Raw genomic sequence first — 110,392 nt, forward strand, 5'->3', positions numbered from 1 at the left:
CGCAGTATGAGGCTTGCCTTCATCATTAAAAAGCGAAGATAATCGAACAATTACTTCGCAAAAACAGAAGCGATGAACCATACGCCCCCGAATTTCCGCCACCTCTACTACTTTTGGGTAGTCGCCAAGGAGGGCAGCATCACGCGCGCGGCCGAGCGGCTGGGTCTTGCCATCCAGACCGTCAGCACCCAGCTGTCCCAGCTGGAGATGTCTCTTGGCAAATCCCTGTTCACCCAGCAGGGCCGGCGCCTGAACCTGACCGAGGCCGGGCGCCTGGCGCTCTCGTATGCCGACCAGATCTTCCTGCTGGGCGAGCAGATGCAGGAAGCCTTGAGCGAGTCCGACAGCGGCCGCACCCGGCTCACGGTCGGGATTTCCGATTCGCTGCCCAAGCTGACCGCCTACCGCCTGCTCGAGATCGCGACCCAGCTGCCGCGTCCGGTACGCATGGTGTGCTATGAGGGGGAATTCGACGAACTGCTGGCCGACCTGGCCCTGCACAAGCTGGACGTGGTGCTGACCGACCGCGCGGTGCGCTCGGGCACCACTCTGCGCGTGTTCAGCCACCTGCTGAGCGACAGCGAGACCATCGTGGCCGGCGCGCCCGGCCTGGCCGGGGCCTGGGGCGCGGATTTCCCGCGTTCGCTGAACGGCGCGCCCTTCCTGCTGCCGACCCGGAATAATGCCTTGCGCGGCAAGATCGACGAATGGTTCGAGCTCAGCGGCGTGCGGCCGGACGTGGTCGGCGAGTTCGAGGACAACGCCCTGCTCACCACCTTTGGCCGGCGCGGCCTCGGCCTGTTCTTCGCGCCCGCGGCGCTGGCCCAGGACATCGAGGAACAGTTCGGCGCCGTGCTGGTGGGCCGCGTGCCGCAAGTGCGCGAACACTTCTATGCCGTCTCGAACGAGCGCAAGATCAAGCACCCGGCGGTGGAAGCCATCCTCTCGGCCGTCCACAAAGGGGTTCTGGCTGGCACATGACGTTACAATGTTGGCGGCTATTGCCATTTTTTAATTTCACACTCTTCAATGCAAAACTTTCTTTTCGTCGTTCTTGCCCTGTTCCTGGTGGCGCTGAACGGCTTCTACGTGGCGGCGGAATTCAGCATCGTCACGCTGCGCAAGACCCGCGTGCGCGCCATCGCCAAGACCAGCGGCGTGCGCGGACGCATCCTCGGCAAGGTCCACGACAAGCTCGACGCCTACCTGTCCGCCTGCCAGCTCGGCATCACCCTAGCCTCGCTCGGCCTGGGCTGGGTCGGCGAGCCGGCCTTCGCCAGCCTGCTGGAACCGGTGTTCGCCATGCTGGGCGTGACTTCCCCCGAACTGATCCATGGCGTGTCCTTCGTGGTGGCCTTCTCGGTGATCTCCTTCCTCCACATCGTGGTGGGCGAACTGGCCCCGAAATCGCTGGCGATCCGGATTCCCGAAGTGGTGGCGCTGTGGTGCGCGATTCCCCTGTACGCATTCTATTGGGCCATGTACCCGGCGATCTGGCTGCTCAATGCCAGCGCCAACATGGTGCTGCGCATCGCCGGCCTGGCCGGCAGCGGCAGCCACGAGACCCATTATTCCACCGACGAGCTGAAGATGATCCTGCGCTCCAATACCAGCGCGCCGGGCGAGAAGTTCACGAATGACGAGCGCAACATCCTGGCCCAGTCGCTCGATTTCAGCCAGCTTGCGGTCTCCGACCTGATGCGCCCGATCAACGAGGTGAGCGCCCTGTACGCCAGCCGATCGCTCGAGGAAAACATGGAGACGGTGCGCCGTAATCGCTTCTCGCGCTACCCCTACTTCGACGAGGAGGGCGAGGAAGTGCTGGGCGTGATCCACCTGAAGGACCTGTTCTTCGCCCAGCAGGCCGGGCGCGTCATCACCGACCTGACCCAGCACCTGCGCCCGGTCGAGACGATCTCGGCGCGCACCCCGGCCCAGGACATCTTCCGCCGCTTCAGGAGCGGCGCCCCGCACTTCGCCCTGATCGGCGAGAAGGGCAAGCGCCCGGTCGGCTTCATCACGCTCGACAACCTGCTGGGCGCGATGGTGGGCGAGATCCGCGACGAGTTCCGGATGAACGAGAACGACTGGATGTCGCAGCCCGACGGCACGTTTATCGGCAAGGCCAGCCTGCCGATCTTCTCGCTCGAGCGCCTGCTCGGGATCGACATCGACAACGAGGAAATGGGCCTGGACGACGTCGAATCGGTGGGCGGCCTCCTGATGGCCAAGCTGGGCGACATCCCGAAACAGGGCCAGCGCATCGGCTTCCCGCACTTCGACGTGGTGGTCAAGAAGATGAACGGGCCACGCATCCTGCTGGTGAAGGTCTATCCGCACGTGCAGCGCGCCGACGTGGACGAGGAACACGACTGAGCAGTGCCGCGCTGCCGGCGGCGGCTCAGTCAGCGATCTCCACCTCGGCCTCGAGCCAGACGGTGGGCCTGGCGTTCAGCATCGACACGGCATTGGCGTTCAAGCTGAACGCCATCCGTTTCGGCGTGCCGCTGACCCGCACTTCCGCCATCGCGTCGGCCAGGGGCTGTGGGCCGCATATATCCGGACACAGCGGTTTGGCATCCGGTGGCACGACAGACACGCTGGCACGCGCATAGGTAGCGCGCCGCTTCGACACCGCTTTCGCTCCCCGGACGTCTACATCCAGTTTCCGTCCATTCCACGACATGCTGCAGCCCGGAATACGCCAGCCGTGCGCGTAGGCGCGCCTGCCATCGTCGGAATAGACGGGGATCCTGCCACTCACCTTGCATAGCTCGGTGATCCTGGCGACTATGCCATTCGTCGCTTCGATCAGCTGAACCGTTGCGGTCATCCTGGCGATGCGCAGCCTTGCAGGCTCGGGCGGCGGTGGCGGAATGGCGAGCGCTGGCGACGAGCCCAGCAGGAGCATGGTCGCCAGCAGCTGATTTCGTGAAATCCGTCGCTTCATCAGCATGCCGGTGCACCCCATACAGCGTAAAAGTCCGCGGAGCCATGCGCATCCTTCGCGTCCGTCGCTGGCCGCACCTGTCTCCATGGGCCCTGCGGACCATACCTTGCTACGATTGTCAAAGCGACGAACCTACCAAAACTCTGCCATCGACCCATTGCAGACCTTAGCGCAGGATTCGCCTGAACCGGCACGCGATTCAGTCCAATGATGCGCGAGGCTGATCATTCCGCAGGATAAAGTAGGCAATACTCAGAAATAGCACGCCAAACAAAAAGTGCAGACCGATGACGATCCAGAAAGCATTCGGCGAATCGATTCTGGAATACCAACTTTCCCCTATGCTGCCTTTTGTCGTGAACTCGATACGACCTGTCCAAAGACCTTCAAGCATGAACCACCACACAACAAATGCTGAGCCGATCGCAGAAAAACCCATGAATTTAATGAAAAACAAGCGTGTTACTCCTCTATTGCTTATGTCTTGGCAGGCCAGCTTCTGGCCGAATGCAGATATGCACTTATCGCCAATTTAACCTGTTATCAGCCGCTGTCGACGGATCATTTTGGGCCAACGCAAGCCGGCCATCCCAGTTGCGAGCCCTGTTCCTCATGCTCACCACGTGGTTGCCATGCTGCTTGCACAGGAAGTGAACCGCACGTTCTTCCTTCGTCTGCCTGTACGAAATCCCTGCTGTAATGGAGCGAATTCCGCTGCCACCACCACCCTGCAAGCTCTCGCCTCGTCACAAGCTCAACTTTCCTGGCAATCGAAACACATGGCCTGGCCCGCACAGGAAAGGATCGGGCTGCCGGCAGTTGGCCCAAGGGCAAGACTAGCGATACTGCGGCGGCTTCACGGTATCGATGTAGAGCACGCCATCATAATGGTGTGCCGGCACGAGCTGGACGGCCCTGACTCCCCATGACCTGGCCCCGAGGCTGGTGTTCAGCCAGGCGGCGTCCGGCTGCCCCTGCGGACGGGAGAAATCAATCAGGCTCATCTTGTAGCCGCCATTGGCGAGGAGCGCTTCGAACGAATCGGCCGCGGGAGGCAGGATCCCGTAGGTGCGGCGATTGTTGAAGGCGCCAGCGCCGCGTCCCATGTACAGGCCCAGCGTGTAAAGCTCGGAACGGCGCCGCTCCGCCAGCCAGGCGCCCATCGGTTTCCAGCTTTCGGCGTGCTCGGGGGCGTGGGCAATGTGCGCGTTGTGGGCCCACACGATCACTTTCTGCTTCGGATACAGTTTGTCGAGCACGAAGTCCAGGTTGTCGGCCATCGCGCGATCCCTCACCCCGTTGCCTTCCGCTGCCGGCACCATGCGCATGTGGACGAAGGCGATCCGCGAGCGCGCTTCCCGGATGGCGAGGTCGACCTGGTTGGGACGGTCCCCCAGGTGCGCCAGCAGGCGTGCGCGGTGCTGTTCCAGGGTGCGCAGCAAGCCTGTGTAGTAGGCAAGCAAGCCCTCCGCATTGTCCTTGTCGATCGTCTTCAGCTTGGCTTCATGCTGCAACAGGGCAGGCACGGCGGCCGGATCGACGATCTCGAGCATCGTGCGGAAGCGACCGCTGGTGGCGCCAGAGCCGCTGCTTGGCTGGTTATCGAAACCGGTAACACGCAGCGGACGCGAACTGGCCTGGGTCTTGCGTACATAATCGAACAGGGCCAGCACCTCGTCGGTGTGCCAGATAGCGAACAGGCAGGAGCGCATGGTCTTCTCCGGGCTTTCCGCCGCAGCCGCTGCGCCGGCAGCGTCGCAGTCCGTCATCGAACTTTCGAACGCAATCACGTCAAAGCCGAGCTTTTCGTGGAGGAATTTGATCAGCCGCACCTTCATCCAGTTGAACTCGGCGACGCCATGGCTGCTCTCGCCCAGCTGGACGATGCGTCGATCGCCGAGCAATGGTCCGAGGAAGGCAAGATCGGAGAAATCCTCGCTGAACAGGGAGCGGATCGGATGGCGATGTGCCAGCACGTCGCGACGCCAGTCGGGACGAACGCCCGGCACGGCCGCCGCCGGCAAGCGCAGCGCGTCGTCGTCCAGCAAGGCTTGCGGGAGCGCCGGCTGTGGCGGAACTTGCCCATCCCCGGGAACGGCAGGTGCCAGCTTGCCCTCTCCATTCGCCACCAGCTTCAGGTCGGAGAACCAGGCGCTGCCGCTTCCCGTCATCATGGCGCCAACCCGCACCGTTTCCGCGTTTGAAGCGACCGGCACGACGATCCTGAATGGGCGCCACTCGCTGTCCCCGCGCGCGCCCTCTTCCGCCGAATTCTTGTAGGCGACTACCTTGCCGTTCGCGCGCACGCTCGCGAACAAGCCGGCCCAGCCATCGTTGACCCCCTGGGACCGTATCCTTCCCGACAGCGTCAGCGTCCGGGCGCGCGCCGCGGCGACTGGCAGATCATGGTACATGGCCCCGAGCTGCCCGGCCGCCCGCCCCGCCGTTGCGCTCAGCTTCACGGCGCAGGGCGCCGGTGGCGCCGCATCGCACACCTGCTCAGCCAGATAGCCGTTCAGGCCCGTCTTCCACAACACCGGGCCGCCCTGCGCCTTGTCCCAGTCGCGCAGTTGCGGATTGGGGAGAGGAAGTTCCTGGGCGGCAGCCTGCAGCGTACCGGTCAGCAGGACTGCGGCGAGTGCATGGGTCAAGCGCGTGTTGGGCATGTGGTTCCTCGGAAGCCAAGCGTGAATGGCACGGTAGCTGACCTGTTAACGATGCTCAGCATAACAAGCGGCAACAGCCAAAAACATCGCAGATTGTCACGCAGGGTCGCAAGTGGACCGAGGTCACAAAGTTGTTGCGCTTGCAATATTCTTGACGCATACTCAGCGTTGAGGCATTCCCCACCGCAGCCCGACCGGGAGAGCGACGATGAGCATGCAAGTCCGCAACAGCAGCGCGATGGGCCGGGCCCGCCACGAGGGCCACGATCAGCACCATGGCCAGGCTGGCCGCAACGGCCACGACGGCCACGACGGCGACAAGTTGTATGAACATGCCCCTTGCGGCCTGCTGCTGGCCGATACCGATGGCCTGCTGCTGCGCGCCAACGGCACCGCCTGCGGCTGGCTCGGCTTCGCGCCATCCGAACTGGCCGGCATCGTGCGCATCCAGGACCTGATGACGGCTGGCGCGCGCCTGTTTCACTACACCCATTGCATGCCCGTGCTGGAGGGCCGCGGCTCGGTGGCGGAGCTGCAGATCGACCTGCGCCACCGCGACGGCACCCGCCTGCCGATGCTGGTGAACATCGTGCGCCGCCGCGAAGGCGGCCGGCTGCGCGACCAGTGGGCCCTGTTCATGGCCACCGAACGCCAGTCCTATGAACGCGAACTGCGCCATGCGCGCAAGCTGGCCGAGGAAGCGCTGGAAGCGCGGCGCGACGCCGAACGCCAGCTGCGGGACCTGAACGACGCCCTGTGCGCCGCCGACCGGCGCAAGGATGAATTCCTGGCCACCTTGTCGCACGAGCTGCGCAATCCGCTGGCGCCGCTGCGCAGCGCGCTCGAGGTGATGCGGCGCACGCCCGCGGCCGAGGGACCCAACGCACGCCTGCTGGGCGTGTTCGACCGCCAGCTGCACCACCTGACCCACCTGGTGGACGACCTGATGGAAGTCTCGCGCATCACCCAGGACAAGATGGAGCTGCGGCGCGAAGCCGTCGACCTGGCGGCCCTCGCGCGCGCCGCCGTGTGCGACACCGCGGGCCTGATGGAACAGGCGCAGCACAGCCTGGAACTGGCGCTGCCGGAACAGCCGGTCACGGTGGATGCCGACCCGACCCGCATCAACCAGGTACTGGTCAACCTGCTTACCAACGCCGCCAAGTACACGCCGCCGGGCGGGCGCATCGGGCTGTCGCTGATGGTCGAGGAAGATCGCGGCACCGGCGCGCACGCCGTCCTCGCGGTCAGCGACAACGGCATCGGCCTGCCGCCGCATGCGCTGGGCACGGTGTTCGACATGTTCTCGCAGCTGGAACCGGCGCTCAAGCGCGCGCGCGGCGGGCTCGGCATCGGGCTGTCGCTGGCGCGCGGCATCGTCGAGCTGCATGGCGGCAGCATCGCCGCCGACAGCGAAGGCGAAGGCCGGGGCAGCCGCTTCACGGTGCGCCTGCCGCTGGCGCAAGATGCAGCACGGGCGCGGGCACAGGCGGCGGCGCCAGCCTGGCCTGCGCCGGCGCGCATCCTGGTGGTGGACGACAATGCCGACGCCGCCGACATGCTCCTGATGGCGCTCGAGCAGTTCGGCTGCGAGGTACGCACCGCCAACAGCGCCGGCGCGGCGCTGGCGCTGGTGCAGGAGTTCGCTCCCGAGGTAGCCCTGCTCGATATCGGCCTGCCCGACCTGAACGGCTATGAACTGGCGCAGCGCCTGCGCGCGCTGGACGCCGGGCGCGGCATGCGCCTGATCGCGGCCACCGGCTGGGGCCAGGAAAAAGACCGCCAGCGCGCCTTCGATGCCGGCTTTGACCACCACCTCACCAAGCCGATCGACTTCGAACGCCTGCGCAGCGTGCTGGCGGCGCCACGGCCGTGACAATGCGTGAATCCTGGCGCCCTGCGCGCGTGCTATCGTCGGGTTTTATGTCGATATGGCCTCACCGATGCGTCCCTTCCCGCGCTTTATCCCTCCCTTGCCGGTCCAGCTGGCCTTCTTTGCCTTCGCCCTGACTTTCTCCACCGCGGCGCTCAAGACCTTCTCCTGGCTGGGCCAGGTCGCGCTGCCGATGTGGTTCTATGTGGCCGGCGGCTTCGCCAGCGTGCTAGTGTTCGGGCTGTTCTACAGCTTCATGTGGGGCATGATGAGCTGGCATGTGGAGGCGCAGGCACAGGACAACGGCGGCACACCCGTTTGATGGAGCGGACATGGATTACGACAACACCAACCCCTTTGCCAGGATCCTGGGCGGCGAACTGCCTTGCGTGAAGGTCTACGAAGACGCACTCACGCTCGCGATCATGGACATCATGCCGCAGGCGCCCGGTCACGTGCTGGTGTTGCCGAAGGAGCCGGCGGCCGAGCTGTTCGCGCTCTCCGACGAGGGCGCCGCGGCCTGCATCCGCACCACGAAGAAAGTCGCGGCGGCGGTCAAGGCCGCGCTGGGGGCGCCGGGCATCATGATTGCCCAGTTCAACGGCAGCGCGGCGGGACAGACCGTGCCGCATGTGCACTGCCACATTGTCCCGCGCGAGGCGGCGGCGGCGCTCAAGCCGCATGCGGCGGTGCACGCGGATGCCGCGGAGCTGCGCGCACTCGCCGCGCGCATCATCGCCGCCCTTCCCGCCTAGCCGCGCGGAGGCCGGCTCAGGGCCGCTCGCCAGGACGCAGGGTCAGCACCCGCACGCCATCCCGGGTGACCGCCACGGTGTGCTCGAACTGCGCCGACAGCTGGCCGTCGCAGGTCACCACCGTCCAGCCATCGGCTTCGGTGCGCACCGCGTGCCCGCCCTGGTTCAGCATCGGTTCGATCGTGAACGTCATCCCTTCGCGCAGCACGGGGCCGCTGCGCGCCTGGCCCCAGTGCAGCACCTGCGGCGGCTCGTGCATGGCGCGGCCGATGCCGTGTCCGCAGTAGTCCCTGACCACCGCATAGCCATGGCGGCGCGCGTGGCGCTCGATCGCGTGTCCGACTTCGCCCAGCCGGGCGCCGGGGCGCACGGCCCGGATGCCCTTCCACATGGCCTCGTAGCATACCTGCACCAGGCGCCTGGCCGCCGGCGCCACCGCGCCGACCAGGTAGGTCTTGCTGGAGTCGGCGATGTAGCCGTTCTTCTCCAGCGTGATGTCGAGGTTGATGATATCGCCGTCACGCACGGTCTCTCCCTCCGAGGGCACGCCGTGGCAGACGACCTGGTTGCGCGAACTGTTGAGGACATAGGCAAAGCCGTACTGGCCCTTGCTGGCCGGGCGGGCGCCGAGCGTGTCGACGATGAAGCGCTCGACCAGGTCGTTGATGGCCATGGTCGACATGCCGGCCAGGTCCAGGCCGTCCAGGTGGGTGAACACCGCCGCCAGCAGCCGGCCGGATTCGGCCATCAGCGCGATCTCCTCGGGCCGCTTGATCATGCCGCCGGCGCCTTGAGCGCCGCGGGCACGCCTCCCGCCATCCGGACCGCCTCGGGGACCACGCCCGCTTCCCGCAGTTCGCGCGTGACGATCTCGTTGAAACTGAGGGTCGGATTCATTTCGCACAGCATGCCGATCTTGATCCAGAACGCCGCCTGCCCGTTGATCGAGCGGCAGGATACCGAACTGGCCTTGCGGATGTGGTCGTGCACTTCTTCGTCGATATTAACGATGCCCATTCTATATACTCCATATATGATCCATATACAAAGTATATATCCACTGTCGTGCAGGACGCAAGCGGGCCATGCCGCCCCTGAAGCGGTAGCGCAAACGGCTCAGGGGTGCTTCAGGCGCCCGTGTCCTGGCGGATCACGCGGTCCGGCGTCCCGGTCCAGTCGGTCATCAGGGAGTAGCCCACGGCCAGCAGGGTCGGGCCGATGAACATGCCGACGAAGCCGAAGGCGATCACCCCGCCCAGCACGCCGAGCAAGGTGAGCAGGAAAGGCAGGCTGCTGCCGCGGCTGATCAGCATCGGACGCACGATGTTGTCGACGCCGCTGATCAATACCGCGCCCCAGATCACCATGAAGATCGCCCAGCCGGTTTCATGCTGCAGGAACAGCCAGAACGCCGCGCCGCCCCAGATGATGGGCGGGCCGACCGGGATCAGGGACGAGATGAACACCATCACCGACAGCAGCGGCACCGCCGGCACGCCGGCGATCGTGAAGCCGATCGCCGCCACCAGCGCCTGCGCCAGCGCGGTGCCGAGCAGGCCATACATCACGCCGCGCACGGTCTGGCCGACCGTGTTCGAGACCGATTCGGCATCCGCGCCCATCACCCGCTGCATCATCACCGTCACCACCTCGAGCAGGGCCTTGCCGTCGCGGTAGAAGAAGAAACTGACGAAGGCGGCCAGGCTGAGCTGGACCACGCCGGTGCCCAGCATCAGGCCGCCCGCCAGCAGGTAGCGGCGCGCCGGTTCCAGCATGCGCTGGGCCAGCGCGATCATCTCCTCGCGGCTGGCGACCAGCCGGCGCAGGTAGATATCGATGGAGTCGCCCACCAGCGGAATGTCGCGCACCCACGGCGGCGGCATCAGCGCGCGGTGTTCGATCGCCTGGCGCAGCTCGGTGAAGCCGCGCGCGACGTCATCGGCCAGGTTGTAGGCCACCATCGACAGCGGGATGATGATCAGCAGGGTGAGCGAGAGCGTCATGGTGAGCGCCGCCAGCGTGCGGTGGCCGCGCATGGCGTCCTGCAGGCGCAGGTACAGGGGCCAGGAAGAGATCACGACGCAGGCCGCGAACAGGATCGCGGCCAGGAAGGGCTTGAGGACGTAGAGGCAGCCCAGCGTCAGCAGGACGACGATGGCGATGCGGGTGTAGTTGCGGCCTGGGCGTGCTTCCATGCGGTCCCTGTCGAGTGGCGTTTTTGCCATCATAACAGCAGACCGGCCGGGCCGGGCCCGGCCTCAGAGCAGCTGGCGCAGGTCGGCGGCGATCGCCCCCGGTTCGGCTTCGTGGCGCACCAGCAGGCGCACCCTGCCCTCGCGGTCGAACACGTAGCTGCCCGTCATGTGGTCCACCGTGTAGTTCTTCGGGTCGTCGCCGGACGGACGCTTCTGGTAGAAGACCTTGAACTCCTTTGCCGTGCGGGCGGTGGCCTCCCCGTCGCCGTACAGGCCGATGAAGCCGGGGTCGAAAGCGGGCACGTAGGCGGCCAGCAGCTCCCGGGTGTCGCGTTCCGGGTCGAGGGTGACGAACAGCACCTGCACGTCCTTCGCCGCCGGGCCGAGATCCTTCATCACGGCCGCCATCTTGGCCATCGTGGTCGGACACACGTCCGGGCATTGGGTGTAGCCGAAGAACAGCACCACCAGCTTGCCGCGGAAGTCCTGCAGCGTGCGCGGCTTGCCCGTGTGGTCGGTCAGCGCAAAGCCCTTGGCGTACTCGAGGCCGGTGATGTCGGTGCTGTGGAAAGCGGGCGTCCTGGTGGTCAGTTTGTCGCAGCCGGCGGCAAGGACAGCCGCCGCCAGCATCAGCGCACTCAGCAGTTTTTTCATGGCTTAGAACTTGAAGTAATGGTCCACCAACAATGCGGCGAACAGCAGCGACAGGTAGACGATCGACCAGGCAAAAGCCTTGCGCGCGGCCAGGTCGCTGTAGTGCTTATGCACACGCCAGGAGTGGCGCAGGAAGACCGCGTTGAGCGCCACCGCCGCCGCCAGGTAGATCAGGCCGCTCATGCCGACGGCGAAGGGCAGCAGGGTGGTGGCCGCCAGCGCGATGGTATACAGCCAGACCTGCAGGCCCGTGTAGGCCATGCCGTGGGTGATCGGCAGCATCGGCAGGCCGGAACGGGCGTAATCCTCGCGCCGGTACATGGCCAGCACCCAGAAGTGCGGCGGGGTCCAGACGAAGATGATCAGGACCAGCAGCCAGGCCTGCATCGGCACCTCGCCCGCCACCGCGGCCCAGCCCAGGGCCGGCGGCATGGCGCCGGACAGGCCGCCGATCACGATGTTCTGCGGCGTGGCCGGCTTGAGCAGCATGGTGTAGATGAAGGCATAGCCGACGAAGGTGACGAAGGTCAGCCACATGGTGAGCGGATTGACGAAGGCATACAGTACATACATGCCGAGGCCGCCGATGACGGTCGAGAACACGATCGTCTGGGTGCTGGTGAGCTCGCCCCGCGCGGTGGCGCGGCGCGCGGTGCGCGCCATGCGCGCGTCGATCTGCGCCTCGACCAGGCAGTTCACGGCGAAGGCGGCGCCGGCCAGCAGCCAGATGCCGACCGTGCCAGCGACCAGCACCCGCCAGCCCGGGAAACCGTCGGTCGCCAGGAACATCCCGATGACCGCGCAGAACACGGCCAGCTGCGTGACCCGGGGCTTGGTCAGGCTCCAGTACTGGGCGGCGCGGCTCGGCGGTTTATGGAGGGCGGTCTGGGTCGTCATCGATGGGGGACTGGCTGGCTCGGAACGCGGCAGCGCCGCGGCGGGCGGAAACGCGGCGGGCCTCATGCTGCGGGCCGCGCTGCGCGGTTCACGTCAAGTTGCTGTTTCACCCGATAGTTTAACATGGTCACCAGCAGGACCAGCAGCGCCGCCCCGGCGTTATGCATTACAGCAATAGCGAGCGGGAAATCGAGATAGACGGTGGCGATCCCCGTCAGCAGCTGCACCCCCAGCACGATGGCGAGCCAGCGCGCATGTTTGGCCAGGTAGGCATGGCGCCCTGCACGCCACACCAGCAGCCCCACGACCGCCACCACGACCAGGGCGGCATTGCGGTGCACCCAGTGGATCGCGACCAGGGCCGAGAACGGCAGGTAATGCCCGGCCGCCGTCTTGCCCAGTTCGCGCCACAGGTGGAATCCGTGCTCGAAATCCATTTCCGGCACCACGCGGCCGTCGCACAAGGGGAACTCGTCACAAGCCAGGGTAGCGTAGTTAGTGCTCACCCATCCTCCCAGCGCGATCTGCAGCGTGATCACCGCCGCGGCCAGGATGGCCAGGCGGCGCACCGCGCGCAGGCGCGCGTCGCCGCCATCCGAGGCGGCCGAGGGCGGCGGCGGATGCATCAGGAAATCTTCGCGCCCGCCCAGCCAGGTCAAGAGGGCCAGCAGACCCATGCCCAGCAGCAGGTGGATGGTGACGATCACCGGCTGCAGCTTGAGGGTGACGGTCCAGGCGCCGAAGGCGCCCTGGATGCAGACGAACACGAACAGGGCCAGCGGGATGCCCGGCTTGAAGGCCTGCATCCTGGTCTTGCGCCACTGGACGATGGCGGTGACCAGCAGGGCCATGATGATCACGCCGATGCCCATCGCCAGGTAGCGGTGGATCATCTCGATCCAGGCTTTGGCGACGGTCACCGGGCCGGTCGGCATCGCCGCCTCGGCCGCGGCGATCTGCTCGTGCGCCAGGAAGGGATTGGCCATGCCGTAGCAGCCCGGCCAGTCCGGGCAGCCGAGGCCGGAATCGGTCAGGCGGGTGAAGCCGCCGAACACGATCAGGTCGAAGGTCAGGAACACGGCGACCCAGACCAGCTTGCGGAACTTGTTCGGATCCGAGGACATCCACACCATCGAGAGCGGCAGGATGGCCACCAGCAGGCCCATCAGGCCCAGTTGCAGCAGGGAAGACGCTTGCATTGTCCAGTCCGCCTTCAGCCGATCGCCGATGCCTTGAGCAGCTTGGCGATGTCCTTGTATACCTTGCGCACGTCCGGATCGGCCGGGAAGCGCATCATCAGGTTGCCCAGCGGGTCGATCAGGTAGATGTGCTGCTCGGGCGTGCCGCCCGCTTCCACCGGCAGCCAGGCCTTGACGCTGTCCTGCGGCGCGCGCAGCAGGCGCATGCCGTCGTAGTTGCGGATCGTCATCGTGTCGAGCGGACGCGCATCGGTCACCAGCCAGACCCGCTCGATGCGGTCCATGTTCTTGCCCTGCATCAGGCGCCACTGGCGCATCGCGAACAGCTGCTTCTGGCAGGCCTCCAGGCATTCGCCGCCGCCGACCTTCAGCATGATCCATTTGCCGGCGTACTGCTGCAGCGTCTCGGGACGGCCGTCGAGGGTGGTGCTGGCCATCGCCGGGATCGGCCGGGTGCGCGGGTCGATCAGGGTGCCGTAGTTGGTGCGCCCTTCCGGCTTGATGACGTAATAGGTCAGGTAGGACAGGATGATTGGCGCCGCGCACACCAGCAGCACGGCCAGCAGTTTCCAGCGGCCCGAGCGCCGCGCTTTCATCTGGTCGCTAGCCGGGGCGGCGGCCGGATCAGGGCCCGGCATCGCCTGTTGCATGGTGTGCTTCACGTTTTCCTGCTTTAGCTTGTTTTGATCCACGTCGGAATCCTGTGATTACAAAGAAGAGCACGGCCATGGCCGCCAGCGCATACCACTGGAAGGCGTAGCCGCGGTGCTTGTCGATGCCGCTCGCCGGCGAGGGCCAGGTGCGCAACAGGCGCACCTCGGGCCCGTCCGTCTGGTCCGGGCTGGTCTGCTGCACATAAAAGTTCTGCAGCAGCATGCCGGTGGCCGCGGCGGCGGCGGCGGTGTCGATGTTCTGGACGATGGCGCCCGGCGCCAGCGGCGCCGGCCGGCCCAGGTCCATCACCTGGCCGGCCGAGGCCACCACGGTCCCTTCGATCGTGATGTCGCCGGCGGGCGTGTCGAACGCCGGCAGCTTGCCGTATTCCGCGGCGCGTGGCAACCACCCGCGCAGCACCAGCACGGAAACGGCCGAGTCCGCGACCTTGAAAGGCATGACGAGATAATAGCCGGCGCGGCCGGCCATCGGACGGTTGGCCAGGAACAGGGGCCAGTCGGCGACGAAGCGTCCGGTGAGGCGCACGCGGCGGTAGGCGAGCGCGTCGGCCAGGGGCGCCGTGGCGCCGGCGATGGCGCTGTGCAGGCTCACCGGGGGCTGGCTGGCGCGCGCGGCCAGCCGTTCCTGGATGGCGAGCTTGGCGGCGGCCCTGCCCTGTTGCCAGTTACCCAGCGCAATGCCCAGCGTAGCGAGAAGGCATGCGGCGATGAAGGGAATCAGGCGAAAATGGAAACGGAACCGCATTACAATGCAACCTTCACCTTGACCGGGCCGACCATGAAACTGTTTGTTGCGATTGCCTTCATCCTGATCCTGGCCAGCCTGGCCTCGGCCCTGTTCTTCCTGATGCGCGACAAGGGCCAGAGCAACCGGACCGTGCATGCGCTGGCGATGCGGGTCGGCCTGTCGATCACCCTGTTCCTGTGCCTGCTGGCCGCCTACAAGATGGGGTGGATCGCCCCCACCGGTCTCCGCTGAGCGCTCCGCCCACCCTGCTTACAGCCAGTACACGACCACGTACAGCCCCAACCACACGACGTCGACGAAGTGCCAGTACCAGGCCGCGCCTTCGAAGCCGAAGTGGTTGTCCGCCGTGAAGTGGCCCTTGAGCACACGGTACAGTATCACCGACAGCATGATCGCGCCCATGGTCACGTGGAAGCCGTGGAAGCCGGTCAGCATGAAGAAGGTCGAGCCGTAGATGCCCGAGGTCAGCTTCAGGTTCAGTTCCTGGTAGGCGTGCATGTACTCGTACACCTGGAAGCCCATGAAGACCGCGCCCAGCAGGATGGTGGCGGCCAGCCAGAAGGCGGTCTTGCCACGCTGGCCGAGGCGCAGCGCGTGGTGCGAGATGGTGAGGGTCACGCCCGACATCAGCAGCAGCGCGGTGTTGATGGTCGGGATCGGGAACGGCCCCATGGTCTGGAAGCTGTCCACCACGCCGGCCGGGCCGGTGTTGCCCCAGGTCGGCGCGAAGTCCGGCCACAGGATCTTGTGGTCGAGGTCGGCCAGCCAGGGCATGCTCACCGCGCGGGCGTAGAACAGCGCGCCGAAGAAGGCGCCGAAGAACATCACTTCCGAGAAGATGAACCAGCTCATCGACCAGCGGTAGGAAACATCGATCCGCTTGCCGTACATGCCCGACTCGGATTCGCCGATGGCGTCGCCGAACCAGAAATACAGCACCAGCAGGGTGGCGGCGATGCCGGCCAGGCACACGGCCGGTCCCCAGGGGGCGCTGTTGACCCAGCCCGAGGCGCCGGCCATGGTCACGAGCAGCGAAAGGCCGGCGAACATCGGCCAGCGCGATGGGCCCGGCACGAAATAATAGGGCGCGGTATGTGGCGAACTCATTTTCATCTCCTCAATCTACTCTTTGAATTTTTGGGTGATTCGTGTGTCGCTGAAACTTGTTAAGGCCTTGCTCGCCTGCCGGCTTACTGCGCCACCGCGAAGCGCACGACCAGCAGCAGCAGGCCGATGAACAGGGCCGCCCCGAGCAGGCCGGCGATGATCACGTGCACCGGGTTCAGCCTGGCCGCGTCCTGCTCATAGTCGCGGCGCTTGCGCACGCCGAAGAAGGACCAGAACACGGCCTTCATCGTGGCCAGGAAGCTGGGCGGCCGCTTGTGCACCTGCTGCTGCGGTTGGTCCGCCATCTACCGTACCTTCCCTGCGCCGGCCGCCGCGGTCTGCACCGCTGCGCCGATCTCGAAGAAGGTGTACGAGAGCGTGATGTTCTTCACCTCGCGCGGCAGCGCCGGGTCGATGAAGAACACCACCGGCATCTGGCGCGCCTCGTTGGCCTGCAGGGTCTGCTCCTGGAAGCAGAAGCATTCCACCTTCTTGAAATGCGGCGTCACGCTATGCGGCGCATAGCTCGGGATGGCCTGCGCCTTGATCGCCCTGCCCTGCTTGTTGACTACCTCGTAGGTGACCGTGACCAGCTCGCCCGGATGCACGGTGATGCTGCGCTGGGTCGGCCGGAAGCGCCACGGCCCCTGGGAATTGCCATCGAGCTCGACGACGATGCTGCGCGTCTGGTCGACCTGCGAGTTCACGGGCGCGGCGACGAAGTCGCCCTTCTGGGTCAGCACGTTGATGCCGAGTACCTCGCAGATCTGGCGGTACACCGGCACCAGCGCATAGCCGAAGCCGAACATCGCCACCGCCACCACCACCAGCTTGCCCAGGGTGGAGCGGTTCAGGCGGCGAACACGCTGGCTGATCGAGGCCATCTCAGCTCAGCCAGGTGAACTTGACGAACACGCTGGCGAAGAAGACCAGCGCGATCCCGCCCAGCACCAGGGCCGTCTTCAGGTTGCTCTTCTTCTGTGCCTGGGTAGCCATGATTTATTTCACCAGCGGCGGGGTTTCGAAGGTGTGGAAAGGCGCCGGGCTCGGCACGGTCCACTCCAGGCCTTCCGCGCCTTCCCATGGCTTGGCTTCCGCTTTCTTGCCGCCACGGATGGTCGGCAGGATCACGAAGAACAGGAAGTAGGCCTGGGTCAGGCCGAAGCCGAAGGCGCCGATCGACACGATCATGTTGAAGTCGGTGAACTGGGTGGCATAGTCCGCATAGCGGCGCGGCATGCCGGCCAGGCCCAGGAAGTGCATCGGGAAGAAGGTGATGTTGAAGGTGATGAGCGAGGCCCAGAAGTGGACCTTGCCGCGGAATTCCGGATACATGTGGCCGGTCCACTTCGGCGCCCAGTAGTAGAAGCCCGCGAACAGGGCGAACAGCGAACCCGCCACCAGCACGTAGTGGAAGTGCGCGACGACATAATAGGTGTCGTGGACGATGATGTCGATCGGGGTCACCGCCAGGATCAGGCCGGTGAAGCCGCCCATGGTGAAGACAAAGATGAAGCCGACCGCGAACAGCATCGGGGTCTCGAACGTCATCGAGCCCTTCCACATGGTGGCGACCCAGTTGAACACCTTCACGCCGGTCGGCACCGAGATCAGCATGGTGGCGTACATGAAGAACAGCTGCGCGGTCACCGGCATGCCGGTGGTGAACATGTGGTGGGCCCAGACGATGAAGGACAGGATCGCGATCGAGGCGGTCGCGTACACCATCGAGGCGTAGCCGAACAGCGGTTTGCGGGCAAAGGCCGGGATGATCTGCGAGACGATGCCGAAGGCCGGCAGGATCATGATGTAGACCTCGGGATGGCCGAAGAACCAGAAGATGTGCTGGTACATCACCGGGTCGCCGCCGCCGGCCGCGTTGAAGAACGAGGTGCCGAAGTGGCGGTCGGTCAGGGTCATGGTGATCGCGCCCGCCAGCACCGGCATCACGGCGATCAGCAGGAAGGCGGTGATCAGCCAGGTCCAGCAGAACATCGGCATCTTCATCAGGGTCATGCCCGGCGCGCGCATGTTCAGGATGGTGACGATGATGTTGATCGAGCCCATGATCGACGAGGCGCCCATGATGTGCATGGCGAAGATCGCCATGTCCATGCCCGGGCCCATCTGGGTCGACAGCGGCGCATACAAAGTCCAGCCGGCGGCAGTGGCGCCGCCCGGCGAGAAGAACGAACCCGCGAGCAGGATCGCAGCCGGCGGCAGCAGCCAGAACGAGAAGTTGTTCATGCGCGCGAAGGCCATGTCGGAAGCGCCCACCTGCAGCGGGATCATCCAGTTCGCGAAGCCGACGAAGGCCGGCATGATCGCGCCGAACACCATCACCAGGCCGTGCATGGTGGTCAGCTGGTTGAAGAACTCGGGACGGAAGAACTGCAGGCCCGGCTGGTACAGCTCGGTACGGATCATCAGCGCCAGCACGCCGCCCGAGAGCAGCATGATGAACGAGAACCACAGGTACAGGGTACCGATGTCCTTGTGGTTGGTGGCGAACAGCCAGCGGCGGTAGCCGTGCGGATGGTCGTGCGCATGATCGTGAGCGTGGTCGTGGCCGTCGTGTGCGTGATCGATGGTACTGGTAGTCATGGCGATTTCCCTGAAGCTAGATAGCTATATCACTTGCTGCGCGCGGCCAGCACTTCTGCCGGTTGCACGATGTTTTCCGCGGCCTTGTTCGACCAGGTGTTGCGGGTATAGGTGATCACGGCGGCGATCTCGGTATCCGACAGCTGCTTCCAGCCCGGCATCGCCGACGGGTAGGCCGGGGTGTCCTGGCCGTTGAGCAGCACCTCGACCTGATGCGCCTTGGCGCCCTGCACCACCTGCGAGCCGTCCAGCGGAGCAAAGGCGTTCGGGATGCCCTTGCCATTGGCCTGGTGGCAGGCCACGCAGTTGGCGGCATACACCTGCTCGCCGCGGGTCTTCAGTTCATCGATGGTCCAGACCTTGTTCGGGTCGTCGGCCAGGGCGGCCATTTCCTTCTTCTTGGTATCGACCCAGGCGGTGTATTCGGCATCGGTGACGACGCGCACCACGATCGGCATGAAGGCGTGGTCCTTGCCGCACAGTTCGACGCAGTTGCCGCGGTAGACGCCGACCTTGTTGGCCGTGAACCAGCCGTCGCGCACGAAGCCGGGGATGGCATCCTGCTTGATGGCGAAGGCCGGGATGGTCCAGGCGTGGATCACGTCGTTGGCGGTGAACACCATGCGGATCTTCTTGCCGACCGGGACCACCATCTCGTTGTCGACTTCCATCAGGTAGTTCTCGGTCTTCTTTTCGGTGGCTTCCTGGCCCGGCAGGCCGATCTGGGCGCGCGGGGTGGCCAGGTTCGACAGGAAGGAGATGCCCTCGCCTTCGCCGGTCAGGTAGTCGTAGCCCCATTTCCACTGCATGCCGGTGGCCTTGATGGTGATGTCGGCGTTCGAGGTGTCCTTCAGCGCGATCACGGCCTTGGTGGCCGGGAAGGCCATGATGATGACGATCAGGAAGGGAACGACGGTCCACGCGATCTCGACCGCGGTGGATTCGTGGAAGGTGGCGGGCTTGTGGCCGAGCGACTTGCGGTGCTTGAACACCGAATAGAACATGACGCCGAATACGCCGATGAAGATCGCCAGGCAGACCAGCATCATGCCGTTGTGCAGGCCGTAGATGTCAGCGCCGAGGGCGTTGACCGGGGTCTGCATGTTCAACTGGTGTTCGACCGGCCGGCCCGTGATTTCCGGAGCCGCCCATGCCGGGATGCCGGCCGTTGCTGCGAGGCCGAACATCCAGGCCCCAAGTCGCGATGCGTATGTCATGTTGTCCCCAACCACCCAAAATAAAAATATTTTTAACGGTCGGCCGCTCCATGAACGAACTGCCGCCGCTCCGAAACATATTTCGCAGAACGGTTCATACCTGCACCGCGAAATTGCGCTGCGGAAACGGTGGGGAACCTGCACGTCCACTACGCTAGCGCGATGCTAGCGGCTGCGGACGGCTCTGCTAATGCTGCAATTCAATTCTATTTTTGCGCCTGGACTGCTGCTTTTTTCAGCGTTTTTCTCGTGCAGGCGACAAAAATAGCCACTGATTATAAACAAATCAGTAATTTTTATTCAAGGAAAATCGGGCGCCATTGTTGCCGCAAGTTATTAAGGCTTGCGGGGCTGGAAACGCACGATCGCCTCCCCTGCCGCTGTCGTGCGCGGCGCCGGACGGAAGGCATGGCCATAGATGACTTCGAAGCTCAGGCCGAGCTTGCCGTCGGGACGGCGCTGGGCCTCGAAGGCGTCCAGCACGCGTTGCCAGGCTGCCCGTCCGACCAGGCCGCGGCGGCGGGTGGCCAGCGGATTGCCACCCAGTGCGCGCACGTCGGCCAGCAGGCTGGCTGCGCTGTCGTAGGTGACCGTGATGCGTTCCATGTCCATTACCGGGGTCGAAAAACCGGCCTCCACCAGCTGGTCGCCGAAGTCGTGCATGTCGACGAAGGGCAAGGTATGCGGGCCCTCGTCGAGCGCGGCGAAGGCCGTGCGCAGCTCGGCGAAGGTGTCCGGACCGAAACAGGAAAACATCAGCAGGCCGTCGACCCGCAGCACGCGGCGCCACTCGGCGAACACGCGGTCGGGCTGCGGGTGCCAGTGCAGCGCCAGGTTCGACCACAGCAGATCGAGCGCGTTCGGTCCGAAGGGGAGATTGCCGAAGTCGCCGCACAGCAGGTCGACGCCGGCCTTGGCCGGCAGCAGGCGGCTGAGCATCTGGTTCAGCGAGCGGGTGGCCGGCGCCGGCGCCCGCGCGGCGGCCGCCATGGCCGGCGCGGCGTCGATGCCCAGGATCTGGGCGGCCGGATAGGTTTTCTGCAGCAGGGCCAGGTCGGCCCCGGCGCCGCAGCCGGCGTCGAGCACCTGTTTCGGGACGATTTTCACCAGCTGCAGGCGCTCGTGCATGCGGGCGGCGATCTCGCGGCGCAGGAAGTCGGAAGGCGCGACGCGGGCGGGTTGGGCGAACAGGGCCTGGACGCGCGCCGGGTCGATCGGTGCGCTCATCCGGGAGGGTTGTGGTGAAGCCATGGTGGTCGGGCTGACAAATGAGATAATGGCGGCAGTGTACATGCTTGCGCCGAACTTGCCCGGAGCCGAGCCGATGTCCCTGCCGCAACTCTCGCAACTGTCGCTGCGGCACTGGCCGCGCACCTGGCTCGGCGCCCTGCTCCCCTGCAGCTGCGTGCTGTGCGGCGCGCTGGGCGACGCGGCCGTGTGTGCGCCCTGTACCGCGGCGTATGTGCTGGACGGTCGCAGCCGCTGCCCCTGCTGCGCGAATCCGCTCGGCGTGAAGACGCTCGGCGTGAAGACGTTCGGCGTGAATCCGCCCGGCGCGCCGGAAGACGCACGCCGCTGCGGGGCTTGCCTGGCCGCGCCGCCCGCGTTTGACGCCACCGTGGCCGCCTGCGACTATGCCGACCCGGTCGACCGCCTGGTGCTGCAGCTGAAGTTCGGCGCGCGCCTGGCGCTGGCGCCCTGGATGGCGCGCCGCCTGCACGATGCGCTGCTGGCCCGCCCCGGCCTGGCCCTGCCAGACCTGCTGTGCCCGGTGCCGCTGGGGCCGCGCCGCCTGGTCGAGCGCGGCTACAACCAGGCGCTCGAGATCGCGCGGCCGCTGGCACGGACGCTGGGAAGCGCGCTGGCGCCGCGGCTGCTGGCGCGGCCGCAGGATACGGCGGCCCAGTCCGGCATGGCGCCCGGCGAACGGCGCCGCAACGTGCGCGGCGCCTTTGCCCTCGCGGGCAGCCCGGACGCGCTGGCGGGACGGCACGTCGGCCTGGTCGACGACGTCATGAGCAGCGGCCACACACTCGATGAACTGGCCGGCGTGCTCAAGCGCGCCGGCGCGGCGCGCGTGACGAACCTGGTGTTCGCGCGCACGCCGCCCCACTGAACCCGAAGGAGAACCACTTGTTCCACGTCGTCCTGGTCGAACCGGAAATCCCGCCGAATACCGGCAACGTCATCCGCCTGTGCGCCAATACCGGGGTGCAGCTGCACCTGGTCGAGCCGCTCGGCTTCCCGCTCGACGACGCCAAGATGCGGCGCGCCGGCCTGGACTACCACGACTACGCCACCATGAAGGTGCACAAGGACTGGGACGCCTTCCTGGCGGATACCCGCCCCGATCCGGCGCGCATGTTCGCGCTCACCACCCACGGCTCCGCGCCGTTCGCCCAGGCGGGCTTCCGGCCGGGCGACGTGTTCGTGTTCGGCGCCGAGTCGCGCGGCCTGGACCCGGCGCTGCGCGAAAGCTTCCCGCCGGCCCAGCGCATCCGCCTGCCGATGATGCCGGACAACCGCAGCCTGAACCTGTCCAACACGGTGGCGGTGGTGGTCTACGAGGCCTGGCGCCAGAACGGCTACGCCGGCGGTGCATAGGCATGGCACGCCAGACCGGCGTGGCTGGACCGGGCCCGGCAGGGATGCGTATAATCCCCAGCCGAACTCCCTATTGACACTCGAATGATGCAAGCCAGCCATCCGACCGGCGCATGAAAGCGGTCCTCCATCCCGCCCGGGCCGTCGTGCTCGCTTTCCTGGCGGCGATCCTGAGCGGCACCCTGCTGCTGATGCTGCCTGCAGCGCAGGCGTCGGGCGCAGCCGCGCCGTGGAGCGTGGCCCTGTTCACCGCGGTCTCCGCGGTCTGCGTGACCGGCCTGGCCGTGGTGGATACAGGCACCTACTGGTCCTCCTTCGGGCAGGTTACGATCATGCTGCTATTCCAGTTGGGCGGATTCGGCCTGATGACAGCCGCCACCCTGCTTGGACTGATGGTCAACCGTTCGCCGCGGCTGCGTACCCGCCTGATGACCCAGACCGAGACGCATACCATCGGACTGGGCGACGTCTCGAGCGTCGCCAAGGTCGTGTTCGTCGTGACGGCGCTGTCCCAGCTGGTCCTGTTCATCGTCCTGACGCTCAGGCTGCGCCTCGGTCATGGCGTCGACTGGCGCGACGCCGCCTGGAGCGGCCTTTTTCACGCGGCCTCGGCGTTCAACAATGCCGGCTTCTCGATCCACGCGGACGGCCTGACGCGCTACGCCGGCGATGCGCTGATCCTGGCGCCGGTCATGTGCGCCATCGTCGTCGGGGGCATCGGTTTCCCGGTATTGCACGACCTGCGCCTGCGCCTGCGCGACCCGCGCCACTGGTCCCTGCACACCAAGCTGACCCTGACCGGGACGCTGCTGCTGGTGGCGGGTGGCTTTGCCGCCCTGTCCCTGCTCGAATGGAACAATCCGCGCACGCTGGGTCCAATGCCACTCGCGGACAAGCTGCTGAACGGCCTGTTCATGTCGGTCTCGGCGCGCACCGCCGGCTTCAATGCACTGGACATCGGCGCGCTGACGCAGGAATCCTGGGCCGTCCATTACCTCCTGATGTTCATCGGCGGCGGCAGCGCCGGTACGGCCGGGGGCGTCAAGGTAGCGACTGTCGGCGTCCTGCTCCTGCTGGTGCTGGCCGAAGCGCGCGGCCACAGCGATACCGAGGCATTCGGACGGCGCGTCGGCGCGTCGGCGCAGCGACAGGCCATCACGGTCCTGGTACTGGGAAGTATCATCGTGGCGCTGTCCACCGTGATCCTGCTGCGCATGACCCGGCTGCCGACCGACCAGGTCATCTTCGAAGTCATCTCGGCCTTCAGCAGTACCGGGCTATCGACCGGCATTACGGCCAGCCTGCCGGTGGGCGGGCAGCTACTGCTGGTCATGCTCATGTTCATCGGCCGCGTCGGCCTCATCACGTTCGCAACCTCGCTCGTCCTGGGCGAGCGGCGCATGCCTTACCGCTATCCTGAGGAGCATCCAATTGTTGGGTAGGATTTTTACAGAGCAGTTTGCCTTTTCGGCGAGCGACAGCGTCGTCGTCATTGGACTGGGACGCTTTGGCGGCTCGGTCGCGCAATCCCTGATCCGCCTCGGGCACGACGTCATGGGCATCGACCAGCGCGAAGACCTGGTGCAGTTCTTTGGCGACCGTCTGACCCATGCGGTGCAGGCCGATTCGACCAACGAGAGTGTGATGCTGCAGCTGGGCGTGGCCGACTTTTCCCATGCCATCGTGGCGATCGGTTCCGACCTCGCCGCCAGCCTGATGACCCTGATGGTGTTGACCGAGCTCGGCATCAAGGACATCTGGGTCAAGGCGCAGACACCGGAACACGGCCAGATCGCCCAGCGCATCGGCGCCCACCACGTGATCTTCCCGGAAGCTGATATGGGTGCACGGGTGGCGCACCTGATCACGGGACGCATGATGGACTTCATCGAGTTCGAGGATGGCTTTGCGATCGCCAAGATCCACGCCCCGGCCGAAACCCATCACCAGGCCCTGGCCGACTCGCAGGTGCGCTCGCGCCACGGGGTGACGGTGGTGGGCGTGAAGCGCGCCAACCAGGATTTCCAGCATGCCCAGCCGGAAACCCATATCCTGCCGGCCGACCTGCTGATCGTCTCCGGTCCCACCAAGAAAATCGAGCTGTTCGCCTCGGGCGGGCGCAAGCGCAAATAAGCGCAACTGAGCGCAAAAAAAGCGGCCAGGCACGCCCGCGCGTGCCTGGCCGTCTTCGTATCTCCTGTCTTACAGCGCCGGGATCAGGACCTTGTCGACCACGTGGATCACGCCATTGCTGGCGCGTACGTCAACGGCCGTGATGCGGGCCGCGATCGCGGTGGTGTCGCGGATGGTCGGCGGGGTGCCGGCATTGATCACGATGTTCTGGCCGGCCACGGTCGCCACCGGGCTGCCGAACGGGATCTGGGTCGACAGCACCTGGCCGCTCACCACGTGGTAGGTCAGCACGGTGCGCAGCTGGGCCGGGGTGAGGCCCTGCGGGGCCGCGGCAAAGGCGGCATTGGTCGGCGCGAACACCGTGAACGGCCCGGCGCCGCTCAGCGTGCCCTGCAGGTTGGCGGCAACCACCGCGCTCACCAGCGAGCTGAACTGCGGATTGGCCTGCGCCATCTGCACCACGTTCAGCACGCCGGGCGGCACCAGCACCTTGTCGACCACGTGGATCACGCCATTGCTGGCGGCGACGTTGGCGGTGCTCACGGTGGCGGTGGTGAGGGCGGCGTCGGTGATCTTCACGCCGCTGCTGAAGTCGAAGTTCAGGCGCGCCGGCGCGCCCGCGAAGCTGTAGGCGGTGGGCTGCGTGGCGCCGCCCGTGCTCAGGTCGGCCGCCAGCTTGCGCCCGCTCACCACGTGGTAGGTGAGGATGCTCTGCAGCGCGCTGGCCGGCAGCGCCGTCACCATCGCGTTGGCGTCGGCGAAGCCGAGCCGCGTGGCCAGGTCGTTGAAGGCCTGGTTGGTCGGCGCGAACACGGTCAGCTGGGCGTTCGGATCGGTGAGCGTGCCGGCGATGCCGGCCTTGGTCACCGCCGCCTGCAGCGCAGTAAAGCCCTGCTCGCTGGCGACTTCGGCCAGGTTCTTCTGCGCCGCCATCGGCGGCATGTCGTCGTCATCGTCGCCGCCACAGCCGGCCAGGGTGGTGGACAGGGCCAGCACCGCCAGGCCCATTTTCAGGAAATTCCGGATCTTCATGAAAGTTCTCCGCATCGGTTTAACATCGGTTCACGGCGCGCGCAAGCGAAGATAATGAACCGCTTTGGCCGGTTCAATGCTGCAGGAGCGCTCAAGGAAAACGGGTGCCGGTGCTGGCAGGGAAAACCGCCATGACGGCAACAATTCCAACGTGATCGACTATAAATGCGCGGCCGGGGCGCACGAATGGCGCCCCGGTGGAAAACCGGGTCAGGGAAGGGACATTAGACGGGCGCGGTCAAGCGTAGGGTGGGTGGCTCCACCTTTGCAGGGCGAGCCGCCCGGCCACCCGCGCCGCCCACGCGGTCAAGCGCAGGCGACCCGGACACGCGCAGGCCGCCAGGTGGAGCCGTCTACCCTACGGCCGGGTCTGCCCCAGGATGAAGGCATAGGTATCGGCCGCCTCCTGGTCCTGCTGGGCGCGGGTCGAGCCCATGCCGTGGCCGGCGTCGAAATCGACCCGCAGCAGCACCGGCTTGCCGCTGGCGCTGGCCGCCTGCAGGCGCGCCGCCATCTTGGCCGGGTGGAAGGGCGCCACCCGCGGATCGGTCACGCCGGTGGTAAGCAGCACGGCCGGATACTTGCCGCCGTCCTTCACCGCCTGGTAGCTGTCGATGCTTTTCAAGGCCCTGAAGCCGGCCTGGTCGCGGATCGCCCCCCATTCCGGTTCCTCGGCAAAGCTGTTCTGCTCCGCCACGTAGCGCAGCGGATTGTGCCAGCCCACGCCCGATACCACGGCCGCGAACAGGTCCGGGCGCTCGGCCAGCGCCATGCCGGTCGGGATCCCGCCCGCCGAGCGTCCGCCGATGGCGGTATGGGCCGGGGCGCTGTAGCCCTGCCTGTGCATGTCCTCGACCACGGCGATCAGGTCGCGCCAGGTGTTCGGCTTGTTTTCCAGCTGGCCGGCGCGGTGCCAGTCGCGGCCGTATTCGCCGCCGCCGCGCACATTGGCGAAGCCGACGATGGCGCCCTGGTCGATCAGGGCCAGCGAACGCCCGACGAAGGCCGGGGTATAGGCCGCGGCGCCGTAGCTGCCGTAGGCCGAGATGAAGGCCGGGTTGCGGCCATCCTTCTTCAGTCCCTTTTTATAGACCAGGCTGTACGGAATCTTCGTGCCATCCCTGGCCACGGCGAAGCGGCGCTCGGTGGTGTAGGGGCTGGTATCGATCGCCGGCTTCGGCGTCAGGCCGGTGTCGGCGACCCTGCCGCCGGCATCGATGCTCCAGACCGCGGTCGGGGTCAGCCAGCCGGACAGCAGCATCAGGGCGCCCGGCGCCTCCGGATCGGTCGCCAGCGCCGGCACCGTGCCATCGAACGGCAAGGCGATGCGGGTCAGCTTGCCATTCGCCTCCAGGCGCAGCACGCGGCCGATGCCGCCATCCATGGCGCGCAGGTAAAGGCCGTCGCGGGCCCGCGCCATGCTCTGCAGCACCAGGCCGGATTCGGCCACCACCTCGCGCGCATTCCTCACGGACGGCGACTGGGCACTGACCTTGACGATGCGCCCGCGCGGATGGCCGCGGTTCGACAGCAGGTACAGCTCGTCGCCCTGCAGCTCGGCGCCCGTCACTTCGTCGGCGAAGTCGGCCACCGCGGTCCAGCGCGCCCTGCCCTTGAGCACGTCCTGCAGCGGCGCGACCAGGATCCGGTATTCCTGGCGCACGTCGCCCAGCATCAGCAGCGCATGGCGCGAATGGGGCGTGGCGAACACGAAGGGCATCTGGATCTTGTCATACTTGACGGCCCGGTCCTGGCCGCGCGCCATGATGACGCGGTCTTTGGAAGGGTCGTCGCCGATGCGGTGGAAACGGGCCCGCGCATCGAGGAAGCGTTCCGGCGTGTTGACCTTGCCGGTGAGCTGGTTGTAGAAGAACCCGGAACTGTCCGCCAGCCAGCTCGGGCTGGCGTTCTGGGTGTTGGCGATGCGCTCGGGCAGGATGGCGCCGCTGGCCACGTCCATGATGTGCAGCACCGAATCCTCGCTGCCATCCTTCGACAGGCCGTAGGCCAGCTTGCTGCCGTCCGGCGAGGCGCTCCACCAGTCCAGCGAATAGTGGCTGGTGGCGCTGTCCAGGGTGGTCGGGTCGACCAGCAGGCGGGTCTTGCCCTGGTCCTGCACGAACAGTTTGAAATTGTTGCTGCCGGCCGGGCGCTGCTGGTAGAAGGTCTTGCCGCCGGCGCGTTCGATGCGGCTCACCGCGGTGACGTCGCCCGACAGCTGCTGGATGCGCGCCAGCAGTCCGGCGCGCTGCGGCAGGGCGTCGAGCACCGAGCGGGTGTGGGCGTTCTGGTTCTTCAGGAAAGGCAGCCAGTCCGGATCCTTGTCGTTTTCCATCCAGCGGTAGCGGTCCACCACTTTCTCGCCGAAGTGGGTGTCGGTCACCGGCTCGACGCGGGCGACCGGCGGGCCGGCGATGGCGGCGCCGGCAGCCAGCGCCAGCGTGGCGGCGCCGAACAGGCGCAACAGGACAGGCATGGGATTCTCCTCCGAGTTATTGTCTTGCAATATTGCCACGGATCCCATGCCCTGCCGCGGTTTTTTGCCTTACTTGCCGACCACCTTCAGCTGCTCGACCTCGAAGCCCGGTTCACCCACGAGTTCCTTGTCGAACTCGCCCGTCAGTTCCACCACGGTGTTGTGGTCGACCGTGACCCCGGCCGGGAAGTGCCTGGCGTCGATCTCCACCGTGATCTTGCCGCTGGCGTCGGCGAACTCGTAGTCCTCGCCGCCCTTGTGGCTGACCAGCTTGCCCTGCAGGCGCGCGACCTGGTCGTCCTTGCCCTTGTCGAGCAGGTGCTTGACCGTCACCAGCGGCACGCTGGACGGGCCGGCATAGCGCCCCGCGCCAGGTGCCGGCTTGGCCGAGGGACCGGCATAGCCGGTCGGCTGGGCGATGGCGAAGGCCGATGCGGCCAGGACGGCAGTGACGAGGGAAGCCTGGAAAATGCGTTTCATGTGCGCTCCTTGAATGTGATGAGCGGCGTGCGCCGCGACACAAGGGATTATCCGGCCGCACATTAAACCGATCTTAAGAGCGCCTGGCAAAACCACTTGCTTGCCTGGAAGGCAACACCTTACACTGAGCCATTCTGAACGTCCGCTCTCGGCCAGCCGCGCTTGCGCGATGGCAGTGTGCGACGCGCCAGCCACACCTGTATGCCCGCCATGGCGGCAGCACTGTAATAGATCGAGGCAAGATCGGATTCGTCATCAACCAGGAGCGGATGTATGTTGGGTGGAAAAAAGTTTGTTGTAGGTTTGGTGGTGAGCATGCTGTTGTCGATTCCCGCCGTCTCGGCCGAGGTCGCCCCGCTGAAAGGAACCGATCGCGCTGCGATTGTGCAGACGTTGGTAGCGAAAATTAGCGAGAACTACATCGAGCCCAACGTGGCTGAACGAGTCGGCCGAGCGATCGCAAGCAAACATGCCAAGGGAGGCTATGCGTCTTGCGCCAGCGCGCAAGCGCTGAGTGAGGCCTTGGCGAAGGATTTGCGCGAATTCAGCGGCGACAAGCATTTCGGCGCCCGAGTGATCGAAGGTTTTCGTGAATTTAGCAGTACCTCCGAACCGCCCAGCCGCGCCGAGATGGAAGAACGGCGCGACCGGACGGCACGGCGGGGTTACGACATCCAGAAAATCGAACGCCTGCCCGGGAACATTGACTACATTGAGCTGCGCGCCTTCGGAGCACCCGCGTTTGTCGCCCAGGCGTATACGTCAGCGATGCAGCTCATGACCGGGACGGACGCGCTGATCATCGACCTGCGCCGCAACGGTGGCGGGAGCCCGGCCAGCGTGGCCTATCTGATCAGTCATTTCTTTCCGCTTGGCGACGAGCGACACCTGATCGACATGTATAACCGCCCGGAAAATACGACGCAGCAGTACTGGACGGTGCCGACGGTCGCACAGCGTTACGACAAGCCAGTGTACGTGTTGACCTCGGCGCGCACGTTTTCCGGTGGAGAGGATTTTGCGTATGGCATGCAGGTGCAGAAGCGCGGGACGCTGATTGGCGAAACCACTGGCGGAGGTTCGAATCCCGTTGGCTGGTACAGCGTAGGGAACGATATTGCTGTCGCGATTCCGACCTCGCGCACGACCAACTTCATCACCAAAACCAACTGGGAACACGTCGGCGTGAAACCGGACATCGCCGTGCCTGCGGCACAGGCCCTGCAGACGGCACATGTCGCCATCCTGCGCAACCTGGTCTTATCCGCAAAACACGATAGCGAGCGTACGGAACTGCAACGCCTTCTCACCATGGTGGAGAAAGGAGAGACCGAAAAGCCAGTCTATACCCTCAGGGGGGAGCGGTAATCGGTCGGTCTTTCCCTTCCCGACGCTGTCACGAATGACGACCTCCGGGACGGCTTTCGCAGGCTCGGTGCAGCGTCGCGGGAAAGGCCGGGCCGATATTCACCAGGCATTCCTTTCGCTAACCTGTACGCTTACCTGTTGGAGGCAGGTCGAGAAGTTTCGTCAGGCGCTCCAGGGCGCGGCTGGCCAATCGAGCGTCACGCCCAGCCCGCGTCCGTCCAGGCCCGGACCGAAACGCAGCGCGATGCCGTGCAGCTCGGCGATGCGGCGCACGATCGACAGGCCGAGCCCGCTGCCGCCCTCTTCCTGCCCCAGTACGCGAAAGAAGCGTTCCGTCAGGCGCGACATGCTGGCCGCATCCACGCCCGGCCCGTCGTCGCATACGCTGATCCACGCCTTGTCCGCCCGCGTGCCGGCGCGCAGTTCGACCCGGCTCCCCGCCGGGCAGTAGCGCAGCGCATTGCCGACCAGGTTGCGCAGCGCGATGCCCAGCATCTGGGCATCGCCGCGCACCGTGGCGGGCGCGCCCTGCGGCGCGAGGGCGACATCGAGCACGATGCCGCGCCGCGCCGCCTCGTCGGCGAATTCCGCGGCCAACTCGGCAAACAGCGGCGCCAGGGCGAGCTCGCCGCTGGCCAGCTGGGCCCGGGCCAGCGGGTCGAGCCGGGCCAGGGTCAGCAGGCTGTCGACCAGCGCCGCCAGGCGCCCGACGTCCTGGCGCAACCTGCCGAAGGATGCCGCCAGCGCCGGGTGCTGGCGCTGCAGCAGCTGCACGTGCATGTGCAGGCCGGCCAGCGGCGTGCGCAGCTCGTGGGCGGCATCGGCCGTGAAGCGCCGCTCGGCCTGCAGCGCGGCGTCCAGGCGTGCCAGCACGCCGTTCAGGGCGCCGACGATGGGCAGCAGTTCGCGCGGCTGGCCATCGGTGGCCACCGGAGCCAGGTCGTTTGGGGTCTGGGCCGCGAGCGCGGCGGCGGTGCGGCGCAGCGGCGCCAGCACGCGCCCGGTGAGCCACCAGCACACCAGCGCCAGCAGCAGCAGGAAGCCGAGCGCCGGCAGCCACAGGGCCTCGGCCAGTTCTTCCAGGATGTCGAGGCGCTTGGCGGCGCGCTGGCCCACCTGCACCTCGAAGCCGCGCGCCGCGTCGCGCACCACGAACACGCGCCAGCGCTCGCCGTCCAGGCGCAGGTCGGCGAAACCGTGGTCGTCGCCGAAGCCGGCCACGAAGGGCCGCGCCGGCGCATCCGCGCTGCGCTGGACCACCCGGCCCGCCTCCACCAGCTGGTACTGCATGTCGACCCGGCGCACCCTGTCCTGCGCGGGCGGCGGCAGCGGCGCCAGCAGGCCGCGCGCATCGAGCTCGCCGCCGGCCGCCAGCAGCATGTAGGCCGACTCTTCGAGCGCATCGTCGAACACCTCGCCGGTCTCCTGCCAGGCGATCGCGGTGAGCGTGCCCAGGCTGGCCAGCCACAGCACGGCGCTGGCGCCCAGGATCGCGGCCAGCAGGCGCCGCCGCAGCGACCAGACCGCGCTAGGCATCCGGCTTCAGGCGGTAGCCGAGACCGCGCACGGTGACGATGCTGTCGCTGCCGAATTTCTTGCGCAGGTTGTGGATGTAGACCTCGATGGCATTGCTCTCGACCTCCTCGCCCCAGCCGTACAGGCTCTCCTCGATCTGGGCGCGGGTCACGATGCTCCTGCGGCGCTGCAGGAGGGCCAGCAGCACGTGGTACTCGCGCGCGGTGAGCGCCACCGGCTGGCCGTCCAGGCTTGCCTGGCGTGTCTCGAGGTCGAGCGCGATGCCGCCGTGCGCAAGCCGGTTGCTGGCCTGGCTGGCGCCGCGCCGCACGGCGGCGCGGATCCGGGCCGACATCTCTTCCAGCTCGAAGGGCTTGACCAGGTAGTCGTCGGCGCCCAGGTCCAGGCCCCCGACCCGGTCGGCCAGCGCGTCGAAGGCGGTGATCATCAGCACCGGCACCCTGTTGCCACTGGCGCGTAGGCCGGCCAGCAGCGCGTCGCCGGACACGCCCGGCAGGCCGCGGTCGAGCAGCACGCAGTCGTAGTGGTGGGTGGCCAGCGCGCTGCGCGCGGCGTCGCCGCGCCTTACCCAGTCCACCGCGTGGCCGTCCAGGCGCAGCCAGGACTGGATGGTGTCGCCGAGCGAGGCGTCGTCTTCGGCCAGCAGGATGCGCATCCGGATTCCTCAGCAAGCGGGATGCGCCATCATGCCATGGATGGGCAGGGCCGCGCCACATGGCCGCGCCGCGCGTCAGGCGCGCGCCGGCCCGGTATCACTCTTGTCGTCCGCTTCACCCAGCATGTCGGCCACCATCTGGCGGGTGCGCGCATCCCAGTGCGCCAGCACGCGCTGGGGCACGCGGCCGAACACCGTGGCCAGGCCACCGTCCTGCCAGCGGTGCAGGGCGAAGGCCGGCTCGCCCTGCTCCACCAGCGCCCGCCCATCCGGGTGCGCGGCCGCCATCGGCGCGAACGACAGGCTCAGGTCGGAGGACGACGAGGGACAGGTCACGACCAGCCGCCCGCGCCAGGGGAACACGCCCCCCAGGTGGACGTGGCCGCTGCAGATGCCGGCCACGCGGCCCTCCTGCAGGGCCGCGTCGAGGCGGCCTATCCAGGGCTGGCCCGGCCCCGGATCGATCCAGGGCAGGCCGACATCGACCGGCGGATGGTGCAGGACGACCAGCGCCGGCCCCGCATCCCCGGCCGCCAGCGTCCGCCGCAGCCACGCGGCGCGCTCGGCGCAGAAGGCGCCGCCATGGCGTCCTTCCTCGACGCTGTCGAGCAGCAGCACGCGTAGTCCGCCCGCATCGGCGACGCCCTGTACGTAGCCTTCCGTGAAATGGCTGTCGCCGAACACGGCGCGGAAAGGCGCGCGGCGGTCGTGGTTGCCGAGCGCAAAGCGCACCGGCCCCGGCCAGGCCGCCAGCGCCTGCGCGAGCTGGCGGTAGCTGTCGATGTCTCCGTCGTCGGCCAGGTCGCCGCTCAGCACCAAGAGGTCCGGGGGCGGATGCATGGCGCGCAGGTGCGCGAGCACGCGGATGAAGCGCGCCAGGTTCGGATGGCCCGGATCGGCATGCAGGTGCAGGTCGGTGACTTGTGCGATCAGCATGCCGTTCTCCTGTGTTGGCCGGGATGCCCTAGCCGCGGATTCGGGCCACCAGCTTGCTGGTCGAGCGGTCGTGCTGGAAGTCGATCGCGACCGCCCGCCCGCCATAGGCCAACACCGCCTGCCCTTCCGGGATGCGGGCCATGTCGTAGTCGCCGCCCTTGGCGTAGATTTCCGGACGGCTTTCGAGCACCACGTCGAGGGCGGTGTCCTCGTCGAAATCCACCACCAGGCTGACCGACTCCAGCGCGGCCAGCACCGCCATCCGGTCGGCCAGGGTATTGAGCGGACGCTCGTCGCCCTTGCCGAGGCGCTTGACGGAAGCGTCGGTATTGGCCGCCACCACCAGCGAGGCGCCCAGTTCGCGCGCCTGCGCCAGGTAGGTTACGTGGCCGCGGTGCAGGATGTCGAACACCCCGTTGGTCAGGACCACGGGCTTGGGCAGCTGGGCGATGCGCGCGGCCAGTTCGGCGCGGGTGCAGATCTTCTCTTCGAATGCGGGCATATTGGTATGTAAATAGCTGGTTCAGGTGGCAGGGCTGTCGTCCTGCGCTTCTTCTTCGATCGCCATCGACAGCGCGGGCGCCTGGCCCGCGCCGTCCGGCCCTCCGCGCTCGCCGGAGAGCTTGATCTGCAGGCGCAGGCCGTTGGCCGAATCGGCATTGCGGATCGCTTCGTCGTAGCCGATATGGCCCCGGTTATACAGTTCGTACAGGGCCTGGTCGAAGGTGCACATGCCGAGTTCGCGCGACTTGTGCATGATCTCCTTGATGTTCTGGAAGTTCCCTTTCAGGATCATCTCGCCGATGGTCGGGGTGTTCAACAGGATCTCGATGGCCGCCTTGCGGCCCTTGCCGTCCTCGAGGCGCACCAGGCGCTGCGAGACCACCGCGCGCAGGTTCGACGACAGGTCCATCAGCAGCTGGTTGCGCCGTTCTTCGGGGAAGAAGTTGATGATGCGGTCCAGGGTCTGGTTGGCATTGTTGGCGTGAAGGGTGCCCAGGCACAGGTGGCCGGTCTCGGCGAAGGCGATCGCGTGTTCCATGGTTTCGGTGTCGCGGATCTCGCCGATCAGGATCACGTCCGGCGCCTGGCGCAGCGTGTTCTTCAGGGCGTTGTGCCAGGAATGGGTGTCGACCCCGACCTCGCGGTGCGTGACCAGGCAGTTCTTGTTCTTGTGGACGTACTCGACCGGGTCTTCGACCGTGATGATGTGGCCGTGCGAGTGGCTGTTGCGGTAGTCGATCATGGCCGCCAGCGTGGTGGACTTGCCGGAACCGGTGCCGCCGACCACCAGCACCAGGCCGCGCTTGGTCATCACCACGTCCTTCAGCACCTCGGGCAGGTCGAGCTTGTCGAAGTTCGGGATCTCGGAGGCGATGGTACGCACCACCATGCCCACGCTCTGCTGCTGCACGAAGACGTTGACGCGGAAGCGGCACACGCCGGGCAGCGAGATCGCGAAGTTGCACTCCATCTCGGCCTCGAATTCAAGACGCTGGCGCTCGTTCATCAGGGACAGGGCCAGGGCGCGCGTGACGTCTCCGCTCAGGCGCTGCTGACTCAGGGGCTTCATGGCCCCCTGGTGCTTCATGCTGGGCGGGAAATCGCTGGAAATGAACAGGTCGGAGCCGCCCTGCTGGTGCATGACCGTCAATAACTTGTGAATATAGGCCTGGGCTTGCTCCGGACCGAAGGTGGACGACATGGCTACCTCGCAAGGACGCAGGCGAAAATCCTGCATGGCAATTATATAGGCTAACATTCGGGCTAACCGCCAGGCTGATCGTGACACCCGCAATCTGGCATGGCAAGACAAATCCTGGCTGACGAAAAGCCAACAATGTGTCAGGATGGCGGTAGAACAGCCGTGCATCCTGTACTAGAGACCCTATGACACTGACCGAGCTGAAATACATCGTCGCCGTCGCGCGCGCCAGGCACTTCGGGCATGCGGCGGAAGCGTGCTTCGTTGCCCAGCCTACCCTTTCCGTCGCGATCCGGAAGCTCGAGGACGAGCTCGGGGTCACCCTGTTCGAGCGGGGCGGATCGGAAGTCTCCGTGACCCCGCTGGGCGCGCAGATCGTGGCCCAGGCCGAGCGGGTGCTGGAGCAGACCGCCGCCATCAAGGAACTGGCCAAGCAGAACAAGGACCCGCTCGCCGGCCCCCTGAGGCTCGGCGTGATCTACACGATTGGTCCTTATCTTCTTCCTCCGCTGGTGAAGCGCCTGATCGACACGGTGCCGCAGATGCCGCTGGTGCTGCAGGAGAACTACACCCATAAACTGCTGGAACTTCTGCGCCAGGGCGAACTCGACGCCGCCATCGTGGCGCTACCGCTGCCGGAACACGGCATGTCGACCCAGACCCTGTACGACGAACCCTTCGTGGTGGCCATGCCACGCTCGCACCCCTGGGCCGGGCGCAGGGAAATCCCGGCCGACGACCTGAAGCTGGAAACCATGCTGCTGCTGGGCGCCGGCCACTGCTTCCGCGACCAGGTGCTGGAAGTGTGCCCGGAGATGGCGCGCTACTCTTCCCCCGGCAACGGCATGCAGCGCACCTTCGAGGGCTCCTCGCTCGAGACCATCCGCCACATGGTGGCCAGCGGCATCGGCCTGACCGTGCTGCCACGCGCCTCGGTGGCCGACATGCACGACCCCAATGGCCTGCTGACCTACGTCCCGTTCGCCGCGCCGGCGCCCTCGCGCCGGGTGGTGATCGTCTGGCGCAAGAGTTTTACTCGCCGCGCGGCGATCGACGCGGTGGCGCAGGCGGTGGGCGAATGCCGGCTGCCGGGGGTGGAGATGGTGACGCTGGAGGCGGCAGCCTGAAGGGTGGAACGTCCCGGAAAGACTTCTCGTGGTTGCGCCGACAGATGCGCGTGCGGACGGCGGCCATACGCACCCGCAACAAGCATTATGGTTGAATGCGCTATTTCGCTACGAGCTTGAACCAGGTCCTTCCGTCACTTGCCGTGCCATCGGGTACTACCTGGAATACCGCATTCGTGCGCAACAGTGGCTGTTTGGCCAGCACAGGCATGAAGTCTCCGTTGAATCGGCTGTGCCGCGCATAGTGAACCAGACGACCGCGTGTCACGAAAGCCAAGGACATTTCGCCGTCGTCTGTCGACTCAAAAGGAATAAAGCGCGCACAGTACTTTACCTGGATGCCCAAGGTGTCGCAAACAGCCGTGCGCGGCGTGTAGGGGGCAAAAATATACACCTGTTCCCAATCGAATTTGGTAGCGTCGGCGAGACGCAGTTCCGTCACATGGCGCGCGCGTACCAGTTTACCAATCGCGTGCCCAACTTCAGAGTCGTTCGAGCAGGCAACGACTGCCATCGCGAAACTTGCCAACAGCAGAGCGTTCCAGTTTGTCGCGTTTGATTGCCTCATAATTCACAGTCGACTTGTTTGCTGGAACGGCCGAGGTCAGCACGTCGAGTAATACCGAAAACAACGCATTCAACCCCCAAATGCGCTCTCCGTTCCGCCTCCTTGAATTTGAGTTCGGGCTTACGAGGCCAACGCTTGGCCGGCAGCAGCCGTTGCCAAGCGCCTGCTGCGCCCGAACAATCAGTGTCAAAGCGACCAATTCGCGCCAAATGAGACAGCAGCAGCTGGGCGAGTGCTTGCGCCCAGCTACCTCTAGGGGTTCATCGGTTTGACAGTCTTACTTCTTGACCTCGACAGAGGCCAGCTGCCTGTTCTGCTCGTCCAGCCAGGTTTTCAACGGTGCAAAATACTCCAGCAACGCGGAACCGTCGATCCTGTCTTCGCCCGTGGCCGCCTTCAGTGCTTCCTGCCAGGGCTTGCTCGCTCCCATTTCCAGCAGGGCCTGCAGCTTGGCGCCCGCCTTCTGGCTGCCATAGATCGAGCATTGATGCAGGGGTCCCTTGTAGCCAGCCTCCGCGCACAGCGAACGGTGCAGCTGGAACTGCAGGAGGTGGGCCAGGAAATAGCGTGCGTACGGTACGTCGGCCGCCACATGGTACTTTGCGCCGGCATCGAAACCGCCCGCGGTCATCGGCGCCGGGCGGCTCACGCCCATGTACTGCTCGCGCAGCTGCCACCAGGTCTTGTCGTAGTCTTCAGGCTTGACCTTGCCCGCATACACATCCCAGCGCCATTTGTCGACCGAGTAGGCAAACGGCAGGAAGGCCACCTTGGACAGGGCCACCTGCAGCAGTTCACCGATGTCGGCATTCGGCTCCGGTGCCTTGTCCATGAAGCCCAGCTGCCGGTAGTAGCTTGGCGTCATCGACAGCGCGACCGTGTCACCAATGGCTTCGTGGAACCCATCGTTGGCGCCGTTTTGGAACAGGATCGGCTGCTGCTTGTAGGCCAGCTGGTAGTAGGTGTGACCCAGCTCGTGGTGGATGACCTTGAAGTCTTCGGCGGTCGGCCTGATGCACATTTTGATGCGCACGTCGTCCAGGCGGTCCAGGCTCCAGGCCGATGCATGGCACACCACCTCGCGGTCGGCCGGCTTGGTCAGCAGGGAGCGCGTCCAGAAGGTTGCCGGCAGCTTCGGCATGCCGAGCGAGGTGTAGAAACGCTCGGCGTACTGCGTCATTTCCTTCGCCGAGGTGTTGCGCTCGACCAGCACGCGGCTCAGGTCGAAGCCGCTGGCGCCGGTCGCCGGCTTGAGCAGCGGATAGATGTGCTGCCAGTCCTGGCTCCACATATTGCCGAACAGATGGGCCGGTACCGGACCGCTGGCCGGCACCACAGCCGCGCCGTAGTTCTGGCGCAACTTGAGGCGGGTGTAGGTATGCAGCGATTCATACAGCGGCTTGACCTGCTGCCACATGCGCTCCATCTCGGCGGCGAATTGCTCGGGCTTCATGTCGTACTGCGAGCGCCACAGGGCGCCCGTGTCGGCGAATCCCATTTCTCGCGCGCCCTTGTTGGACAGCGTCACGTAGTCGACATACCTCTGCTTGTAGCCACGGGCCTGCTGGTGCCAGCCTGTCCAGGCGTCCAGGAGCTTGACCGGATCACGGCTCGTGGCGAGGATCTTTTCCAGCTCGCCCAGTGCGAGGCAGCTGTCCTGCGCGCCGCTCGGGCAGTACTTGGCCTTGCCGTAGGCGCCGGACAGGGTCGCCTGCTTGCTCGCGTAGTCGGCGCGCTCTTTCGGATCCGACAGCATCAGCGTTAGCTGCAGCAGCTTGAGCTTGCGCGCCGCGTCGTCCTTGAGCTTGAGGCCGTTGTACCGGCGTGCTGCCAGGGCCGCTTCGCCCTGCGAGTTCAAGGCCTTTTCGCCGAAATAGGCTGCGATTGCTTCCGTGTCGTCGGTGATGAAATTGGCGCCGATCCATTGGGCACGAACGATGTTCTCGTATTCGTTCGCGAAGCGCGCTTCAGTGGCCGATATGAACTTCTCGGCGTCGGCGACTGTCGGTTTCGCTTTCGGTGCGGCCAGCGCGTTGGTGGCAGCGGCAATGGCGGTCAGCGCGAACAGCGCGGCGGGACGGGATAGGCGTGGCAATTTCAAACTTGTCTCCTTGTTATACGGGCCGGCTTTGTTGTACAAAGTTGCCGACAGTATAGGGGAAAGACCCTACATTGCGGACCGTCAACGCGCTCATACTAGCCGGTGCTCATCCACAGCTCAGCGCAAGGGATCGCCCCCCCATGAAGGCAATCAAGTCGCGGGATCCCACAACAACGCGAGCGCAAGCGCGGCCAAGGTGACCGGTTCGCGCAATGCATTGCCGGATGCTGGACGCCACAGGCGGGGGGGCATGCCATTGAGTTCGATGGCACCGACCGCTTTCCCATCATGTTTGAATACGTACCCGATTGGTGCCTCGAGCGGGAGCGATGAGCCGCGCACCTCGTGGACCGATTGCACCTCGAGCGTGGTCCCCCCCATGACGAACTGGCCGCTACGCTCGGCTTTCATCGTCAGGCTGACCACGGGGGCGTTCATCTTCAGCTGCGCGCTGCGCGCCCCACGCCACTCGCAGTCGAACGAGAACGGTTTTGCGCTGGCTGCCATGGCCTTCCACGTCACCTCGACCAGCTTGCCGCTGCAGGCGGCTTCGGTGCGACTGCCATCTGCGAGCACGAGCGAGTAACGCGTCGAGGCACTGCTCCAGTTCACCACAGAGAACAGTTCGACGCGATCGCGCCCGCGGCTGAAGGTGCCCGTCTCCGGAGACAGCGAGAAGCTTCCATTGCGCCACCCTCCAAGGCCCTGCACGGTTTCAACACGTTCTGCGGCAATCGATGGGGGGAGGCGCATTTCTGCGGCGGGCAGGACGGCGCAACCAGTCAACACGATTGCAGAAGCGGCAAACAAAGCGAGGAATGAAATGCGCAGCATGAGGATTGATCGGCAGGAATTTACATGACGAAAAATTATAGCGACGGTGGTTGACCCAATTGTCGTCGTTTTGTCATGATCGTTGCGCAACACGCCTGGCTACAAACGTCCGCTTGTGGCCGATAGCAGCCGTCAGCTCAGTGTACGAAGTTGTCGCCAACAGAGCGAGCAGGAGGTTTGATCAGGCGCTCTCGGGCTGCCTGCGAACAGGCGTATTGGCGGCCCTTCCCTGGTTTGGACGCGTGGGCGGGAAACCCGCCCACCCTACGGCTGCTGGCCCGCATGGGGCGGCAGGCGCGCCAGCTGCCGGTCGAGCGCGTTGGCGAAGCGCTGGCGGTCCGCCTGGCTGAAGGCAGCGGGGCCGCCGGTATCCACGCCGCTGCCGCGCAGTTCTTCCATGAAGGCGCGCATCGTCAGCTGCTGGGCGATGGTGTCGCGCGTGTACCACTCGCCGCGCGGATTGAGCGGCAGCCCGCCCTTGTCCAGCACCTGGGCCGCCAGCGGAATATCAGCGGTCACCACGATGTCGCCCTCCCCCACGCGCGCCACGATCTCGGCATCGGCCGCGTCGGCGCCGGCCGGCACCTGCAGCGCGCGGATGAAGCGCGACCCCGGCACCCGCACCAGCTGGTTGGCGACCAGGGTAAGGGGCAGCTGGCGCCGCTCCGCCACGCGGAACAGGATGTCCTTGATCACGCCGGGACAGGCGTCGGCATCGACCCAGATGTGCATGATGAATACAGGCTAGTTAGTCAGGCCCCGATTGTAGCGGCAAGCCCCGTGCGCCAAAAGGCTTTAGAATCGCTGTCTTCTGCTCAACAGTTCTTGCTAGCCAAGAGAAGACGATTCATGAACAAGCTGGCGCTCTACTTCCGCCTGGTCCGGGCCGACAAGCCGATCGGCATCCTGCTGCTGCTGTGGCCCACCCTGTGGGCGCTGTGGATGGCCTCAGGCGGGGTGCCCGACCTGCAGGTGCTGCTCATCTTCGTGCTCGGCACCGCCCTGATGCGATCAAGCGGCTGCGCCATCAACGACTACGCCGACCGCGACTTCGACAAGCACGTCAAGCGCACCAATGACCGCCCGCTCACCAGCGGCAAGATCCGCGGCTGGGAAGCGGTGATGGTGGCGGCGGTGCTGGCCTTCGTCTCCTTCCTGCTGATCCTGCCGCTCAACGCCCTCACCAAGCAGCTGTCGGTGGCGGCCCTGGTGGTGGCCGCCACCTATCCCTACTTCAAGCGCTTCTTCGCGATTCCCCAGGCCTACCTGGGCATCGCCTTCGGCTTCGGCATCCCGATGGCCTTCGCCGCCGTGCAGGACATGGTGCCGGCGGTGGCCTGGTGGCTGCTGCTGGCGAACGTGTTCTGGGCCGTGGCCTACGATACCGAATACGCGATGGTGGACCGCGACGACGACCTGAAGATCGGCATCCGCACCTCGGCCATCACCTTCGGGCGCTTTGACGTGGCCGCCGTCATGCTGTGCTACGGCGCCGCGCTGGCGATCGACCTGGTGTGCGGCTGGTACCTCGGCCTGCGCTGGATGTTCGTGGCCGGCGTCGCCGTCGCCGCCGGCATCGCCCTCTACCACTACACCCTGATCCGCGGACGCGAGCGCAATGCCTGCTTCCATGCCTTCCGCCACAACAACTGGCTGGGCGCCGCACTGTTCAGCGGTGTCGCACTTGATTATGCATTCAGGTAATATTGCACAAAAAGCATTCACCCTTACTTTGAGGAGGCCCCACCATGATGGAAAAGATCCCTACCCAAACCGGTACCCGCGAACAGCTGCTGTCCGACCTGAAGAGCGTGATCCACGACGCCGAAGTCTGGCTGCGCAACGGCGGCCAGCTGACCGGTGACGAACTGAAAGCCGCCAAGGCCAAGTTCGAACAGACCTTATCCTCCGCCAAGGAAAGCCTGGGCGAATACCAGCACACCGTGGTCGAGAAGACCAAGGAAGCGGCGCGCGTGACCGACGAGTACGTGCACGAGAACCCGTGGAAGTCGGTGGGCCTGGGCGCCGCGGTGGGCGTCGTGATCGGCATGCTGATCGCGCGTCGCTGAGATGAGCATCACGGCGGCAGTGAGAAGGATCGGGGCCGACGTGCTCGACCTGGCGCGCACGCGCCTCGAGCTCGCCGCCATCGAACTGCAGGAAGGCGCGCACCGCCTGTTCGGCTACCTCGGCTGGGCCATCGCGGCCGCGCTGTGCGGGCTGTACGCGCTGGGGCTGGTCATCCTGTTCGTGCTGGTGCTGTTCTGGGACACGCACCGGCTGGCGGCGGTGGGCGGCATGGCTGTCCTGTTCATCCTCGCCACCCTGTTCGCGGCGCTCAAGCTGCGCACCGGCCTGGCCCAGCGCCCACCGATGCTGCCGGCCACGCTGGCGGAACTGCGCAAGGATGCGGCGGCGCTGAAGGGAGAGCAGGAAGATGCCATCCAAGCTTGATACCCTGGCGGCGCGCCGCGCGGCCCTGGTGGAACGCTGCGCCGACCAGCGCGCCCAGCTGGCGCACGAAGTGGCGCAGCTGTCCTCGCCGCGCACGCTTGGCCTGATCCCGGCCTACGCGGCGCGCCACCGCAAGACCGCGCTGGTCGTGGCCGGCGTCGCCGCCGGCCTGTTCCTCACCCGGCCGAAATGGGCGGTGGGCAGCGTGACGGCGGTGGTGTCGGCCTACAAGTTCGCACAGAAGCTGCTGCCCGTGCTCGGGTGGAAGGGCTTCGAGGTCCATTGACGGCCCGGCGCCGCGCGCGCCGGCCGTTTTTTCTTTCCCTTGCTTCCCTGCCCTACCTGGCCTGGGCCTGGGCCTCTGGCAACCGTGGCGGCATCGGGCTCAGTTCCTGCGACCAGACCACGGCCGCGATCTTCCAGCCCGCTTCGGTCCGCACCATCTGCCAGCTCTCCTTGCCCCAGTTCTGCTTGCGCCCGTCGGACAGGAAGCTGTAGTCGAACCACACCTGGGCCACGTCGCCATCGCTGTCGATGCGCAGGTTCGCGAAGGTTTCCTCGCTGCGCTCGCGCTCCGCGACGATCGATTCGATGAAGGCGCGCGGATTGCTGCTGAAGACCTTCGGCGGACGCCGCAAGGCAGGATTCGGCCGGTTTGCATAGAGCATGTCGATGCTCTTGTCCGCCGTGACGCCCGACCAGGTGATGTCTTCTTTCAGAAACAGCGTGAGAAAGGCATCCTTGTCCTTGTTGATGATCGCGCGGCGGAATTGTTCCACTACGCGCGCGATCTCTTGCTCGGCCTGCTGCCTGGGAGCGGCCGGAGCGGCATCCGCGGCCAGCGCGCCCTGGATGGGCAACAGGTGCAGGGCAAGCGCAAGCGCAAGGGCAACGGCAGTCGGTCGTTTCATGTTCTCTCCTCTCGAAACCTCCGAGTATAGGAGACCGGCCGCACGATAATCTCGCCGAATGTCACACCCCGGCCCCGGACATGCTCAGTCCTTGCCCAGTTCGTCCCCGAGCGCGCGTCCCCGCTCCGCCGCGGCCTTCATGGCCGCGACGATCGCTTCCTTCACCCCTGCCGCATCCATGCTGCTGATCGCCGCGTGCGTGGTGCCGCCTTTCGAGGTCACGCGCTGGCGCAGCACCTCCACCGGCTCGTCCGACTGCGCCGCCAGCTGGGCCGCACCGGTAAAGGTGGCCAGCGCCAGCTGCCGGCCCTGCTGCGCATCCAGGCCCATCTCACGCGCCGCCTGCTGCATCGCTTCCAGGAAGTAGAAGACGTAGGCCGGGCCGCTGCCCGAGACTGCCGTCACCGGGTCGATCAGCGCCTCGTCCTCGAGCCAGACGGTGGGCCCGACCGCGCGCATCACCGCATCCGCGGCCGCGCGGCCGGCCGCGTCCACGCCGGCGCCGGCCACCATGCCGGTGATCCCCTTCCCGATCAGCGCCGGGGTGTTCGGCATGGCGCGCACAATGGCGCCGTAACCGCCCAGCCAGCGCGCCAGGGCCGCGATGCGGATGCCGGCGGCGATCGACAGCAGCAGCGGACGCCGGCCGAGATGGGGCCGCAGGGCCGCCGCCACCTCGCGCATCTGCTGCGGCTTCACGGCCAGCACCACCACCTCCGCCGCCTCCAGCGCTTGCGACGCCGCGTCGATGGCCGCCGCCGTGTCCACGCCGTGGCGGCTGGCCAGGCGCGCGCGCGCCTCCGGGTCGGGGTCCACCACGTGGATGCTGGCGTGGGCAGCCAGGCCCGCGATCAGGGCCGAGGCCATGTTGCCGCCGCCGATAAACGCAATCTTCATGTCCGGTTCCTTGTGAATCATTCGTAGTGGCGGGCACCGAAGATGGCGCTGCCGATGCGCACGATGGTCGCGCCTTCGGCCACCGCGGCGGCCAGGTCGCCCGACATGCCCATCGACAGCGTGTCCAGGTCCAGGCCATCGGCGCGCAGCCGCTCGTACAGCGCGCGCAGGCGCGCAAAGGCGGCGTGCTGCCGTGCCGGGTCGCTGCTCGCTTCGGGAATCGCCATCAGGCCGCGCAGGCGCAGGTTCGGCAGGCGCGCCACTTCGCGCGCCAGGGCCGGTACATCCGCTTCGCTGGCGCCGCTCTTGCTGGTTTCGCCGCTGATGTTCACCTGCAGGCAGATGTGGAGCGGCCCGCGCTCCGGCGGGCGCTGCTCGGACAGGCGCTGGGCGATCTTCAGGCGCTCCACCGTGTGCACCCAGTCGAAATGGGCGGCGATGGGACGCGTTTTGTTGCTCTGGATCGGGCCGATGAAATGCCAGGCCAGTACGATGTCGGCATTGTCTGGTTGCAGGCGCGCAACTTCCTGCATCTTGTCGAGCGCTTCCTGCAGGTAGTTCTCGCCGAAGGCGCGTTGTCCGGCAGCGACCGCTTCGAGCACGGCTTCGGCCGGACACGTCTTGGAAACGGCCAGCAACTGCACCGTCTCGCGGGGCCGTCCGCTGGCTGCGCAGGCGGCCCCGATTGTCGCTTCGACAGCTTGCAAGTTCGCAGCGATTGTGGACATAATGATTTTCTGTAGGAAATATTTTGAGTCGGGACGAGGTCTTTCCCCGCTTTACTCACGCTAACGGGATTATAAGACAATGGACATTTCGGAATTACTCGCCTTCTCGGTCAAGAACAAGGCCTCGGACCTGCACCTCTCGGCTGGCTTGCCGCCCATGATCCGCGTCCATGGCGACGTGCGCCGCATCAACCTGCCGCCGCTGGAGCACAAGGACGTGCACGGCATGATCTATGACATCATGAACGACGGCCAGCGCAAGCAGTACGAAGAAGTGCTGGAGTGCGACTTCTCGTTCGCGATTCCGGGCCTGGCGCGTTTCCGTGTCAACGCCTTCAACCAGGAACGCGGCGCCTCGGCGGTGCTGCGCACCATCCCGTCCAAGATCCTGTCGCTGGAAGAACTGAACGCGCCGAAGATCTTCGCCGAGCTGGCCCTGCGCCCGCGCGGCCTGGTGCTGGTGACCGGTCCTACCGGCTCCGGCAAGTCGACCACGCTGGCCGCCATGGTCAACCACCTGAACGAGAACGAATATGGCCACATCCTCACCATCGAGGACCCGATCGAGTTCGTGCACGACTCCAAGAAGTGCCTGATCAACCAGCGCGAAGTCGGCCCGCACACCCTGTCCTTCAACAACGCGCTGCGCTCGGCGCTGCGCGAAGACCCGGATGCGATCCTGGTGGGTGAGCTGCGCGACCTGGAAACCATCCGCCTGGCGCTGTCGGCGGCGGAGACCGGCCACCTGGTGTTCGGCACCCTGCACACGTCCTCGGCGGCCAAGACCATCGACCGCATCGTCGACGTGTTCCCGGCCGAGGAAAAGGAAATGGTGCGCGCGATGCTGTCGGAATCGCTGCAGGCCGTCATCTCGCAGACCCTGCTCAAGACAAAGGATGGCTCGGGCCGCGTGGCCGCGCACGAGATCATGATCGGTACCCCGGCGATCCGCAACCTGATCCGCGAAGCGAAGATCGCGCAGATGTATTCCGCCATCCAGACCGGCAGCAATGTCGGCATGCAGACGCTCGACCAGAACCTGACCGACCTGGTACGCCGCAACGTGATCTCGAGCAGCGCCGCCCGCGCCGCCGCCAAGATCCCTGACAACTTCCCGGGTTGAGCAAGATGGCGATGGAACGCGACCAGGCGACCAAGTTCATGTTCGACCTGCTGCGCCTGATGGTCAGCAAGGGCGGCTCCGACCTGTTCATCACGGCCGGCTTCCCGCCGGCCATGAAAATCGACGGCAAGATGACGCCGGTGTCGAGCCAGGCCCTGAGCAGCGGCCACACGGCCGACCTGGCGCGCGCCATCATGAACGACAAGCAGGCCGCCGGCTTCGAGCTGACCAAGGAATCGAACTTCGCGATCAGCCCGGGCGACCTGGGGCGCTTCCGCGTCTCGGCCTTCATGCAGATGGGCTGCGTGGGCATGGTGCTGCGCGTGATCACCACCACCATCCCGAAATTCGAGGACCTCGACCTGCCGGAAACCCTGAAGGACGTGATCATGACCAAGCGCGGCCTGGTGATCATGGTCGGCGCCACCGGCTCCGGCAAATCGACCACGCTGGCGGCGATGGTCGGCTACCGCAACGAGAACAGCCATGGCCACATCATCACCATCGAAGACCCGGTCGAATTCGTCCACCCGCACAAGAACTGCGTGATCACCCAGCGCGAAGTGGGCGTGGACACCGACAGCTTCGAGGCGGCGCTGAAGAACTCCCTGCGCCAGGCGCCAGACGTGATCCAGATCGGCGAGATCCGCGACCGCGAGACCATGGAACACGCGATCGCCTTTGCCGAGACCGGGCACCTGTGCCTGGCCACCCTGCACGCCAACAGTTCCAACCAGGCGCTCGACCGCATCATCAACTTCTTCCCCGAGGAGCGCCGCCAGCAGCTCTTGATGGACCTGTCGCTGAACATGAAGGGCCTGATCTCGCAGCGCCTGATTCCGAAGAAGGAAGCCAAGGGCCGGGTGGTGGCGATGGAGATCCTGCTGAACTCTCCGCTCATCTCCGACCTGATCTTCAAGGGCGACGTGCACGAGATCAAGGAGATCATGAAGAAGTCGCGCGAGCTGGGCATGCAGACCTTCGACCAGGCCCTGTTCGACCTGTACGAGGCCGACAAGATCTCGTACGAGGATGCGCTGCGCAATGCGGACTCGGTGAACGACCTGCGCCTGAACATCAAGCTCAACAGCAAGCACGCGAAGAACCGCGATTTCTCGACCGGGATGGATCATCTGGGGATCGTCTGAAGTCGCTAGCGTTGCGTCGACGAAACAAATTTGAGATTTTGATAATTAAATTATGTGCGGTATTTAACATTTAAATGCAAATTTAATTTATTAGAGTTTTATATTCATAGAATTAAATTCAAATATCCCGGTTAAATTGTAATTGAGCAATAGTTGTTTCCACTTGGAATGATTGTCGTGGACTGATATTGTGCACTTGCGTCGGCCAACGCCGGCAATTCCACATTGAAAGTTTCCATGACTACGCAAACCACCGCTTTCGAAGCGCTCACCTTCCGGCTCGGGCAGGAAGAGTACGGCGTCGATATTCTCAAGGTCCAGGAGATCCGTGGCCAGGACCGGGTCACCCGCATCGCCCAGTCCCCCGATTTCATCCACGGCGTCGTCAACCTGCGCGGCGTGATCGTGCCGATCGTCGACCTGCGCCGGCGTTTCGGGCTCGCCGCCGATGACACGCCGGCCACGGTCGTGATGGTGCTGAACATCGGCGGCCGAATCGTCGGCATGGTGGTCGACGGCGTGTCCGATGTGATCCGGCTCGCCCCCGGCGACATCCGCCCGGCGCCGCAGACCGGCAGCGCCTTCGACACCGAATTCCTGCTCGGCCTCGGCACCGTCGACGACCGCATGCTGATCCTGCTCGATATCGAGCGCCTGATGTCCTCCGATGAGCTCGGCCTGATCGAGCGCCTCGCCGCATAACCCTCACCCAATACGGAGTCTCAACCATGTTCAAGCACATGAAAGTCGGCACACGCCTGCTCGCGGGCTTCCTGACCCTGTCCCTCCTCGGCGGCATCGTTGCCGCCATCGGCATCTACAACATGTCGGAGATGAACGCGCGCGCCGAGCGGCTGTATACCCGCGAGACGCTCGGCATCTCCTACGTCAAGGAAGCGAACATCAACCTGATCGCCATCGGCCGCGCCCTGCGCAACGCCATGCTGGCGTCGAGCGAACAGGATCACCAGGCGGCCGCCGCCGCCATTAGCGCCGCGCGCGGCCAGGTAAAAGACAATCTCGACCGGGCACGCGGACTGTTCTTCTCGGAGGAAGGCAAGCGCATGTTCGCCGTGGTCGACCGCGGCATGCGCGAGTACGAAGCGGCCGTCGAGCAGGCGCTCCAGCTGGCGTCGGCCGAAGGGCTGCAGGAGAGCCGCGCCTCGGTCGACTTCCTGCGGGACACGGTCGCGCCCAGGTCGAATACCGTCGACAAGGGCATGACCGACCTCACCCGCATCAAGGAACGCAATGCGCAGCAGGCGGCCCAGGATGCCGCCGCCCTGTACGCGTCGAGCCGCGCGATGATGCTGATGCTGGTGCTGGGCAGCACCGTCTTCGGCATCGGGCTCGGCGTCCTGATCACCCGCGGCCTGACGCGCCAGCTGGGCGGCGAACCGGCCTACGCGAGCGATATCGCCAGCCGCATCGCCGCGGGCGAGCTGAGCATCGATGTGGCGCTGCGCCAGGGTGACCGGACCAGCCTGCTGTTCGCCATGAAGACGATGCGCGACAGCCTGGCCCGGATCGTCGGCGAAGTCCGCAACGGCACCGACGCCATTGCCTCGGCGTCGCGCCAGATCGCCAGCGGCAACCTCGACCTGTCCTCGCGTACCGAGGAGCAGGCCAGTTCGCTGGAAGAAACCGCCTCGTCGATGGAAGAGCTGACCTCGACCGTCCAGCAGAACGCCGACAATGCCCGCCAGGCCAACGGCCTGGCCACCACGGCCTCGCAGGTTGCGGAGCGCGGCGGCGCCGTCGTGGCGCAGGTGGTCGATACCATGGCGTCGATCAACGACTCGTCGAAGAAGATCGTCGACATCATCGGCGTCATCGACGGCATCGCCTTCCAGACCAACATCCTGGCGTTGAACGCGGCCGTGGAAGCGGCCCGTGCCGGCGAGCAGGGCCGCGGCTTCGCCGTGGTGGCTTCCGAAGTGCGCACCCTGGCCCAGCGCTCGGCGGCGGCAGCCAAGGAAATCAAGCTCCTGATCGACGATTCGGTGTCGAAGGTCGACGCCGGCGCCAGGCTGGTGGACCATGCCGGCGCCACCATGACCGAGATCGTCGACAGTGTGCGCCGCGTTACCGACATCATGGGCGAGATCAGCTCGGCCAGCGTGGAACAGACTTCCGGCATCGAGCAGATCAACGTGGCGGTCAGCCAGATGGACCAGGTGACCCAGCAGAACGCATCGCTGGTGGAAGAAGCCGCGGCCGCCGCCGAATCGCTGCAGGACCAGGCCAGCAAGCTGGTGCAACTGGTGTCGGTGTTCAAGCTCGACGGCGCGGCCCCGACCACCGACAGCCCTGCCCTGGGACAGCGTCCAAGCCGTTCGACACGACAGCCGGCCATGCTCGCAGCATAATTCTCAACCACAAGACTGCAAGCCCCCATGCGTTGTTAAAGGGACAGTCCTTGGAACACGAAAGCCACCCTCACCACCACCCCCACGGCACCGGCATCCGCTGGCTCGACATCTCGCTGGCGGTTGCCGCCGGCATCGTGTCCCTGGTCTCGCTCTGGCTCGGCCTGCATTCGGCCCATTCGATGGAAAAGCTGGTGGCGGCCAACAGCTTTCCCTATCTCGAAATCATGCGCAACATGAGCAGCATGGACAAGGATGCGGCCACCGGGCGGTCGCACCGGCGCGTCGAATACCTGCTGGTCAACAGTGGCATCGGCCCGGCCCGCGTGGAATGGGTCGAGCTGCGCTACAAGGACAGGCCGATGGCCGACCTGAGCGAACTGCTGGCGGCCTGCTGCGATGCGAACGCGCAGACCGACATCGGGATGAACCGGCGCGGCAACGTGGTCGGATCGCTGGTGCGGCCCGGCGACATGATGTCCATGTTCGCCGCGGACGAGCCGGCCGTGGCCAATCCCGTGTTCGACGCCCTCCACCGCAGCATGAACGACATCGGCCTGACGGCCTGCTACTGCTCGGTGTTCGACGAGTGCTACCTGCGCAGCCGGGACGGCGTCAAGCCGAAGCAGGTCGAGCAATGCGAAGCACCGGCCAAGCCCTTTCGGCCGGACTTCAAGTAAGCGGCGCGGCCTTGCGCGCGCGCCGCCCTTCCCTCTCCCTTAGCGGCCGGGCCCGATGAAGACCGGGCCAGCGCCGCCACCGCCGTGCGGACCGGGGCCGCCCGGCCCCATGAACATCGGACGGCGTCCGCCCATGTTGCCGAAGCCGCCGAAGCGGTAGGTCAGGCCGACGTAGGCGGTGCGCCCGCTGCCGCGGCGCACGCTGTATTCGCGCAGGCGATCGGTCTCGGTAAAGGTTTCCGCCTTTTGCGAATCGAACAGGTCGTTGATGTTGAGCACCAGGCTCAGGGCCGGCGTCAGGGTGCGGCGGTAGTTGAAATCGGCTGATTGCACCGGCTTGCGGTAGCCTTCGCCGAACAGGGTCTTGCCCTGGGCATTCAGCATCAGCGCAAAGCTGTTGTTGCGGTCCATCTGGTACATGAGACGCGCGCGGCCGGTGACCGAGGTGGCGCTGCGCTTGTCGTCGCGCACCGAACCGAGCACGTCCTGTTCCGCATAGCCGATGTTACCGTTCACCATGATCATCAGCTTCTCGGTGGCACGGCCGCTGAAGTTGAACTCGACACCGCCGGAACGCGCGCTGCCGGCGTTCTCGCGCGTGGTCAAGAGCACGTCGTTGGCCTGCAGGAAGCGGCGCTCGGAGATCAGGTCGCTGTCGCGGCGCGCATACAGGCGCACGTTGGTGTCGACCTTGCCCAGCTTGGTCTCGACGCCCAGTTCCAGCGAGTCGGTATTGGTCGGCTGCAGGTTCGGGTTGCCCGAGGACAAGTTCAGCTCGTCGATGTAGACCACGAAGGGATTCAGCTCCCCCGCGCCCGGACGGCGGATGCGGTGCGCGTAGCTCAGGCGCAGCGTGGTGTCGTCCGACAGGCCATAGGTGACGAAGGCGCTCGGGATCACGTCGAAGTAATGGTTGCTGATGCGCTGGCCGGTGGTGACCTGGTGCATGTCCAGGTCCGCGTATTCGGCGCGCAGGCCGCCCAGCACGCCCCACTTCTCGTTGACGCGCCACTGGTAGTTGCCGTACACCGCATAGGTGGTGTCGTCCAGCTCGAAGCGGTTGGTGCGGTTGCGGTTCACGCTTTCCACGCCGCCGGCGATGTCGAAGTAGCTGTTGTCGAAGGTATTGCTGTTGCGCGCCAGCTTGTAGCCCAGCTTGATCACGCCGTGCTCGCCCGGCAGCTCGTAGTCGCCGGTGAAGTCGGCCACGCGGGTGTCGGTGAGATAGGCCTGGCGGCTGTTGGCGGCGCCGGCCAGCGGCGGGCGCACGATGTAGGTGTTGCTGGAGCGCGCATCGCGATCGCCCTCGGCGCCCGACAGGCGCAGGTCGAGCTTGAAGATCTCGCCCGGTGCATCGCCCTTGTGGTCGAGGCGGGCGCCCAGGCTGTAGTTGCGGCCCTTCGCTTCGCTCAGGCTGCGGCGCAGGTATTCGTTGTCGACCGTGCCGGCCGCGGTCACGCTGCGGTAGTTCTGCGAGGACGCGTTGTCGTTCGAATTTTCGGAATAGCTGGCGGTGGCGCCGAGCACGTCCTTCTCGCCCAGGTTGTAGGTCATGCCGGCATTGAAGCCGGTGCCCAGGCGGCGGTCCACGCCGTCGGTCACCTGGGTGCTGGGCGCGACCGCGCCGGTGGCCGGGTCGATGCGCTCGCGGCGGCTCTCGCCGCTGTTCTCGCGTTTGTCCTCGCGCCGGAACACGGCGCCCTGCACGCTGTAGCGGCCCTGGGTGTAGCTGCCGAAGCCGGAAACGTTGTTGCGCCCTTCGGTGCCCACGTTCGCGTTCAGCACGCCGAAGCCGCCCGGGCTGCGCTCGCGCCGCATCACCAGGTTGATGATCGGGCCGCCGCCGCCTTCGTTGCCGAACTGGGCGCCCGGATTGTTGATCACCTCGACCGAATCGAGGTCGGCGGCCGGCAGCGCGGCGATCGCCGCGGCGCGGTTCTCGCCCTGCATCATGGCCGAGGGCTTGCCGTCCACCAGGATCTGCACGTTGTTGCGGCCGCGCAGGGTGACGTTGCCGTCCGCATCGACGGCCACCGAGGGCACCTTGTTCAGGGTGTCGGCCACGCTGTCGTTGGACGTCGCCGGATCGGCCTTGACGTCATAGGTCTGGCGGTCGATGCGGTTCTGGGTGCGGGTCGCGGTGACGGTCACGGTGGACTCGACGGCCGGGGCCTGTTGCTGGGCCGACGGCTGCGCGCTGGTGGTGCTTTGCGCTTGCGGCTGGGCCTGGGCCGGGACCGCGGGCTTGGCGGCCGGCTGCTGTGCCTGTTGCTGGGGCTGTTGCCCGGCCTGCTGCTGGGGAGCCTGCTGCGCCACCGCGGCCAGCGGCATCAGCAGCGTGCCCGCGACCAGGCGGGCGATCAGGGACAGGCGGGGATGGAATTCAGGAGAACGATTGGTGGACATGAAGGCTGCTCGACAGTTTGTGCATCCGTGATTGTCGCACGCGCAGATGCTTATCTGTGTAACAAAAGATAACAGGCAAGCCCTCTCGCCCCTGGAGGCATGCATACGTGTTGCGCCGTGTTGTCATACACTGTGCTTTTCAATCACGGACAGCGACCATGAACGTATTCGACTTCAGCGCCACCGCGCTCGACGGCCAGCCGGTATCCCTGGACCGCTACCGCGGCAAGGTGCTCCTCATCGTCAACACCGCCAGCGCCTGCGGCTTCACGCCGCAGTACAAGGGCCTGGAAGAGCTGTACCGCCAGTACGGCGAACGCGGCCTGGTGGTGCTCGGCTTCCCCTGCAACCAGTTCGGCAAACAGGAGCCGGGCACGGAAGCGGAGATCGGCGCCTTCTGCGAAAAGAACTATGGGGTGAGCTTCCCGATGTTCGCCAAGGTCGACGTGAACGGCGAAGGCGCGCACCCGCTATTCCAGCACCTGAAGGGCGAGAAGCCGGGCGTGCTCGGCACCGAGGGCATCAAGTGGAACTTCACCAAGTTCCTGGTCGGGCGCGATGGCGAGGTGGCCAGGCGCTACGCCCCGCAGACCAACCCGGCCGAGATCGCCGGCGACATCGAGAAGCTGCTGGGCTAGCAAGCGCCCCGCTCAGCGGGTCCTGATCCAGGCCGCCCCGTGCGTGACGCAGGCGCGGTGCACGTTCTCCAGGAAGCGGATCGCCTCGCCCTGGGCCACGCCCGGCGGCAGCAGGCCAGCCAGCGAGGCATCCCCGCTCACCCGGTCGAGCCCATGGGCGATGGCGCGCGACACCGCGCGCGCGCGCTGGCCGTCGCTGTTGTACAGCGCATCATAGACGCCGGCGGCTTCCCACACGGGCACCAGCCCCGGCGTGGTGGAATCCTCGAAGACAATGGCTGGCGGCAGGTCCTCGTCTTCGCGGATGAGCTGGAACTGGAAGCTCACGGCTGCGCCTCCGGCATGGCGAAAGGAATCAGGAAGCTGAAGGGTGCTGGGACGTGCATGGAAACGCGAATCGCAATGAAAGCGCCAGTATAGCGCCGCCCGTTCCGGCACCCGGGCACCGCTCACCCCGCGCCGAACGCGGCCATGTAGAGCAGTACGAAGGCAAACACGGAGATGAGCGCGTGCGCCGCCACGATGCCCTTCGGCAGCGGCTTTCCATGCAGGTGGTAATGCAGGTTCAGCACCACGCCCCCCAGCGCGCCGGCCAGGAACAGCAGCAGCGCCAGCAGCGCCGTCCCCGGCGCCGCGAGCGCGAACACCGCGTACGCGAGCAGGGTGACGCCGGCGGCGGCCAGGAAGCCGTGGGCCATGGCGAGGGAGGAAGGCGGATTCCTGCCGCCCGAGAAGCGGATCCAGCCCATGACGATCCCGCCGAGCGCGGCGAGGGCAAGCAGATACACCGCTACCTGCAACATCCTGATCGATTCCATGACATCCTCCTGTGGTTGGATGCGGCGCCCCCTGCCAGGCAGCGCCTGTCGCTCAACTATAGTCAAAGCAGGAAAACGCCGCACACGCCTGGCGCCGTGTTCAAGCCAGCGCGCGGTCGAGCAGTTCGATCCAGTGCGTGACCGGCGTGTCCGTCCCGGCCTGGAGGTGGCTGATGCAGCCGATGTTGGCCGAGACGATTTCGTCCGGCCGGGTCGCCTGCAGGCTGGCCAGCTTGCGCTCGCGCAGCGCGTGCGCGATCTCCGGATGCAGCACCGAATAGGTGCCGGCCGAGCCGCAACACAGGTGGCTGTCGGCGCACAGCTGCACGTCCACTCCAGCCGCGCGCAGCAGGCCTTCGACCTTGCCGCGGATCTGCTGGCCGTGCTGCAGGGTGCAGGGCGGATGCCAGGCGACCCGGCGCGCCGCCTTTCCCTGCATCCTGGCCGCCAACGCTTCCTCGAACTCCGGCAGGATCTCGGACAGGTCGCGCGTCAGCAGCGCGATGCGCGCCGCCTTGGCCGCATAGGCCTCGTCGTGGGCCAGCAGGTGGCCATATTCCTTGACCGTCACGCCGCAGCCGGAAGCGGTCATGACGATTGCTTCGACTTCTTCACGCTCCACGTAAGGCCACCAGGCGTCGATGTTGCGGCGCATGTCCTCCAGACCCGCCGCCTGGTCGTTGAGGTGGTAGCGCACGGCACCGCAGCAGCCGGCCCTGGGCGCGGCAATCAGCTGCACGCCGAAGGCGTCGAGCACGCGCGCAGTGGCGGCGTTGATGTTGGGCGCCATCGCCGGCTGCACGCAGCCCTCCAGCACCAGCATCTTGCGCGCATGCGCCCGCGCTGGCCATACGCCGGCATTGCGGGGCGGCTGCAGCTTGGCCTGCAGTTGCCTGGACAGCAGCGGCCGTGCCAGCTGCCCTGCCCGGAACGCGGGCTTGAACAGGGCCGTGCGCGGCAGGAATTCCTTCAGCGTGCTGCGCTTGATCCGGTCGTTCAGGGGGCGCGGCACGCGCTCCTCGACCACGCGGCGGCCGATGTCCACCAGCCGGCCGTACTTCACGCCCGAGGGGCAGGTGGTTTCGCAGTTGCGGCAGGTGAGGCAGCGGTCCAGGTGGAGCTGGGTCTTGCGGGTGGGCTCGGCCCCTTCCAGCACCTGCTTGATGAGATAGATGCGCCCGCGCGGGCCATCGAGTTCGTCGCCCAGCAGCTGGTAGGTCGGGCAGGTGGCGGTGCAGAAGCCGCAGTGCACGCAGGCGCGCAGGATGCTTTCCGCTTCCTTGCCGTCGGCGCTGTCCTTGATGAAATCGGCGAGATTGGTTTGCATGTCAGAACATCCGTCCCGGGTTGTAGATGCCGGCCGGATCGAAGGCGGCTTTCAGGCCCGCGTGGATGCGCGCGACGGCCGGCTGCAGCGGGTGGAACACGCCGGCCGCCTTGTCGCCGCCGCGGAACAGGGTCGCGTGGCCGCCGGCATCCGCGGCTGCGCGCCGGATGGCGGCGGCGTCCAGGCTGCCGCGCAGCCAGCGCTGGGCGCCGCCCCACTCGATCAGTTGGGCGCTGCCCGGCAGCAGCGGGCCGGTGGTGGATGGCAGCGACAGGCGCCACAGCACGTCCTCACCGGCAAAGAAGGGCAGGCGCTGTTCGCGCAAGGTCTCCCAGAAGGCGGCGCCCTCCTCCTCCACTTCTCCGCCGATCAGGCGCAGCGCCGCATCGACCGCCGCCCGCGCGCCGGACAGGCGCAGCCACAGGCGGCCATCGTGCCAGCAGCTGCCCGACAGCGGCAGCGGCTGGCCACCCCATTCATTGAGCCTGCGGATCGCCTCGGCCTCGCCCATTTCCAGGCGCAAGGTGGTTTCGGCGACCGGGCGCGGCAGCACCTTGACCGACACTTCCAGCAGCAGGCCAAGGGTGCCGAGCGAACCGGCCAGCATGCGCGAGACGTCGTAGCCGGCCACGTTCTTCATCACCTGGCCGCCGAAGCGCAGCACCTCGCCCTTCCCGTCCAGCAGCCGCGCGCCCAGCACGAAGTCGCGTACGCCGCCGCTGCTGGCGCGGCGCGGACCGGCCAGGCCGGCGGCGATGGCGCCGCCCAGCGTGGCGCCGGATGCGCCGGCCGCGGCGAAGTGCGGCGGCTCGAAGGCCAGCATCTGGCCGCGCTCGGCGAGCACCGCCTCGACCTCGGCCAGCGGCGTGCCGCAGCGCGCCGTGATCACCAGTTCGGTCGGCTCGTAGTCGATGATGCCGGCGTAGCCGCGGGTGTCGAGGATTTCGCCCTCGAGGCGCTGGCCATACCAGTCCTTGCTGCCGCCACCGCGGATGCGTAGCAGCGTCCTGTCGGCCGCGGCGGCGCGCACCCGTTCCTGGAATTGTTCGATCGCTTGCATGGTCAAAAACGTGGAAGGTCGGGGAAAGGCAGCGCGCCGCCGTGCACGTGCAGCTTGCCGAACTCGGCGCAGCGGTGCGGGGTCGGGATCGCCTTGTCGGGGTTGAGCAGCATGGGCGCATCGAAGGCGCGCTTGACGGCGAAGAAGGCATCCAGCTCCTTGCGGCCGAACTGCACGCACATCGAATTGATCTTCTCCATGCCCACGCCATGCTCGCCGGTGATGGTGCCGCCCACTTCCACGCACAGCGCCAGGATGGCGGCGCCGAAGGCTTCGGCCCGCGCGAATTCGCCCGGCTGGTTGGCATCGAACAGGATCAGGGGATGCATGTTGCCGTCGCCGGCGTGGAACACGTTGGAGCAGCGCAGGCCGAAGGTCTCTTCCATCTGCGCGATGCCCTGCAGCACGCGCGCCAGCTGCTTGCGCGGGATGGTGCCGTCCATGCAGTAGTAGTCGGGCGAGATGCGTCCTGCCGCCGGGAAGGCGTTCTTGCGTCCCGACCAGAAGCGCATGCGCTCCGCCTCGCTTTGCGACACCGCGATCGCGGTCGCGCCGGCGCCCTCGAACACCGTCTTCATGCGTTCGATTTCCTCGGCCACTTCGAGCGCGGTGCCGTCGGCCTCGCACAGCAGGATGGCGGCGGCGTCCAGGTCGTAGCCGGCGTGCACGAAAGGCTCGACCATGCGCACCGAGGTGCGGTCCATCATCTCGAGGCCGGCCGGGATGATGCCGGCCGCGATGATGCTGGCCACCGCGTTGCCGGCGGTAACGACGTCGGCGAAGGAAGCCATCACGACCTGGGCCACCGCCGGTTTCGGCACCAGCTTCACGGTGACTTCCGTGACGATGCCGAGCATGCCCTCGGAGCCGATGAACACGGCCAGCAGGTCGAGGCCGGGCGCGTCGAGCGCCTCGCTGCCCAGTTCGATGATCTCGCCGTCGATCGTGGCCACGCGCACGCGCAGCACGTTGTGCACGGTCAGGCCATACTTCAGGCAGTGCACGCCGCCGGAATTCTCGGCCACGTTGCCGCCGATGGTGCAGGCGATCTGCGAGGAAGGATCGGGCGCGTAGTACAGGCCGTGGGGCGCGGCCGCTTCCGAGATCGCCAGGTTGCGCACGCCCGGCTGGACCACGGCGGTGCGGGCATGGGGGTCGAGCTTCACGATGCGGTTCAGGCGCGCGGTGGAGAGCACGACGCCGTCCGCGATCGGCAGCGCGCCGCCCGAGAGACCCGTGCCGGCCCCGCGCGGCACGATCGGCACCTTCAGTTCGCGGCAGGTGTCGAGGATCGCCAGCACCTGCTCCTCGCTGGTGGGCAGGGTGACGATCAGCGGCAGCTGGCGGTAGGCGGCCAGGCCGTCGCATTCGTAGGGACGGGTGTCTTCGGGATCGGACAGGACGCAGCCGTCGGGCAGGCGCGCGCGCAGGCTTGCCGCGACCTGGGCGCGCCGTTCGGCCAGGGAGGATGGGGTGGCGGTCATCCGTCAATTGTAGGCACAATTACCGGGTTTTGTCGTATCCTCGCTCCATCGTTTTTTTCACCTATTGCATAAGGCAGCATCATGGGTAACCGACTCTCGAAAATCTCGACCCGCACCGGCGACGACGGCAGCACCGGCCTGGGCGACGGCAGCCGCACCGGCAAGGACAGCCCGCGCATCCACGCCCTGGGCGAAGTGGACGAACTGAATTCCTTCGTCGGCCTGCTGCTGTGCGAAGACATGCCGCCCGCGCTGCGCGAAGCGCTGGTCACGATCCAGCACGACCTGTTCGACCTGGGCGGCGAGCTGTGCATCCCTGGCTACGAGCTGGTCAAGGACGAGCACGTGGCACGCCTCGACGGCCTGGTCGAACACTACAATGAGGAGCTGCCGGTGCTGCAGGAATTCATCCTGCCGGCCGGCTCGCGCGCGGCCGCCCTGGCCCACGTGTGCCGCACCGTGTGCCGGCGCGCCGAGCGCAGCATCGTGGCGCTGTCGCACGCCGAACAGATCCGCCCGCATCCGCGCCAGTACGTGAACCGCCTGTCGGACCTGATGTTCATCCTGGCGCGCGTGCTGAACCGTTTCGCCGGCGGCAGCGACGTGCTGTGGCAGCACGAACGCAAGCGCGGGTAGGCCCATGGAAGACTTCATCGGCATCTACGACCACGCACTGGACGCGGAACAATGCGATGCGATCCGCGCCCGCTTCGACGCCAGTCCCAAGGTGGCGCGCGGGCGCACCGGCAACGGGGTCGATGTCGAGAAGAAGGACAGTTTCGACCTGACCATCAATGGACAGCCGGAGTGGGACGACATCGGCGCCCTGCTCACGCAAACGATGGCGCGCCACCTGGCGCAGTACATGGACAAGTACCGCATGCTGCTTATCGGCGCGCTGTCGCCGCAGGTGGCGCACCTGCAGACCGGGGAGCCGGTAACGCTATCGCTGGCGAACTTCGACGCGTTCGGCACGCCGAACGTCGTCGAGCTGATGCAGTCGATCTACCGGGTCGGCCAGATCAACCTGCAGAAGTACCTGCAGGGGACGGGCGGCTACCACCACTGGCATTCCGAGATCTATCCGCAGAACGCCAGCTGCGAGACCCTGCACCGGGTGCTGCTGTGGCAGTTCTACCTGAACGACGTGGAGGATGGCGGGGAGACCGAGTTCCTGTACCAGGAGCGGAAGGTGGAGGCGCGCAAGGGCCGGCTGGTGATCGCGCCGGCGGGCTTCACGCATACCCACAAGGGGCATGTGGCGCGCAGCAGCGACAAGTACATCGCCACTTCGTGGATCCTGTTCCAGCGGGCGGAAGCGTTGTTTGGATCGTAGGGTGGGCAGGTTTCCTGCCCACGCGGTGATAGCTTGCGGCTGACGTACCGCACAGGCTGTTCTTGCCTGGTTTGAACGCGTGGGCGGGAGACCCGCCCACCCTACGAATTGCTACGTGTTGTTGACGACCAGGCGCGGTTCGCCGACAGCAAACCGCTGACGAATCGACGCAGCAATGCCCTTGGCATCCAGCCCAACGGAAGCCAGCAGCGCCGCCGGATCACCCTGGTCGATGAACTTGTCCGGCAAGCCCAGGTTCAGCACCGGCCTGGCGATTCCCGCCGCCGCCAGTGCTTCCATCACGGCCGCGCCGGCGCCGCCCATCACGCAGCCCTCTTCCACCGTCACCAGGTAGTCATGGTCTTTCGCCAGGCGCTTGACCAGTTCCACGTCGAGCGGCTTCACGAAGCGCATGTTGGCGACCGTGGCGTCCAGCTCGTCGCCGGCGGCGACGCTCGGCGCCACCATCGAGCCGAAGGCCAGGATCGCGATGCCCTTGCCTTCGCGCCGCACTTCGCCCTTGCCGATCTCGATCGAGGTCAGCTCCGGCACGATGCCTGCGCCGACGCCCGCGCCGCGCGGATAGCGCACCGCGGCCGGGCCGGGATAGTGGTAGGCCGTGGTCAGCATCTGGCGGCACTCGTTCTCGCTTGACGCGGCCATGACCACCATGTTCGGAATGCAGCGCAGGTAGGCCAGGTCGTAGTTGCCGGCGTGGGTGGCGCCGTCGGCGCCCACCAGGCCCGCGCGGTCGAGCGCGAAGGTCACGTCCAGGTTCTGCAGGGCCACGTCGTGGATCAGCTGGTCGTAGCCGCGCTGCAGGAAGGTCGAGTAGATCGCCACGACAGGCTTGAGGCCCTCGGTGGCGATGCCGGCACCGAAGGTCACCGCGTGCTGCTCGGCGATGCCGACGTCGAAGTAGCGCTCCGGATACTCCTGGTGGAAGCGCACCATGCCCGAGCCCTCGCGCATGGCCGGCGTGATGCCGACCAGGCGCTTGTCCACTGCCGCCATGTCGCACAGCCAGTTGCCGAACACTTCGGTGTAGGTGATCTTGCTCGGCGCCGTGGCAGGCTTGATGCCCTCGTTCGGGTTGAACTTGCCGGTGCCGTGGTACAGGATCGGCTCGGCCTCGGCCAGCTTGTAGCCCTGCCCTTTTTTCGTGACCACGTGCAGGAATTGCGGGCCCTTGAGCTTCTTGATGTTCTCCAGCGTCGGGATCAGCGAATCGAGGTCGTGGCCGTCGATCGGACCGATGTAGTTGAAGCCGAATTCCTCGAACATGGTGGCCGGGACCACCATGCCCTTCGCGTGTTCCTCGAGCTTGCGCGCCAGGTCGAGCACGGGGCCGGGCAGCACGGTCTTGCCGACCGACTTGGCGGCGGCGTAGAACTGGCCGCTCATCAGGCGCGCCAGGTAGCGGTTCAGCGCGCCCACAGGCGGCGAGATCGACATGTCGTTGTCGTTCAGGACCACCAGCAGGTTGCAGTCTTCTTCCACGCCCGCGTTGTTCAGGGCCTCGAAGGCCATGCCGGCGGTCATCGAGCCGTCGCCGATCACGGCGATCGCATGGCGCTCCTCGCCCTTCAGCCTGGCCGCCTGGGCCATGCCGAGCGCCGCCGAGATCGAGGTCGAGGAGTGCGCGGTGCCGAAGGTGTCGTACACGCTCTCGTCGCGCTTGGGGAAGCCGGACAGGCCGTTCAGCTGGCGCAGCGTCGGCATGCGCCCGCGGCGGCCGGTGAGGATCTTGTGCGAATAGGTCTGGTGGCCCACGTCCCACACGATGCGGTCGTGCGGGGTATTGAACACGTAGTGCAGCGCGATGGTCAGCTCCACCGTGCCCAGGTTCGAGGACAGGTGGCCGCCCGTCTTGGACACCGAGTCGAGCAGGAACTGGCGCAGCTCGGTGGCGAGCGGGGTCAGTTGCGTGCGCGGGAGCTTGCGCAGGTCCGCGGGGTCGTTGATGTTCTCTAGCAGGTTCATTTATGCCTTCCGCTGCACGATCAGGTCCGCGAGTTCGCGCAGCCGCTGTGCTTGTTCTCCGAATGGCGCCAGCGCCTGGTGCGCTTCACGCCGCAATTGCTCGGCCAGTTCCTTCGATTGGTCCAGCCCGAGGATCGACACATAGGTCGGCTTGTTGTCGGCCGCGTCCTTGCCCGCGGTCTTGCCCAGCGTGGCCGAATCGGCGGTCGCATCGAGCACGTCGTCGACCACCTGGAAAGCCAGGCCGATCGCCTTCGCATAGGCGTTCAGTGCTTCCAGTTCCGGCGGCGCCAGGTCCTTGCCGCAAAGCGCGCCCAGGATCACCGACACGCGCAGCATGGCGCCGGTCTTGAGCTGGTGCATGCGCTCCAGTTCCTCGCGCTGCAGCGCCAGGCCCACGCTGTCCAGGTCGATCGCCTGGCCGCCGCACATGCCGCCCGACCCGGCCGCTTCGGCCAGCAGGCGCAGCATAGCGACTTGCCGCGCCGGCGGCAGGCTGTCGATGCCGGCAAGGGCCGCGAAGGCCTGGGCCTGCAGCGCGTCGCCGACCAGCAGCGCGGTCGCCTCGTCATAGGCCACGTGCACGGTCGGCTTGCCGCGGCGCAGGTCGTCGTCGTCCATGCAGGGCATGTCGTCGTGCACCAGCGAATACACGTGGATCATCTCGACCGCGCTCGCCACGCGCGCCAGCGCGCCGGCCTCGGCGCCGAACAGCGCGCCGCTGGCATGGGCCAGCAGCGGACGGACGCGCTTGCCCCCGCCCAGCGCCGTATAGCGCATCGCTTCGTGCAGCCGGTGCGGTACCGCGCTTGCGGGAGGCAGCAGGGTCTCGAGCGCGGTCTCGACGCCCGCCTGGACCTCCTGCATCCAGGCCTGGAAATCCTGGTCCGTCATTGATCGCCCTCGCCTTCGGCTGAGAAGGGCTTGAGCATGTCGCCTTCGAGCACCTTGACCTGGGACTCGACTTTTTCGAGCTGGGCCGCGCAGTACTTCACCAGTTCGGAGCCGCGCGCATAGGCGGCGACCGAGGCTTCCAGCGGCATCTGGCCGGACTCCATCTGCGACACGAGCTGGGCCAGCTCGGCCATCGCGCCTTCGAAGGATTCGGGCGCGAGCGCTCCGTTCGTATTGTTTGACATAGCGAGTGATATGGGCGGCGCAAGGGTGCGCCATGGGTCAGTCCAATCGCGTATTTTAGATCAATCCTTCCCCACAAGGGGCGCACAATGCACCCGTCACAACTTGCCCCATAGAAACATCCTCGTGCAACGGCGCCTTTCCCCCATGAAAACCGTGATTATTCAACAACTTGTTTGCACGGTTTGCCTGCTGCCCCGCGACGGGCCACGCCCCTGAGCCGTGTTTCCACGGTATAATCTCCGGTTCTGTCCGAAATACCGTATTCCTCATCCTAAGATACTGGTCTTTGGATTCTTTCTCTTCTTTGGTAGTACTTGATTAAAGGGGGGTTGGGATGTCCGATCTGGCTACCCACGCCAAGCTGGCGGCCTCGTGCGCGCAGCTTCCGGTAAACGTCTACTTTGACGATGCGCTGTTGCAGCGCGAACAGCAAGCGCTGTTCCTGAAGGGCCCGCGCTATGTGGGCCATGAACTGATGGTGCCTGAGGTAGGCGATTTCGCGACACTCCCGTCCGAAAACGAAGGCCGCATGCTGGTGCGCAACGCAGGCGGCATCGAGGTGCTCTCCAACGTCTGCCGTCACCGCCAGGCGCTGATGTTCAATGGGCGCGGCAATGCGAACACCATCGTGTGTCCGCTGCACCGCTGGACCTACGACCTGAAAGGCCAGCTGATCGGCGCGCCGCATTTCGCCGAGACGCCCTGCCTGAATCTGTCGAAGACGCCGCTGCAGAACTGGAACGGCCTGCTGTTCGAGCAGAACGGCTACGACGTGATGGACAAGCTGAAGCACATGGAGGTGACAAAAGACCTCGATTTCAGCGGCTACATGTTCGACCACGTCGAGATCCACGAGTGCGACTACAACTGGAAGACCTTCATCGAGGTCTACCTGGAGGATTACCACGTCGAGCCTTTCCACCCGGGCCTGGGCAACTTCGTCTCCTGCGACGACCTGAAGTGGGAATTCGGCCGCGACTACAGCGTGCAGACCGTGGGTGTGCACCGCGGGCTGCAGAAGGCGGGCTCGCCGGCGTACAAGAAATGGCAGGAGCAGGTCCTGAAGTTCAACAATGGCCAGCCGCCGAAGTTCGGCGCCATCTGGCTCACCCTGTATCCGAACATCATGGTCGAGTGGTACCCGAACGTGCTGGTGGTGTCGACGCTGTGGCCGGTCGGTCCGCAGAAGACCCGCAACGTGGTCGAGTTCTACTATCCGGAAGAATTCGTGCTGTTCGAGCGCGGGTTCGTGGAAGCCGAGCGCGCCGCCTACATGGAAACCGCGGTCGAGGACGACGAGATCGCGCTGCGCATGGACGCCGGCCGCAAGATCCTGCTGGCGCGCGGCGTCAACGAAGTCGGCCCCTACCAGTCGCCGATGGAAGACGGGATGCAGCATTTCCACGAGTGGTACCGCAGCAAGCTCGCACTCTAAGGCCGACGCCCCGCTGATGCCTTCCCTCTGGATGCTGTTCGCCAGCTTCGCGTTCGCCGCCATGAGCGCGGGCGTGAAGCTGGCTTCCGGGTTCTATTCCACCTCCGAACTGCTGATGTACCGCGGCCTGATCGGCACCCTGGTGCTGGCGGCCGCGGTGCGCCACCAGGGCGCCAGCCTGCGCACGTCCTTCCCCAAAGCCCACCTGTGGCGCAGCGCGGTCGGCGTGACTTCGCTATGGCTGTGGTTCTTCGCCATCACGCGCCTGCCGCTGGCCACCGCCGTCACCCTCAACTACATGGCGCCGATCTGGATCGCGGCCTGGATGTTCGCCACCGGCTGGTGGCGCGGCACCAAGCTGCCCGATTGGCCGCTGGTGCTGGCGATCGGCATGAGCTTCCTTGGCGTGACCCTGGTGCTGCAGCCGGCGGTCGAGAGCAATCAATGGCTTGGCGGCCTGGCGGGCCTGTGCTCGTCGGTGATCTCGGCCATGGCCTATATGCAGGTGCGCAGGCTGGGCCAGCTGGGCGAGCCGGAATACCGCGTGGTGTTCTACTTCTCTCTCACCACCACGCTGGCGGGCCTGGCCGGCACCCTGGCGGGCGACGGGCCGCGCGACGCCGTGTTCAGCGGCCATACGCCATACAGCGCCGCCCTGCTGCTGGCGGTCGGCATCGCCGCCCTGCTGGCCCAGATCGCCATGACGCGCGCCTACCGTGTCGGCAAGGTGCTGGTGGTGGCCAACCTGCAGTACACCGGCATCGTGTTCTCCAGCCTGTGGGGCCTGGCGCTGTGGGGCGATGCCTTCGACTGGCATGTCTGGCTGGGCATCGGGGTGATCCTCGCCTCCGGCGTGGCCGCGACGTTCTACAATACGCGCAGCACGGCACGGGGCGCCGTGGTCAAGGACACCGATCCCATCGCCAGCGAAACCTGAGGAAGAACCGAATGAGCATCTACGCCACACTGATTTCCGCCCACGACCTGGCCGCCCACAAGGGTGCGCCGGACTGGGTGCTGGTCGATTGCCGCCACGACCTGATGGACCTGGCCGCCGGCCGCGCCGCCTATGCCGCCGGCCACCTGCCGGGCGCGGTGTTCGGCGACATCGAAACCGCGCTGTCGGGCGCCAAGTACGGCCCGGACGGCGCCTTCCGCGGCCGCCATCCGCTGCCGGAAAAGGAAGCCCTGCTCGAAACCCTGCGCGGCTGGGGCGTCAACGACGGCTCGCAGGTGGTTGCCTACGACGCCCACGGTGGCATGTATGCGGCGCGCCTGTGGTGGCTGCTGCGCTGGCTCGGCCACGAAGCGGTGGCGGTGCTGGACGGCGGCATGGCGGCCTGGCAGGCGCTCGGCCAGCCGCTCACGGCCGAGGTGCCGGCCCCGGTGCGCGGCGCCATCACGCTGCGCGCACCCTTCGTGCCGACCGTGACGGTTGGCGAGGTGCTGGACAACGTAGACAAGGGCGAACGCATCGTGATCGATGCGCGGGCGAGTGACCGCTTCCGCGGCGAGAACGAGAGCATCGATCCGGTGGGCGGCCACATCCCGGGCGCGAAGAACCGCTTCTTCAAGGACAACCTGCAGGCGGACGGGCGCTTCAAGGATGCGGCCACGCTGCGCGGCGAATTCTCCGCGCTGGTGGCCGACCCGGCCCGGGCCATCATGCAGTGCGGCTCGGGCGTGACCGCCTGCCACAACCTGCTGGCGCTGGAAGTGGCGGGCCTGCCGGGCGCCGCGCTGTATCCGGGCTCGTGGAGCGAATGGGTGGGCGATGGCAAACAGGCCACCGGCCGGCCGGTCGCCACCGGTGCCGACTGAGGATGGCGACGATGGAAAGGAATACGCGCCAGCGCAAGGCGATCCACACCTGCCTGGAACAGGCCGGGCGCCCGCTCGCGCCACAGGAAATCCTGGACCAGGCCCAGGCCCTGGTGCCGGGGATGGGCATGGCGACCGTGTACCGCAACATCAAGTCAATGCTGGAAGCGGGCGAGATCACCACGGTCTCGCTGCCGGGCGGCGGCGACCGCTACGAGATCGCCGGCCACGGGCACCATCACCACTTTCATTGCCGCGCCTGCGACAAGGTGTTCGAGGTGCATGCCTGTCCGGGCGACATGCAGAAACTCACGCCGGATGGCTTCGTGCTGGAGTCGCACGAGCTGACCTTGTACGGACTGTGCGGGGCTTGCCGCCCGATGTGATGATCGCTGGCGGCTGCGCTAACGTACCGTCAGTACCGCGCTTTGTGGGGTCGTAGGGTGGGCGGATTTCCGCCCACGCGGTGATCGCTGGCGGCTGCGTTATCGCGCCGGATGACCGTGCCGCAAACGATCACCGCGTGGGCGGGACGACCCGCCCACCCTACGCCTTGCGGCAATCCTTGCAGTAGCGGTGATTGCGCAGGTGCGCCGCCAGCAGCAGCAGGCTGCTCAGTACCGCCGCCACCGTCTCCGCCTCGTCCCCGAAGCGCGGGCCGACCACGAATACCGCCAGCAGGAAGGCGCCCAGGCCCGCCAGCCCGACCAGCAGGGCCATGGGATCGCGGTGTTTCAGGTAACCGGGCACCAGCGCCAGCAGCACCGGCGCCGTGACGCCCAGCAGCAGCGCATCGTGCAGCGCATGGTGCTCCCCGCCCAGCCCCAGCAGCGGAAAGGCGGCGATCAGCAGCGGCGTCGCCAGGCAGTGCACCAGGCACAGCGCCGAGGCGGCCATGCCGGCATAGTCGGCGAAGCGGATCAGGTTCTTCATCAAAAGACGAAGCGCAGGCCGGCGGTGAGGTTGCGGCCCGGGAGCGGCGCGGCTTCCTTCACGAAGGAAGCATGGCTGTAGGCCAGTTCGTTGGTGAGGTTGTTGATGCGGGCGTAGAGCTGGGCCGGCACGCCGAACACGCGGATGGTGGTGTGGGTGCCGAGGTTGAGCATCGTGTGGCCACCGGTACGGCCCTCGAAGGCGGCCACCCGGTCCTGGCTGCCGGTGTGCACCAGCTCCGCCATGCCGTGCCAGGCCTGCCAGTCGGCATTCAGGCGCACGCCGACGCGGTAGGGCGGGATGCGCGGGATGTTGCGGCTGCCTTCGCCGCCGCCCGCGAAGCGCGCACGCACCAGGTCGCCGAACAGCGTGGCCTCCACCACGTCCGAGAACTTGTGGCGCAATTCTCCCTCCAGGCCGGTGAACACGGCATCGCGCTGCGCGTACTCGACCAGCTGGAAGCCTTCGTGCTCGTCCAGCGTATGCGCATAGATGTAGTTGGCCACGCGGTTACGGAAGGCGCTCAGCGAAAAGCTGGTGTCGCCCTCGAACTTGCGCAGGGTGAAGTCGATGTTGGTCGAGGTTTCCTTGCCCAGGTCCTGGTTGCCGATCTCGTAGGTGGCGGTGGCCAGGTGCATGCCGTCCGCGTACAGTTCCTCGGCAGTCGGCAGGCGGTGGCTGCGTGCCAGGCCCGCGCGCAGCGAGTACTGCGGCCGGAATTTCCATACCGCGCCCAGCGCCACCGAGGTGCCGCGCGCTTTCGTGTCGCGCTGGTCCTTGCTGTCCACCGCGATGTCCTGCCACTCGTGGCGGGCACCGGCCTCGAAGCGCCAGTTCTCCAGCTTGTATTCCTCGGTGAGGAAGGCCGCGTGCTTCCGGGTGACGGTCGGCGGTACGTAGGCTTCGTTGCCCACGGTGCGGAAGTCGCGCCGGGTGGTCTGCAGGCCGGCGACGCCGCGCCAGCCCGCCAGCGGCAGGTGTTCGAGCTCGAACCGGCCCTCGTGGGCGCGGTTCAGGAAGCTGGTGGACACCGCGCCGTCTTCCAGCTCGTCGTGACGGTAGTCGGTGAGCGAGGCGCGCATGCGCAGCCGGGCGAAGCCGGGCAGCGGATTGCGGTATTCGCCGCGCAGGTCCCAGCGGTCGCTGTCGAGCTTCACGGTCGGCACGTCCTGCGCGCCATGTTCGTCTTCGTGCCCGTGCTCATCCTCGGAACCATGGTCGCCGCCCTCTTCTTCGTGGGCGCCGCAGTCCAGGTGGCCGTCGTGCGGATGGCAGCCCTCGAATTCATGGCGGTGGCCGGGAACGCCGTATGCGCTGCGCTCCTTGGTGTAGGCCGCGCCCAGGTAGCCGCGTTCGCCCACCCAGGACAGGCCGACGGTGCCGCTCTCGCCTTCCTTGAAACTGCCGGGGACGCGCTTGCCGCCGTCCCAGCCGCTGCCGACGCGGTATTCGCCGGCGTCGCGCTTGACCCCTTCGGCGTGCACGGCGATGCCGCCTGCGCCGCCGGTCACCTCAAAGGCACCGGTCTTCTCGCGCGCCACGGAACTGGCGCGCAGTTCGGCGCTGCCTTCAGGCCGGGACGGGACGGTGGTCGGGATCTTGCGGTCCAGGATGTTGACCACGCCGCCGACCGCGCCGCCGCCATAGGCCAGCGCCGACGGGCCGCGCAGCACTTCGATGCGCTCGGCCAGGACCGGCTCGAAACCGACCGCATGGTCCGGGCTGATGGTGGAGGCGTCCTGCACTTCGGCACCGTCCGACAGGATCTTCACGCGCGGGCCGTCCATGCCGCGGATCACCGGGCGGCTGGCGCCGGCGCCGAAGTGGCTGGAACTGATGCCGGGCTGGTTGGCCAGGGTCTCGCCCAGGGTCGACTCGCGCGTGCGCACCAGTTCACCGCCGCCGAGCGAGGTGGCCGGGGTGATCATGTCGTCGCTCACCACGCCGAGCGCGCTGGCGGACACCACCACGGTGGGGACGGTATCCGGATCGGTCTGGAGGCGGCTGTTGCTGCTCTGGGCAAGGGCGGGGGCGCTGAAGGCGAACAGGATGGCCAGCGCGAGCGGGGTACGGTTCAGGGTCGACATTGGCAAGCTTGGAGTGGATTCGGTCCATAATGATAATCCACTCTCATTAATAGGGCAAGGACGACAGCCGTGCGCCGCCCTGCCCCGCGGCGGGCGCGCAACTTCCGGAGCAGGTAGAAGGATGCGGCCGGGCCGCTCAGTAGGCGTGGTTGAGAGCGAACACGATCGCCACGCCGAGCGCGATCAGGGCCACTTGCGGCACCGATTCGCGCACGGTGGCGCGGCGCTGCATCTGCGGCATCAGGTCGCTCACCGCGATGTAGATGAAGCCCGAAGAGGCGAATACCAGCACGTAGGGAATCAGGCCACTGGCCTGGTCCAGCGTGAAGTAGCCGAGCAGGCCGCCCAGCACCGCCATCAGGCTGCACAGGAGGTTGAAGACATAAGCGCGCAGGCGCGAGAAACCGGCGTTGAGCAGCACGATGAAGTCGCCGATCTCCTGCGGGATCTCGTGCGCGACGATGGCCAGCGCGGTAACGATGCCCAGCTCCGGGTTGGCGAGGAAGGCGGCGGCGATCAGGATGCCGTCGGTGAAGTTGTGCATCGCGTCGCCGAGCAGGATCATCCAGCCCGACTTGCCGGCCTGGTGGGCGTCGTGGCCGTGCGCATGGTGGTGGCCGTCGCCCTCGTGGTGATGCGAATGACGCAGGATGGCCAGCTTTTCCAGCACGAAGAAGGCCAGCAGGCCGCCCAGCAGCGTGGCGAACAGGCTGCGCGGGTCGGCCCCCGACTCGAAGGCTTCCGGCAGCGCGTGCAATAGCGAGGTGGCCAGCATGATGCCCACCGACAGGCTGACCATCCTCTCCACCACTTTCGACAGCAGCGCGAACGAGAACACGGCAGCGCCGCTGATGCTGACGACGCCGGCGACCAGGGTCGCCAGCAGGATGGAAGAGAGAATGGGGTCGATTTGAAAGCCTCTTGTACTGGTGCTGGTGCGTCGAGGCCCCGCCGGCGGGCCGCAAACCGGGCATTGTACCGCTCCCGGCCCGCGGCCGTGCGGTGTCAGGCCACGCCGTGCTGCGAGAACCAGTTCAGCGCCTTGCTCCAGCCGTCCTTCGCATCTTCAAGGTTGTAGCTGGGGCGGTAGTCGGCGTGGAAGGCGTGGCCCGAGTTCGGATACACGTGGATTCGCGAGCGGCTGTTGCCGGCGTCGAGCGCCTTGCGCATGCGCTCCACCGACTCCAGCGGGATGCCGGTGTCCTTGGCGCCGTACAGGCCGAGCACCGGCACCTTCAGGTTCTGGGCGACGTCGATCGGATGGCGCGGCTGCAGCGGATTGGTCTCGCCCACCAGGCGGCCATACCAGGCCACGCCGGCCTTGACGTCCGGATTGTGCGCAGCGTACAGCCAGGTAATGCGCCCGCCCCAGCAGAAACCGGTAATGCCCAGCTTGGCGGTATTCCCGCCGCGCTGCCTGGTCCACTTGACGATCGTGTCGAGGTCGTTCATGACCTGGGCGTCCGGCACCTTGGCGATGATGTTCTTCATCAGCTCCGGCATCGGGGTCCTGGTGGCGTCGCCCTGGCGCACGAACAGGTCCGGCGCCACGGCCAGGTAGCCGGCCTTGGCGAAGCGGCGCACCACGTCCTTGATGTGCTCGTGCACGCCGAAGATCTCGGAGATCACCAGCACCACCGGCAGGTTGCTGCGGTCCTTGGGCTGGGCGCGGTAGACCGGCACGTCCTGGCCGTTGACCACGACGATGTGGTCGGCGGCGTCCAGGCCGTCGGTACCCGTCTGGACCTGGGTCTGCGCCACCACCGGCAGCGCGGCGACGGCGAAGCCGCCTCCGGCGGCGGCCTTGAGGAAGACGCGGCGGTCGACACCCTCGCCGAACGAACTGGCGGACAGCAGGCTTTGGGCATCGCGAATGAGATCTTTCATGTGCACCCCTCCGGTTGTGTTGGACAGGCTTGCAATCTTAGCAAAGTCCGGAGGGGCGCACGCTTCGCGGATGAGCGATCAGCGGGTAAGCAGCAAATTGACGTTCGACTGGTTGGCGGTCGTGATGTCGACATTCTCGACCGACTTCGTCACGTAGCCCGCGGCCGCCGCCTCCACGCGGTACTTGCCGGCCGGCGCGGCGGTGCTGGCGCTGAAGGACAGCGGCAGCGTGCTGGTATAGGTCGCGAACTGCGGCGCCGTCACCGGGAGGTTGGCGATCGTGTAGGCGCCGGTAGCCAGGTCCGCCCCCTGGTACCTGATCGTGACGGTCGGACCCGCCGCGAAGCTCTGCTTGGCCGAGACGTAGGCGGCATCGGATCCAGCCGGGTTCATGGTGACGGTGCCACCGATCGCGCCATTGGTGCCCGGCGCGAGCAGGATCGGTGCCGCCGTGGTGCTCAGGACCGTGGTGGTGCTGGTCGACGCCACCGGCACGCCCGCCACGACGCTGGCCGCACTGTCGTTGGCAGTGATGACAACGTCGTAGCTGCCCGGGGCAAGACGCGACAGGAAGAACTCGCCGGTGGTGGCATTCGGCGTGGTGGCGCTGACGACCTGGCCGTTCTGCTGCGCCGACACCTGCACGCTGCGGCCCAGCAGCGCGGTGCTGACATAGCCGGAGATGCCGTTCAGGGTCACCGGCAACACCTTCACGACGGGCTTCAGCACATAACTGCCCTTGCCACGGGTAAGCACCGACTTGCAGGCGTCGAAGTCGAGCACGACATCGGTCTTCTGGCCAGCACTGACCTCGAAGTTGCCGACCAGCTTGATGCCGCTCGCGACCGCGCTCGGGGTCTCGAGCGGCTGTTCGGTCTTGCCAACGGTTGGCACGACGGTGTTGCCGTTGGCGTCCAGGACCAGGCGCAGCTGGGTATAACGGCCGGCTTCCAGCGATGTCTGGCCAAGCCCTTCAAGCACGCCATTGGTCAGGTTCAACAGGTTGATCTTCTTCGCCGGATTCAGGGTGATGTCGGTCCAGCCGGCGTCAAGATCCGACGCGCCTTCACTGCGATGCACGCGCAGCTTGCTGACGGTAACGTTGACGGCGTCGAAGCCGCAGGCAGGCGCATCGGTCAGCGATACGGCCAGGGTGCCCATGGTACTGACCGGAGTAGCCGGGGCATCACTGCCGCCACCGCCGCCACAGGCGGAAAGGGCGATGGCGCTCAGGGCGGTGGCGCCCATCAGGGCGAAGCGGGGTGAAGTCTGGAACATGTGATGGATACCTTTCGTGGTTCTGCCAACAGCAGCAGTCGCCAGGATCCTAGCATTCCAAAAATCAACTTTTGTGTGGGTTAGCGCACGTTGAAACAGTTGCTTACAGTCTTTACAGATGTGCAGGATTTGGTGGCCGTCACGCGACTGCGCGCAGCAGTATCGCGTACGGCTCGCCGGCCTTAATGTGCCTGCTCCCAGTTCGGCCCCACGCCCGTCTCGGCCACCAGCGGCACCTTCAGCGTCGCCACGCCCGCCATCAGTTCGGGCAGCTTCGTGCGCACCAGGTCCAGTTCCGCTTCCGGCACCTCGAGCACCAGTTCGTCGTGCACCTGCATGATCATGCGCGTGCCCAGCTGCTCGCGCTCGATCCAGCCCTGCACCGCGATCATGGCCAGCTTGATCAGGTCCGCCGCCGTGCCCTGCATCGGCGCGTTGATCGCCGCCCGTTCGGCGCCGGCGCGGCGCGGGCCGTTGCCGGAGTTGATCTCGGGGAGCCACAGGCGCCGCCCGAACACGGTCTCCACGTAGCCGCGCGCCTTGGCCTGCAACCTGGTCTCGTCCATGTACTGCTTGACGCCGGCGAAGCGGGCGAAGTAGCGGTCGATGTAGCTGGCCGCCGCGCCGCGCTCGATGCCCAGGTTCTGGGCCAGGCCGAAGGCGCTCATGCCGTAGATCAGGCCGAAGTTGATCACCTTCGCGTAGCGCCGCTGCTCGCTCTGCACTTCATCGGGCGCAATGCCGAAGATCTCGGCGGCGGTGGCGCGGTGGATGTCCTCGCCGTCCGCGAAGGCCTTCAGCATGGCCGGGTCGCCCGAGATGTGCGCCATGATGCGCAGCTCGATCTGCGAGTAGTCGGCCGAGACGATGCTGCTGCCCGGCGGCGCGATGAAGGCTTCGCGGATGCGCCGCCCTTCGCCGGTGCGCACCGGGATGTTCTGCAGGTTCGGCTCGTTCGAGGACAGGCGCCCCGTGATCGCCACCGCCTGCGCGTAATTGGTGTGCACGCGGCCAGTGGCCGGGTTGACCATCTTCGGCAGCTTGTCGGTATAGGTCGACTTCAGCTTCGACATGCCGCGGTACTCGAGCAGGATCTTCGGCAGCGGATAGTCCTCGGCCAGCTTCTGCAGTACTTCCTCGTCGGTCGACGGCGCACCGGTGGCGGTCTTCTTGATCACCGGCAGGCCCAGCTTGCCGAAGAAGATCTCGCCGATCTGCTTGGGCGAACCAAGGTTGAAGGGGCCGCCCGCCAGTTCATAGGCCTGCTGCTCCAGCTCCAGCATGCGCGCGCCCAGCTCGCCCGACTGCACGCCCAGCAGCTCGGCATCGATCAGGACCCCGTTGCGCTCGATCTTCTGCAGCACCTCCATGGTCGGCATCTCGATCTCGCGGTAGATGCGGCTCAATCCCGCGTCGCTTTCGACGTGCGGCAGCATGGTCTGGTGCAGGCGCAGGGTGATGTCCGAATCCTCGCCGGCGTATTCGGTGGCGCGGTTCAGTTCGACCTGGTCGAAGCAGATCATGTTGGCGCCCTTGCCGCACACGTCGACGAACGGGATCGTGGTGTAGCCGAGGTGGCGCATCGCCATGGTGTCCATGTCGTGCGGCTTGTGCGACTCGAACACGTAGGACTGCAGCAGGGTGTCGTGCACGATCCCCTTCAGCCTGACGCCGTGGTTCTCGAAGATGTGCATGTCGTACTTCAGGTTCTGGCCCAGCTTCGGTTTGTTCGGGTCCTCCAGCCAGGAACGCATGCGCGCCAGCACATGCTCGCGATTGAGCTGGTCGGGCGCGCCGGCATAGCGGTGCGCCACCGGGATGTAGGCGCCCTTGCCCGCTTCCACCGACAGCGAGATGCCGACCATCTGTGCCGTCATCGGGTCGAGCGAGGTGGTCTCGGTATCGACCGAGGTCAGCGGCGCCGCGTCGATCAGCGCCAGCCATTTGTCGAGTTGTTCATCGGTGAGCACGGTCTCGTATTCGCCCTTGATGATGGCCATGCCCGGCAGCGTGCCCGCGCCGCTGGAGGCGCCTTCCGGCGAATTGAGCGGCGCGCCGCCCGGCCCCGTGCCGCGCGCCGGAGCGACTGCGCCATCGGCGCGGCCGCCGCCGCCCAGTTCGCGCAGCATGGTCTTGAAGCCGTAGCGCTGGAAGAAGTCGCGCAGGGCTTCGGCGTCTTCCGGACGACCGACCAGGGTTTCCTCGAACGAGACCACGTGGTTCACCAGGTCGCAGTCGGTTTTCACGGTGATCAGTTCGCGGCCCCTGGGCAGCCACTCGAGCGCCGCGCGCAGGTTCTCGCCGACCGCGCCGCCGATGGCATGTGCGTTCTCGATCACGCCGTCGAGCGAGCCGTGCAGGGTCAGCCACTTCACGGCCGTCTTCGGGCCGCACTTGCTCACGCCCGGCACGTTGTCGACGGTGTCGCCGATCAGGGTCAGGTAGTCGATGATGCGGTTCGGCGCCACGCCGAACTTGGCGAGTACGCCGGCCTCGTCGAGCTTCTCGTTGCTCATGGTATTGACCAGCATGACCTTGTCGTTGACCAGCTGGGCCAGGTCCTTGTCGCCGGTCGAGATGATGGTCTTCATGCCGCGCGCGGCGGCCCGCACGGCCAGGGTGCCGATCACGTCGTCGGCTTCGACGCCGTCGACCATCAGGATCGGCCAGCCCATGTGGCGCACCACTTCGTGGATCGGTTCGATCTGCTTGCCCAGGTCTTCCGGCATCGAGGCGCGGGTGGCCTTGTATTCCGGATAGAGGTCGTCGCGGAAGGTCTTGCCCTTGGCGTCGAACACGCAGGCGATGTAGGCCGCCGGGTAGTCGGCGCGCAGGCGGCGCAGCATGTTGACCATGCCGTGCATGGCGCCGGTCGGGAACCCCTCCGGGCTGCGCAGGTCGGGCAGCGCGTGGTAGGCGCGGTAGAGGTAGCTGGAACCGTCGACGAGCAGCAGTGTATTTTCCATGGGACGACATAGTAAAAGATGGGCGTCCGGCATTATCGCAGAATCGGCCTGCGCGGCGCATCGCCGAGGACGGGCGGCCGCTCTGGCGTTCTCATACTTTTCACAGGGAAGCGTGTCGGTTTGTTACAATGAACCAAACGTCCCAAGGTGACCATCATGTTGCGCACATCTTCCCGCCTGAAACTCCTGTCGCTGTGCTTCGCTGCTCCCGCTTTCGCTGCCTATTCCGGCCTCGCCGCGGCGCAAACCCAGCAGCAGGTCCAGCAACAAGCCCAGCAGCCAAGCCAGCGTCCCAGCCAGGCACCGCCCCAGCTCGAACGCATCGAACCGGGCAGCGATGTGCCAGCCACCACGATTCCGCCGCGCGAACGCACCCGCATCACCGAAAAACGGGGCAATGACGGCATGGTCACCGAGGTGGAAGTGCAAAGCGGAAAGAGCCGCTACATCATGAAACCGAATGTCGCGCCAGGCAATGCCCAACCCGGCGACGCCCAGAGCAGCGCCATCCGCGCTCCCCAATGGCAGGTCATGGAATTTGACATCGGCAATCCGAAGAAACAGGCTCCCGACCCGGCCACCGCCGCCCCATCGCCGGCTCCGGCCCGCGCCGGCGTGCCGCCGCGCGCCGATGCGCCGCCGCCGCCGCGCCTGGAACCGGTCGAGAAAAAATAATCCCGGGGCTGGCGCCCCTCACCATCTCCGCTAGCACATGGCAGTTTTCACCGCGGTCTCGCTGGACGACCTTTCCCAGTGGATCAAGCAGTTCCCCCTGGGCGAGGTCCGCGCCCTCGAGGGCATTTCTTCCGGCATCGACAACAGCAATTTTTTCCTCACCACCGAGTGTGGGGACTATGTCCTGACCATCTTCGAAAACCTGCGTGTCGAGCAGCTGCCCTTCTACGTGCAGCTGATGCGCCACCTGGCCGAGCGCGGCATCCCGGTACCGGCGCCGGTGCCCACCCATGCGGGCGAACTGGTGGTCACCCTGCACGGCAAGCCCGCCATCATCGTCAGCCGCCTGAGCGGCGCCTCGCAGCTGGCGCCGGGGCCGACGCATTGCGCCGAAGTCGGCCGCCTGCTGGCGCGCATGCACCTGGCCGCACGCGACTTCCCGCTGGCGCAGCCGAACCTGCGCGGCCTGGACTGGATCAGCGCCACCGCGCCCACGGTCATGCCCTTCCTGTCCGCGCCCGAGGCCGCGCTGTTGCGCGCCGAGGTGGCCTTCCAGCAGGACTTCGCCGCCAGCGCCACCTATGCCGCGCTGGCGCGCGGGCCGGTGCACGCCGACCTGTTCCGCAATAACGTGATGTTCGAAGGCGAGCGCCTGACCGGCTGCTTCGATTTTTATTTCGCCGGGGTCGACACCTGGCTGTTTGACGTGGCCGTCACCGTCAACGACTGGTGCGTCGACCTGGCCAGCGGCACCCTCGACGCGGCCCGCGTGCGCGCCCTGCTCGACGCCTACCATGCGGCGCGTCCGTTCACGCCGGCGGAAAGCGTGGCCTGGCTGCCGCTGCTGCGCGCTGGCGCGCTACGCTTCTGGCTGTCGCGCCTGTACGACCTCCATTGCCCGCGTGCGGCGGAACTGCTCACGCCCCACGACCCCACCCATTTTGAACGCATCCTGCGCGCGCGCATCGAGCACGGCGCGCCGGAGCTGCCCACATGAATTCGATTCCCGCCATCACCGGCTGGCACTGGCTCAAGCAAGGCGCCAGCCTGTTCCGCCAACAACCGGCTGCCCTCACCACCCTGCTGTTCGCGAATATCCTGATCAGCATCGGGATCAGCGCCGTGCCCCTGCTCGGGCCGATGGCCGCGGTGATCCTGATCCCCTCGTTCTCGATGGCCTTCATGAAGGCCTGCCTGATGATCGAGAACGGCGAACGGGTCACGCCGGCCGTGCTGCTGACGGGCTTCCGCCAGCCGGTGCTCAAGTCGCTGTGCAAGGTGGGACTGGTCTACCTGGGTGTGTCGCTGCTGATGGCGCTGGTCACGCGCTTCACGATCGATCCGGGCTTCTGGGAACAGATGGCGCGCCAGGGACGCGAAGGGGGCCAGCCGCAGGTGGCCGGCTCCGACGTGCTGGCGATGATGCTGATCTTCGCCCTCGACGTGGCGGCCCTGATGGCGCTGAGCTTCGCCGCGCCGCTCACCTACTGGCAGAAGATGGGGCCAGGCAAGGCCATCTTCTACAGCTTCTTCGCCGTGGTGCGCAGCGCGCGCGTGTTCATCGTGCTGCTGCTGGCCTGGTTCGCGATCTTCTTCGGCATCACCATCGTCATCACGCTGCTGCTGGGCGCATCGAACATGACGCGGGTGGTGATCATGTGGCTGATCTTCCTGTTCGTGCTGCTGCTGCAGTGCGCGATGTATGCCGGGTACCGGCAGATCTTCGGCAAGCCGGCCGACGATGCGCGCGCCGGTGGCGTCGACCTGAGCAAGTAGGTGGGGGGCTCATGTCGGGCATGGCCCGGAATGACGGGGCGGCCACGCGTTCAAATCACCTGTGAATTGAATCGGCGCAGCTGCTCGTTGGCTGGTTGAACGCGTGGGCGGCAAAGCCGCCCACCCTACGATCAACGGCCAACCCGCTCCAGCTTCGCGATCGACAGGTCGAGCACCTTCATCCCGGCCGAACCGAAGTTGATCTGGGCGCGCGCCGCGCCCGCCCCGCCCTCGATATTCACGATCACGCCTTCGCCGAACTTGGCGTGCGCCACCGTCTCGCCCACGCGCCAGCCGGAGCCATTGCCCGACTTCTGGGTGATCTGCTGGGCGATCTTGTTGTCGGAACCGTCGCGGAAGGCCGCGTCGTCCCAGGCCGTGGTCTGCTTGCGTCCGGCGAACCAGTTGGTCTGCACGCGCGGCGACAGCCATTTCAGCGACTCTTCCGGCAACTCGTCGAAGAAGCGCGACTTCATGTTGAAGCGGGTCTGGCCGTGCAGCATGCGCTGCTGGGTAAAGCTCATGTACAAACGCTTGCGCGCGCGCGTGATCGCCACGTACATCAGGCGCCGTTCCTCGTCCACCCCGTCGAGCTCGCGCGCACTGCTCTCGTGCGGGAACAGGCCTTCTTCGAGGCCGGTAATGAAGACCGCGTCGAACTCCAGGCCCTTGGCCGAGTGCACCGTCATCAGCTGCAGCGCATCCTGGCCGGCCTGGGCCTGGGCGTCGCCCGCCTCCAGCGAAGCGTGGGTGAGGAAGGCCGACAAGGGCGACATCACATTGGCCAGCGGCGCGTCGGAGTCGAGGATCTCGATGCCGTCCTGGTTGACGATCGCCTCGCCCGCCTGGGGCAGTGCCGGCGGCCCGAGATGGGCCGGCGCGCCCTGGCCAAAACCTTCTTCCTGCACGAACTGGGTGGCCGCGTTCACCATCTGCTCCAGGTTCTCGATGCGGTCGGCGCCCTCTTTCTCGTTCTGGTAGTGCAGCAACAGGCCGCTGCGCTCGAGCACCACGCGCACCAGTTCCGGCAGCGGCAGCTGCTGGGTCTCGAAGCGTGCCGATTCGACCAGCTTGACGAAGTTGCCCAGCGAGCTGCCGGCCTTGCCCGTCATGTAGGGCACGGCCGCGTACAGCGAGATGCCGTAGCTGTCGGCCGCCATCTGCAGCTGCTCGATCGAGCGCGCGCCGATGCCGCGGGTGGGAAAGTTCACCACGCGCAGGAAAGCCGAATCATTGTGCGGATTGTCCATCAGCTGCAGGTAGGCGATGGCGTGCTTGACCTCGGCGCGCTGGAAGTAGCGCAGGCCGCCATACACGGTATACGGCAGGCCGGCCGCGAACAGCGCGTGCTCGATCACCCGGCTCTGGGCGTTGGAGCGGTACAGGATCGCGATCTCGCTGCGCGCCATGCCCTCGTTCATCAGGCTCTTGGCTTCCTCGATGATCCACTGCGCCTCTTCCAGGTCGGACGAAGCCTCGTACACGCGCACCTGCTCGCCCTGCCCCGCGTCGGTACGCAGGTTCTTCCCCAGGCGCTTGGTGTTGTTGGCGATCAGGTAGTTGGCCGAGTCGAGGATGTGGCCATAGGAGCGGTAGTTCTGCTCCAGCTTGATCAGGTTCTTGACGCGGAACTCGCGCTCGAAGGCCTGCATGTTGCCGACGTTGGCGCCGCGGAAGGCATAGATGCTCTGGTCGTCGTCGCCCACCGCGAAGATGGCGCCGCCGCCTTCCTCATCGTGGCCGGCCAGCAGTTTCAACAAGTTGTACTGCAGGTCGTTGGTATCCTGGAACTCGTCCACCAGGATGTGGCGGAAGCGCATCTGGTAATGGTGGCGCAGCGGACCGTTCCTGGCCAGCAGCTCGTAGGAACGCAGCAGCAGTTCGGCGAAATCGACCACCCCCTCGCGCTGGCACTGGCCCTCGTACAGTTCGTAGAGCTCGATCATGCGGCGCTCGATCGGGTCGTTCGGTTCCAGCCGGTTCGCGCGCAGGCCCTGCTCCTTGGCGTTGTTGATGAAGTACATCAGCGCCTTGGCCGGGTATTTTTCGTCGTCCACGTTGTGCGCCTTCAGCATGCGCTTGATGAGCGACAGCTGGTCCTGCGAATCGAGGATCTGGAAGGCTTGCGGCAGCGCGGCGTCCTTGTAGTGGGTGCGCAGCAGGCGGTTGCACAGGCCGTGGAAGGTGCCGATCCACATGCCGCGCGTATTAATCGGCAGCATCGAGGACAGGCGCGTCAGCATCTCCTTCGCCGCCTTGTTGGTGAAGGTCACCGCCATGATGCCGGCGGGCGACACCTGCCCGGTCTGGATCAGCCAGGCGATGCGGGTCGTCAGCACGCGCGTCTTGCCGGAACCGGCGCCGGCCAGGATCAGCGCGCTCTGCGACGGCAGGGTGACGGCGGCGAGCTGTTCGGGATTGAGCTTATGGAGGAGATTCTGCATCCGGCCATTATAACGCCGGGATTACTGTATGCCCATCCAGCCTCGCGCACACGGCTCAGCGGCCGGCCGAACGCGTGCTCGGGTATTCGGGCAGGCCGTCGTCGGTGCGCATCCAGTCGAGCCGGCTGCGTACGAAGGTATGGTCGCCGGGCGGCACCTGTTCCGGATCGTCGAGGGTCGCACTGGCGATATCGAGTTCCTCCGGCCAGCGCGCGTCCTCGAAGGTCAGGGTGGTGCCGCACAGGGGACAAAAGCCGCGCAGCACATGCGCGCTCGAAGCGAAACGCGCCGGTTCGCCCTTGGTGAAACGGAAATCGGCGCGGCGCGCGCTGAACCAGGCCAGCGCGGGCGCGCCGGATACCCTGCGGCAGTCGCTGCAGTGGCACAGGGTGCTGTTGAAGGTCTCGCCGCTCACGACGTAGCGAACGGCGCCGCAGAAACATCCTCCCTCCAAATGCATGTCGGTCTCCTTTCAGGCGCTCAACATCGGGCTCTTCAGTATAAACGGCCCATCCTTTCGCGCGCCGCCCGATTGTCTTTTCGCTTATTTTAACCAGAGATTCGCGACAGATCGCGTGGCCCGCAAGACCATGAGTTCATGAAGTCCGCTTGCGCATGCCCAGTCCTGGGCCAGACTTGTCCGGTGTGTGGAGCGGCTTCTAGCCAAAGGAGATTTCATATGTTGAACCGCGTAGTTACCGTTGCCGCGCTCGCCGTCGGCGGCATGATGCTGTCCAAGAAACTGAAACAGAACCGCAGCGGCTATGGTGCCAGCTCGTCGGTATCGGAGTCGATCGAGATCAACGTCCCGGTGCGCACCGCCTACAACCAGTGGACCCAGTTCGAAGACTTCCCGCAGTTCATGAAGAGTGTCAAGGAAATCCGCCAGCTCGACGACAAGCACCTGCACTGGCGCGCCAACGTGGCTGGCGAAGAGAAGGAATGGGATGCCGAGATCACCGAGCAGATCCCCGACAAGCGCATCGCCTGGCGCAGCGTCACCGGCGTCAGGAATGGCGGCGTCGCCACCTTCCACAAGATCTCGGACAACTGCTGCCGCGTCATGGTCCAGATGGACTATGAAACGGAAAACGCCGTCGAGTCCATTGGCGACGCGATGGGCGCCGTGCGCATGGAACTGCGCGGCAACCTGCAGAACTTCAAGGAACTGCTCGAGAAGCGCGGCTCGGAAACCGGCGCCTGGCGCGGCAAGATCGCACAGCACTAAGTTGATCCGCCTGGCCCGCGCGGCCAGGCAGAGCCTGGCGCACTTCGCGGCGCCAGGCTTTTTTCATGGGCGGCAGGCGCCGCCGCATGCACGGGACAGGATCAGTAGACCACGACCGAGCGGATCGACTCGCCCGACTTCATCAGGTCGAAACCCTCGTTGATGCGCTCGAGCGGCAGGTGGTGGGTGATCAGGTCGTCGATATTGATCTTGTTTTCCATGTACCAGTCGACGATCTTCGGCACGTCGGTGCGGCCGCGCGCGCCGCCAAAGGCCGAACCCTTCCACACCCGGCCCGTCACCAGCTGGAACGGGCGGGTCGAGATTTCCTGGCCGGCCGCCGCCACGCCGATGATGATCGACTGGCCCCAGCCCTTGTGGCAGCACTCCAGCGCCTGGCGCATGGTGGTGACGTTGCCCACGCACTCGAAGCTGTAGTCGGCGCCGCCGTCGGTCAGCCCGACGATGGCGTCGACCACGTTCTCGACATTGGTCGGGTTGATGAAATGGGTCATGCCGAACTTGCGCGCCATTGCTTCGCGTTCCGGGTTCAGGTCGACGCCGATGATTTTATCGGCGCCGACCATCTTCGCCGCCTGGATCACGTTCAGGCCGATGCCGCCCAGGCCGAACACGACCACGTTGGCGCCCGCCTCCACCTTCGCCGTGAAGATCACGGCGCCGATGCCGGTGGTGACGCCGCAGCCGATGTAGCAGATCTTGTCGAAGGGCGCGTCCGAACGCACCTTGGCCAGCGCGATCTCCGGCACCACGATGTAGTTCGAGAAGGTCGAGGTGCCCATGTAGTGGTACAGGGGTTTGCCGTCCAGCGAAAAACGGGACGTCGCGTCGGGCATCAGGCCGCGACCCTGGGTAGAGCGGATCGCCTGGCACAGGTTGGTTTTTTGCGACAGGCAGAACTTGCACTGGCGGCATTCCGGCGTGTACAGCGGAATCACGTGGTCGTCACGGCGCAGGCTGGTCACGCCCGGGCCGACGTCGACCACCACGCCCGCGCCCTCATGCCCCAGGATGGCCGGGAACAGGCCTTCCGGATCGGCACCTGACAGCGTGTAGTAGTCGGTGTGGCAAATCCCGGTGGCTTTCACTTCGACGAGCACCTCGCCCGCCTTCGGGCCTTCGAGCTCGACTTCCTCGATCGTGAGCGGATGGCCCGCCTTCCATGCAACTGCTGCCTTGGTCTTCATGTGTATCCTTCCTGAACCAGAACGTGGCGCGGCAAGCATGCCGCGCCGCCAAGTTTGACATCATAACAAGGAACGGTCGGATACGACGCTCCCCGCTTTCCAGCGCACCGTTCAAATTTTGTATGCACGAGTTCTCACTTTTGACATAGACTTGTTTCACCGCAGATGTATGTATGCGGCATAAAAATCCGCGTACGACGCCGCCAGAGCCTCGACGCGACAACAAGTACTTACACGGAGAATCGTAATGGCAGACAAGAACACTCGCAGCTCTTCCCTCCAGGCCTGCCTGGCAGCCATGCTCGCCGCCGGCATATTCGGCCAGGCGCAGGCCGCGGCGCCCGACACCACCCGCGTCATCGTCGCCTTCAAGCCGGGCGCCGCGGCCAAGGTCAAATCGCTGGTGGCCGCTTCGAAAGGCGCGGTCAAGCACGAGATCTTCGGCATGAACGCAATGGCGATCGAGGTGCCGGCAGTGGCGCTGAAGGGGCTCGAGAACAACCCGAACGTGGAGTACATCGAAGAAGACGTGGTGCGCAGGCCCTTCGCCCTGACCAGCCCTTCCACCGGCACGCCCTACCAGAGCGGCCAGCTGGTCCCCTACGGCATCAAGCAGGTGCAAGCCGACCAGCTGCCGGACAGCGTGGCCGCCAACCGCAAGCTGTGCATCATCGACTCGGGCTACGACCGCAACCACGAAGACCTGTCCGCCAACAGCGTCACCGGCGAATACGACGCTGGCACCGGCTGGTGGTACACCGACGAGAACCACCACGGCACCCACGTGGCGGGCACCATCGCCGCCATCAACAACAGCGGCACCGGCGTGGTCGGCGTGAACCCGAACCGCCAGCTCAAGCTGCACATCGTGAAGGTGTTCGGCAAGGATGGCTGGGCCTATTCCTCGACCCTGACCTCGGCCGCCAACAAGTGCGGCGCGGCCGGCGCCAACGTGATCAGCATGTCGCTCGGCGGCGGACGCAAGAGCACCACCGAGCAGCGCGCCTTCGACAGCCTGTATTCCAAGGGCGTGCTGAGCATCGCCGCCGCCGGCAACGATGGCAACAGCGTGGTCTCCTACCCGGCCGGTTATACCAGCGTGGTGATGGTCGGCGCGGTCGACGAGAACAAGCAGTGGGCCAGCTTCTCGCAGTACAACAGCAAGGTCGAACTGGCCGGCCCGGGCGTGGGCGTGCTGTCCACCGTGCCGATGGGCGGCGGCCAGGAAGCGGTACTGAACGTCGGCGGCGTGGCCTACGTGGCGGGCGCCATGGAAGGCTCGCCGGTGAAGACCGCCACCGCGCCGCTGGCCGACTTTGGCCTGGGCGACAAGGTCAACACGGCCGTCTCGGGCAAGGTCTGCCTGATCCAGCGCGGCACCGTGGACTTCGCGGTCAAGGTCAGCAACTGCCAGAACAGCGGCGGCGTCGGCGCGATCGTGTACAACAACGTGGCCGGGGCCTTTGGCGGCACGCTCGGCACCACCGTCACCAGCATCCCGTCGGTGACCGCCACCGATACCGATGGCACGGCGATGAAGGCGCAGCTGGGCCAGAGCGCGACGGTCGGCATCCAGGCCACCAGCTACGCCTACTACGACGGCACCTCGATGGCGACGCCGCACGTGTCGGCGGTGGCGGCCCTGGTGTGGAGCTACTACCCGAGCTGCACCGCCGCCCAGATCCGCAGCACGCTCACCAAGAGCGCGCTCGACCTGGGCCCGGCCGGCCGCGACACCAAGTACGGTTTCGGCCTGGTGCAGGCCAAGGCCGCGCGCGACCGCATCGCGTCGCTGGGCTGCGGTAACTGATCCGGGTATCGCGCGGCCCGGCCCCTCAGGCCTGGCCGCCGCCGGCCGGTTGCCCCGGCCGGTTGCCCCGCCCCGGCGCATCCAGCGCCAGGCGCATCGCGCATTCCATCCGTCCGGGCACACCCGGCATCGAATACGCCTCCCCCAGTATGCTGAAACCCGCGCGCCGGTACAGCGCCAGCGCCGCCGCATTGGCGCAGTTCACGCCCAGGCCCACGGTACGGGCTCCGCGGTCCCGCGCCCAGCCAAGGGCGGCCGCCAGCAGTCCAGCCGCCATGCCCTGCCCGCGCCATTCGGGCGCCACCCACATCTGGTACAGGTTGACGGTGCCAGGATCGTCGTCATCGACCCTGGCCCACAGAAGTCCGGCCAGCGTCCCCGGCCGGCCAGGCGCTTCGGCCGCCAGCGGACAGTCGATGCCGGAGACGCTTGCCTGCGCCAGGCGAGCGGCCCAGTCTTCCGGCGGGCGCGCCAGCGCTTCGTCCAGCGTGGCGCCGAAGGCCTCCGGCGCGTCTTCCAGTGCGCGCAGGCGCAGCGCCCGGTAGGCCTGCCAGTCGCCGGGCGCCAGCCGGCGCACCAGTGCCTCTGCGCTCAAGGCGCGGCGAGCAGCGCGCGGCCCTTGGCGGCGTAGCCTGCCGCCTTCGGCGCGTCGGTCCAGGCCGGGCGCACCGGGTTGTCGGCGATGTCGTACATGCCCTGGGCCAGCATGCGCGTCACGCGCGCCATGTTGTCGTAATCGAGCTTGTCCCAGGTATCGTCCTTGCCGTGGTAGTCGGGGAAGCCGTACGCCACCGACAGCGTGTGCGCCGGCACGCCGGCATCGGCCAGCGACTGGTTGTCGGCGCGGCCGAAGAACTGGTCGCTGAAGGAGGCATGCTTCCACAGGCGGATGCCGGTCTGCTCGGCCGACTTCTTCAGCATCTCGCCCACGGTGGAAAAATCGAATCCGGTCATCGCGACCGAATTGAGCTGCTGGCCTTCGCTGTCGTCGGTGCGGCCGGTCTGCTCGAGGTTGATCATGGCCACCGTATCCTTCAGCGGGAACACCGGATGGCGCGCATAGTACTTCGATCCCAGCATGCCCATCTCCTCGCCCCACAGGGTCATGAAGACCATGCTGCGGCGCGGACGCTCCTTGCGCGCGGCCAGCGCTTCGGCCGCGCCAATCACCGAGGCCACGCCGCTGGCGTCGTCGTTCGCGCCGTTGTAGACCTCGCCGTTGCGGATGCCGACATGGTCATGGTGGGCCGTCATCAGCACATAGCTGTTCTTCAGCGAAGGATCTGAACCGCGCAGCACGCCGACCACGTTGCGCAGCTTGACCGAACGCAGCGCCACGGCCGCCACCCGCGCCGTCACGCTGGCGCCACCCTTCTCCAGCGCGGCCGCGGCATCCGCCGCATGCAGCACCAGCACCTGCGGCGCGCCCTTCACCGCGGGCTGCTCGGGATTGACCAGCCAGCCGCCGGTGCCGGCGCCGTGGCGCTTCTCGCGGTCGATCATGATGACCAGGGCCGGCTTGCTCCTCAGTTTTTCCTGCAGCTGGCGGACGGCGCCCGGCACCGGCGCGGCCGGCACCACCAGCACCTTGCCGTTGGCGGCCTCGCTGTTTTCCAGCGCTTCCTTCCAGCCCATGTAGACCGCCGGCGTGGAGGCCAGCGACACCGCGTCCAGGAAGCCTCCGGTCGCGCCACCGGCCGGCACCGTGACGGTGCTGCCACCCGCGCTCACGCTCAGGCTCACGTCTTCCGGCTTGCGCTCGGCGTACTGCCAGTGCGCGGTCTGGAAGTAGCCGTCGTCGCCGGCCGGCTCCAGCCCCGCCTTGCGGAACTGGGCGGCGATGTAGTCGGTGGCCAGGTCCTGGCCGCGCGAGGGCGTGCCGCGGCCTTCCAGTTCGTCCGAGGCGAGGTACTTGACGTGGGCGCGCAGGGCGTCCGGAGCGATGCTGGACAGGTAGGCGCCTGCCGCGACCGGGGCGGTGGCCGGGCTGGTGGCGGCGGTCGGAAGCTGGGTGCAGCCGGCGGCGGCCAGCGCGAGGACGAGGGCGGAAAGGTGAAGACGCATGCGTTTGCTTTCGAGTGAATGGCAAGAAAGGCAATATCGCATGGCGCCCCACGCCCGGTCAATCCGCGCCGGGCAGAATCGGATGCATATGCGTGGCCATGCTCACGGCGCGGCGCGCAAGCGCGCGTCCAGGTCCTGCTCGTCGGGCGGATTGGCGAATACCTGCTGCAGGGTCCAGCCCTTCCTGTCGAGCAGGTAGGCCACCTTCAGGTGGAACTCGCGGTACAGGCCGCTCCTGTCGTGGTCGAGCGCCCAGGTGCCGAGCGCGAACAGGTCGCGGTTGGCGTCGAAGTCGAAGTCGCCGGCCTTGCCGACATAGTCCGCATAGCCTTCCAGCAGCCAGCGTGGATAACGCAGCATGACGGTGCGGCCGAAAGCGCGCGACACGTCGACGTGGGTGATCTCGTGCGCGATGAAGTAGGACAGCGGCCGCTCGGCCGCGTCGGCCAGCGGCCGGTCTCCCGGCGGAAGGATGCGGTTGGCGGGGATGTCGGAAGCGCGGATGAACACCTGCCGGGTGAGCCAGACGTCGGCCGCGCCGCCCATGCGCGCGTGAAAATGGCGGCCGTACAGCCACAGGCGCCAGTCGTCGTTGCAGAAGAAGATCTCGACCGGGACCGCGCGCGCGTGCAGCGACGAGGTGCGCAGGCGCCGCGTCACGTCGTCCAGCACGTCCGTGATCTCGCCCGGGATCGGCCGGTCCGACCAGACATGGTAGTTCTGGTAGGTGCTGCGATACGCGAACGCCGGTTCTGGAAAGGCGCATATCACCATGTACAGGCTGGCCGCGGCCAGCAGGCCGGCCAGGCAGGTTTTCAGGAAGCCCGCAATGGCGCGGCCGGGACGGATGGCAGGTCGGGTCAAGATCGTTCTCGCGGTATGGCGCGCCAGCGGGATGCCGGTGCGCGACAGGCGCAACTTACTGGACCAGTCTTATCGAAAGCTTAATGGCGCACGCGCCGGTCCGCGCGTGGCGCAGAATATGCGGGCCGCGTAGGATTCAGTCGTCTTCCCAGGATGCGCGCGGCGTCTTCGGCGCGCGCCGCTGGATCTTGCCCTGGGTCGTGAAACCGATCAGGCGCGCCACCACCGCCGCCAGGTACATCACGCCGACCAGCATCTCGATGCTGCACAAGGCGCGCGCATGCACGGTCAGCGGAATCACGTCACCGATGCCGGTGCTCGACAGCAGCGCGAAGCTCAGGTAATTCAGTTCGCTCCAGGTGCGCGGCGCGCCCGCGTTGACGGCGGCGGCGAAGGTGCCCGGCTGGAGTTCCTGCACCATCAGGTACAGGTGGGTGAAGCCCCAGGCCAGCAGGGTGAAGGTGGCGCCGGCGGCGAACAGTTCATCGGTGGTGGCCTGGCGGTCGCCCATCATGTAGGCGATCAGGCTGCCCGCGGCATAGAAGTAGAACAGGGCTTCCAGGGCGGACGACCAGGCCAGCAGGGTGCTGCGCAGGTCGAACACGCTCTGCAGCAGCAGCAGGATCACGATCGGCACGGCGAGCGCGATGCTGACCCGGGTCTCGCCCGGCGTGCGCCGCACCATACGGATGGTCAGCGCCAGCACCAGCACGCCGAACACGTTGAGCACCCCGTGCCCGGCCGGCTCGCCTTCGATGAAGGGATACAGCAGCATGCCGAGCAGCTGCACCAGCAGCAGGATGGCGGAAGGGTGGCGGCTGGTATGGATGAGCAGGCGCAGGGGTCGCATCGGTGCTCCGTCGGCGAGATAGAAGCGCCTATTGTATGCAATCTGCCCGGTGGCGGCAGGCCGCTCAGCCGGCGTGCGCGATGGCGCGCCGCGCCGCCTTCCCGGCCAGCGCCGGGGCGGCCCGCGCCGGTTCTTCCTCGGCCAGGCGGAACACCGCCACCAGCTCGCCGAGGCGCCCCGCCTGCTCCTGCATCGAGGCGGCGGCCGCTGCCGCTTGTTCCACCAGGGCCGAATTCTGCTGGGTCACCTCGTCCATGTGGGCGATCGCGCCATTCACCTGTTCGATGCCTCCGCTCTGCTCGGCGGTGGCGGCGCTGATCTCGGCCACCACGCCGGTCACGCGGCGCACGCTCTCGACCACTTCCTGCATGGTGGCGCCGGCCTGGGCCACCAGCGCGCTGCCGGAATCGACCCGTTCAACCGAGGCACCGATCAGGGCCTTGATTTCCTTGGCAGCCGCGGCCGAGCGCTGCGCCAGGCTGCGCACTTCGCTCGCGACCACGGCGAAGCCGCGTCCCTGCTCGCCCGCGCGCGCCGCCTCCACCGCCGCATTCAGGGCCAGGATGTTGGTCTGGAAGGCGATGCCGTCGATGACGCCGATGATGTCCACCACGCGCCGCGAGGAATCGTTGATGGCGCCCATGGTCTCGACCACCTGGGCCACCACTTCGCCGCCGCGCACGGCCACGCTGGAGGCGGCCGTGCTCAGGCCGTTCGCCTGGCGCGCATGGTCCGCGTTCTGGCGCACGGTGGAGGTCAGTTCTTCCATCGACGAGGCGGTTTCCTCGAGCGAGGAGGCCTGCTGCTCGGTACGGCGGGACAGGTCCTGGTTGCCGGCATTGATCTCGGCCGACGCGGTGGCGATGGCATCGGTGGCGCTGCGCACCTGGCTGACCACGGCGGCCAGGCTGTCGCGCATGCCGCGGATCGCGAACAGCAGGCTGCCGCGGTCCTTCGGGTCGGTCTCGATCCGCACCGCCAGGTTGCCGGCGGCGATCTGGCCCGCCACCTCGGCCGCGTAGCCCGGCTCGCCGCCAAGCTGGCGCAGCAGGCCGCGGGTGATCACGGTGGCGGCGACGGCGCCGGCCAGCAGGGCCAGTACGCCGAGCGCCAGCAGCGCATTGCGGCTCGCCGCATAGGTTTGCACCGCGCCCTCGTAGGTGGCCTGCATGCTGCCGCCCAGGTGCGAGATCAGGTCGTTGGAGGCGATGAAAGTGCTGCTCTGCAGCTTGCGCGCGGGGCCCAGCAGGTGGGCGATGGCCGCATCGCGCTCGCCGGCCGCGTGCAGGCGCAGCACCTGGTCGAGCGCGCCGATGTACTGGACGTAGGCGGCCTTGTAGGCCTGCAGCTTGCCGGCGCCGGCGCCGGAACCGACGCTGGCCGCGAGCTGGGCGAACATCGCGTCGCTGTCCTTGCGGGCGCTGGCGATGGTCGCGAAATTCTTCTTGTCGGATTCCTCGCTGCTCACCAGGAGCAGGTCGCGTACGGTGCGCGCGGTACGGTTGATGCGGTCGGCCAGTTCCTGGGCCACCACCACCTTCGGGTAGGCGTCGAGCGCCATCGCACGGGTATCCTCATGGAGCGTGCCGAGCTTGGCGATGCCGACGCCGATCATGGCCAGCAGCAGCACCAGTACCAGGGCAAAACCGAGGGCCAGCCGGGTACCTACCTTCATGTGTGTCATTGGATTCTCCGATGCCGCGGAAGAGGGCCGGATGCGCCGGCCAGGGCGGCGGCGGTGGCGTCATCGGCCGTGAATGATAAATACGAGTCGCTGCATTATACAATTTTTCCTATGAGAAATAAGCAGCGGAGAGGCTGGCTGTTTCTTTGACGCAACTGCCGCGCCGGCGACCGCATCCGCCCCGCCCTCCTCTATAATGTTCGTTTCGCATCCTTTTACGACGCCACCACATCATGGAACTAGCCAAGTCTTTCGAGCCCGCAGACATTGAACAATACTGGCGCGCCGAGTGGGAAAAGCGCGGTTATTTCACCGCCACCATGGAGGACGGCAAGCCGTCGTTCAGCATCCAGCTGCCGCCGCCGAACGTGACGGGCACCCTGCACATGGGCCATGCCTTCAACCAGACCGTCATGGACGGCCTGACCCGCTACTACCGCATGCGCGGCTACAACACCGCCTGGGTCCCGGGCACCGACCATGCCGGCATCGCCACCCAGATCGTGGTGGAGCGCCAGCTCGACGCGCAAAAGATCTCGCGCCACGACCTGGGCCGCGAAGCCTTCGTCGAGAAGGTCTGGGAATGGAAGGAAAAGTCGGGCAATACCATCACCGGCCAGATGCGCCGCATGGGCACCTCGCCCGACTGGACCCGTGAATACTTCACGATGGACGAGACGCGCTCGAAAGTGGTGGCGGAAGTCTTCGTGCGCCTGTACGAACAGGGCCTGATCTACCGCGGCAAGCGCCTGGTCAACTGGGACCCGGTGCTGGGCACGGCCGTGTCGGACCTCGAAGTCGACTCGCAGGAAGAAGACGGCTCGATGTGGTACATCACCTACCCGCTCGCCGACGGCTCGGGCCACCTGACCGTGGCCACCACCCGTCCGGAAACCATGCTGGGTGACGTCGCCGTGGCGGTCGATCCGACCGACGAGCGCTATACCCACCTGCACGGCAAGCTCCTGAGCCTGCCGCTGACCGGGCGCCAGATCCCCGTCATCGCCGACAGCTACGTGGACAAGGAATTCGGCACCGGCTGCGTGAAGATCACCCCGGCCCACGACTTCAACGACTACGCGGTCGGCCAGCGCGCCGGCCTTGCGCCGATCAACATCTTCACGCTGGACGCGAAGATCAACGAAAACGGCCCGGCGCAGTACCAGGGCCTGGACCGCTTCGCCGCGCGCAAGCAGATCGTCGCCGACCTCGACGCGCAAGGCCTGCTGGCCGAGGTCAAGCCGCACAAGCTGATGGTACCGCGCGGCGACCGCACCAACGTCGTGATCGAGCCGATGCTCACCGACCAGTGGTTCGTCGCCATGAGCAAGCCGGCGCCGGAAGGCACGTTCAACCCGGGCAAGTCGATCACCGACGTGGCGCTGGAAAAGGTCGCGAACGGCGAGATCAAGTTCGTGCCGGAGAACTGGACCACCACCTACAACCAGTGGCTGGGCAACATCCAGGACTGGTGCATCTCGCGCCAGCTGTGGTGGGGCCACCGCATCCCGGCCTGGTACGCGGACGACGGCCAGATCGTGGTCGCGCGCACGGAAGAAGAAGCACAGGAAAAGGCCAGGGCCGCCGGCATCACGGGCGCGCTGCGCCGCGACGACGACGTGCTCGATACCTGGTTCTCCTCGGCCCTGGTGCCCTTCTCGACCATGGGCTGGCCGGAGCAGACGAAGGACATGCAGCACTTCCTGCCGTCCTCGGTGCTGGTGACCGGCTTCGACATCATCTTCTTCTGGGTCGCCCGCATGGTGATGATGACGACCCACTTCACCGGCAAGGTGCCGTTCGAGACCGTGTACGTGCACGGCCTGGTGCGCGATAGCCAAGGCCAGAAGATGTCGAAGTCGAAGGGCAATACGCTCGATCCGATCGACCTGATCGACGGCATCGACGTCGAGTCGCTGGTGGCCAAGCGCACCACCGGCCTGATGGACCCGCGCGCGGCGGAGAAGATCGCGAAAGCCACCCGCAAGGAATTCCCGGAAGGGATCCCGGCCTTCGGCACCGATGCCGTGCGCTTCACGATGGCGAGCTACGCTTCGCTGGGCCGCAACATCAACTTCGACCTGGGCCGCTGCGAAGGCTACCGCAACTTCTGCAACAAGCTGTGGAACGCGACCCGCTTCGTGATGATGAACACCGAGGGCAAGGACTGCGGACAGCCGAACGCCGAAGACCTGTCGCCGGCCGACCGCTGGATCGTCTCCCTGATGAACCGCGTGGAACTCGACATCGCCAAGGGCTTTGCCGACTACCGCTTCGACAACATCGCAAGTTCGATCTACAACTTCGTCTGGTACGAGTACTGCGACTGGTACCTGGAACTGGCCAAGGTCTCGGTGCAGCAGGGCACGGAAGCGCAGCAGCGCGCCACCCGCCACACCCTGCTGCGCGTGCTGGAAGTGGTGTTGCGCCTGGCGCACCCGATCATTCCGTTCGTGACCGAATCGCTGTGGCAGGCGATCGCGCCGCTGGCCGGCAAAGGGTCGGGCAAGGACGGGGACTCGATCATGGTCCAGCCCTACCCGCTGGCCGACACCTCGCTCGTGAGCGAGGAGGCGGAAGCCTGGATGGAGCAGCTCAAGGCCCTGGTGGACGCCACCCGCAACCTGCGCGGCGAGATGTCGCTGTCGCCGTCGGTGCGCGTGCCATTGATCGTGGAGCCGGGCAACGAGGCGGACCGCGCCCGCATGGCGGCCTTCGCGCCCTACATCCAGTCGCTGGGCAAGCTGGCGGAAGTGCAGATCGTGGACGCGTTGCCGGAGTCGCCGGCAGCCGTGTCGATCGTCGGCACCACCAAGCTGATGCTGAAGGTCGAGATCGACGTCGCCGCCGAGCGCGAGCGCCTGTCGAAGGAGATCGCGCGCCTGCAGGGCGAGATCGCCAAGGCCAGCGGCAAGCTGTCCAACGAGAGTTTCGTTGCGCGCGCCCCGGCCGCGGTGGTGGAGCAGGAAAGGGAACGCGTCGCCAGTTTCTCGGCGACGCTGGCCAAGATGCAGGAGCAGCTGGCGAAATTGCCGGCAGCCTGAATCGACTGACAGCGCGGCCTTGGCCCGATGCCAGTCACCTGGGAGCTACCGCTCATCCGTAGGGTGGGCGGCTTTGCCGCCCACGCGGTCAAACCGCGGTACTGTAGCCCGTGCGACTGTTCGTACCACAACGATCACCGCGTGGGCGGCGTAGCCGCCCACCCTACGATACACCTTCACTGACTGGCATCGGGCCTTGGCCGCGTTCCTTACATCCCGGCCACCTTGCCGGATGCAGATGCGGCGCGCAGCTTGTCCACCGCGTCCACCACCGCCGTATGCGCCGCCTCGCAGCGCAGCTTCGCCATCTGCTGCAGGCTCATGCGCTTGCCGATTTCCTCCGCCACCAGGTAGCCCAGGTAGTAGCCGCGGCGCGCCGGCAGGCCGGTGCTGTCGCCACGGCCCTGGAACAGGCCGGCCTTGGCGAGCGCATCCTCGCTCTCCAGTTTTGCGTGCAGGTCGTCGAACGCGCGGCCCAGTTGGCGCCGGGTGTCGGCGACCAGGTTGCGCGGCACGTCGAGCAGCAGCTGGGAGTTGTCCGCGTCCGGGTGCATGCGCTTGGCCACATAGGTGGCCAGGCCTTCAGCCCAGAGCGAGGTCCATACCGGCCGCTTGTCGCGCGGGCAGCCCATGTCGTGGTAGTCGTGGAACAGCTCGTGGTGGAAGAACGCGGCCTCGTCGCCCTCGCCATGGTACTTGACCATCGCATCGGCGCCGAAGATGAAGTACACCTTGCCGTCGATGGTACGGGTGCCGCCATCCATCTCGCCCAGCGAGTGCAGGAACCAGACATCGGTGGTGGCCGGATAATCCGGGAAGGTGGCCCGGAAGCTGGCGATGTGCCCCGGCAGCTCGCCGGCGAAGCGTTCCACTTTCCTGACATAGGCCTCGCGCATGGCCGGGAACTCGGCGTAGGCGTTCGCCAGGGCGGCGTCGTACTGGGCCTGGGTACGCTGGCCATGGAAGCGCGCGATGCCATAGAAGCCCGGGAAGCGCGTGGCGACCGTCTCCTTGAAGTCCTGGATGAAGGCCCCCTCCGGCTTGCCGGCGTTGCGGTCGAACACGGTGGCAAAGGTGCTGGCGAGGTCGTGCACCTTGGGCGCCGGCCCGGCGGCGGCCGCGGAGCTGGCCGACAGCGCGGCGAAGATCAGGGGAAGCAGTGTTTTCATGGTCGTTCCGGTTGGGATGGAAAGGTAATCAGTTCGCTGTCGCATGCGCGCTGCGCAGGCGCTCGACCGCCGCCACCACCACCGGGCGGACGTCCTCGCAGGGCAGCCTGGCCATCTCCTGCAGGCTCATCGTGCGGCCCACTTCTTCCGCCACCAGCATCCCGAGATAGTAGCCGCGCCGGGCCGGCATGCCGGTCTGGTCGCCCCGGCGCAGGAACAGGCCGCTGTAGGCGTCCTGATCGGTGCTGTCCAGCTTGGCGTACAGGTCGTCGAGCGCGCGTTTCAGCTGCTTGCGGGTGTCGGCCGCCATGTTGGGCGGCAGGTTCAGCATCATCTCGTCCTCGCTGGTGCCGGGGTTGAGCTGCCTGGCCGCGTGGCTGGCCATGCCTTCCTGCCACAGCGAGGCCCACACCGGCCATGTCTTGCATTGCATCGGCTGGTAGTCGTGGAACAGCTCGTGGTGGAAGAAGAAGGCATTGGCATACTTGCCCCCGCTCCTGGACATCATGTCCGCGCCGAAGATGAACACCAGCTCGCCGTCCAGGCGGCGCTTGCCGCCGTCCATCTCGCCCAGCGAGTGGATGAACCAGAGATCGTTCTTCGCTTCGTAGTCCGGGAACAGGCGGCGGAAGCTGGCGATCTGGCCCGGCAGCTCCTGCTTGAAGCGGGCCACCTTGTCGAGGTAGGTCTCGCGCAGCGCCGGGAACGCCGCCCGCGCCGCCAGGATCTCGGCGTCGCGCTGCGCCTCGGTCTTGTTGCCCTCGTAGCGCCCGACACCATAGAAAGCCGGGAATTTTGCCGCCACGCTGGTCTTGAAGTCGCGCAGGAAGGCCTCGTCCGGCTTGCCCACGTTGCGCGCCCACACGTCGGCGAAGGGGCCGGCCAGGTCGTGTACGGTCATCACGGGTGGCAGGGAGGGCGTGCCGGCATGGGCGGCGCCGGCGGCCAGCAGGGCAGTGAGCAGAGCAGCCAGCAGCAGCGAGGGAATGCGGGAAAGGCGCTTCACGGTCTTGGATCCTCAACGAAAAAGCGGCATTGTATCGGCATCAAAATGACGAGATGTCATCAAAATGTCGCAACATTGTCAAGACAGCCGATCCGCGCGTCCGTGGCAATTCGAAGACATCCTCGGATTCGGCGAAGCACCAAGCGGGCACTGTTTGCTACACTCTGCAATACCAATAACGATTCTGGAGACACCAAGATGCGACAACTGATGAAAGCGGGCCTGGTTGCCATGATGTTCGCGATGCCGGCGGCATGGGCGCAAAGCACCTCGGCGGCGGGCACGTGGAGGACGATCGATGACGAAACCGGCAAGGCGAAGTCGCTGGTGCGCATCACCGAGGACAATGGCGTCCTCACCGGCAAGATCGAAAAGCTGTTCCGTCCCGCCGACCAGGACCAGAACCCGAAGTGCACCGCCTGCGAAGGCGCGCGCAAGGACCAGCCGCTGATCGGCATGACCATCCTGTCCGGCCTGAAGAAGGACGGCAACGAGTACACCGGCGGCGAGATCCTCGATCCGGCCAAGGGCAAGACCTACAAGAGCAAGGCGACCCTGAAGGACAACGGCAGCAAGCTCGAAGTGCGCGGCTACATCGGCGCGCCGATGTTCGGCCGTTCGCAGACCTGGGTCCGCGAACAGTAATCCCCCGGGCGGCCTGCGGGCCGCTTTTTTTTCGCATGTCCCTTTCCCAGGCCTACCTCTGCCTCGCCTTCGCCATCGTGGCCGAGGTGATCGGCACCACCGCGCTCAAGGCGGCCGACGGCTTCACGCGGCCCGTCCCCAGCCTGGTCACGGCGGTCTGCTACGCCATTTCCTTCTACCTGCTGAGCCTTTGCCTGAAGGTGCTGCCGACCGGGATCGCGTATGCGATCTGGTCGGGCGTGGGCATCGTCCTGATTTCCACCATCAGCTGGTTCGTCCATGGCCAGCGGCTCGACTGGCCGGCCATCGCCGGCCTCGGACTGATCATCGCGGGCGTGGCCGTCATCAACCTGTTCTCGAAAAGCCTCAGCCACTGAAGAACGGGCCGCCCGCCCTTCAATCTGCCTGCTTGCGCAGGAACGCCGGTATGTCGTACGCCGCGACGGCGCCATGGCGGGCTTCGAACGCCCCCTTCGCGACCGCCGCCACGCGCCGTCCGAGCTCGCCGGGCTGGCGGCGCCTTGCGCCGATGCCGCCGATCCGCTTCAGCAGGCGCAGTGCCAGACTGTCGCGGTGGAAGCAGGCGTGCAGGGCCGCGATAAAGCACAGCAGCAGCTCGCGCACCGGGAAGCCCAGTTCCGCCAGCGCGCGCAGTTCCGCCAGCACCGAGGCCGGCAGCGCATCCTCGACGTCGGCGAACGTGGCGGGGCCGGCCCCGCCGTGCAGCGCGGCGGCGTGCGTGGCCAGGAACACCCGCAGCTGCCCACGGTAGAGGAAAGGATCGCCCTCGTTGCTCCTGCGCAGGAAGGCTGGCCGCTCGTAGTCCTCGACCCCGTTGCGCAGCATCGCCTGCACCTGCCCGGCCGCGCTCTCGCGCCGCCACACGGCCGGCTGCCGTGGACCCGCCTCGCGCGCCACGCTGCCCATGCCGCTGCTGCCCGCGGCCAGCATCTGCGGCACCGCGCGCAGCAGCGGCATGGTGGCCGGACGCTGGTCCCCGGCCCGTTCCTTCACCAGGAGATAGCTGGTCGTGTCGCTGACCAGGCCATGGCGCATGGCCAGCGCGTGCCGCTCCGGCGCCGGCAGCGTCTCCAGGCGCTGCGCGGCGGCGAGGCGGGCCAGGGTGTCGCCCTCGACCGGGTCGCCGTCGAACACCAGCGCCTGCTCGCACGCCCTGCCTTCGCCATCGGTCCAGGCCAGCAGCGCGCTGCCTGGCGGCATATCGGCGAAGCCCGCCAGCGCATGGACCGTTTCGCCACTGAAGACAACGCTGCCCGGGGCGGTTTGCCACGCGCCAGGCCCGTCCCAGGCCACGCTCACCGCGCGCGCGGGCGCCTGGCGCATGCGCACGAACATGCGCAGCACCGCGGCCTGCACCTCCTCGTTGGCGCCGACCAGTTCGCAGGCGCCGCCGGTGTCCCTGGCCAGCCGCTGCAACAGGCTGGCGGCGGGCGCCGCGCCGACGCCGACCGCGAAAATGCGATGCCCGCTGCGGGCGGCGCTCGCTACCAGCGGGTCGGTGTCCCACACGCTGCCGTCGGTCACCAGGAGGATGTCCGCCTCGACCGGCTGGCCCAGCGCGATGGTGGACAGCAGGGCCTCGCGCAGCTCCGTATTGCCCATGTCGGCGCGGGTGCCGGCGATCCAGTCGCTGGCCTCGCGCACGCTGCGCGCCGTGGCCGGCAGCAGGGTATGGCTGTGGTGCGCCACCCGGCTGCCGAAACGGCTGTAGCTGAAGCGGTCGTCCGGACCCAGCCGGGCCAGGATCTCGTGCAGCGCCTTGCGCGCGCCCTGGATGCCGTCGCCGTTCATCGAGCCCGAACAGTCGACCAGGATCTTGAGCCGCAGCGGCAGTTCCGGGCCCGCGGACGGCGGCGCCGGGCAGAAGCTGGCCAGCGCCACGTAGCCATCGCCATCGCGGCCGAGCGTGGCGACCGGGCTGTCCGCCAGGCCGTCGACCAGCAGCACGAAGTCGCGGTCGAGCACCGCCGCCTGGCCCTGCGCCAGGCTGATGTCGAAATGTCCGTCCGCGTGGCGCGCCGCCAGCGCGTGCGAGGGCGAGCTGACTTCGCCACGGGCGAGCGGGCCATGCAGGCGCAGGGAGAGGCCGAACGCGTAGCTGGCGCGCACGTCCTGCAGCGGCACCTGGTGCAGGCGCAGGCGCGCCGCCGCCGGGTCACCGAAGCGCGGCGCCACCACGCTCGGCAGCGTGATGCGCACCTGGCCCTGGCGCAGCGACAGCAGCAGCGCATAGCGCAGGCGCACCACGGCGGTCTCGCGCGCCAGCAGGTTGCCGACATTGACCGTGTACAGGCCGTCGGTGGCGCGTTCCAGCAGCACGGCCGTGTCGCCCGCCTCCAGCGCGGCTTCGTAGCGTGCTTCCGCGTCGGGCCGCTCGGCCACCCTGCCCTGCAGCCGGCGTCCGCCCAGTTCGAATTCCAGGCCGAGCAGGACCGCCCCCGGCGGCAGCGGGAAGCTGTACACGGCCTCGATGTTCACGCTGCCGGGATTCATATAGGCCTGCTCGATCGACACCTCGAGCAGCAGGCCATGCACGGTGCCCCGGGCCTGCACGGATTGCAGGACGGGCTGGCAGCCCGACGGGCGGCCGGCTTCGCGAAAGGCGGGGACGTTCTCGAGACAGCTGGGCGAAATGGCGCTCATGCTCATGGCTCCTGTTGCTGGATGTGTTCGAAGGCGGACAGGACGTCCGCGAAGAAGCGGCGCGCCTGTTCCGGCGTGAGTCCGGCGCGTGCGGGATCGAGGCTGACTTCGACGCCGTCGGCGAGCGCCATCCGGCTCCACACCTCGATCTCGCCATGGCGGCGCGGCGGCGGCGGCGCGTCACCGCCTGCCAGCAGTTCGCGGATGCGCTCGAGCGAAAGCCCGGCCTCGGACCAGCGGCGGATCTTCAGCAGCGTTTCCAGGTGGTGCTGGCTGTAGCGGGCCGCGCGCGTCTCGCCTTCCGGGCGGTCGAGCAGGCCGATCTGGATGTAGTAGCGCACGGTGCGCTTGCCGAGCGTCGTCAGGGCGCACAGCTCGTCCAGGGTGAAGCCAGGGCGGTCTTCAGTGTCCACGGGATCTCCGGTTCGTCGATTTATATACAGTAATTAATAACAGTGACACTGTCAATATAAATCGGTGGCACCGGCACAGGGCGCTGCCGGCTGGCCCTGGTCCGACAAGGCCCCTCCCGCGCGCCGCACGGGCGTCAGCTTCGCTATCCTGCCCTCACTGTTGCGTTACACGCACAAGCATCCGGAGTGAGAACCACCATGATCCTCTTGCGTCTCGCCTGCCTGTCGGCGGGCATGGCAGTGCTGGTCGTACCGCCTGCCCTGCTGTTCCCGAAAGGTGTCGGCTTCCACAGCATGGACAGCGCGGCCGCCCTGCCGGCGCCGCTGCTGCTGGCCGCGCTGAGCTTTTTCTTCATCGCGCTCAAGGTCCACCACGGCCGGCTCTCGCCCGCGCTCACCCAGCAGTGCGTGCAGCTGCTGCTGGCGCCCCTGCTGGCCGGCGTGCTGGCGTTGTGGATCAGCACTCAGCCGCTGGCCATGTGGATGAGTGCGGGATTGATCGGCTTTACGATGGTCGTGCTGGTGGCGCTGATCGCGCCCCTGCTGCAGGAACCGAGCGCGGGGCGGCTGCGTGCCCGCCGCCGTCCGCAGCTGGCAAGCCTGCGCTAGGACCGGGCCCGGCTGGCCCCCGGCGCCGCGGGAACTACAGCCAGCCGGCGTCGCGTGCCATGCGGTAGGCCTCGACCCGGTTGGCGGCACCCAGCTTGCTGATCGCCTCGGACAGGTAGTTGCGCACCGTTCCTTCCGACAGGTGTACCTGGCGCGCGATGTCGGCGCTGGCCCGCCCTTCCCCGGCCAGCCGCAGCACTTGCCGTTCGCGTTCGGTGAGCGGGTCGGCGCCGCCGCTCCAGCTCTCCAGCGCCAGCTCGGGCGCGATCGCCCTGCCGCCGCCGTGCACCGCGCGGATCGCGGCCGCCAGCGCGTCCACCGGCGCGTCCTTGAGCAGGTAGCCGCGCACGCCCGCTTCCAGCGCGCGCCGCAGGTAGCCGCTGCGCCCGAACGTGGTCACCACGATCACCTTCGCAGCCAGGCGCCGCTCCTGCAGCTGGGCCGCCAGCTCGAGCCCCGTCATCAACGGCATCTCGACGTCGGTCAGGACGATGTCGGGCCGCAGCCGCTCGCACAGGTCGAGGGCTTCGCGCCCGTTGGTGGCGGTGCCGACCACGTCGAAGTCGGCTTCGAGCCTGAGCAGCGCGGCCATCGCCCCCAGTACCAGGGCCTGGTCTTCGGCCAGCAGGATGCGGATCATCGGTGAGCTCCTTGAGGGATGGCGGCCGGCACCCGCAATTCGAGTTCGAGCCCGCCCTGGGCGCGCAGCGCCAGCCTGCCGCCGACCGAGGCGACCCGCTCGCGCATGCCGGACAAGCCGTTACCGTGCCGGATGTCGGCCTCGCTGCGCGCCTGGCCGTCGTCGGCGATGCGCAGCACGGCCAGGCCCTGCTCCAGCGCCAGCGACACGCGGCAGCGGCGCGCGCCGGCGTGGCGCACGATATTGGTGACGGCTTCGCGCAGGGCCAGCGCCAGCACGTTCTCGGCGGCCGGCGCCAGTTCCACGCGCTCGAGCTTTTCTTCCAGGCGCACGTCGGCCGCCGCCAGGCTGGCGCGCGCGCTCGCCAGCGCGCTGGCCAGGCCCTTTTCCCGGTAGCCGGTGACGGCCGCGCGCACCTCGGCCAGGGCCTGGCGCGCGCTGGCTTCGATGTCGGCGGCTTCACGCGCGCAGGCATCGGCGTCGCGGTGCGCCAGTTTGCGCGCCAGTTCCGCCTTCAGCGCGATCAGGGACAGCGAATGCCCGAGCAGGTCATGCAGGTCGCGCGAGATGCGTTCGCGTTCGGCGATGGTGGCCATGTGCTCGACCTCTTCCTGCTTGCGCACCAGCGCCTGGCGCGAGCGGCGCAGGCGCGCATCCATGACGGCGCCCACCCCCACCGGCAGGCCGGCGGTCAGGATCGGCATCAGGAACATGAAGCGCATGTTGCCCTCGGCCTGCAGCGAGACCAGCAGGCCGAACGCGATGACGGCACCGATCGCCAGCATGGCGTGCTGCATGCGCTCGATGCCGGCGGCCATGGCGCAGGCGAAGATGAAGAAGGTGGCCGCACCCGGGTGCCAGCGCACCCAGGCGGCGCCGAGCAGGCAGCCGGCCAGCATGCAGGCCCATACCTGCCAGCCGCGCGCCCAGTAGCTGGCGAGGTACAGGGGCAGGAACACGGCCAGCGTCAGGACCAGCATGGCCAGCTCCAGCGCGCCCGGCGTCACGTAGGCGTACTTCCAGCCCATGTAGGCAAGACTCAGCAGCCAGAAATACGGCATCCGGCCGTGCTCCGGCGGAAGCCATGGTCCTGCCAGCAGCTGACTGATCCTGTTCATGTCGCGGGAGCTCCTGTTAGCGGTCCAGCAGGCGCACGTCGGCGATCTCGAAGCGATAGTCGCCCGGCTGCGGGCCGGCGTTGAATCCTAACATGGTGACGGCGGCCGGATCGATGCCTTTCAGCTCGCTGAAGGGAATCGTCACCTCGGTCCATTCCGGCCCTGCCGTGAAGGGCTTCGCGCCCGGCATCTGCACGCCCTGGGCCATGGCGATCATCTGGTAGGTCTTGCCGTCCCCGCGCACCCTGAAGCGCACCATCTTCGCGGCCGCCAGGTTCACCGGCTGCATCGGCTGCGCGCCCGGCATGAAGGCCACCCCGGCCCACGCGAACGGTAATCCTGGCGCCACTGTCGCATCGATCGCGAGCGGCACCTGGCCGTCCGGCAGCGCCGGCTGCGCGGCCAGCTTCACGGTGGATTTGCCGCCGGCGAAGCTGTCGGTCGATGGTCCCCATCCCATCCCGAACGGGCTGGCCAGGCGCTGTTCGCTGAACAGGCTGATGCGCCCGTCTGGTGGCAGCTGCAATGGCTGCGCTCCCTGCGCCGCCCTGGCCACCTGGCGGCGCTGGTCGTCGGCCAGGGCGCGGGCGCTCTCGCCATCCTTCCACACCTCGACGATGCGGCGGGTGGCCAGGATGTCGGCCGCCGGGTTGCCCTCCACCAGCAGCAGGTCGGCCTTGTAGCCCTTGCCGATGCGACCGCGCTGGCCCAGCCTGAACGCCTTGGCCGGCGCGCTGGTGGCGGCGGCCAGGGCTTGCGCCGGGCTCAATCCCGCTTCGACCAGGGCCGCCAGCTCGCGGTGCATGCTGATGCCGTACTGGGTGCCGGGATTGCCGGCATCGGTTCCGGCCAGCACCGGGACGCCCGCCTTCACCAGCGCCGCGGTCACCGCCTTCGGGGCGGCCAGCAGGTCCGGCCTGGCTTCATTGCCGTAGCGCGCCTTCAATGGCGCCTGCGCGTCCTTGTCCAGCAGCGCGGCGAAAGCGGGGTTGGCCAGCAGGTCGTCGCCGCGGTAGGCGGCCATGCTTTCCAGGACGGCAAAGGTCGGGATCACGAAAGCCCCCTTGGCACGGGCCAGGCGCGCCAGTCCTTGCGCATCGGCCGCGCTGCCGCTGAACAGGTGCACCAGGCCGTCGGCGCCCGCCTCCAGCACGGCGCGCGCGTCCCGCTCGTTGCCGATGTGGACCACGGCCAGCTTGCCGCGAAGGTGGGCCGCCGCGATCACCGCGCGCACGGTCGCCAGGTCGAGCGGCTTGTAGCCATGCCCGCCTTCCATCACGATCTTGATGAAGTCCGAGCCCTCGGCGATGCGGGCGTCGACGAAGGCCTGGGCGTCTTCCGGCTTCGTGATGGTGGGGATCGCGATGCCGAACTGGGTGCCGTGTCCGCCCGGCGCGGTCACCAGGGTGCCGGCCGAGAACAGGTCGGCATGGGCGTGCCTGCCGCCTGCCGCCATGTCCTGCCTGGCCTGCTTCATCATGTTCACTTCGGTAAACATGTCGACCTGGGTGGTCACGCCGAACAGCACCGGCAGCTCGTGGAAGCGGAAGGCGTGGGTATGCGCGTCGATCAGGCCCGGCAGCAGCGTGCGTCCGGCGCCCTCCACGATGCGCGCATCGCGCGGCGCCGGACCGCGGAAGTCGGCGTCGACGATCACGCCCTGGTCGAACAGGACCGAGCGGCGCTCGTGCACGCGCTCGCCGTCGAACACGCGCACGTCCTTGACCAGGGTGGGAGCGGCGTTGGCGCAAGCGGCCAGCATCAGGATGGCGGCAGTGGACAGGGTTTTCAGGGCGGTGGGTTGCATGGCTTCCTCGCAGGATGGATGTGAAGCCAGTATGCGAAAACGGCGGTGATGACGGTAGAAGCGGGTGCCAGCAGATTGGCATGACAATTGTCATCCATTCAGCTTTATCCACTATCACCTCCTTCGCGTAGCACTTTTAAAACTACATAGCGATCCTGCGCAATTGCGGAGAGCATGCCATTTTTACCTACAGTCGATTAACATGTTTACCTACAACTATTTAATTGGTTAAAATGAAACATTAAACAACCGGAAATCTCTTATGCTCAGGCTGCTCATCGTTATTGCATTAGCTATTGCTGCGGTTCCTACAGCACAAAGCGCTGTTATAACTTACAACTTCACCGCGACTGTCACTTCAATGTTTGAATATGATGGGACCAGCCAACAAATTCACAACGTAGACGCGAGCAGCATGTCAGGCCGTCAGATGGCAATGGGTAATACAATTCATGGGAAACTAACCTATGACACAAATACAGCGCTGTCGCCGTATTTTCAACCCGAACAGCCGGCGGGCGGCTCCTACTTGGTCTACGGGGGTGCTGGTATGAACGAGCTAGCGCTGATATTTGATCATGACGGTTATCAATTTCAGTCCGATCCTACTTTCCGCAACAGCCATTTTCAAGTCGCGAATAGACCGGCTGGGCAGGGCTTCGATGTTTTCTATATGAGCCTGAGTCGTGGTTGGGACCCTTTGACCTTTGAATCGACCACCGTAAGCCTGATGGACCGCTCAGGCCTCGCGTTCAGTGTGGGAACGATGCCGCGGTCGCTTAACCTCGACGCATTTCATTATGCTAGCATCGACTACGCATGGCTGCGGAGAAGCGACGGTAGTCAGGTGCACGCATCAGCAGCATTTACATCACTGGAACTAGCGTCGACAACGGCTGTACCGGAACCAAGCACTATCCTTCTGATATGGCTAGGGTTATTTGCTATTAATGCCGACCGCAAGTACCGCAAGTCGGCATACTTAGCAAGTTGAACTCCGTGACGGGAACCCACTTAATCTAGGCTGACTTGTACAAGCTAAGTTGTTAGCTTCGTGCGATCAGGTTCCTCAGCGCAGCTGGCCTTTGTTCCATACAAAGGCTATGCTGGGACAGTCGATTGTATTCAGCAGGACGAAATTGAGGCCTGAGCCGCTACTGGATGCCTCTCAGGCAGGCGGCAAACTATCCCACAAATCCCCCGTCGGACTGATGCGCGGCGCCGTGACGCCGAAGTGTTGATACGCCAGCGGCGTGGCGATCCGCCCGCGCGGCGTGCGCTGCAGGTAGCCCTGCTGGATCAGGTAGGGTTCGAGCACGTCCTCGATGGTGTCGGCCGCCTCGCCGATCGCCGCGGCCAGGTTGCCGATGCCGACCGGACCGCCGGCGAACTTGAACAGCACCGCTTCCAGGAGTTTACGGTCCATGACATCGAAGCCGACCGTGTCGACGTCGAGCATCTTGAGCGCGCGGTCGGCCATGTCCACCGTGATCTCGCCGGTGCCCTTCACTTCCGCGTAATCGCGCACGCGGCGCAGCAGGCGGTTGGCGATACGCGGCGTGCCGCGCGCGCGCTTGGCCACCTCGCGCGCACCGTCCTCGTTGATCGGGGCCGCCAGGAGGGCGGCGCTGCGGCTGACGATCCTGGTCAGCTCCTCGACGTTGTAGAACTCGAGGCGCGCGACGATGCCGAAGCGGTCGCGCAGCGGATTGGTCAGCATGCCGGCGCGGGTGGTGGCGCCGACCAGCGTAAACGGCTGCAGGTCGAGCTTCACGGAACGCGCGGCCGGGCCCTCGCCGATCATGATGTCGATCTGGTAGTCCTCCAGCGCCGGGTACAGGATCTCCTCGACCACCGGCGACAAACGGTGGATCTCGTCGATGAACAGCACGTCGTTCGGCTCGAGGTTGGTGAGCAGCGCGGCCAGGTCGCCCGGGCGTTCCAGCACCGGGCCGGAGGTCTGGCGCAGGTTCACGCCCATCTCGCGCGCGATGATGTGGGCCAGCGTGGTCTTGCCCAGGCCCGGAGGGCCGAACAGCAGCGTGTGGTCGAGCGCTTCGCGCCGCTTGCGCGCGGCGGAAATGAAGATTTCGAGCTGGTCGCGGATCTTGGCCTGGCCGACGTATTCGTCCAGCTGCTTGGGCCGCAGGGCGCGCTCGATCGCCTCTTCGTTGGGCGAGGCCGGCGCGGCGTCGATCACGCGCTGCTCGGTGAAGTTGTCGGTCTGGATGCTCATGCTGCTTGTTAACCTCGTTATGCTTTCGACAGGGCCTTGAGGGCGAACTTGATGCCATCGGAGACGCTGCTACCGGCCGGCATGTTCTTGGTCGCCAGCAGCGCTTCCTTGTCGGAGTAGCCAAGCGCGGCCAGCGCATTGAGCACGTCGGCCTGGGCGTCGTCGCGCACCGCGCCGCCGACCACGCCGATGTCGGCGCCGAGCTTGCCCTTCAGTTCCAGTAGCAGGCGCTCGGCGGTCTTCTTGCCGATGCCGGGGATCTTCACCAGGCGGCCTGCTTCCTGCAGTGTGACGGCCTGCGACAGGTCGGCCACCGTCATGCCCGACAGGATGGCCAGCGCCATGCGCGCGCCGATGCCGGTGATCTTGATCAGCTGGCGGAACAGCGCGCGCTCGGAGGCGCTGCCGAAGCCAAACAGCAAGTGCGCATCCTCGCGCACGATCAGGTGGGTAAACAGGACCACTTTCTCGCCCGTGTGCGGCAGGTTGTAGAAGGTGCTCATCGGGACGTCGACTTCATAGCCGACGCCGTTGCAGTCCACCAGCACGTGGGGCGGCGCTTTTTCGAGCAGGGTTCCGGAGAGACGGCCGATCATCGCATGTTCCTGTGTGCGTTCCTATGTTCTTAAACGAGGCGGCTGCGCTTCATGCGCAGCGTGGCGGTCGTGGGCGCCAGCGCGCCGATCATCGACAGCGTATCGATGCTGTGGGCGTGGCAGATCGCCACGCCGAGGGCGTCGGCGGCGTCGGTGCCGGGCAGGCCGGGCAGCTTGAGCAGGCGCGAGACCATGTCCTGCACCTGGGCCTTGGCCGCCTTGCCGGTGCCGACCACGGCCTGCTTGACCTGCACCGCCGTGTATTCGGCCACGTCGAGGTCGGCGCCGACCAGGGCCGTGATGGCCGCGCCGCGCGCCTGGCCCAGCAGCAATGTGGACTGCGGATTGACGTTGACAAAGACCTTTTCGATGGCCGCGCAGGCCGGCTGGTAGGCGGCGACGATTTCGCCCACGCCGTTCAGGATCACCTTCAGGCGCGGCGGCAAGGCGCCCTCGGTACCGGTCTTGATGGTGCCGGAGGCGATGTAGCGCAGCTTGCTGCCGTGTTTTTCAATGACGCCGAAGCCCGTCGTGCGCAGGCCTGGGTCGATGCCGAGAATAATCATTGTGGAATGATATACGGCTGGCGCAGGTTCGTGGGAAAAAATACTGTGCAAAAACACAGTGCGCGCTCAATGTTGCCACGTAGGGTGGGCGGATTTTCCGCCCACGCGTTCGGACGACGTGTGAAAACCGGAGCGCGTCCATTCCAGCGTGCGTCGGACGCGTGGGCAGGAGACCTGCCCACCCTACCGGATCAGTGACGGAAGTGGCGGGTGCCGGTATACAGCATGACCACGCCACGCTCATCGGCCGCATCGATCACTTCCTGGTCGCGCATCGAGCCACCCGGATGGATGACGCAGGTCGCACCCGCATCGACCACCACGTCCAGGCCGTCGCGGAAGGGGAAGAAAGCGTCCGACGCCACCGCCGAGCCACTCAGCGACAGGCCGGCGTTCTGCGCCTTGATCGAAGCGATGCGCGCCGAGTCGATGCGACTCATCTGGCCAGCGCCGACGCCCAGGGTCATGCCATTGGCGCAGAACACGATCGCGTTCGACTTGACGAACTTGGCCACGCGCCAGGCGAACATCAGGTCCTGCAGCTGCTGCTGGGTCGGCTGCTTCTTGCTGACCACGCGCAGTTCGCCAAGGCCCACGTTCTTCGCATCGGGCGCCTGCACCAGCACGCCGCCGCCCACGCGTTTCAGGTCATAGGCGTTCTGGCCCTCGCCCAGCGGGATCTCGAGCAGGCGCACGTTCTGCTTGGCGGCCATGATCTGCAGCGCTTCCTCGGTGAAGCGCGGGGCGATCAACACTTCCACGAACAGCTTCGACAGCGCCTGCGCCGCGCGGCCATCGACCTCGACGTTGAAGGCGATGATGCCCCCGAAAGCCGAGGTCGGATCGGTCTGCAGGGCGCGGGTGTAGGCATCCAGCGCATCGACGCCGATCGCCACGCCGCAGGGATTGGCGTGCTTGACGATCACGCAACCGGCCGGCTGGCCCAGGCCACCGAGCGTCTTGACGCACTCCCAGGCCGCGTCCGCGTCGGCGATGTTGTTGTACGACAGTTCCTTGCCCTGCAGCTGGCGGTAGCTGGCCAGCGCGCCCGGGGTCGCCACCAGGTCGCGGTAGAAGGCGGCGCCCTGGTGCGGGTTCTCGCCATAGCGCATGTCCTGCACCTTTTCAAAGCTCAGGTTCAGGGTCTGCGGATAGCTGGAGCGGGTCGCGTGCTGGCGGTCTTCGCCCAGGCTGGTCAGATAGTTGGTGATCGCGCCGTCGTACTGGGCGGTGTGGGCGAACACTTTCTTGGCCAGGCGGAATTTCGTTTCGTAGCTGACCGGCGCTCCACCCACCGCGTCGGCGTTGCCGACGCCTTTCATTTCGGCCAATACCACGCCGTAGTCGCTTGGATCGACAATCACGACCACGTCGCGGTGGTTCTTGGCCGCCGAGCGCAGCATGGTCGGGCCGCCGATGTCGATGTTCTCGATCGCGTCTTCCAGCGCGCACGCATCCTTGGCGACGGTCTGCTGGAAGGGATACAGGTTGACCACGACCATGTCGATCTGCGGGATGCCATGTTCTTCCAGCTTGGCGACGTGTTCCGGGAGGTCGCGCCGGGCCAGGATGCCGCCGTGGACTTTCGGATGCAGGGTCTTGACCCGGCCGTCCAGCATTTCCGGGAAGCCGGTGTAGTCGGCAACCTCAGTGACTGGCACGCCATTTTCCTGCAGCAGCTTTGCGGTACCGCCGGTGGACAGGATGTTGACGCCAAGCGCCGACAGTGCCTTGGCGAAATCAAGGACGCCGGTTTTGTCGGAAACGGAAATCAGTGCTTGTTTGATCATGGTGAGGCCTGTTGTTGAGAATTCTGGCGCCCCCGGAGGACGGGGCGGGCGCACGGCGACCAGGCCGCGCTCCAGAACACGGCCATGCCATGCAGTGAAGCCTAGAGGAGCCCGTGCTCCTGCAGTTTCTTGCGCAAAGTGTTCCGGTTGATGCCCAGCATCTGCGCCGCGTGCGACTGGTTGCCATCGGCGCGCGTCATGACCACTTCAAGGACCGGCTTTTCCACCGTCAGCACCATCATGTCGTAGATGTTGGTCGGTTTCTGCTCGCCCAGATCGTTGAAATAGTCCTCGAGGCTTTTCTGGACGACTTCCTGGATACTTTCTTTGCTCATGTTCTCTGCTGCTTCATCCTGGTTAATGATTGCTCGCCGCTGGCGCAGCGCGTCCCCGTTTTATTCTGATTCTTGTGCACTGCTTGTTATTACGCCTTCAGGCCGCCATCGCAGGATGGTCGAGATGCGCGCCGGCAGAAGTGGCCGACGATTCGGCCGAAAGCGCGGGCCGGTATTGTAACCGCTCGCCATACTGGTGTTGCGATTTGAAAAACGCGTCGACGGCCGCGAGTTGCTCGGCAGTCGATTCCAACAGATTCATGCGCTGGCGGAATGCTTCGCCGCCCGGCAAGTCCTCGACATACCAGCCGATGTGCTTGCGGGCCGTGCGCACCCCGACGTATTCGCCATAGAAGGCGTAGTGCGCCGGCAGGTGCTCGTTCATCAGGGCCCGTACCTCTTCGACCAGCGGCGCCGGCAAATGCTCGCCCGTGCGCAGGTAATGGTCGATCTCGCGGCAGATCCAGGGACGGCCCTGGGCGGCGCGGCCGATCATCACCGCGTCCGCACCGGTATAGTCGAGCACGAATTTCGCCTTTTCCGGTGTCGTGATGTCGCCGTTGGCCACCACCGGGATACCCACCGCCGCCTTCACCGCGCGGATGGTGTCGTATTCGGCTTCGCCCTTGTAGCCGTCGGCGCGGGTGCGGCCGTGCAGGGTCAGCATCTGGATGCCGGCCTGCTCGGCCATGCGGGCAATGTTCAGGGCGTTCCTGTTTTGCCGGTCCCAGCCGGTGCGGAACTTCAGGGTGACCGGCACATCCACCGCCTCGACCACGGCGTGCAGGATGCGCTCGACCAGGTCTTCGTGCTGCAGCAGGGCCGAACCGCACCAGCTGTTGCACACCTTTTTTACCGGGCAACCCATGTTGATGTCGATGATCTGGGCGCCGCGCTCGACATTGAACCTGGCGCAGTCGGCCAGGTCCTGGGGATCGGCACCGGCGATCTGTACCGCCTTCGGTTCCATTTCGCCGGCGTGGTCGATGCGGCGCGAGGTTTTTTCGCTGGCCCACAGGCGCGGGTTCGAGGCCGCCATCTCGGACACGGCGTAGCCCGCGCCCAGCTGCTTGCACAGCTGGCGGAACGGGCGGTCCGTCACCCCGGCCATGGGAGCGACGAAGACATTGTTACGCAGGATATAAGGACCGATTTGCACAGCGGGCGATCATGGAAGTTTCTCGGGGAACCTATTATTTTACCTTATTCGCTGCTCAAAATAGCGGCAGAATTTTTGGTATTGTTGCGTGTGTGATATTGGCAGGCGGCGGCAGTAGGCGTAGGGGCGGCCGCCGCGCGCACCGGCACGGCAAGCCGCCCGCGTGTTTCACGCGCGCCGCTCAGCCAATATCGTCCAGCACCGCCGGCTGCAGGTGGGCCACTTCGCCCCAGCTCAGCAGGCGCAGCCGGCCCTGCTCCGCCACGAACCGGTTCACGCTCGCGTTCAGCACCTTGAAGTCGCGCGGGGTTTCCAGCGGCAGGCCGAGCGCGGCCCGGTAGGCGCATTCCAGCACCCCGCCATGCGCGACCAGGGCGATGGTCTGGCCCGGGTGCGCCGCCGCATGCGCCATGATCGCGCGCATAGTGCGCCCGAAGAACTGGCGGAAGCTCTCGCCACGGTTGGCACCGAGCGGCAGCGCGGCATCGACGTCGCGCGCCTGCCAGGCGGCGAACTCGAGCGGGAAACGGGAAGCGATCTCGCTGTACAACAAGCCCTCGAAGCCGCCATAGCAGCGCTCGCGCAGGGCGCGATCGATGCCGATGGCGAGGCCGCGCCGGCGCGCGATCGCTTCGGCGGTCTGGCGCGCGCGCAGCAGGTCGCTGGAGACGATGTGGTCGATCGGCTCGGACGCCAGGGCGGCGCCCAGCAGCGCCGCCTGGCGTTCGCCCTCGGCGTTCAGGGCGATGTCGAGGTGCCCCTGCAGCCGCTTGTCGGCGTTCCAGGCGGTTTCGCCATGGCGGATCAGGAGGATGGTGGCAGGCAAGCCTGCCTTGTCATTCAAAAGCATGAAGGTTCGTTCGCCCGAACCTCGGGGCGCTATTTTCTAGATGAGTGTCGCCGCGACGGCGGGATTGAGCGAGTACACGCCGAAGGTGCGTGCCTCGTCGAGGATATGGCCGCGGATCGCCAGGCGCAGTTCGGCGCCGGTGAACCGCCCCACCAGCGGCAGCCGCGGGATGTCGAGCGCATACAGCGTAAACACATAGGTATGCACGCGCTCGTCGTTCCAGGGTGGGCATGGACCGTCATAGCCATAGTATTCGCCGGCCATGGTCGGGTCTTCGGCGAACCAGCCGGTATAGTCGTTCACTCCCTGTCGCAACTGGTGCTCGGTACCGTTCTTGATCGTGAAGGGGACCAGGGGACCGGTCTTGCCGTGCGGCGTGACCATGTCGGAAAACATGCCCTCGGCCAGCGATTCCAGGCAGACCGGGATGTCCACCAGCGACCAGTGGAAGAAATCCACCCGCGGCAGCGCGGCCGGGACCGTCTTGCCTTCCTGGTTGACCTTGTCGCCGACGGAGGGGACATCGGGGTCGTGGCAGATCAGCACCAGCGACTTGGCGCCGTCCGGCACGTCAGCCCAGGCCAGGTGCGGACTACGGTTGCTGGACAGCTTGACGTGGCTGCCGGGATCGATCACGGCAAACGCGCAGGCGGGCGGAATGACCCCGCCCTCGGTGAATGACTCGCTCCAGATTCGCATACGTCCTCCCTGCCCCTTCATCGTATTGACCTTCGTTGACGGCGCGGGTTTCATCGGCCTGCGACGGAAACCGCGACCGGATCAACCTGCAGCCAGAAAGTCACAGGGCCGTCGTTGACAAGTGAAACTTTCATGTCGGCGCCGAATTTGCCGGTTTCGACAATGCCATGACGCCCGCGCGCCTGTCGCACGACATGCTCGAACAGGCGCCGTCCGTCTTCCGGCGCGGCGGCCGGCGAGAACGACGGCCGGGTACCGGACTTCGTGTCGGCCGCCAGCGTGAACTGCGGCACCAGCAGCAGGCCACCGGCCGTGTCGGCGAGACTGCGGTTCATCTTGCCGGCCGCGTCGGGGAACACGCGGTAGCCCAGCAGCTTGGCCAGCAGCGCCTCGGCTTCCCGCTCGGTATCGCCCTTTTCGGCGCACACCAGCACCAGCAG

General features: G+C 66.5%; 111 protein-coding genes (1 of these 111 cut by a window edge). 38 read left to right on the plus strand and 73 right to left on the minus strand.

What is annotated here, in order from left to right; genetic code table 11:
• Positions 1-72: 72 nt before the first annotated feature.
• Both LCI23_RS09055 and LCI23_RS09060 read left to right on the plus strand, forming a co-directional pair.
• Positions 73-981 (plus strand): LysR family transcriptional regulator, encoded by a 909-nt coding sequence (locus tag LCI23_RS09055; RefSeq protein ID WP_224946135.1) that lies wholly within the window; start codon positions 73-75, stop codon positions 979-981.
• Positions 982-1,029: 48 nt separating this feature from the next.
• Entirely contained in the window at positions 1,030-2,376 is a 1,347-nt protein-coding gene (locus LCI23_RS09060) for a hemolysin family protein (RefSeq protein ID WP_224946136.1), read from the plus strand.
• Between the two features lie 25 nt (positions 2,377-2,401).
• Here LCI23_RS09060 and LCI23_RS09065 read toward each other — a convergent pair whose 3' ends face one another.
• The 3 genes from LCI23_RS09065 to LCI23_RS09075 form a co-directional block, all read right to left on the minus strand.
• Entirely contained in the window at positions 2,402-2,956 is a 555-nt protein-coding gene (locus LCI23_RS09065) for a hypothetical protein (protein ID WP_224946137.1), read from the minus strand.
• 193 nt (positions 2,957-3,149) lie between these two features.
• Positions 3,150-3,407, minus strand: coding sequence for a hypothetical protein (locus LCI23_RS09070; protein WP_224946138.1), 258 nt, complete (start codon positions 3,405-3,407; stop codon positions 3,150-3,152).
• Between the two features lie 379 nt (positions 3,408-3,786).
• Positions 3,787-5,616, minus strand: a complete 1,830-nt coding sequence (locus LCI23_RS09075) for an erythromycin esterase family protein (protein WP_224946139.1) — start codon at positions 5,614-5,616, stop codon at positions 3,787-3,789.
• 208 nt (positions 5,617-5,824) lie between these two features.
• Here LCI23_RS09075 and LCI23_RS09080 point away from each other — a divergent pair, with 208 nt between their 5' ends.
• The 3 genes from LCI23_RS09080 (at position 5,825) to LCI23_RS09090 (ending at position 8,244) form a co-directional block, all read left to right on the plus strand.
• Positions 5,825-7,492, plus strand: coding sequence for an ATP-binding protein (locus LCI23_RS09080; protein WP_224946140.1), 1,668 nt, complete (start codon positions 5,825-5,827; stop codon positions 7,490-7,492).
• Between the two features lie 67 nt (positions 7,493-7,559).
• The gene (locus LCI23_RS09085) at positions 7,560-7,811 is read left to right on the plus strand and encodes a hypothetical protein (RefSeq protein WP_224946141.1); all 252 of its coding nucleotides are present in this window, start codon (positions 7,560-7,562) and stop codon (positions 7,809-7,811) included.
• A gap of 10 nt (positions 7,812-7,821) precedes the next feature.
• Entirely contained in the window at positions 7,822-8,244 is a 423-nt protein-coding gene (locus LCI23_RS09090; RefSeq protein ID WP_224946142.1) for an HIT family protein, read from the plus strand.
• Between the two features lie 16 nt (positions 8,245-8,260).
• Here the strand turns inward: LCI23_RS09090 and map are convergent, their stop codons facing one another.
• From map to LCI23_RS09130, 8 genes are all read right to left on the minus strand, one after another.
• A complete protein-coding gene (gene map / locus LCI23_RS09095; protein ID WP_224946143.1) occupies positions 8,261-9,022 on the minus strand; it encodes a type I methionyl aminopeptidase in 762 nt (253 codons plus the stop codon).
• Positions 9,019-9,261: a ParD-like family protein gene (locus LCI23_RS09100; protein WP_224946144.1), complete on the minus strand. Its 243-nt coding sequence runs from the start codon at positions 9,259-9,261 to the stop codon at positions 9,019-9,021. The genes map and LCI23_RS09100 overlap by 4 nt, the downstream gene beginning before the upstream one ends.
• 110 nt (positions 9,262-9,371) lie before the next feature.
• Positions 9,372-10,439 carry an AI-2E family transporter gene (locus LCI23_RS09105; RefSeq protein WP_224946145.1) on the minus strand — a complete coding sequence of 356 codons (1,068 nt, stop codon included), beginning with the start codon at positions 10,437-10,439 and terminating at the stop codon, positions 9,372-9,374.
• 63 nt (positions 10,440-10,502) lie between these two features.
• Entirely contained in the window at positions 10,503-11,093 is a 591-nt protein-coding gene (locus LCI23_RS09110; RefSeq protein WP_224946146.1) for an SCO family protein, read from the minus strand.
• Between the two features lie 3 nt (positions 11,094-11,096).
• A complete protein-coding gene (gene cyoE, locus LCI23_RS09115; protein WP_224946147.1) occupies positions 11,097-11,990 on the minus strand; it encodes a heme o synthase in 894 nt (297 codons plus the stop codon).
• A 62-nt stretch (positions 11,991-12,052) separates the two neighbouring features.
• Positions 12,053-13,189, minus strand: coding sequence for a heme A synthase (locus LCI23_RS09120; protein WP_224946148.1), 1,137 nt, complete (start codon positions 13,187-13,189; stop codon positions 12,053-12,055).
• A 14-nt stretch (positions 13,190-13,203) separates the two neighbouring features.
• Positions 13,204-13,827, minus strand: a complete 624-nt coding sequence (locus tag LCI23_RS09125) for a cytochrome C oxidase subunit I (protein ID WP_224946319.1) — start codon at positions 13,825-13,827, stop codon at positions 13,204-13,206.
• Positions 13,814-14,608, minus strand: a complete 795-nt coding sequence (locus tag LCI23_RS09130) for an SURF1 family protein (protein WP_224946149.1) — start codon at positions 14,606-14,608, stop codon at positions 13,814-13,816. The genes LCI23_RS09125 and LCI23_RS09130 overlap by 14 nt, the downstream gene beginning before the upstream one ends.
• Before the next feature lie 33 nt (positions 14,609-14,641).
• On the opposite strand from LCI23_RS09130, the gene LCI23_RS09135 reads away from it, so the two are divergent.
• Positions 14,642-14,842 carry a twin transmembrane helix small protein gene (locus tag LCI23_RS09135; protein WP_224946150.1) on the plus strand — a complete coding sequence of 67 codons (201 nt, stop codon included), beginning with the start codon at positions 14,642-14,644 and terminating at the stop codon, positions 14,840-14,842.
• An 18-nt stretch (positions 14,843-14,860) separates the two neighbouring features.
• On the opposite strand, the gene LCI23_RS09140 is transcribed toward LCI23_RS09135, so the two are convergent.
• From LCI23_RS09140 to LCI23_RS09170, 7 genes are all read right to left on the minus strand, one after another.
• Positions 14,861-15,718 carry a cytochrome c oxidase subunit 3 gene (locus LCI23_RS09140; RefSeq protein WP_224946151.1) on the minus strand — a complete coding sequence of 286 codons (858 nt, stop codon included), beginning with the start codon at positions 15,716-15,718 and terminating at the stop codon, positions 14,861-14,863.
• A gap of 83 nt (positions 15,719-15,801) precedes the next feature.
• On the minus strand, positions 15,802-16,023 hold the full coding sequence (locus LCI23_RS09145; protein WP_224946152.1) for a DUF2970 domain-containing protein: 222 nt from the start codon (positions 16,021-16,023) through the stop codon (positions 15,802-15,804).
• A complete protein-coding gene (locus tag LCI23_RS09150; protein ID WP_224946153.1) occupies positions 16,024-16,602 on the minus strand; it encodes a cytochrome c oxidase assembly protein in 579 nt (192 codons plus the stop codon).
• A gap of 1 nt (position 16,603) precedes the next feature.
• Positions 16,604-16,714: a cytochrome oxidase small assembly protein gene (locus LCI23_RS09155; RefSeq protein ID WP_224946154.1), complete on the minus strand. Its 111-nt coding sequence runs from the start codon at positions 16,712-16,714 to the stop codon at positions 16,604-16,606.
• Between the two features lie 3 nt (positions 16,715-16,717).
• A complete protein-coding gene (gene ctaD / locus LCI23_RS09160; RefSeq protein ID WP_224946155.1) occupies positions 16,718-18,322 on the minus strand; it encodes a cytochrome c oxidase subunit I in 1,605 nt (534 codons plus the stop codon).
• 29 nt (positions 18,323-18,351) lie between these two features.
• Positions 18,352-19,539: a cytochrome c oxidase subunit II gene (gene coxB / locus LCI23_RS09165; RefSeq protein ID WP_224946156.1), complete on the minus strand. Its 1,188-nt coding sequence runs from the start codon at positions 19,537-19,539 to the stop codon at positions 18,352-18,354.
• A gap of 336 nt (positions 19,540-19,875) precedes the next feature.
• On the minus strand, positions 19,876-20,766 hold the full coding sequence (locus tag LCI23_RS09170; RefSeq protein ID WP_224946157.1) for a methyltransferase domain-containing protein: 891 nt from the start codon (positions 20,764-20,766) through the stop codon (positions 19,876-19,878).
• A gap of 97 nt (positions 20,767-20,863) precedes the next feature.
• Between LCI23_RS09170 and LCI23_RS09175 the strand changes: the two genes are divergently transcribed.
• The 4 genes from LCI23_RS09175 (at position 20,864) to LCI23_RS09190 (ending at position 24,276) form a co-directional block, all read left to right on the plus strand.
• A complete protein-coding gene (locus tag LCI23_RS09175) occupies positions 20,864-21,655 on the plus strand; it encodes a ComF family protein (protein ID WP_224946158.1) in 792 nt (263 codons plus the stop codon).
• Between the two features lie 17 nt (positions 21,656-21,672).
• Positions 21,673-22,143, plus strand: coding sequence for a tRNA (uridine(34)/cytosine(34)/5-carboxymethylaminomethyluridine(34)-2'-O)-methyltransferase TrmL (gene trmL, locus LCI23_RS09180; RefSeq protein ID WP_224946159.1), 471 nt, complete (start codon positions 21,673-21,675; stop codon positions 22,141-22,143).
• A gap of 113 nt (positions 22,144-22,256) precedes the next feature.
• Positions 22,257-23,585 carry a TrkH family potassium uptake protein gene (locus LCI23_RS09185; RefSeq protein ID WP_224946160.1) on the plus strand — a complete coding sequence of 443 codons (1,329 nt, stop codon included), beginning with the start codon at positions 22,257-22,259 and terminating at the stop codon, positions 23,583-23,585.
• On the plus strand, positions 23,575-24,276 hold the full coding sequence (locus LCI23_RS09190) for a TrkA family potassium uptake protein (protein ID WP_224946161.1): 702 nt from the start codon (positions 23,575-23,577) through the stop codon (positions 24,274-24,276). The genes LCI23_RS09185 and LCI23_RS09190 overlap by 11 nt, the downstream gene beginning before the upstream one ends.
• 69 nt (positions 24,277-24,345) lie before the next feature.
• Here the strand turns inward: LCI23_RS09190 and LCI23_RS09195 are convergent, their stop codons facing one another.
• The 4 genes from LCI23_RS09195 to LCI23_RS09215 all read right to left on the minus strand — a co-directional run bounded on the left by LCI23_RS09195 (position 24,346) and on the right by LCI23_RS09215 (position 28,581).
• The gene (locus LCI23_RS09195) at positions 24,346-25,308 is read right to left on the minus strand and encodes a fasciclin domain-containing protein (protein WP_224946162.1); all 963 of its coding nucleotides are present in this window, start codon (positions 25,306-25,308) and stop codon (positions 24,346-24,348) included.
• Between the two features lie 358 nt (positions 25,309-25,666).
• Entirely contained in the window at positions 25,667-27,784 is a 2,118-nt protein-coding gene (locus LCI23_RS20625) for a prolyl oligopeptidase family serine peptidase (protein WP_307727718.1), read from the minus strand.
• A gap of 69 nt (positions 27,785-27,853) precedes the next feature.
• On the minus strand, positions 27,854-28,264 hold the full coding sequence (locus LCI23_RS09210; protein WP_224946163.1) for a YgiW/YdeI family stress tolerance OB fold protein: 411 nt from the start codon (positions 28,262-28,264) through the stop codon (positions 27,854-27,856).
• 119 nt (positions 28,265-28,383) lie between these two features.
• Positions 28,384-28,581 (minus strand): hypothetical protein, encoded by a 198-nt coding sequence (locus LCI23_RS09215; RefSeq protein ID WP_224946164.1) that lies wholly within the window; start codon positions 28,579-28,581, stop codon positions 28,384-28,386.
• Between LCI23_RS09215 and LCI23_RS09220 the strand changes: the two genes are divergently transcribed.
• Entirely contained in the window at positions 28,580-29,632 is a 1,053-nt protein-coding gene (locus tag LCI23_RS09220; protein WP_224946165.1) for a S41 family peptidase, read from the plus strand. The genes LCI23_RS09215 and LCI23_RS09220 overlap by 2 nt on opposite strands.
• Positions 29,633-29,794: 162 nt before the next feature.
• Here LCI23_RS09220 and LCI23_RS09225 read toward each other — a convergent pair whose 3' ends face one another.
• The 5 genes from LCI23_RS09225 to LCI23_RS09245 form a co-directional block, all read right to left on the minus strand.
• On the minus strand, positions 29,795-31,168 hold the full coding sequence (locus LCI23_RS09225) for an ATP-binding protein (RefSeq protein ID WP_224946166.1): 1,374 nt from the start codon (positions 31,166-31,168) through the stop codon (positions 29,795-29,797).
• A complete protein-coding gene (locus tag LCI23_RS09230; RefSeq protein ID WP_224946167.1) occupies positions 31,161-31,823 on the minus strand; it encodes a response regulator transcription factor in 663 nt (220 codons plus the stop codon). The genes LCI23_RS09225 and LCI23_RS09230 overlap by 8 nt, the downstream gene beginning before the upstream one ends.
• A 75-nt stretch (positions 31,824-31,898) precedes the next feature.
• Positions 31,899-32,759, minus strand: a complete 861-nt coding sequence (locus LCI23_RS09235; RefSeq protein WP_224946168.1) for a metallophosphoesterase — start codon at positions 32,757-32,759, stop codon at positions 31,899-31,901.
• Between the two features lie 28 nt (positions 32,760-32,787).
• On the minus strand, positions 32,788-33,261 hold the full coding sequence (locus tag LCI23_RS09240) for an adenylyltransferase/cytidyltransferase family protein (protein ID WP_224946169.1): 474 nt from the start codon (positions 33,259-33,261) through the stop codon (positions 32,788-32,790).
• A 21-nt stretch (positions 33,262-33,282) separates the two neighbouring features.
• Positions 33,283-34,464: a PilT/PilU family type 4a pilus ATPase gene (locus LCI23_RS09245; protein WP_224946170.1), complete on the minus strand. Its 1,182-nt coding sequence runs from the start codon at positions 34,462-34,464 to the stop codon at positions 33,283-33,285.
• Positions 34,465-34,649: 185 nt separating this feature from the next.
• On the opposite strand from LCI23_RS09245, the gene LCI23_RS09250 reads away from it, so the two are divergent.
• Positions 34,650-35,591 carry a hydrogen peroxide-inducible genes activator gene (locus LCI23_RS09250; protein WP_224946171.1) on the plus strand — a complete coding sequence of 314 codons (942 nt, stop codon included), beginning with the start codon at positions 34,650-34,652 and terminating at the stop codon, positions 35,589-35,591.
• Between the two features lie 100 nt (positions 35,592-35,691).
• Here LCI23_RS09250 and LCI23_RS09255 read toward each other — a convergent pair whose 3' ends face one another.
• The 4 genes from LCI23_RS09255 to LCI23_RS09270 all read right to left on the minus strand — a co-directional run bounded on the left by LCI23_RS09255 (position 35,692) and on the right by LCI23_RS09270 (position 39,826).
• Complete coding sequence (locus tag LCI23_RS09255; RefSeq protein WP_224946172.1) at positions 35,692-36,105, minus strand: hypothetical protein; 414 nt, start codon at positions 36,103-36,105, stop codon at positions 35,692-35,694.
• A 331-nt stretch (positions 36,106-36,436) separates the two neighbouring features.
• Positions 36,437-38,260 carry a M2 family metallopeptidase gene (locus tag LCI23_RS09260; protein WP_224946173.1) on the minus strand — a complete coding sequence of 608 codons (1,824 nt, stop codon included), beginning with the start codon at positions 38,258-38,260 and terminating at the stop codon, positions 36,437-36,439.
• A gap of 150 nt (positions 38,261-38,410) precedes the next feature.
• Complete coding sequence (locus tag LCI23_RS09265) at positions 38,411-39,094, minus strand: hypothetical protein (protein WP_224946174.1); 684 nt, start codon at positions 39,092-39,094, stop codon at positions 38,411-38,413.
• Positions 39,095-39,358: 264 nt separating this feature from the next.
• A complete protein-coding gene (locus LCI23_RS09270) occupies positions 39,359-39,826 on the minus strand; it encodes a YaiI/YqxD family protein (protein WP_224946175.1) in 468 nt (155 codons plus the stop codon).
• A 117-nt stretch (positions 39,827-39,943) separates the two neighbouring features.
• Here LCI23_RS09270 and ubiA point away from each other — a divergent pair, with 117 nt between their 5' ends.
• The 4 genes from ubiA to LCI23_RS09290 are packed head-to-tail and all read left to right on the plus strand — an operon-like array spanning position 39,944 to position 41,834.
• The gene (ubiA, locus tag LCI23_RS09275; protein WP_224946176.1) at positions 39,944-40,798 is read left to right on the plus strand and encodes a 4-hydroxybenzoate octaprenyltransferase; all 855 of its coding nucleotides are present in this window, start codon (positions 39,944-39,946) and stop codon (positions 40,796-40,798) included.
• Between the two features lie 44 nt (positions 40,799-40,842).
• Positions 40,843-41,163, plus strand: a complete 321-nt coding sequence (locus LCI23_RS09280) for a YqjD family protein (RefSeq protein ID WP_224946177.1) — start codon at positions 40,843-40,845, stop codon at positions 41,161-41,163.
• A gap of 1 nt (position 41,164) precedes the next feature.
• Positions 41,165-41,548, plus strand: coding sequence for a phage holin family protein (locus tag LCI23_RS09285; protein ID WP_224946178.1), 384 nt, complete (start codon positions 41,165-41,167; stop codon positions 41,546-41,548).
• Positions 41,532-41,834, plus strand: a complete 303-nt coding sequence (locus tag LCI23_RS09290) for a hypothetical protein (RefSeq protein WP_224946179.1) — start codon at positions 41,532-41,534, stop codon at positions 41,832-41,834. Before LCI23_RS09285 ends, LCI23_RS09290 begins: the two co-directional genes overlap by 17 nt.
• 52 nt (positions 41,835-41,886) lie before the next feature.
• Here LCI23_RS09290 and LCI23_RS09295 read toward each other — a convergent pair whose 3' ends face one another.
• The 3 genes from LCI23_RS09295 to LCI23_RS09305 form a co-directional block, all read right to left on the minus strand.
• Complete coding sequence (locus LCI23_RS09295) at positions 41,887-42,459, minus strand: nuclear transport factor 2 family protein (RefSeq protein WP_224946180.1); 573 nt, start codon at positions 42,457-42,459, stop codon at positions 41,887-41,889.
• A gap of 84 nt (positions 42,460-42,543) precedes the next feature.
• Positions 42,544-43,356: a pyrroline-5-carboxylate reductase gene (gene proC, locus LCI23_RS09300; RefSeq protein WP_224946181.1), complete on the minus strand. Its 813-nt coding sequence runs from the start codon at positions 43,354-43,356 to the stop codon at positions 42,544-42,546.
• Between the two features lie 17 nt (positions 43,357-43,373).
• Positions 43,374-44,084, minus strand: a complete 711-nt coding sequence (locus tag LCI23_RS09305) for a YggS family pyridoxal phosphate-dependent enzyme (RefSeq protein WP_224946182.1) — start codon at positions 44,082-44,084, stop codon at positions 43,374-43,376.
• Positions 44,085-44,163: 79 nt separating this feature from the next.
• Here LCI23_RS09305 and LCI23_RS09310 point away from each other — a divergent pair, with 79 nt between their 5' ends.
• From LCI23_RS09310 to LCI23_RS09335, 5 genes are all read left to right on the plus strand, one after another.
• Positions 44,164-45,207: a type IV pilus twitching motility protein PilT gene (locus tag LCI23_RS09310; RefSeq protein WP_224946183.1), complete on the plus strand. Its 1,044-nt coding sequence runs from the start codon at positions 44,164-44,166 to the stop codon at positions 45,205-45,207.
• 11 nt (positions 45,208-45,218) lie between these two features.
• Positions 45,219-46,355 (plus strand): PilT/PilU family type 4a pilus ATPase, encoded by a 1,137-nt coding sequence (locus tag LCI23_RS09315; protein WP_224946321.1) that lies wholly within the window; start codon positions 45,219-45,221, stop codon positions 46,353-46,355.
• A gap of 237 nt (positions 46,356-46,592) precedes the next feature.
• Positions 46,593-47,057 (plus strand): chemotaxis protein CheW, encoded by a 465-nt coding sequence (locus LCI23_RS09320; protein WP_224946184.1) that lies wholly within the window; start codon positions 46,593-46,595, stop codon positions 47,055-47,057.
• Positions 47,058-47,083: 26 nt separating this feature from the next.
• A complete protein-coding gene (locus tag LCI23_RS20630) occupies positions 47,084-48,724 on the plus strand; it encodes a methyl-accepting chemotaxis protein (protein ID WP_307727719.1) in 1,641 nt (546 codons plus the stop codon).
• Positions 48,725-48,774: 50 nt separating this feature from the next.
• Positions 48,775-49,404 (plus strand): hypothetical protein, encoded by a 630-nt coding sequence (locus tag LCI23_RS09335; RefSeq protein WP_224946185.1) that lies wholly within the window; start codon positions 48,775-48,777, stop codon positions 49,402-49,404.
• A gap of 39 nt (positions 49,405-49,443) precedes the next feature.
• On the opposite strand, the gene LCI23_RS09340 is transcribed toward LCI23_RS09335, so the two are convergent.
• The gene (locus tag LCI23_RS09340; RefSeq protein WP_224946186.1) at positions 49,444-51,810 is read right to left on the minus strand and encodes an outer membrane beta-barrel family protein; all 2,367 of its coding nucleotides are present in this window, start codon (positions 51,808-51,810) and stop codon (positions 49,444-49,446) included.
• A gap of 158 nt (positions 51,811-51,968) precedes the next feature.
• On the opposite strand from LCI23_RS09340, the gene LCI23_RS09345 reads away from it, so the two are divergent.
• The gene (locus tag LCI23_RS09345; RefSeq protein WP_224946187.1) at positions 51,969-52,448 is read left to right on the plus strand and encodes a glutathione peroxidase; all 480 of its coding nucleotides are present in this window, start codon (positions 51,969-51,971) and stop codon (positions 52,446-52,448) included.
• Between the two features lie 12 nt (positions 52,449-52,460).
• Here LCI23_RS09345 and LCI23_RS09350 read toward each other — a convergent pair whose 3' ends face one another.
• From LCI23_RS09350 to LCI23_RS09370, 5 genes are all read right to left on the minus strand, one after another.
• A complete protein-coding gene (locus LCI23_RS09350; RefSeq protein WP_224946188.1) occupies positions 52,461-52,775 on the minus strand; it encodes a hypothetical protein in 315 nt (104 codons plus the stop codon).
• 122 nt (positions 52,776-52,897) lie between these two features.
• The gene (locus LCI23_RS09355; RefSeq protein WP_224946189.1) at positions 52,898-53,266 is read right to left on the minus strand and encodes a hypothetical protein; all 369 of its coding nucleotides are present in this window, start codon (positions 53,264-53,266) and stop codon (positions 52,898-52,900) included.
• A gap of 100 nt (positions 53,267-53,366) precedes the next feature.
• Entirely contained in the window at positions 53,367-54,593 is a 1,227-nt protein-coding gene (gene glcF / locus LCI23_RS09360) for a glycolate oxidase subunit GlcF (RefSeq protein ID WP_224946190.1), read from the minus strand.
• A gap of 1 nt (position 54,594) precedes the next feature.
• A complete protein-coding gene (gene glcE, locus LCI23_RS09365) occupies positions 54,595-55,653 on the minus strand; it encodes a glycolate oxidase subunit GlcE (RefSeq protein ID WP_224946191.1) in 1,059 nt (352 codons plus the stop codon).
• Between the two features lie 2 nt (positions 55,654-55,655).
• A complete protein-coding gene (locus LCI23_RS09370) occupies positions 55,656-57,137 on the minus strand; it encodes an FAD-linked oxidase C-terminal domain-containing protein (protein ID WP_224946192.1) in 1,482 nt (493 codons plus the stop codon).
• Between the two features lie 81 nt (positions 57,138-57,218).
• Here LCI23_RS09370 and LCI23_RS09375 point away from each other — a divergent pair, with 81 nt between their 5' ends.
• Both LCI23_RS09375 and LCI23_RS09380 read left to right on the plus strand, forming a co-directional pair.
• Positions 57,219-57,773, plus strand: a complete 555-nt coding sequence (locus tag LCI23_RS09375; RefSeq protein WP_224946193.1) for a cob(I)yrinic acid a,c-diamide adenosyltransferase — start codon at positions 57,219-57,221, stop codon at positions 57,771-57,773.
• Positions 57,774-57,777: 4 nt separating this feature from the next.
• Entirely contained in the window at positions 57,778-58,473 is a 696-nt protein-coding gene (locus LCI23_RS09380; protein WP_224946194.1) for a 2OG-Fe(II) oxygenase, read from the plus strand.
• A gap of 111 nt (positions 58,474-58,584) precedes the next feature.
• On the opposite strand, the gene dxs is transcribed toward LCI23_RS09380, so the two are convergent.
• Genes dxs through LCI23_RS09395 form a run of 3 tightly spaced genes read right to left on the minus strand, consistent with a single transcriptional unit; the run spans position 58,585 to position 61,595 of the window.
• A complete protein-coding gene (gene dxs, locus LCI23_RS09385) occupies positions 58,585-60,456 on the minus strand; it encodes a 1-deoxy-D-xylulose-5-phosphate synthase (RefSeq protein ID WP_224946195.1) in 1,872 nt (623 codons plus the stop codon).
• The gene (locus LCI23_RS09390; protein ID WP_224946196.1) at positions 60,457-61,350 is read right to left on the minus strand and encodes a polyprenyl synthetase family protein; all 894 of its coding nucleotides are present in this window, start codon (positions 61,348-61,350) and stop codon (positions 60,457-60,459) included.
• Entirely contained in the window at positions 61,347-61,595 is a 249-nt protein-coding gene (locus LCI23_RS09395) for an exodeoxyribonuclease VII small subunit (RefSeq protein WP_224946197.1), read from the minus strand. The genes LCI23_RS09390 and LCI23_RS09395 overlap by 4 nt, the downstream gene beginning before the upstream one ends.
• 335 nt (positions 61,596-61,930) lie before the next feature.
• Between LCI23_RS09395 and LCI23_RS09400 the strand changes: the two genes are divergently transcribed.
• Genes LCI23_RS09400 through LCI23_RS09415 form a run of 4 tightly spaced genes read left to right on the plus strand, consistent with a single transcriptional unit; the run spans position 61,931 to position 65,238 of the window.
• Positions 61,931-63,031, plus strand: a complete 1,101-nt coding sequence (locus LCI23_RS09400; RefSeq protein WP_224946198.1) for an aromatic ring-hydroxylating dioxygenase subunit alpha — start codon at positions 61,931-61,933, stop codon at positions 63,029-63,031.
• 16 nt (positions 63,032-63,047) lie between these two features.
• A complete protein-coding gene (locus LCI23_RS09405; protein ID WP_224946199.1) occupies positions 63,048-63,968 on the plus strand; it encodes a DMT family transporter in 921 nt (306 codons plus the stop codon).
• Positions 63,969-63,985: 17 nt separating this feature from the next.
• A complete protein-coding gene (locus tag LCI23_RS09410) occupies positions 63,986-64,852 on the plus strand; it encodes a sulfurtransferase (RefSeq protein WP_224946322.1) in 867 nt (288 codons plus the stop codon).
• A gap of 11 nt (positions 64,853-64,863) precedes the next feature.
• Positions 64,864-65,238 (plus strand): Fur family transcriptional regulator, encoded by a 375-nt coding sequence (locus tag LCI23_RS09415; protein WP_224946200.1) that lies wholly within the window; start codon positions 64,864-64,866, stop codon positions 65,236-65,238.
• A 160-nt stretch (positions 65,239-65,398) separates the two neighbouring features.
• Here the strand turns inward: LCI23_RS09415 and LCI23_RS09420 are convergent, their stop codons facing one another.
• From LCI23_RS09420 to polA, 6 genes are all read right to left on the minus strand, one after another.
• A complete protein-coding gene (locus LCI23_RS09420; RefSeq protein WP_224946201.1) occupies positions 65,399-65,785 on the minus strand; it encodes a MerC domain-containing protein in 387 nt (128 codons plus the stop codon).
• Positions 65,785-67,872: a TonB-dependent receptor gene (locus tag LCI23_RS09425; RefSeq protein WP_224946202.1), complete on the minus strand. Its 2,088-nt coding sequence runs from the start codon at positions 67,870-67,872 to the stop codon at positions 65,785-65,787. Before LCI23_RS09425 ends, LCI23_RS09420 begins: the two co-directional genes overlap by 1 nt.
• A 136-nt stretch (positions 67,873-68,008) precedes the next feature.
• Positions 68,009-68,710 (minus strand): ZIP family metal transporter, encoded by a 702-nt coding sequence (locus LCI23_RS09430; RefSeq protein ID WP_224946203.1) that lies wholly within the window; start codon positions 68,708-68,710, stop codon positions 68,009-68,011.
• Positions 68,711-68,877: 167 nt separating this feature from the next.
• Positions 68,878-69,759, minus strand: a complete 882-nt coding sequence (locus LCI23_RS09435; protein WP_224946204.1) for a dienelactone hydrolase family protein — start codon at positions 69,757-69,759, stop codon at positions 68,878-68,880.
• Positions 69,760-69,837: 78 nt separating this feature from the next.
• Complete coding sequence (locus tag LCI23_RS09440) at positions 69,838-71,037, minus strand: DUF4382 domain-containing protein (RefSeq protein WP_224946205.1); 1,200 nt, start codon at positions 71,035-71,037, stop codon at positions 69,838-69,840.
• Between the two features lie 182 nt (positions 71,038-71,219).
• A complete protein-coding gene (gene polA / locus LCI23_RS09445; RefSeq protein WP_224946206.1) occupies positions 71,220-74,003 on the minus strand; it encodes a DNA polymerase I in 2,784 nt (927 codons plus the stop codon).
• Between the two features lie 156 nt (positions 74,004-74,159).
• On the opposite strand from polA, the gene LCI23_RS09450 reads away from it, so the two are divergent.
• The 3 genes from LCI23_RS09450 to LCI23_RS09460 are packed head-to-tail and all read left to right on the plus strand — an operon-like array spanning position 74,160 to position 76,454.
• Positions 74,160-74,678, plus strand: a complete 519-nt coding sequence (locus LCI23_RS09450; RefSeq protein WP_224946207.1) for a hypothetical protein — start codon at positions 74,160-74,162, stop codon at positions 74,676-74,678.
• Positions 74,679-74,715: 37 nt separating this feature from the next.
• Positions 74,716-75,675, plus strand: coding sequence for a homoserine kinase (locus tag LCI23_RS09455; RefSeq protein WP_224946208.1), 960 nt, complete (start codon positions 74,716-74,718; stop codon positions 75,673-75,675).
• Positions 75,672-76,454 (plus strand): BPSS1780 family membrane protein, encoded by a 783-nt coding sequence (locus LCI23_RS09460; protein WP_224946209.1) that lies wholly within the window; start codon positions 75,672-75,674, stop codon positions 76,452-76,454. The genes LCI23_RS09455 and LCI23_RS09460 overlap by 4 nt, the downstream gene beginning before the upstream one ends.
• 131 nt (positions 76,455-76,585) lie before the next feature.
• On the opposite strand, the gene LCI23_RS09465 is transcribed toward LCI23_RS09460, so the two are convergent.
• Together LCI23_RS09465 and LCI23_RS09470 are read right to left on the minus strand one after the other, a co-directional pair.
• Positions 76,586-78,898, minus strand: a complete 2,313-nt coding sequence (locus tag LCI23_RS09465; protein ID WP_224946210.1) for a UvrD-helicase domain-containing protein — start codon at positions 78,896-78,898, stop codon at positions 76,586-76,588.
• Positions 78,899-78,953: 55 nt separating this feature from the next.
• Complete coding sequence (locus tag LCI23_RS09470) at positions 78,954-79,358, minus strand: GFA family protein (protein ID WP_224946211.1); 405 nt, start codon at positions 79,356-79,358, stop codon at positions 78,954-78,956.
• Between the two features lie 219 nt (positions 79,359-79,577).
• Here LCI23_RS09470 and LCI23_RS09475 point away from each other — a divergent pair, with 219 nt between their 5' ends.
• Positions 79,578-80,126, plus strand: a complete 549-nt coding sequence (locus tag LCI23_RS09475; RefSeq protein ID WP_224946212.1) for an SRPBCC family protein — start codon at positions 79,578-79,580, stop codon at positions 80,124-80,126.
• Between the two features lie 101 nt (positions 80,127-80,227).
• Here LCI23_RS09475 and LCI23_RS09480 read toward each other — a convergent pair whose 3' ends face one another.
• Positions 80,228-81,334, minus strand: coding sequence for an S-(hydroxymethyl)glutathione dehydrogenase/class III alcohol dehydrogenase (locus LCI23_RS09480; RefSeq protein WP_224946213.1), 1,107 nt, complete (start codon positions 81,332-81,334; stop codon positions 80,228-80,230).
• Between the two features lie 247 nt (positions 81,335-81,581).
• Between LCI23_RS09480 and LCI23_RS09485 the strand changes: the two genes are divergently transcribed.
• Entirely contained in the window at positions 81,582-83,144 is a 1,563-nt protein-coding gene (locus tag LCI23_RS09485; protein WP_224946214.1) for a S8 family serine peptidase, read from the plus strand.
• Positions 83,145-83,169: 25 nt separating this feature from the next.
• On the opposite strand, the gene LCI23_RS09490 is transcribed toward LCI23_RS09485, so the two are convergent.
• From LCI23_RS09490 to LCI23_RS20635, 5 genes are all read right to left on the minus strand, one after another.
• Positions 83,170-83,739, minus strand: a complete 570-nt coding sequence (locus LCI23_RS09490; protein WP_224946215.1) for a GNAT family N-acetyltransferase — start codon at positions 83,737-83,739, stop codon at positions 83,170-83,172.
• A complete protein-coding gene (locus tag LCI23_RS09495) occupies positions 83,736-85,208 on the minus strand; it encodes a M28 family metallopeptidase (protein ID WP_224946216.1) in 1,473 nt (490 codons plus the stop codon). Before LCI23_RS09495 ends, LCI23_RS09490 begins: the two co-directional genes overlap by 4 nt.
• A gap of 102 nt (positions 85,209-85,310) precedes the next feature.
• Positions 85,311-86,072, minus strand: a complete 762-nt coding sequence (locus LCI23_RS09500; protein WP_224946217.1) for a hypothetical protein — start codon at positions 86,070-86,072, stop codon at positions 85,311-85,313.
• A 136-nt stretch (positions 86,073-86,208) separates the two neighbouring features.
• Positions 86,209-86,922 carry an ion channel gene (locus LCI23_RS09505; protein ID WP_224946218.1) on the minus strand — a complete coding sequence of 238 codons (714 nt, stop codon included), beginning with the start codon at positions 86,920-86,922 and terminating at the stop codon, positions 86,209-86,211.
• A gap of 64 nt (positions 86,923-86,986) precedes the next feature.
• On the minus strand, positions 86,987-88,606 hold the full coding sequence (locus LCI23_RS20635) for a methyl-accepting chemotaxis protein (protein ID WP_307727720.1): 1,620 nt from the start codon (positions 88,604-88,606) through the stop codon (positions 86,987-86,989).
• Positions 88,607-88,839: 233 nt separating this feature from the next.
• Here LCI23_RS20635 and LCI23_RS09520 point away from each other — a divergent pair, with 233 nt between their 5' ends.
• Complete coding sequence (locus tag LCI23_RS09520) at positions 88,840-91,650, plus strand: valine--tRNA ligase (protein WP_224946219.1); 2,811 nt, start codon at positions 88,840-88,842, stop codon at positions 91,648-91,650.
• A gap of 209 nt (positions 91,651-91,859) precedes the next feature.
• Here LCI23_RS09520 and LCI23_RS09525 read toward each other — a convergent pair whose 3' ends face one another.
• Positions 91,860-92,819 (minus strand): hypothetical protein, encoded by a 960-nt coding sequence (locus LCI23_RS09525; RefSeq protein ID WP_224946220.1) that lies wholly within the window; start codon positions 92,817-92,819, stop codon positions 91,860-91,862.
• 28 nt (positions 92,820-92,847) lie between these two features.
• Positions 92,848-93,825, minus strand: coding sequence for a hypothetical protein (locus tag LCI23_RS09530; protein WP_224946221.1), 978 nt, complete (start codon positions 93,823-93,825; stop codon positions 92,848-92,850).
• A 198-nt stretch (positions 93,826-94,023) separates the two neighbouring features.
• Here LCI23_RS09530 and LCI23_RS09535 point away from each other — a divergent pair, with 198 nt between their 5' ends.
• Together LCI23_RS09535 and LCI23_RS09540 are read left to right on the plus strand one after the other, a co-directional pair.
• Positions 94,024-94,470: a DUF2147 domain-containing protein gene (locus LCI23_RS09535; protein WP_224946222.1), complete on the plus strand. Its 447-nt coding sequence runs from the start codon at positions 94,024-94,026 to the stop codon at positions 94,468-94,470.
• A gap of 35 nt (positions 94,471-94,505) precedes the next feature.
• Positions 94,506-94,847, plus strand: coding sequence for a multidrug efflux SMR transporter (locus LCI23_RS09540; RefSeq protein WP_224946223.1), 342 nt, complete (start codon positions 94,506-94,508; stop codon positions 94,845-94,847).
• Positions 94,848-94,866: 19 nt separating this feature from the next.
• Here the strand turns inward: LCI23_RS09540 and LCI23_RS09545 are convergent, their stop codons facing one another.
• Both LCI23_RS09545 and LCI23_RS09550 read right to left on the minus strand, forming a co-directional pair.
• Positions 94,867-97,134 (minus strand): VIT domain-containing protein, encoded by a 2,268-nt coding sequence (locus LCI23_RS09545; protein WP_224946224.1) that lies wholly within the window; start codon positions 97,132-97,134, stop codon positions 94,867-94,869.
• Between the two features lie 2 nt (positions 97,135-97,136).
• The gene (locus LCI23_RS09550; RefSeq protein WP_224946225.1) at positions 97,137-97,547 is read right to left on the minus strand and encodes a MerR family transcriptional regulator; all 411 of its coding nucleotides are present in this window, start codon (positions 97,545-97,547) and stop codon (positions 97,137-97,139) included.
• Between the two features lie 198 nt (positions 97,548-97,745).
• Between LCI23_RS09550 and LCI23_RS09555 the strand changes: the two genes are divergently transcribed.
• Positions 97,746-98,156: a hypothetical protein gene (locus LCI23_RS09555; RefSeq protein ID WP_224946226.1), complete on the plus strand. Its 411-nt coding sequence runs from the start codon at positions 97,746-97,748 to the stop codon at positions 98,154-98,156.
• Positions 98,157-98,190: 34 nt separating this feature from the next.
• On the opposite strand, the gene LCI23_RS09560 is transcribed toward LCI23_RS09555, so the two are convergent.
• From LCI23_RS09560 to LCI23_RS09570, 3 genes are read right to left on the minus strand one after another with little or no spacing between them, the layout of a single operon-like run.
• A complete protein-coding gene (locus LCI23_RS09560; RefSeq protein ID WP_224946227.1) occupies positions 98,191-98,796 on the minus strand; it encodes a response regulator transcription factor in 606 nt (201 codons plus the stop codon).
• On the minus strand, positions 98,793-99,914 hold the full coding sequence (locus LCI23_RS09565; RefSeq protein ID WP_224946228.1) for a sensor histidine kinase: 1,122 nt from the start codon (positions 99,912-99,914) through the stop codon (positions 98,793-98,795). The genes LCI23_RS09560 and LCI23_RS09565 overlap by 4 nt, the downstream gene beginning before the upstream one ends.
• Positions 99,915-99,930: 16 nt before the next feature.
• Positions 99,931-101,721 carry a CIA30 family protein gene (locus LCI23_RS09570; RefSeq protein ID WP_224946229.1) on the minus strand — a complete coding sequence of 597 codons (1,791 nt, stop codon included), beginning with the start codon at positions 101,719-101,721 and terminating at the stop codon, positions 99,931-99,933.
• Positions 101,722-101,983: 262 nt separating this feature from the next.
• Here LCI23_RS09570 and LCI23_RS09575 point away from each other — a divergent pair, with 262 nt between their 5' ends.
• Positions 101,984-102,715 carry a PEP-CTERM sorting domain-containing protein gene (locus LCI23_RS09575; RefSeq protein ID WP_224946230.1) on the plus strand — a complete coding sequence of 244 codons (732 nt, stop codon included), beginning with the start codon at positions 101,984-101,986 and terminating at the stop codon, positions 102,713-102,715.
• Positions 102,716-102,889: 174 nt separating this feature from the next.
• Here LCI23_RS09575 and ruvB read toward each other — a convergent pair whose 3' ends face one another.
• The 9 genes from ruvB to dtd form a co-directional block, all read right to left on the minus strand.
• Positions 102,890-103,957: a Holliday junction branch migration DNA helicase RuvB gene (gene ruvB, locus LCI23_RS09580; protein WP_224946231.1), complete on the minus strand. Its 1,068-nt coding sequence runs from the start codon at positions 103,955-103,957 to the stop codon at positions 102,890-102,892.
• A 17-nt stretch (positions 103,958-103,974) separates the two neighbouring features.
• Complete coding sequence (ruvA, locus tag LCI23_RS09585) at positions 103,975-104,553, minus strand: Holliday junction branch migration protein RuvA (RefSeq protein ID WP_224946232.1); 579 nt, start codon at positions 104,551-104,553, stop codon at positions 103,975-103,977.
• A 29-nt stretch (positions 104,554-104,582) separates the two neighbouring features.
• Positions 104,583-105,119: a crossover junction endodeoxyribonuclease RuvC gene (ruvC, locus tag LCI23_RS09590; protein ID WP_224946233.1), complete on the minus strand. Its 537-nt coding sequence runs from the start codon at positions 105,117-105,119 to the stop codon at positions 104,583-104,585.
• 191 nt (positions 105,120-105,310) lie between these two features.
• Positions 105,311-106,909, minus strand: coding sequence for a bifunctional phosphoribosylaminoimidazolecarboxamide formyltransferase/IMP cyclohydrolase (purH, locus tag LCI23_RS09595; protein ID WP_224946234.1), 1,599 nt, complete (start codon positions 106,907-106,909; stop codon positions 105,311-105,313).
• A gap of 101 nt (positions 106,910-107,010) precedes the next feature.
• Positions 107,011-107,244 carry a helix-turn-helix domain-containing protein gene (locus tag LCI23_RS09600; protein WP_027865797.1) on the minus strand — a complete coding sequence of 78 codons (234 nt, stop codon included), beginning with the start codon at positions 107,242-107,244 and terminating at the stop codon, positions 107,011-107,013.
• A 97-nt stretch (positions 107,245-107,341) separates the two neighbouring features.
• Positions 107,342-108,355, minus strand: a complete 1,014-nt coding sequence (gene dusB / locus LCI23_RS09605; RefSeq protein WP_235584393.1) for a tRNA dihydrouridine synthase DusB — start codon at positions 108,353-108,355, stop codon at positions 107,342-107,344.
• 229 nt (positions 108,356-108,584) lie between these two features.
• Positions 108,585-109,253: a histidine phosphatase family protein gene (locus LCI23_RS09610; RefSeq protein WP_224946236.1), complete on the minus strand. Its 669-nt coding sequence runs from the start codon at positions 109,251-109,253 to the stop codon at positions 108,585-108,587.
• Positions 109,254-109,289: 36 nt separating this feature from the next.
• Entirely contained in the window at positions 109,290-109,952 is a 663-nt protein-coding gene (locus tag LCI23_RS09615) for a YbhB/YbcL family Raf kinase inhibitor-like protein (protein ID WP_224946237.1), read from the minus strand.
• Positions 109,953-110,002: 50 nt separating this feature from the next.
• Positions 110,003-110,392: the 3' portion of a D-aminoacyl-tRNA deacylase gene (gene dtd / locus LCI23_RS09620; RefSeq protein WP_224946238.1), read on the minus strand. 78 nt of this gene lie beyond the right edge of the window; only the last 390 of its 468 coding nucleotides appear in the window; its start codon lies beyond the right edge, outside the window; its stop codon occupies positions 110,003-110,005.

This window comes from Massilia sp. MS-15 (assembly GCF_020176695.1).
GTDB classification, from domain to species: Bacteria; Pseudomonadota; Gammaproteobacteria; order Burkholderiales; family Burkholderiaceae_D; genus Telluria; species Telluria hydrophila.

What these genes read in the sequence shown, in the direction of transcription:
- LCI23_RS09055 (WP_224946135.1), top strand. Translation starts at nt 73, where the DNA reads ATGAACCATACGCCCCCGAATTTCCGCCACCTCTACTACTTTTGGGTA.
- LCI23_RS09060 (WP_224946136.1), top strand. Translation starts at nt 1,030, where the DNA reads ATGCAAAACTTTCTTTTCGTCGTTCTTGCCCTGTTCCTGGTGGCGCTG.
- LCI23_RS09065 (WP_224946137.1), bottom strand. Translation starts at nt 2,956, where the DNA reads ATGCTGATGAAGCGACGGATTTCACGAAATCAGCTGCTGGCGACCATG.
- LCI23_RS09075 (WP_224946139.1), bottom strand. Translation starts at nt 5,616, where the DNA reads ATGCCCAACACGCGCTTGACCCATGCACTCGCCGCAGTCCTGCTGACC.
- LCI23_RS09080 (WP_224946140.1), top strand. Translation starts at nt 5,825, where the DNA reads ATGAGCATGCAAGTCCGCAACAGCAGCGCGATGGGCCGGGCCCGCCAC.
- LCI23_RS09085 (WP_224946141.1), top strand. Translation starts at nt 7,560, where the DNA reads ATGCGTCCCTTCCCGCGCTTTATCCCTCCCTTGCCGGTCCAGCTGGCC.
- LCI23_RS09090 (WP_224946142.1), top strand. Translation starts at nt 7,822, where the DNA reads ATGGATTACGACAACACCAACCCCTTTGCCAGGATCCTGGGCGGCGAA.
- map (WP_224946143.1), bottom strand. Translation starts at nt 9,022, where the DNA reads ATGATCAAGCGGCCCGAGGAGATCGCGCTGATGGCCGAATCCGGCCGG.
- LCI23_RS09100 (WP_224946144.1), bottom strand. Translation starts at nt 9,261, where the DNA reads ATGGGCATCGTTAATATCGACGAAGAAGTGCACGACCACATCCGCAAG.
- LCI23_RS09105 (WP_224946145.1), bottom strand. Translation starts at nt 10,439, where the DNA reads ATGGAAGCACGCCCAGGCCGCAACTACACCCGCATCGCCATCGTCGTC.
- LCI23_RS09110 (WP_224946146.1), bottom strand. Translation starts at nt 11,093, where the DNA reads ATGAAAAAACTGCTGAGTGCGCTGATGCTGGCGGCGGCTGTCCTTGCC.
- cyoE (WP_224946147.1), bottom strand. Translation starts at nt 11,990, where the DNA reads ATGACGACCCAGACCGCCCTCCATAAACCGCCGAGCCGCGCCGCCCAG.
- LCI23_RS09120 (WP_224946148.1), bottom strand. Translation starts at nt 13,189, where the DNA reads ATGCAAGCGTCTTCCCTGCTGCAACTGGGCCTGATGGGCCTGCTGGTG.
- LCI23_RS09125 (WP_224946319.1), bottom strand. Translation starts at nt 13,827, where the DNA reads ATGCCGGGCCCTGATCCGGCCGCCGCCCCGGCTAGCGACCAGATGAAA.
- LCI23_RS09130 (WP_224946149.1), bottom strand. Translation starts at nt 14,608, where the DNA reads ATGCGGTTCCGTTTCCATTTTCGCCTGATTCCCTTCATCGCCGCATGC.
- LCI23_RS09135 (WP_224946150.1), top strand. Translation starts at nt 14,642, where the DNA reads ATGAAACTGTTTGTTGCGATTGCCTTCATCCTGATCCTGGCCAGCCTG.
- LCI23_RS09140 (WP_224946151.1), bottom strand. Translation starts at nt 15,718, where the DNA reads ATGAGTTCGCCACATACCGCGCCCTATTATTTCGTGCCGGGCCCATCG.
- LCI23_RS09145 (WP_224946152.1), bottom strand. Translation starts at nt 16,023, where the DNA reads ATGGCGGACCAACCGCAGCAGCAGGTGCACAAGCGGCCGCCCAGCTTC.
- LCI23_RS09150 (WP_224946153.1), bottom strand. Translation starts at nt 16,602, where the DNA reads ATGGCCTCGATCAGCCAGCGTGTTCGCCGCCTGAACCGCTCCACCCTG.
- LCI23_RS09155 (WP_224946154.1), bottom strand. Translation starts at nt 16,714, where the DNA reads ATGGCTACCCAGGCACAGAAGAAGAGCAACCTGAAGACGGCCCTGGTG.
- ctaD (WP_224946155.1), bottom strand. Translation starts at nt 18,322, where the DNA reads ATGACTACCAGTACCATCGATCACGCACACGACGGCCACGACCACGCT.
- coxB (WP_224946156.1), bottom strand. Translation starts at nt 19,539, where the DNA reads ATGACATACGCATCGCGACTTGGGGCCTGGATGTTCGGCCTCGCAGCA.
- LCI23_RS09170 (WP_224946157.1), bottom strand. Translation starts at nt 20,766, where the DNA reads ATGAGCGCACCGATCGACCCGGCGCGCGTCCAGGCCCTGTTCGCCCAA.
- LCI23_RS09175 (WP_224946158.1), top strand. Translation starts at nt 20,864, where the DNA reads ATGTCCCTGCCGCAACTCTCGCAACTGTCGCTGCGGCACTGGCCGCGC.
- LCI23_RS09185 (WP_224946160.1), top strand. Translation starts at nt 22,257, where the DNA reads ATGAAAGCGGTCCTCCATCCCGCCCGGGCCGTCGTGCTCGCTTTCCTG.
- LCI23_RS09195 (WP_224946162.1), bottom strand. Translation starts at nt 25,308, where the DNA reads ATGAAGATCCGGAATTTCCTGAAAATGGGCCTGGCGGTGCTGGCCCTG.
- LCI23_RS20625 (WP_307727718.1), bottom strand. Translation starts at nt 27,784, where the DNA reads ATGCCTGTCCTGTTGCGCCTGTTCGGCGCCGCCACGCTGGCGCTGGCT.
- LCI23_RS09210 (WP_224946163.1), bottom strand. Translation starts at nt 28,264, where the DNA reads ATGAAACGCATTTTCCAGGCTTCCCTCGTCACTGCCGTCCTGGCCGCA.
- LCI23_RS09220 (WP_224946165.1), top strand. Translation starts at nt 28,580, where the DNA reads ATGCTGTTGTCGATTCCCGCCGTCTCGGCCGAGGTCGCCCCGCTGAAA.
- LCI23_RS09215 (WP_224946164.1), bottom strand. Translation starts at nt 28,581, where the DNA reads ATGCTCACCACCAAACCTACAACAAACTTTTTTCCACCCAACATACAT.
- LCI23_RS09225 (WP_224946166.1), bottom strand. Translation starts at nt 31,168, where the DNA reads ATGCCTAGCGCGGTCTGGTCGCTGCGGCGGCGCCTGCTGGCCGCGATC.
- LCI23_RS09230 (WP_224946167.1), bottom strand. Translation starts at nt 31,823, where the DNA reads ATGCGCATCCTGCTGGCCGAAGACGACGCCTCGCTCGGCGACACCATC.
- LCI23_RS09235 (WP_224946168.1), bottom strand. Translation starts at nt 32,759, where the DNA reads ATGCTGATCGCACAAGTCACCGACCTGCACCTGCATGCCGATCCGGGC.
- LCI23_RS09240 (WP_224946169.1), bottom strand. Translation starts at nt 33,261, where the DNA reads ATGCCCGCATTCGAAGAGAAGATCTGCACCCGCGCCGAACTGGCCGCG.
- LCI23_RS09245 (WP_224946170.1), bottom strand. Translation starts at nt 34,464, where the DNA reads ATGTCGTCCACCTTCGGTCCGGAGCAAGCCCAGGCCTATATTCACAAG.
- LCI23_RS09250 (WP_224946171.1), top strand. Translation starts at nt 34,650, where the DNA reads ATGACACTGACCGAGCTGAAATACATCGTCGCCGTCGCGCGCGCCAGG.
- LCI23_RS09255 (WP_224946172.1), bottom strand. Translation starts at nt 36,105, where the DNA reads ATGGCAGTCGTTGCCTGCTCGAACGACTCTGAAGTTGGGCACGCGATT.
- LCI23_RS09265 (WP_224946174.1), bottom strand. Translation starts at nt 39,094, where the DNA reads ATGCTGCGCATTTCATTCCTCGCTTTGTTTGCCGCTTCTGCAATCGTG.
- LCI23_RS09270 (WP_224946175.1), bottom strand. Translation starts at nt 39,826, where the DNA reads ATGCACATCTGGGTCGATGCCGACGCCTGTCCCGGCGTGATCAAGGAC.
- ubiA (WP_224946176.1), top strand. Translation starts at nt 39,944, where the DNA reads ATGAACAAGCTGGCGCTCTACTTCCGCCTGGTCCGGGCCGACAAGCCG.
- LCI23_RS09280 (WP_224946177.1), top strand. Translation starts at nt 40,843, where the DNA reads ATGATGGAAAAGATCCCTACCCAAACCGGTACCCGCGAACAGCTGCTG.
- LCI23_RS09285 (WP_224946178.1), top strand. Translation starts at nt 41,165, where the DNA reads ATGAGCATCACGGCGGCAGTGAGAAGGATCGGGGCCGACGTGCTCGAC.
- LCI23_RS09290 (WP_224946179.1), top strand. Translation starts at nt 41,532, where the DNA reads ATGCCATCCAAGCTTGATACCCTGGCGGCGCGCCGCGCGGCCCTGGTG.
- LCI23_RS09295 (WP_224946180.1), bottom strand. Translation starts at nt 42,459, where the DNA reads ATGAAACGACCGACTGCCGTTGCCCTTGCGCTTGCGCTTGCCCTGCAC.
- proC (WP_224946181.1), bottom strand. Translation starts at nt 43,356, where the DNA reads ATGAAGATTGCGTTTATCGGCGGCGGCAACATGGCCTCGGCCCTGATC.
- LCI23_RS09305 (WP_224946182.1), bottom strand. Translation starts at nt 44,084, where the DNA reads ATGTCCACAATCGCTGCGAACTTGCAAGCTGTCGAAGCGACAATCGGG.
- LCI23_RS09310 (WP_224946183.1), top strand. Translation starts at nt 44,164, where the DNA reads ATGGACATTTCGGAATTACTCGCCTTCTCGGTCAAGAACAAGGCCTCG.
- LCI23_RS09315 (WP_224946321.1), top strand. Translation starts at nt 45,219, where the DNA reads ATGGAACGCGACCAGGCGACCAAGTTCATGTTCGACCTGCTGCGCCTG.
- LCI23_RS09320 (WP_224946184.1), top strand. Translation starts at nt 46,593, where the DNA reads ATGACTACGCAAACCACCGCTTTCGAAGCGCTCACCTTCCGGCTCGGG.
- LCI23_RS20630 (WP_307727719.1), top strand. Translation starts at nt 47,084, where the DNA reads ATGTTCAAGCACATGAAAGTCGGCACACGCCTGCTCGCGGGCTTCCTG.
- LCI23_RS09340 (WP_224946186.1), bottom strand. Translation starts at nt 51,810, where the DNA reads ATGTCCACCAATCGTTCTCCTGAATTCCATCCCCGCCTGTCCCTGATC.
- LCI23_RS09345 (WP_224946187.1), top strand. Translation starts at nt 51,969, where the DNA reads ATGAACGTATTCGACTTCAGCGCCACCGCGCTCGACGGCCAGCCGGTA.
- LCI23_RS09355 (WP_224946189.1), bottom strand. Translation starts at nt 53,266, where the DNA reads ATGGAATCGATCAGGATGTTGCAGGTAGCGGTGTATCTGCTTGCCCTC.
- glcF (WP_224946190.1), bottom strand. Translation starts at nt 54,593, where the DNA reads ATGCAAACCAATCTCGCCGATTTCATCAAGGACAGCGCCGACGGCAAG.
- glcE (WP_224946191.1), bottom strand. Translation starts at nt 55,653, where the DNA reads ATGCAAGCGATCGAACAATTCCAGGAACGGGTGCGCGCCGCCGCGGCC.
- LCI23_RS09370 (WP_224946192.1), bottom strand. Translation starts at nt 57,137, where the DNA reads ATGACCGCCACCCCATCCTCCCTGGCCGAACGGCGCGCCCAGGTCGCG.
- LCI23_RS09375 (WP_224946193.1), top strand. Translation starts at nt 57,219, where the DNA reads ATGGGTAACCGACTCTCGAAAATCTCGACCCGCACCGGCGACGACGGC.
- LCI23_RS09380 (WP_224946194.1), top strand. Translation starts at nt 57,778, where the DNA reads ATGGAAGACTTCATCGGCATCTACGACCACGCACTGGACGCGGAACAA.
- dxs (WP_224946195.1), bottom strand. Translation starts at nt 60,456, where the DNA reads ATGAACCTGCTAGAGAACATCAACGACCCCGCGGACCTGCGCAAGCTC.
- LCI23_RS09390 (WP_224946196.1), bottom strand. Translation starts at nt 61,350, where the DNA reads ATGACGGACCAGGATTTCCAGGCCTGGATGCAGGAGGTCCAGGCGGGC.
- LCI23_RS09395 (WP_224946197.1), bottom strand. Translation starts at nt 61,595, where the DNA reads ATGTCAAACAATACGAACGGAGCGCTCGCGCCCGAATCCTTCGAAGGC.
- LCI23_RS09400 (WP_224946198.1), top strand. Translation starts at nt 61,931, where the DNA reads ATGTCCGATCTGGCTACCCACGCCAAGCTGGCGGCCTCGTGCGCGCAG.
- LCI23_RS09405 (WP_224946199.1), top strand. Translation starts at nt 63,048, where the DNA reads ATGCCTTCCCTCTGGATGCTGTTCGCCAGCTTCGCGTTCGCCGCCATG.
- LCI23_RS09415 (WP_224946200.1), top strand. Translation starts at nt 64,864, where the DNA reads ATGGAAAGGAATACGCGCCAGCGCAAGGCGATCCACACCTGCCTGGAA.
- LCI23_RS09420 (WP_224946201.1), bottom strand. Translation starts at nt 65,785, where the DNA reads ATGAAGAACCTGATCCGCTTCGCCGACTATGCCGGCATGGCCGCCTCG.
- LCI23_RS09425 (WP_224946202.1), bottom strand. Translation starts at nt 67,872, where the DNA reads ATGTCGACCCTGAACCGTACCCCGCTCGCGCTGGCCATCCTGTTCGCC.
- LCI23_RS09435 (WP_224946204.1), bottom strand. Translation starts at nt 69,759, where the DNA reads ATGAAAGATCTCATTCGCGATGCCCAAAGCCTGCTGTCCGCCAGTTCG.
- LCI23_RS09440 (WP_224946205.1), bottom strand. Translation starts at nt 71,037, where the DNA reads ATGTTCCAGACTTCACCCCGCTTCGCCCTGATGGGCGCCACCGCCCTG.
- polA (WP_224946206.1), bottom strand. Translation starts at nt 74,003, where the DNA reads ATGGAAAATACACTGCTGCTCGTCGACGGTTCCAGCTACCTCTACCGC.
- LCI23_RS09450 (WP_224946207.1), top strand. Translation starts at nt 74,160, where the DNA reads ATGTTGCGCACATCTTCCCGCCTGAAACTCCTGTCGCTGTGCTTCGCT.
- LCI23_RS09455 (WP_224946208.1), top strand. Translation starts at nt 74,716, where the DNA reads ATGGCAGTTTTCACCGCGGTCTCGCTGGACGACCTTTCCCAGTGGATC.
- LCI23_RS09460 (WP_224946209.1), top strand. Translation starts at nt 75,672, where the DNA reads ATGAATTCGATTCCCGCCATCACCGGCTGGCACTGGCTCAAGCAAGGC.
- LCI23_RS09465 (WP_224946210.1), bottom strand. Translation starts at nt 78,898, where the DNA reads ATGCAGAATCTCCTCCATAAGCTCAATCCCGAACAGCTCGCCGCCGTC.
- LCI23_RS09470 (WP_224946211.1), bottom strand. Translation starts at nt 79,358, where the DNA reads ATGCATTTGGAGGGAGGATGTTTCTGCGGCGCCGTTCGCTACGTCGTG.
- LCI23_RS09475 (WP_224946212.1), top strand. Translation starts at nt 79,578, where the DNA reads ATGTTGAACCGCGTAGTTACCGTTGCCGCGCTCGCCGTCGGCGGCATG.
- LCI23_RS09480 (WP_224946213.1), bottom strand. Translation starts at nt 81,334, where the DNA reads ATGAAGACCAAGGCAGCAGTTGCATGGAAGGCGGGCCATCCGCTCACG.
- LCI23_RS09485 (WP_224946214.1), top strand. Translation starts at nt 81,582, where the DNA reads ATGGCAGACAAGAACACTCGCAGCTCTTCCCTCCAGGCCTGCCTGGCA.
- LCI23_RS09495 (WP_224946216.1), bottom strand. Translation starts at nt 85,208, where the DNA reads ATGCGTCTTCACCTTTCCGCCCTCGTCCTCGCGCTGGCCGCCGCCGGC.
- LCI23_RS09505 (WP_224946218.1), bottom strand. Translation starts at nt 86,922, where the DNA reads ATGCGACCCCTGCGCCTGCTCATCCATACCAGCCGCCACCCTTCCGCC.
- LCI23_RS20635 (WP_307727720.1), bottom strand. Translation starts at nt 88,606, where the DNA reads ATGACACACATGAAGGTAGGTACCCGGCTGGCCCTCGGTTTTGCCCTG.
- LCI23_RS09520 (WP_224946219.1), top strand. Translation starts at nt 88,840, where the DNA reads ATGGAACTAGCCAAGTCTTTCGAGCCCGCAGACATTGAACAATACTGG.
- LCI23_RS09525 (WP_224946220.1), bottom strand. Translation starts at nt 92,819, where the DNA reads ATGAAAACACTGCTTCCCCTGATCTTCGCCGCGCTGTCGGCCAGCTCC.
- LCI23_RS09535 (WP_224946222.1), top strand. Translation starts at nt 94,024, where the DNA reads ATGCGACAACTGATGAAAGCGGGCCTGGTTGCCATGATGTTCGCGATG.
- LCI23_RS09540 (WP_224946223.1), top strand. Translation starts at nt 94,506, where the DNA reads ATGTCCCTTTCCCAGGCCTACCTCTGCCTCGCCTTCGCCATCGTGGCC.
- LCI23_RS09545 (WP_224946224.1), bottom strand. Translation starts at nt 97,134, where the DNA reads ATGAGCGCCATTTCGCCCAGCTGTCTCGAGAACGTCCCCGCCTTTCGC.
- LCI23_RS09555 (WP_224946226.1), top strand. Translation starts at nt 97,746, where the DNA reads ATGATCCTCTTGCGTCTCGCCTGCCTGTCGGCGGGCATGGCAGTGCTG.
- LCI23_RS09560 (WP_224946227.1), bottom strand. Translation starts at nt 98,796, where the DNA reads ATGATCCGCATCCTGCTGGCCGAAGACCAGGCCCTGGTACTGGGGGCG.
- LCI23_RS09565 (WP_224946228.1), bottom strand. Translation starts at nt 99,914, where the DNA reads ATGAACAGGATCAGTCAGCTGCTGGCAGGACCATGGCTTCCGCCGGAG.
- LCI23_RS09570 (WP_224946229.1), bottom strand. Translation starts at nt 101,721, where the DNA reads ATGCAACCCACCGCCCTGAAAACCCTGTCCACTGCCGCCATCCTGATG.
- LCI23_RS09575 (WP_224946230.1), top strand. Translation starts at nt 101,984, where the DNA reads ATGCTCAGGCTGCTCATCGTTATTGCATTAGCTATTGCTGCGGTTCCT.
- ruvB (WP_224946231.1), bottom strand. Translation starts at nt 103,957, where the DNA reads ATGAGCATCCAGACCGACAACTTCACCGAGCAGCGCGTGATCGACGCC.
- ruvA (WP_224946232.1), bottom strand. Translation starts at nt 104,553, where the DNA reads ATGATCGGCCGTCTCTCCGGAACCCTGCTCGAAAAAGCGCCGCCCCAC.
- ruvC (WP_224946233.1), bottom strand. Translation starts at nt 105,119, where the DNA reads ATGATTATTCTCGGCATCGACCCAGGCCTGCGCACGACGGGCTTCGGC.
- purH (WP_224946234.1), bottom strand. Translation starts at nt 106,909, where the DNA reads ATGATCAAACAAGCACTGATTTCCGTTTCCGACAAAACCGGCGTCCTT.
- LCI23_RS09600 (WP_027865797.1), bottom strand. Translation starts at nt 107,244, where the DNA reads ATGAGCAAAGAAAGTATCCAGGAAGTCGTCCAGAAAAGCCTCGAGGAC.
- dusB (WP_235584393.1), bottom strand. Translation starts at nt 108,355, where the DNA reads ATGGCCGGGGTGACGGACCGCCCGTTCCGCCAGCTGTGCAAGCAGCTG.
- LCI23_RS09610 (WP_224946236.1), bottom strand. Translation starts at nt 109,253, where the DNA reads ATGCTTTTGAATGACAAGGCAGGCTTGCCTGCCACCATCCTCCTGATC.
- LCI23_RS09615 (WP_224946237.1), bottom strand. Translation starts at nt 109,952, where the DNA reads ATGCGAATCTGGAGCGAGTCATTCACCGAGGGCGGGGTCATTCCGCCC.